This window comes from Pseudomonas sp. Tun-23181 (assembly GCF_057415455.1).
Genome location: NZ_CM171630.1, coordinates 3,482,640 through 3,594,463, shown reverse-complemented (window position 1 = coordinate 3,594,463; position 111,824 = coordinate 3,482,640). Strand labels below are relative to the sequence as shown.

Genomic DNA, 111,824 nt, shown 5'->3' with positions numbered 1-111,824 from the left:
CTGCTGGCAACGCTGGTGTTGTGGCAGTGGCAAGGCGCGGTCAGTGGATATTCCGGCCTCTGTGGAGGTCTGATTGCCTGGCTGCCCAATGTGTATTTCGCCTGGAAGGCTTTTCGCTATAGCGGGGCCCGGGCAGCGCAGGCCATCGTCAAGTCGTTCTACGCAGGCGAGGCAGGCAAATTGATTTTGACGGCAGTGCTGTTCGCACTGACCTTCGCAGGAGTGAAGCCATTGGCGCCGCTAGCAGTATTCGGCGTCTTCCTGCTGACCCTACTGGTCAGCTGGTTCGCGCCCCTGCTGATGAATAAAAGACTTTCGAGACCTTAGGGCGTTTGAGGCAACCATGGCAGCAGAAACCGCTTCGGGCTATATCCAGCACCACTTGCAGAACCTGACCTACGGTCAACTACCAGACGGCAGCTGGGGCTTCGCCCATTCGGCTGCGGAAGCCAAGGCAATGGGCTTCTGGGCGTTCCACCTGGACACCCTGGGTTGGTCCGTCGCGCTGGGTCTGATCTTCCTGTTCATCTTCCGCATGGCGGCCAAGAAGGCCACTTCCGGCCAGCCTGGCGGCCTGCAGAACTTCGTCGAAGTGCTGGTGGACTTCGTCAACGGCAGCGTGAAGGACTCCTTCCACGGCCGTAGCCCGGTGATCGCCCCGCTGGCGCTGACCATCTTCGTCTGGGTGTTCCTGATGAACGCCATCGACCTGGTACCGGTCGACTGGATCCCGCAGCTGGCGATCCTGTTCTCGGGCGATCCGCACATCCCGTTCCGTGCCGTATCGACCACCGACCCGAACGCGACCCTGGCCATGGCCTTCTGCGTGTTCGCCCTGATCATCTTCTACAGCATCAAGGTCAAGGGCCTGGGCGGCTTCATCGGCGAGCTGACCCTGCATCCGTTCGGTAGCAAGAACATCTTCGTCCAGATCCTGCTGATCCCGGTGAACTTCCTGCTGGAATTCGTCACCCTGATCGCCAAGCCGATCTCCCTGGCACTGCGTCTGTTCGGCAACATGTATGCCGGCGAGCTGGTGTTCATCCTGATCGCCGTGATGTTCGGCGCCGGCATCCTCTGGCTCAGCGGCCTGGGTGTGGTGCTGCAGTGGGCGTGGGCCGTGTTCCACATCCTGATCATCACCCTGCAAGCCTTCATCTTCATGATGCTCACCATCGTCTACCTGTCGATGGCTCACGAAGATAACCATTAAGACCGCCTGGCGTGTCTGATAGCCTTCCCTGCCCGTTTGGGGGGAGGGCTGAAAAAGTCCGCAAGGGCAGTTGTACCAAACGATTTGTTTTACCGCTTCAAACTAAAAACCTAACCAATACGACGTAAAAGTCGGGAGGAAAGATGGAAACTGTAGTTGGTCTTACCGCTATCGCTGTTGCTCTGCTGATCGGTCTGGGTGCTCTGGGCACCGCCATTGGTTTCGGCCTGCTGGGCGGCAAGTTCCTGGAAGGTGCTGCTCGTCAGCCTGAGATGGTCCCGATGCTGCAGGTCAAGATGTTCATCGTCGCCGGTCTGCTCGACGCCGTTACCATGATCGGTGTTGGTATCGCTCTGTTCTTCACCTTCGCAAACCCCTTCGTTGGTCAGATCGCCGGCTAATCACTCGTTGCCACGAGTTGATTGGTGTGATGGACAAAGACCGAGCGAGGTGTTGGCGTGAACATTAATGCAACCCTGATTGGCCAATCCGTTGCTTTCTTGATTTTTGTGCTGTTCTGCATGAAGTTCGTATGGCCTCCGGTCATCAACGCCCTGCAGGAACGCCAGAAGAAGATTGCCGACGGCTTGGACGCTGCCAACCGCGCAGCTCGCGACCTGGAGCTGGCCCAAGAAAAAGCGGGTCAGCAACTGCGTGAAGCGAAGGCACAGGCAGCCGAAATCATTGAGCAGGCCAAGAAGCGCGCTGCTCAGCTTGTCGAGGAAGCCCGTGATCAGGCCCGCGTCGAAGCTGACCGTGTGAAGGCTCAGGCTCAAGCCGAGATCGAACAGGAACTCAACAGCGTCAAGGACGCCCTGCGTGCCCAAGTGGGTGCCCTGGCTGTCGGCGGTGCTGAAAAGATCCTTGGCGCCACAATCGATCAAAACGCGCATGCGGAGCTGGTTGACAAACTGGCCGCTGAAATTTAAGCGAGGGCGATCATGGCAGAACTGACCACGTTGGCCCGACCTTACGCTAAGGCTGCCTTTGAGCATGCCCAGGCCCATCAGCAACTGGCCAATTGGTCAGCCATGCTCGGCCTGGCTGCTGCGGTGTCGCAAGACGACACCATGCAGCGCCTGCTCAAGGCCCCGCGACTGACAAGCGCAGAAAAGGCCGCCGCATTCATTGAAGTGTGCGGTGACAAGTTCGACGCTCAGGCACAGAATTTCATTCATGTTGCCGCGGAAAACGAACGTCTCCTGCTGTTGCCGGAGATTTCGGAATTGTTCGAGCTGTACAAGGCCGAGCAAGAGAAATCCGTGGACGTGGAAGTCACCAGTGCTTTTGCGTTGAACCAAGAACAGCAAGACAAACTCGCCAAGGTTCTCAGTGCACGGCTCAGCCGGGAAGTACGCCTGCACGCGTCGGAGGATGCCAGCCTGATCGGCGGCGTCGTCATCCGCGCCGGCGACCTGGTAATCGATGGCTCGGTTCGCGGCAAGATCGCGAAACTGGCCGAAGCATTGAAATCTTGAGTTTGAAGGGGCAGCAGAGCAATGCAGCAACTCAATCCTTCCGAAATTAGTGAAATCATCAAGGGTCGCATCGAGAAGCTCGATGTCGGCTCCCAAGCCCGCAACGAAGGTACCGTTGTCAGCGTTTCCGACGGTATCGTGCGGATCCACGGCCTGGCCGACGCCATGTACGGCGAAATGATCGAGTTCCCGGGCGGCGTCTATGGCATGGCACTGAACCTGGAGCAGGACTCCGTCGGTGCCGTTGTCCTGGGGGCGTACACCACCCTGGCCGAAGGCATGAGCGCCAAGTGCACCGGTCGCATCCTGGAAGTGCCGGTCGGCAAGGAACTGCTGGGTCGCGTCGTCGACGCGCTGGGCAATCCGATCGATGGCAAAGGTCCGCTGAACAACACCGAGACCGATGCGGTCGAGAAGGTCGCACCGGGCGTTATCTGGCGTAAATCGGTAGACCAGCCTGTCCAGACTGGCTACAAATCGGTCGACGCCATGATCCCGGTTGGCCGTGGCCAGCGTGAGCTGATCATCGGTGACCGTCAGATCGGCAAGACCGCCATGGCGGTCGACGCGATCATCAACCAGAAAGACAGCGGCATCTTCTGCGTCTACGTGGCCGTTGGCCAGAAGCAGTCGACCATCGCCAACGTCGTGCGCAAGCTGGAAGAAAACGGCGCCCTGGCCAACACCATCGTGGTTGCCGCCAGTGCTTCGGAATCCGCCGCGCTGCAGTTCCTGGCCCCGTACGCCGGCTGCACCATGGGCGAATACTTCCGTGACCGCGGCGAAGACGCGCTGATCGTATACGATGACCTGTCCAAGCAGGCCGTTGCCTACCGTCAGATCTCCCTGCTGCTGCGCCGTCCGCCAGGACGCGAAGCGTACCCGGGCGACGTGTTCTATCTCCACTCCCGTCTGCTGGAGCGTGCTTCGCGCGTTTCCGAAGAATACGTCGAGAAGTTCACCAACGGCGCAGTCACTGGCAAGACCGGTTCCCTGACCGCCCTGCCGATCATCGAAACCCAGGCTGGCGACGTTTCCGCGTTCGTTCCGACCAACGTGATCTCCATCACCGACGGTCAGATCTTCCTGGAATCGGCCATGTTCAACTCGGGCATCCGTCCTGCAGTGAACGCCGGTGTTTCGGTATCCCGTGTAGGTGGTGCCGCTCAGACCAAGATCATCAAGAAGCTGTCCGGTGGTATCCGTACCGCCCTGGCCCAGTATCGTGAACTGGCTGCATTCGCCCAGTTCGCATCGGACCTGGACGAAGCGACCCGCAAGCAGCTGGAGCATGGTCAGCGCGTTACCGAGCTGATGAAGCAGAAGCAGTACGCTCCGATGTCCATCGCGGACATGGCGCTGTCGCTGTACGCCGCTGAGCGTGGCTTCCTGACCGACGTCGAAATCGCCAAGATCGGCAGCTTCGAGCAAGCGCTGATCGCCTACTTCAACCGTGATCACGCCGACCTGATGGCCAAGATCAACGTGAAGGGTGACTTCAACGACGAAATCGACGCTGGCATCAAGGCTGGTATCGAGAAGTTCAAGGCCACCCAGACCTGGTAAGCCGCAGCGGGGGCTTCTGGCCCCCGCTTGCTAACCTGATAGGTGATACATGGCAGGCGCAAAAGAGATTCGCAGTAAGATTGCGAGCATCAAAAGCACGCAAAAAATTACCAGCGCCATGGAGAAAGTGGCGGTCAGCAAGATGCGCAAGGCACAACTGCGCATGGCTGCTAGCCGTCCCTATGCGGAGCGTATCCGCCAGGTGATCGGTCATCTGGCCAACGCCAACCCGGAATACCGCCACCCGTTCATGGTCGAGCGCGACATCAAGCGCGTCGGCTATATCGTGGTGAGCAGTGACCGTGGTCTGTGCGGTGGCTTGAACACCAACCTGTTCAAGGCCCTGGTCAAGGACATGACCGCCAACCGCGAGCAGGGCGTCGAAATCGACCTGTGCGTGATCGGTAGCAAGGGTGCGGCATTCTTCCGCAACTTCGGCGGCAACGTCGTAGCCGCGATCAGCCACCTGGGCGAAGAGCCATCGATCAACGATCTGATCGGCTCCGTCAAGGTCATGCTGGACGCCTACCTGGACGGCCGCATCGATCGCCTCTCCGTGGTGTCGAACAAGTTCATCAATACCATGACGCAACAACCGACGGTCGAGCAGTTGGTACCGTTGGTGGCAACCCCGGATCAGGAGCTCAAGCACCACTGGGACTACCTCTACGAACCCGACGCCAAGGAGCTGCTGGACGGCCTGATGGTGCGTTACGTGGAGTCGCAGGTCTACCAGGCGGTGGTCGAGAACAACGCAGCCGAGCAGGCTGCCCGGATGATCGCCATGAAGAACGCCACAGACAACGCCGGTAACCTGATCAGCGACCTCCAGCTGATCTACAACAAGGCGCGTCAGGCTGCGATCACCCAGGAGATCTCGGAAATCGTCGGCGGCGCTGCCGCGGTTTAACGGTTCAAATATTCAGAGGATCCAGCTATGAGTAGCGGACGTATCGTTCAAATCATCGGCGCCGTCATCGACGTGGAATTCCCACGCGACGTCGTGCCGAGTGTCTACAACGCGCTGAAAGTACAAGGCGCGGAAACCACCCTGGAAGTCCAGCAGCAGCTGGGCGACGGCGTGGTTCGTACCATTGCGATGGGCTCGACCGAAGGTCTGAAGCGCGGTCTGGATGTCGTCGACACCGGCGCCGCCATCTCCGTACCGGTCGGCAAGGCGACCCTGGGCCGTATCATGGACGTCCTGGGCAACCCGATCGACGAAGCCGGCCCGATCGGCGAAGAAGAGCGCTGGGGTATCCACCGCGCCGCGCCTTCCTTCGCTGACCAGGCAGGCGGCAACGACCTGCTGGAAACCGGCATCAAGGTAATCGACCTGGTCTGCCCGTTCGCCAAGGGCGGTAAGGTTGGCCTGTTCGGTGGTGCCGGCGTCGGCAAGACCGTCAACATGATGGAACTGATCCGTAACATCGCCATCGAGCACAGCGGTTATTCCGTGTTCGCCGGTGTGGGTGAGCGTACTCGTGAGGGTAACGACTTCTACCACGAGATGAAGGACTCCAACGTTCTGGACAAGGTTGCCCTGGTCTACGGCCAGATGAACGAGCCACCAGGAAACCGTCTGCGCGTTGCCCTGACCGGCCTGACCATGGCCGAGAAGTTCCGTGACGAAGGTAACGACGTTCTGCTGTTCGTCGACAACATCTACCGTTACACCCTGGCCGGTACCGAAGTATCCGCACTGCTGGGCCGTATGCCTTCGGCAGTAGGTTACCAGCCGACCCTGGCCGAAGAGATGGGCGTTCTGCAGGAGCGCATCACCTCCACCAAGGAAGGCTCGATCACCTCGATCCAGGCCGTATACGTACCTGCGGACGACCTGACCGACCCGTCGCCGGCGACCACCTTCGCCCACCTTGACGCCACCGTCGTACTGTCCCGTGACATCGCCTCCCTGGGTATCTACCCGGCGGTCGACCCACTGGACTCGACTTCCCGTCAGCTGGACCCGAACGTGATCGGCAACGAGCACTACGAGACCGCTCGTGGCGTTCAGTATGTTCTGCAGCGCTACAAGGAGCTGAAGGACATCATCGCGATCCTGGGTATGGACGAACTGTCCGAGAGCGACAAGCAACTGGTAGCCCGTGCTCGTAAGATCCAGCGCTTCCTGTCGCAGCCGTTCTTCGTGGCCGAGGTCTTCACCGGCTCGCCAGGCAAGTACGTTTCCCTGAAAGACACCATCGCTGGCTTCAGCGGCATCCTCAAAGGTGACTACGACCACCTGCCAGAACAAGCGTTCTACATGGTCGGCAGCATCGACGAAGCGATCGAGAAAGCCAAGAAACTGTAATCCCGGCGCCCCGCAAGGGGCGCTAATCAGGTTGAGGCAAGCAGATGGCTATGACAGTCCATTGCGATATCGTCAGCGCGGAAGGAGAGATCTTCTCCGGTCTGGTCGAGATGGTGGTTGCGCACGGCAACCTGGGCGATCTGGGTATCGCTCCAGGCCACGCGCCGCTGATCACCAATCTGAAGCCAGGTCCGATCACGCTGACCAAGCAGGGTGGCGATCGCGAGGTGTTCTACATCTCCGGTGGTTTCCTCGAAGTGCAGCCGAACATGGTCAAGGTACTCGCCGATACCGTGCAACGTGCCGCCGACCTGGACGAAGCCTCCGCTCAGGAAGCCGTCAAGGCTGCTGAGAAGGCCCTGCATGAAAAAGGCGCGGATTTCGACTACAGTGCCGCCGCCGCACGCCTGGCCGAGGCCGCAGCCCAGCTGCGCACCGTCCAGCAGATCCGCAAGAAGTTCGGCGGCTGATACCGCAGGCTTCAGGCAGATTGAGAAAAAGGGTAGCCATCGGCTACCCTTTTTCTTTTTTCGTCACCCCACAAAGCCGGTCATGTCACTGACCGCCCAGGATTGGTAGCCAGTCAATGTCTCTCGATATCGTTATTCTCGCCGCAGGCCAAGGGACTCGCATGCGTTCGGCGTTGCCCAAGGTACTGCACCCCGTCGCTGGCAATTCCATGCTTGGCCATGTTATCCACAGCGCACGCCAGCTGCAGCCCAAGGGCATCCATGTGGTCATCGGCCACGGTGCCGAGCAGGTGCGAGAGCGCCTGGCCGCCGACGACCTGAACTTCGTCATGCAGGACAAGCAGCTCGGTACTGGCCACGCCGTGGCGCAGGCCCTGCCGGCGCTGAGTGCCGAGACGGTGCTGGTGCTCTACGGCGATGTGCCGCTGATCGAGGTCGATACCCTGCAGCGCCTGCTGGCCAAGGTCAGCGACACGCAACTGGGGTTGCTCACCGTCAACCTCGACGACCCGACCGGCTATGGCCGCATCGTGCGCGACGGCCAGGGCCAGGTGGCAGCGATCGTCGAGCACAAGGATGCCAGCGAAGCGCAGAAGGCGATCAAGGAAGGCAATACCGGCATCCTCGCCGTGCCTGCCGCACGCCTGGCCGACTGGCTGGGGCGGTTGTCCAACGACAACGCCCAGGGTGAGTATTACCTGACCGACGTGATCGCCATGGCCGTAGGCGACGGGCTGGTGGTCGCCACCGAGCAGCCCCATGACCCGATGGAAGTGCAGGGGGCCAACGATCGCCGCCAGCTTTCCGAGCTCGAGCGCCATTACCAGTTGCGCGAAGGCCGACGCCTGATGGCTCAGGGCGTGACCCTGCGCGATCCGGCACGTTTCGATGTACGCGGTGAGGTGACGGTCGGCCGCGACGTGCTGATCGACATCAACGTGATCCTCGAAGGCAAGGTGGTGATCGAGGACGATGTGCAGATCGGCCCTAACTGCGTGATCAAGGACAGCACCCTGCGCAAGGGCGTGGTGGTCAAGGCCAACAGCCACATCGAAGGTGCCGTGCTGGGCGAGGGCAGCGATGCCGGCCCGTTCGCCCGCCTGCGTCCGGGCAGCGTGCTGGAAGCCAAGGCCCACGTGGGTAACTTCGTCGAGCTGAAGAACGCACACCTGGGCGAGGGCGCCAAGGCCGGCCACCTGACCTACCTGGGCGATGCCGAGGTCGGTGCGCGCACCAACATCGGTGCCGGCACCATCACCTGCAACTACGACGGTGCCAACAAGTTCAAGACGGTCATGGGCGAGGATGTGTTCATCGGTTCGAACAACTCGCTGGTGGCACCTGTGGAAATCAAGGATGGCGCCACGACTGCCGCGGGTTCCACCATCACCCAGGCTGTCGAGGCCGGGCAGCTGGCTGTGGCCCGTGCACGACAGCGTAATATCGAAGGCTGGAAGCGGCCGGAGAAGATCAAGAAGAACTGACAGTTATCCACAGGCGCCTCAATGCAAAGCCGACTTATGTGAATAAGTCGGTTTTTTGTTGGCCTTTCGACCGCTTCGCGGGCAAGCCCGCTCCCACACAGGCTCCGAGCCAATCGCAAATGATGCGGTGTGCAGCGTCTTGTGGGAGCGGGCTTGCCCGCGAAGAAGCCGACGCGGTCGAAAAATTATCCACAACCTACATTCTGATGCATTCGCCTTGACGAAACTGCTTTCTTAGGTTTTGATTGCGATCATTATCTTTCGAATCGAAACTTAAATCTGTCATGTCGAAACGAAACACGCCTCAACGCCGTCACAACATCCTGGCCTTGCTCAACGAGCAGGGCGAGGTGAGTGTGGATGCCCTGGCCAAGCGTTTCGAAACCTCGGAAGTGACCATCCGCAAGGACCTCGCCGCCCTCGAAGCCAACGGCCTGTTGCTGCGCCGCTACGGTGGCGCGGTCACCGTTCCGCAGGAAATGCTCGTCGAAACCGTGCAGCCGGTATCGCGCTACAAGCAAGCGATCGCCAAGGCGGCGGTGGGGCGTATCCGCGAGCATGCACGCATCATCATCGACAGCGGCAGCACCACCGCCGCGATGATCCCGGAACTGGGCCGGCAACCTGGCCTGGTGGTGATGACCAACTCCCTGAACGTGGCCCGTGCCATCAGCGAGCTGGAGCACGAGCCGGTGCTGTTGATGACCGGCGGTACCTGGGACCCGCATTCCGAATCCTTCCAAGGCCAGGTCGCCGAGCAGGTACTACGCTCATACGATTTCGACCAGTTGTTCATCGGTGCCGATGGCATCGACCTCAACCGCGGCACCACCACCTTCAACGAATTGCTCGGCCTCAGCCGGGTGATGGCGGAAGTTGCCCGGGAAGTGATCGTCATGGTCGAGTCGGACAAGGTCGGGCGCAAGATCCCCAACCTCGAGCTGCCCTGGAGCAGCGTCAACACCCTGATTACAGACGAACGCCTGCCGATGGAGGCACGCGAACAGATTCAAGCCCGCGGCATCAACCTGATCTGCGCCGCGATCAGCCAGGAGCAATAACCATGTGTGGAATCGTCGGTGCCGTAGCCGAGCGCAATGTCACAGCCATCCTCATCGAGGGCCTCAAGCGTCTGGAATACCGTGGGTACGACAGCGCCGGCCTGGCCGTTCTCACCCCGCAGGGCCAACTGGAGCGGCGTCGCCGCATCGGCAAGGTCAGCGAACTGGAGGCCGCCCTGGCCGCCGAGCCCCTGGCCGGCCAGCTGGGCATCGCCCATACCCGCTGGGCCACCCATGGCGCGCCGAGCGAGAACAATGCCCACCCGCACTTCTCCGGCCACGAGGTGGCGGTGGTGCACAACGGCATCATCGAGAACCACGAGGCCCTGCGCGAGGAGCTCAAGGGCCAGGGCTACGTCTTCGCCTCGGAAACCGATACCGAGGTCATCGTCCACCTGATCCACCACACCCTCAAGAGCGTCGCGGACCTGGCCGATGCACTCAAGGCCGCGGTCAAGCGCCTGCACGGCGCCTATGGCCTGGCGCTGATCAGCACGCAGCAGCCGGACCGCCTGGTCGCCGCGCGCAGTGGCAGCCCGCTGGTGATCGGCCTGGGTCACGGCGAGAACTTCCTCGCGTCCGACCAGTTGGCCCTGCGCCAGGTCACCGACCGTTTCATGTACCTGGAAGAAGGCGACATCGCCGAGATCCGTCGTGACCAGGTGAGCGTCTGGGACCAGGCTGGCCACAAGGTCCAGCGCGAAATCGTGCAGTACCACGAAGGCGCCGAGGCGGCGGACAAGGGCGCCTATCGCCACTTCATGCTCAAGGAGATCCATGAGCAGCCGACCGTGGTCCAGCGCACCCTGGAAGGCCGCCTGGGCAAGGACCATGTCATGGTCCAGGCCTTCGGCCCGCAGGCTGCCGAACTGTTCGCCAAGGTCCGCAATGTACAGATCGTCGCCTGCGGCACCAGCTACCACGCTGGCATGGTCGCCCGTTACTGGCTGGAAGGCTTGGCCGGCATCCCGTGCCAGGTGGAAGTGGCCAGCGAGTTCCGTTACCGCAAGGTGGTGGTGCAACCGGACACCCTGTTCGTCTCCATCTCCCAGTCGGGCGAGACCGCCGACACCCTGGCTGCCCTGCGTAATGCCAAGGAGCTGGGGTTTCTCGGCAGTCTGGCGATCTGCAACGTCGGCATCAGCTCGCTGGTGCGCGAGTCCGACCTGACCCTGCTGACCCTGGCAGGCCCCGAGATCGGCGTGGCCTCGACCAAGGCCTTCACCACCCAGCTGGTGTCGCTGATGCTGCTGACCCTGGCCCTGGGCCAGGTGCGTGGCAGCCTGGCCGCCGGCGTCGAGGCCGAGTTGGTGGAAGAGCTGCGTCGCCTACCGGCACGCCTGGGCGAGGCACTGGCGATGGACGGTATCGTCGAGAAGACCGCCGAGCTGTTCGCCGACAAGCACCACACTCTGTTCCTCGGCCGTGGTGCGCAGTACCCGGTGGCGATGGAGGGCGCGCTCAAGCTCAAGGAGATCTCCTACATCCACGCCGAGGCCTACCCGGCCGGTGAGCTCAAGCATGGCCCGCTGGCGCTGGTGGACAGCGACATGCCGGTGGTCACCGTGGCGCCGAACAACGAACTGCTGGAAAAGCTCAAGTCCAACCTGCAGGAAGTGCGCGCCCGGGGTGGTGAGCTGGTGGTGTTCGCCGACGAGCAGTCGGGCATGAGCAACGGCGAAGGTACCCATGTGATCAAGGTGCCACACATCGTCGATGCCCTGGCACCGATCCTCTATACCATTCCGCTGCAGCTGTTGTCGTACTATGTGGCGGTGCTCAAGGGCACTGACGTTGACCAGCCGCGTAACCTGGCCAAGTCGGTGACGGTGGAGTAACGGGGTAGGGAAGGCGTGGTGGTGGTTTTAGAGAGTTAAAACTGCCGCTGAGCCATAAAAACTGTCGCAGCAGGAGGTGAGCCCACCTGGCCTCCCTCCTGTAGCGCTCGTCTCTTAGTTCCAACGATCTTTCGCCGTCATTCTTGAGCGACCTGTATCGGTACTCAGGCCCTAACCGCTCACGCCAGTCTGCCTGCCAGCGAATCGAACAGTGCCTCGTACAGTCGATCCACCTCCGGTAGATCCCTCGCCCGCAGGCAGCCATGGACCAGCCCTGGGCCTGGGAAATAGTCTACCGCCACGCCATCGCGGCGTAGCCGTTCGGCATAGTGCAAGCCGTCGTCGCGTAGAGGGTCGAACTCGGCGACGCTGATCATGGCTGGCGCCAGCCCGATGAAGTGGCGGGCGCGCAGTGGCAAGGCCAGGTGGCTCTGGATGGGCTCGGGCAGGTAGGCGTCCAGGCAAGCCCGCATATCCTCGATAGACAGCAGCGGGGCATCTGCACACTCGCGACGCGAAGCTGTGTCCTCATCACCCAGGGCCGGGTAGATCAGTGCCTGGATGCGTGGCTGCTCTTCATCGGCATCACGCAGCGCCAGGCACAGGGCGGCGGCAAGGTTGCCGCCGGCGCTGTCGCCGACGACCACCATCCGTGTGCGGTCGATGGGTTCGTCAAGTAGGCCGTCACGCAGGGCGCGCCAGGCCGCGAGGCTGTCGTCCAAGGCGGCGGGGAAGGGATGCTCCGGCGCGAGTCGGTAGTCCACCGCTACTACCAGCAGCCCCAGCCGTACGGCCAGTTCGGCGCAGAAGAACATGTGCGAGTCGAGATCGCCGAGCGTCCAGCCTCCGCCGTGGAGAAACAGCGCCGCAGGCCAGCCGCTGGGCGGTGCCGGGCGTGCCGGGTGAAACAGTCGCAACGGTGCCAGCCCGGCCCGCTTCAGGTCGCGTGTCTGCAAACCTGCCGGGCGAGGCGGGGTGAAGGCTGCAGCCATGCGCGAATAGGCGGCACGTTGTGCGGTGATCGAGGAATCGGCCACACCGAAGGCGAGCGTGCGCTCGACGAAGGCCGCCATACCGGTCGATAGCGGGTAGCAGGCCATTACTGACCGGCGACCAGCGCCGCATCGGCTGGCTTGCCGTCGAAGGTGGTCACCCCAGCGAGCCAGGCCGAAACCTGTTCGGGATGGGCCTTGAGCCAGGCTCGGGCGGCGTCCAGCGGCGCGGTGCGGTCCAGGATGGGCTCCATCACCTGGCTGACGCCCTCGCTGGTGAAGCGCAGGTTGTGCAGCAGTTTGGCAACGTTGCCGCACTGCTGTTGGTAGCCTGCGGCGGTCATGATCGAGACCGTGGCGGAGCCTTCGTTCGGGCCGAATGCATCGTCGCTGCCGGAGAGGTATTTCATGTCGATCTGAAGGTTCATCGGGTGTGGTTTCCAGCCGGCGAACACCACCCACTTCTGTTGATTGACAGCGCGCTTCACCGCCGTGAGCATGCCGGCCTCGCTGGACTCGACGCCCTGGAAGCCTTTCAGGCCGAACTTATCGTCGGCGATCATCTGCGCAGTGATGCGGTTCATGCCGCTGCCCGGCTCGATCAAGTAGATCCGGTTGTTCAGCTTGTCGCGGAATTTGGCGATATCGGCGAAGGTCTTCAGGCCCGCGTCATAGACATAGGCGGGCACGGCATAGGTAGACTGTGCGTCACCCAGGGTGGCGGGGCTGATGACGTCGATCTGCTGCTTGTCCAGATAGGGCTTGGCCACCGACTGCATGGTGGGCTGCCAGTAGCCGAGGAAGAGGTCGAGGCGTTTCTCGGCCATGCCAGCGAGGATGATCTGCTGCGAGGCGCTGGTCTGCTTTACCTTGTAGCCCAGGCTGTCGAGCAGGGCTTCGGCCACTGCGCTGCTGGCCACTACATCGGTCCAGTTCACCGACCCCATGCGCACATTCTGGCAGGCGGCCGGCTCGGCGGCCCAGGCTCCGCTGGCGACGCTCAACAGTGCGGCGCAGGTGGCCGCTGTGATCGATAGCTTCATGACCTCTCCTTATCGTTGTTATGTCATGGGGCCCCGCGCGGCGGTGGCTGCTGCTCACGTTACGGACAGCCTGAAACGAAAAACCGCACAGCGGCGACCAGCAATTGCACGGTGGCGACCTTGGCTGTGCGGTAGTGTGAAGGACGGCGGGTGTGAGCCCGCCTCCCACTCGATTTCAGATCTGCATCGCCATGCCGTCCACATTCATCGCGGCCTGGCGCAGCGCCTCGGAACGGGTCGGGTGCGGGTGGCAGGTGAGGGCGATGTCTTCGGCCGAGGCCGAGAACTCCATGGCCACGCAGAACTCGCCGATCATCTCGCTCACGCTCGGGCCGACCAAGTGTACGCCCAGCACTTCGTCGGTGTTGGCGTCGGCAATGACCTTGGCGAAGCCTTCGGTCTCGTGGTTGATCTTGGCCCGGCTGTTGGCGGTGAAGGGGAACTTGCCGACCTTGTAGGCACGGCCTTCGGCCTTGAGCTGTTCTTCGGTCTTGCCCACGCTGGCCAGCTCCGGGCGGGTATAGATGACGCCGGGAATCAGGTTGTAGTTGACCTCGTGCGCCTTGCCGGCGATGCGCTCGATGCACGACACTGCCTCGTCCTCGGCCTTGTGCGCCAGCATCGGGCCTGAGGTGACGTCGCCGATCACCCAGATGCCGGGCACCGAGGTGCGGTGGTGGTCGTTGGCCAGCATGCCGCGTTTGTCGGTCGCAAGGCCGACGCTTTCCAGGTTCAAGCCCTGGGTATAGGGCCGGCGGCCGATGGCGACCAGCACATAGTCGGCTTGCAGGGTTTCGGCGGTACCGCCGGCGGCCGGCTCCAGGGTCAGGCTGACGCCATCGGCCGAGGCCGTGGCCTGGGTTACCTTGCTGCCGAGCTTGAAGGCCATGCCTTGCTTGGCCAAGGCCTTTTGCAGGGTCTTGGCGGTTTCTTCGTCGGTGCCGGGGCAGATGCGATCGAGGTACTCGATGACCGTCACCTCGCTGCCCAGGCGACGCCACACCGAACCCAGCTCCAGGCCGATCACGCCGGCACCGATGACCACCAAGTGCTTGGGAACCTGCGGCAGGGCCAGGGCACCGGTGGAGTCGATGATGCGCTGGTTGTCGATGGTCACGCCCGGCAGCGGAGTGGGCTCGGAGCCGGTGGCGATGACGATGTCCTTGGCTTGCAGGGTGGTTTCGCTGCCATCCTCGGCCTTGACGATGACCTTGCCGACGCCGTCGAGGCGGCCCCAGCCCTTGACCCAGTCGACCTTGTTCTTGCGGAACAGGTATTCGATACCCTTGGTCAGGCCGCTCACGCTCTCGTCTTTCTGCTTCATCATCTGGACCAGGTTCAGCGTCGGCGTGACCTCGATGCCCAGGTGGGCGAGCTCGCCGCCACTGGCCGCTTCGTAGAGCTCCGAGGCGTGCAGCAGGGCTTTGGAGGGCATGCACCCGACGTTCAGGCAGGTGCCACCGAGGGTCGACCGGCCTTCGACGCATGCAACGCTCAGGCCCAGTTGGCCGGCACGGATGGCGGCGTTGTAGCCGCCCGGGCCGCCGCCGATGATCACCACATCATAGGATTTCATGGGATTACTCCAGGAGTGAGGAAGCGAAGGAGCACAAGATTAGTCCGGGCGCCAAAAATTGTATACAATCCGTGACTTGGTTAGGCCAGATAGTTCTAGACTATGGTCTCGATTAACGGAAACTTCGTATGAATGAACTACCCTGTTCCGGTGGCGTCCCAAAATTGATGGCGACGCTCGGAAAATGAAAGGGAGGGTCATTCATGCTTGCGCAACTTCCACCTGCGTTGCAGAGCCTGCACTTGCCTTTGCGCCTGAAGCTGTGGGACGGCAACCAGTTCGACCTGGGGCCTAGCCCGCAGGTCACCATCCTGGTCAAGGAACCTCAGCTGATCAGCCAGCTGACCCATCCGAGCATGGACGAACTGGGCACCGCCTTCGTCGAAGGCAAGCTGGAGCTGGAAGGCGATATCGGCGAAGCCATCCGGGTCTGCGACGAGCTCAGCGAAGCTTTGCTCAGCGACGAAGACCAGGCTCCACCGGTCCGCACCGCCCACGACAAGGACACGGACGCCGAGGCCATCTCCTATCACTATGACGTGTCCAATGCCTTCTACCAGCTCTGGCTCGACCAGGACATGGCCTATTCCTGTGCCTATTTCCGCGAGCCGGACAATACCCTCGACGAGGCCCAGCAGAACAAGTTCGACCACCTGTGCCGCAAGTTGCGCCTGCAGGCCGGTGATTACCTGCTCGATGTCGGCTGTGGCTGGGGCGGGCTGGCGCGCTTCGCCGCCCGTGAGTACGGTGCCAAGGTGTTCGGCATCACCCTGAGCAAGGAGCAGCTCAAGCTGGGACGCCAGCGGGTCAAGGAGGAGGGGCTGGCCAACCAGGTCGACCTGCAGATCCTCGACTACCGCGACCTGCCCCAGGACGGCCGCTTCGACAAGGTGGTCAGTGTCGGCATGTTCGAACACGTCGGCCACGCCAACCTGGAGCTGTACTGCCAGAAGCTGTTCGGCGCCGTACGCGAAGGTGGCCTGGTGATGAACCATGGCATCACCGCCAAGCATGTGGATGGCCGGCCGGTAGGGCGGGGCGCGGGCGACTTCATCGACCGCTATGTCTTCCCCCATGGCGAGCTGCCGCACCTGTCGATGATCAGCGCGCGGATCTGCGAGGCCGGGCTCGAGGTGGTGGATGTGGAGAGCTTGCGCCTGCACTACGCCAAGACCCTCAACCACTGGAGCGAGAACCTGGAGAACCAGTTGCACAAGGCCGCGGCCCTGGTGCCGGAAAAGACCTTGCGTATCTGGCGCCTGTACCTGGCCGGTTGTGCCTATGCGTTCTCCAAGGGATGGATCAACCTGCACCAGATCCTGGCAGTTAAGCCCTACGCGGATGGGCACCACGACCTGCCCTGGACCCGTGAGGACCTCTACCGCTGATCCGCTTCACAGGATCGGCGAGATCAGCCGCGCGATACGCATCCCGAGCTGTTGCAGGCGATGCGTGCCGCGGCTGTCTTCGCTGCTGATTTCCGTGGCGTCGGCAAAATCCTTGAGCAGCATCGCTTCTACTTGGTCGGCGAAGTCCCGGTCCACCGTCAGCAAGGTAATCTCGAAATTCAACCGGAACGAGCGGTTGTCCAGGTTGGCGCTGCCGATCGCACTGACCTCGTCGTCCACCAGCACTACCTTCTGATGCAGGAATCCGGGTTGGTAGCGGAACATGCGCACCCCGGCACGTACCGCTTCGAAGGCGAACAGGCTCGAGGCGGCATAGACGATGTGATGGTCTGGGCGTGACGGGATGAGGATGCGCACGTCGACGCCGCGTAGCACGGCGAGGCGCAGAGCGGCGAATATCGCTTCGTCGGGAATGAAGTACGGGCTGGTGATCCAGATCCGTCGGGTCGCCGAGTGGATGGCCTCCAGGAAGAACAGCGCACAGGTTTCCTGGGAGTCGGCCGGGCCGCTGGCGAGCACCTGGCAAAGTACGCCGTTGTCGGGGTAGGTGTCTGGCAGGATCAGGGGCGGCAGCTCGCGGGTGGCCCAGTACCAGTCTTCGGCGAACGACTCCTGCAGGCAGGCCAGAACCGGACCGCTGACCTGCACATGGGTATCGCGCCAAGGCGACAGGCGCGGATGGCCGCCCAGGTATTCGTCCCCCACGTTGTGCCCGCCGAGGAACCCCAGCACGCCATCGACCACGACGATCTTGCGGTGATTGCGGAAGTTGACCTGGAAGCGATTGAACCAGCCGCGTCGGGTCGCGAAGGCATGGACCTGCACGCCACCGTCGCGCAGCACCTGGCAGTAGCTGGACGGCAAGGCGTGGCTGCCGACCCGGTCATAGAGCACGAAGACCTGCACCCCTTCGGCAGCTTTGCGCAGCAGTAGCTGCTGCAGTTCCGTGCCGATGGCGTCGTCATGGATGATGAAGAACTGCACCAGCACCGCATGGCGTGCTTCGCCGATGGCGGCGAAGATGGCGTCGAAAGTAGCCTGGCCGTCGATCAGCAGCTTCACTTGGTTGTTCGCCAGGCAGGGCATGCGCCCCAGTTTCGGTAGGGCGCGCAGGGCTGCATAGCTTTCCGACTCGCGAGCCGCCAGCGCTTCCTCTACCCAGGGTCGCCAATTGAGGTTGGCCATGGCCACGTGCATTTCCTGGTTGGCCTGGCGCCTGGCCTGGATATAGGCATAGAAGGAGCGGGCACCGAAAATCAGGTAGGGGATGAGGGTGAAGTAGGGAATGAAGAATAGCGACATCGCCCAGGCGATTGCACCCTGGGCGGTACGCACGGTGAACACCGCATGGAGCGCGGCGATGATACCGAGTAGGTGGATCAGGCCGAGCAAGTAACCGAAGAAGTAGGGGCTGTGATAATCCATACGCATCCTGCTTGCGGAGAGCACTGCAGATAACAGAGCACGTTCCCGGCCTAGCTTGCAACCCGGAAGCGGAAATGACGTCTAAGGCACAATCGGCCAGTTGCCGGTATTTCGAGGAGCATTCATCCATGAAGATTCGTCTGCCATTGTTGGCGCTGGCATTTGGCCTGAGCAGTCCGCTGGTCCATGCGCAGATGCTGCAACCCGGCCTGTGGGAGTTGACCACCAGCAACATGCAGGTCGATGGCAAACCCCTGCCCGACATGGAGTTCATGCTCGGGCAGTTGAAGAACTTGCCGCCGGAGCAGCGAGCGATGATGGAAGGCGTCCTGGCCAAGCAGGGCGTCACCTTGGCGGGGAAAGGTGTACGTTCCTGCCTGACCCCGGAGCAGGTCAAGACCGACGACATCCCGCTGCAGGATCCGCAGTCCGGGTGTACCCAGCGGATTACCGAGCGCACGGGCAATGTCTGGAAATTCGAGTTCAGTTGCCCCAAGGCGCAGGGGAGCGGCCAGGCTACTTTTCTCAGCGACCGTGAGTTCCTTACCCAGGTCAGCGGTACGTTCAATGCCTCGGGTGTTCAGCAGCAGGGCAGCATGAATACCCGGGCCGTTTGGCTGAGCGATGACTGCGGCTCGGTGAAGCCGCGTAGCGACGGGTGATCCACAGCCTTTTGGGAGCCGGCTCAAGCGACATTGGGGGCTGCAAGGCAGCCTCCAATGGCAACTGAGCTCGATCCTCACCACTGCCAGCGGCTAATCGCGACAGCATCATGGGCATGCAAGCTCTCCGCATGTTCCACGCGCAATTCGAACCCGCTGACCCAAGCGAGCTGTCGTAATGCCAAGTGCAGGCGTCTTGCCGCATCCTCGCAAAACATCAGGTTCTGCCCATTGGCCAGGGCAAAGGCCTGCTCATCGGCGCGTTTTACCGCCGTCTGCACGGCGGTGCCCAACGCAGCTTCCGCCCTGTCGATCAGTTGGGTGACCGGAAGCTCCTCCAGATTGCTCTGCAAACGCACCCTGACATATGCCTGGCTGCGCTGACTGTGAGGTGTGGCGACGATTCCCTGGCTGCTGCCCAGCCACTCCAGGATCGCTTGCCGATCCGTTTCGCGGTTGGCGAAATCCGCCACGAACTGCTGCTGTATCAATTGCCTGGCCAGTGCAGCCGAGCAAGGGCATGTGGATGAATAAGGAATCACAACGGATAGTTCCACGTGGAACATCGCATTTTCGATCCTGGCATCCACGGTTACCGGATAGCTTTTCCAACCCGCCAATGGGCTCACCAGGGCAGGTCGTTTCAGCATGTGGTCGAATGCCAGCCGCAGATAGGCGGCAGAGGCAAGCCCTTCATGGCTGGCGAGAAAGCGGGCCAACAACCGCCGCACGGCCAGGGGGTTGAGTTCCGACTGCTCGAGGGATTCCAGGGCCAGATAAAGCCGAGACATGTGTATCCCTCGTGACACGCCGTCATCGAGGTTGACCCCGGCATCGGCCCGGGCGTTCAGGGTTCGTCCTTCGAACTGCAGCGGCAGTGCGATGCCCTGCATGCCTACCCAGTCCAAAGGCGATGTTCGTTGGCTGGTCTGGATGGCGATGTCGGGGAGCGTCAGGCTGGTCATTTGCGGATTCCAAGAAAGGTTGGCATTCAGCGGCAGCCGCCGATCAGGCTGCAGTGCAGGTTGAAGCGCTGCCCGCTGGAACTGGAGACGCGGTTCAGGGTGGTCCAGCCGATACGCCGGCTATAGCCCACCCACGCCTCGCCGTCGCTGGCCAGGCCGGTGAAGAACGTCAGTGAGCCGTAACGGCTGTTGGCTTGTGCCCACAGCCGACGGCTCACACTGTCGTAGCCGCGCAGGTAGAAGGTGCTGCCCTCGGTACGCACGCTGTAATAGCTGCCTTGGCCATCCTGGCAAGCCAGAAGCGTTGCGCTGCGTGTACACAGGGGGAGATCTGTGCGTGGCATGGCAAGTACTGACGAAGGCGCGATGAGCAACAGCAGCACAACGGCACGGGGCAGTTTCATTTTCATCTCCGGGTACCGTTCGACGAGCACGGCTTGGCGAAAGTGTATTGTTATAATATAACAGTAGGCAATGCATCGTTTCGAATGCGCTCGTCTGATGAGGGTTCCGCCAATGACCAAACGTCTCCCTGTTACCGTGCTGTCCGGCTTCCTGGGGGCCGGCAAGAGCACCTTGCTCAACCATGTCCTGCGTAATCGCGAGGACCTGCGTGTTGCCGTGATCGTCAACGACATGAGTGAAATCAACATCGATGCCAGCGAGGTACAGCGCAATGTCAGCCTCAACCGTGCAGAAGAGAAGCTGGTGGAGATGAGCAACGGCTGTATCTGCTGCACCCTGCGCGAGGACCTGCTCGAGGAAGTGGCGCGCTTGGCGCAGGAGGGCCGTTTCGACTACCTGCTGATCGAGTCCACTGGCATCTCCGAGCCGTTGCCGGTGGCCGAGACGTTCACCTTCCGTGACGAACAGGGCCGTAGCCTGTCCGACATGGCACGCCTGGACACCATGGTCACGGTAGTCGATGGCCTGAATTTCCTGCGTGACTACCAGGCGGCGGATAGCCTGGCCAGCCGTGGCGAAACCTTGGGCGAGGGGGATGAGCGATCGATCAGCGACCTGCTGATCGAGCAGGTGGAGTTCGCCGATGTGCTGCTGGTCAGCAAGATCGACCTGATCGGCCAGCATGAGCGCGAAGAGCTCACGGCCATCTTGCGCAGCCTCAATGGCCGGGCGCAGATCGTGCCCATGGTCATGGGCCAGGTGCCGCTTGAGCGCATTCTCGATACCGGCCTGTTCGATTTCGACCAGGCCGCCCAGGCGCCCGGCTGGTTACAGGAATTGCGCGGCGAACACGTCCCGGAAACCGAGGAATACGGGATCGCCGCGAGCACCTGGCAGGCCCGTCGGCCACTGCATCCACAACGCTTCTTCGACTTTATCCACAAGCCCTGGAGCAATGGCAGGCTGTTGCGTTCGAAGGGGTTCTTCTGGTTGGCCAGCAAGTTCCAGGAGGCCGGAAGCTGGTCCCAGGCCGGGGGCATGATGCGCCATGGGTTGGCCGGGCGCTGGTGGCGTTTCGTGCCACGGGAGCATTGGCCGCAGGACGAGGAGAACACCGCGGCAATTCTCAAGCACTGGAGCGTAGAGGTCGGGGATTGCCGCCAGGAACTGGTATTCATCGGGCAGAACATCGATTTCGCCAGGTTATCCACAGAGCTGGATGCCTGTTTGTTGACCGATGAGGAAATGGCGTTGGGGCCGATGGCCTGGTTGCGCCTGCCCGACCCGTTCGGCCCCTGGCATGAGGAGGCTGCCGCGTGATGCTGGCAAGCAGGGCTGTGGATATCCGTCAGGTCTTCGGCGAATCGCCCCAGGTGCTGGCGGAGATTCTCCAGGATGGGGTCAACCTGGCGGTTTGGCAGCGCCGGCTGGCGGCGCAGGTGGAGGACTTCGCTGCACTGTTGCTCAGCCTGGGCCAACCCATGGCGGACGAGCGGGTGATCGATGTGGACGAGCGGGAAATGCCCGTGCTGCCTGGCCTGTTGAGCGGCGCAGCCGACCTGCATGGCTACGAAGGCTTTGTCGCAGACGTGGCGTGGTTGGTATCGGCCTACACCTGCCTGCTTGGCGCCCGGCGCGTCGGCTTGCGCCTGCGGGTGCTGGAAGGGACGATGTGCCCGCGCTTTCATGTGGATCACGTGCCGTTGCGCTTGCTCACCACCTATGCCGGCAAGGGCAGCGAATGGCTGGAGGAAGGCCGCATCGATCGCACCGCATTACCGCACGCCCCACCGCCTGTGGATAACATCCAGTGCCTGCAGGTGGGGGCAGTCGCCTTGCTCAAGGGCGAGAAGTGGCTGGGCAATGAAGGTGCCGGCCTGATACACCGCTCGCCGCTGACCGGAGCGGGGGAGCTGCGCCTGTTGCTCAGCCTTGACTGGTTGGCTTGAGGGCGCATAGTGGGTGGTTTATGGGGCCTGCGGCGGCCCTGGGGACGCCATTGAACCATCACATGTTGCAAAACATCCCTACCCACGTGATCGCTGGCCCATTGGGTGCCGGCAAGACCAGCCTGATCCGTCAGCTGCTGGCCCAGCGCCCCGCGGGAGAACGCTGGGCGGTGCTGGTCAACGAATTCGGCCAGATCGGCCTCGACGCGGCCTTGCTCTGCCGCGATGAGGAGGGCATCGCCATCGGCGAGGTGGCTGGCGGTTGCCTGTGCTGCGTAAACGGCATGCCGTTCCAGGTGGGGCTGGGCCGGCTGCTGCGCAAGGCACGACCCCACCGCCTGTTCATCGAGCCCTCTGGCCTCGGCCATCCACTGCAACTGCTCGAACAGCTTGGCCAAGCGCCATGGACAGGCGTGCTGGCCGTGCAGCCGCTGTTGATGGTCCTGGATGCCCAGGCCCTGGCACGTGGCCAGGCGCTGCCGGACACGCAGCGTGAGGCGCTGGCGGCAGCGGCCTTGCTGGTTTTCAACAAGGCTGGCCTTGTGGATGAACCGTCACGCCTGTTGATAACTGCACAACTGCCGGCCTTATCGGCATTGTGGACAGAGCATGGCGCATTTTCCCTGGCGCAGCTTCCGGTTTTGCCCACAGAAGAGGCTCGATGCTCGCTTGTGGATAAGCTTGCTGTGGACAACGCTTTCGTGTCGTCTGCCGCCTTGTGGACAGATCCGCGCCAACCGATCTGCCAGGCACAACAGGGCGAGGGCGGGTGGAGCATCGGCTGGCGCTGGCACCCCAGCCAGCGCTTCGATGCACTACGCATGCAGGCTTTTCTCGAGGCATGGCCATGGCGCCGGGCCAAGGGTGTTATCCACAGCGGTGAAGGCTGGCGCTCGTTCAATGCCTTGGACGCAGGCCCACAGGCCTGGCAACCGAGCGAGTGGCGCAAGGATTCCCGTATCGAACTGATCTTCGACCAGGCCCAACCGCGGGAAGCCCTGCAGGCGGCGCTGGCCGACTGTCGCCTGGAGGGTTGATCAGTTGCGCCAGCGATTGTGCTCCTGGCGCCATTGCTGCATCTCGATGACGTTGTCGGCCTTTGGCGGGGTCTTGATCTCGAACGGGTAGGGCGCCAGTTCGATCAGCATGGTGTGGGCACCGAACTGGGTCACCGTCCCAGGGTGGCGTTGTTCGCCAGTGACGGTGAATTCGAAACCGTAGATCCGCGCCAGGCGCTTGCGGCCGTTGGCATCACGCACGAAGGCGATGCGCTTGAGCGCGACGTTGTCGTCGAGCAGTTCCAGGTCGAGGTTGGCGCAATGCTGCTTGACCCGCTCCAGCGCCTTTTCGCGTAGCCCATGGTTGTGCCACAGCCAGGCGCCGGCCGTTGCCACCAACATCAGGACGAAAAGGTTCTCCAGGGTCAACATTTGCATAGGCTCCAGACAGGTCAGTCCAGCTTAACCGCGTTCCTGGCCTGTCGTACAGGTGGCAATCGGGTTCATACTGCGCCTCGCATCCCAAGAACTGCTTCGGAAAAATACCCCATGAAACGCACGCCGCATCTACTCGCTATCCAGTCCCATGTGGTCTTCGGCCACGCCGGAAACAGCGCGGCGGTGTTCCCCATGCAGCGGGTCGGGGTCAACGTCTGGCCGCTCAACACCGTACAGTTCTCCAACCATACTCAGTATGGCCAGTGGGCAGGCGAAGTGCTCGCGCCCGCGCAGATTCCGGCATTGGTGGAAGGTATTGCCGGCATTGGCGAGCTAGGGCACTGCGATGCGGTGCTCTCCGGGTACCTGGGCAGCGCCGAACAGGGCCGGGCGATCCTGGCTGGTGTCGAGCGGATCAAGGCGGTGAATCCCAAGGCGCTGTACCTGTGCGATCCGGTCATGGGGCATGCGGAGAAAGGCTGCATCGTGCCGGTGGAGGTGAGCGAGTTCCTGCTCGAGCAGGCCGCTGCGGTAGCCGACATCCTCTGCCCCAATCAGCTGGAGCTGGACAGTTTCTGCGGGCGCCGGGCCGAGTCGCTGGAGGACTGCGTGGCCATGGCGCGCAGCCTGCTCGAGCGCGGGCCGCAGGTGGTGCTGGTCAAGCACCTGGCCTACCCGGGGCGCGCTGCGGACAGTTTCGAGATGTTACTGGTGACCCGGGACGAAAGCTGGCACCTGAGCCGCCCCTTGCTGGCTTTCCCGCGTCAGCCGGTGGGCGTGGGCGACCTGACCTCGGGCCTGTTCCTGGCCCGCGTGCTGCTGGGCGACAGCTGGGTACGCGCCTTCGAGTTCACCGCAGCGGCAGTGCATGAGGTGCTGCTCGAAACCCAGGCCTGCGCCAGCTACGAACTGCAACTGGTGCGGGCCCAGGATCGCATCGTGCATCCGCGGGTGCGCTTCGAGGCCCAGCCGGTCTAGATCGAGTCGGTCTTGAGGTTCTGGTAGCGCTGCTCCAGCTCCTGGCGGATCTGTCGACGCTGCTGGCCCTGCAGGAAGCGGCGTTTCTCTTCCTGGGTCTGGGGCTGGCGCGGCGGTACCGGCACCGGGCGACGGTTGTCATCGACCGCGACCATGGTGAAGAAGCAGCTGTTGGAGTGGCGCACGGAGCGTTCGCGGATGTTTTCGGTCACTACCTTGATGCCCACCTCCATGGAGGTGTTGCCGGTATAGTTGACCGATGCGAGGAAGGTCACCAGCTCGCCGACGTGCACCGGTTCGCGGAAGATCACCTGGTCCACCGAGAGGGTCACCACATAGCTCCCGGCATAACGGCTGGCGCAGGCGTAGGCGACTTCGTCGAGGTACTTGAGCAGGGTGCCGCCATGTACGTTGCCGGAAAAGTTGGCCATGTCCGGGGTCATCAGGACAGTCATCGTCAACTGGGCGTTTCCAGGTTCCATAGTGAGCTCACGGTAAGGTTGCGCTGAAACGGGGCCGTTATCTGCAGACACTTCTGTTCCCCCTTGGTGGTTCCGATCTTTACGGGACGTCGGCCGATGCGACATCGTCACGCGGATAGTGCCATCGACAATGACGCAATGGCCGATCTGTTTCTACATATTGCATCGGCTTTCTGCGGCAGGGCGCGATGTTAACCTGAGCACGCCCATGCAACATGGGCGTTCCTGCGTTAAAAACATTATGTATTTGCTGCTCGCTCAGGTTTGCCTTGGCAGAGGAGCGGTTTGCCCTGGCATCGAGAAAGGAGTACCACGCCATGCATGCCATCAGCTTCATCCAGGATCTGGCAGTGATCATGCTGGTCGCCGGGGTGGTCACCATTTTGTTCCATCGCTTCAAGCAGCCCGTGGTGCTGGGCTACATCGTCGCCGGTTTCATCATTGGCCCGCACACACCGCCCTTCGGCCTGATCCACGATGAAGACACCATCAAGACCCTCGCCGAACTGGGGGTGATCTTCCTGATGTTCTGCCTGGGCCTGGAGTTCAGCCTGCGCAAGCTGTTCAAGGTCGGGGCCACGGCGTTCATCGCGGCGTTCATGGAAATCGTCCTGATGATCTGGATCGGTTTCGAGATCGGCCGCTGGTTCGGCTGGAATACCATGGATTCGCTGTTCCTCGGGGCGATCCTGGCCATTTCCTCGACCACCATCATCGTCAAGGCGCTCAACGACTTGAAGATGAAGAACGAGCGTTTCGCCCAGCTGATCTTCGGCGTACTGATCGTCGAGGACATCCTCGGCATCGGCATCATCGCCCTGTTGTCGGGCATCGCGGTCAGCGGCACGGTAAGCTCGGGCGAAGTGTTCTCCACGGTGGGCAAGCTGTCGTTGTTCATGATCGTCGCGCTGGTGATCGGCATCCTGCTGGTGCCACGGCTGCTGGCGTACGTGGCGAAGTTCGAGAGCAACGAGATGTTGCTGATTACCGTGCTGGGCCTGTGCTTCGGTTTCTGCCTGCTGGTGGTCAAGCTCGAATACAGCATGGTCCTGGGCGCGTTCCTGATCGGCGCGATCATGGCCGAATCCCGCCAGTTGCTGAAGATCGAGCGCCTGATCGAGCCGGTTCGCGACCTGTTCAGCGCCATCTTCTTCGTTGCCATCGGCCTGATGATCGACCTGAGCGTGCTGATCCAGTACGCCTGGCCGATCCTGGTGATTACCCTGGCGGTGGTGCTGGGCAAGATGCTGTCCTGCGGCATGGGGGCCTTCATCGCCGGCAATGACGGCCGCACCTCGCTGCGGGTGGGGATGGGGCTTTCGCAGATCGGCGAGTTTTCCTTCATCATCGCCGCCCTCGGCATGTCGCTGCAGGTCACCAGCGACTTCCTCTACCCCGTCGCCGTCGCGGTGTCGGCCATCACCACTTTGCTCACGCCCTACCTGATCCGCGCCGCCGACCCGCTCTCGCGAAAGCTCGGCAATGTGGTGCCAAGCCGACTGGCGAGGGTGCTGTCGTTGTATGGCGAGTGGCTGCGCAGCATCCAGCCCCAGGGCGAGGGGGCCATGCTCGCGGCGATGATCCGGCGCATCCTGCTGCAGGTGGGCGTGAACCTGGCCCTGGTGATTGCCATCTTCTTCAGTGGTGGCTACTTCGCCGGGCGTATCGGCGAGTGGTTGAGCGAATGGGTCAGCGATGTCAGCCAGCAGAAGGCACTGATCTGGGGCGCCGCGCTGCTGTTGTCGCTGCCGTTCCTGATCGCCGCCTACCGCAAGCTCAAGGCGCTGTCGATGCTGCTGGCGGAGATGGGCGTGAAGCCTGAGATGGCCGGGCGACATACCCAGCGTGTGCGTCGGGTGATCGCCGAGGTGATTCCGCTGCTGTCGTTGCTGGTGATCTTCCTGCTGCTGTCGGCCCTGTCGGCGAGCATCTTGCCCACCAATGAGCTGTTGCTGGTGATCGCAGTCGTGGCGGCGGTGGTGGTGGCACTGTTGTGGCGCTGGTTCATCCGGGTGCATACCCGCATGCAGATCGCCTTGCTGGAAACCCTGGACAACCACCGCGACTCGCACTGAGCGAGCGCATGCCGACTGCCTGCGCCTTCATCGGCGCAGGCAGGTTCGATTGCCGGTCAGCTTTCCAGCCAGACGTCCCGGGCCCAGTGCCAGACCGTCTCCCAGCTGTCTTCGCTGATCGCTTCTTCTTCCGCGTCCCACAGCACCACCGTGCCATCTTCCTCGACGCAGTAGTAGTTGTCGCCATCCTGGCACAGCGGCACCAGGTCGCGGGGGACGCCGGCATCCCAGGCATTGGCGGCCACCTCGGGCAGGTAGGTGTGGGATTGCGGGTCGGTGACGGTCACTGGCTCCAGGCTGCCGTAGACCACGTCGCTGACGGTCAGCAGGAACTCCCGCAGGCCGAACGGCATGTTGATCAGCAGTTCTTCCTCGATCTCGACCAACAGGTCTTCGTCCGGCAGTTCCAGTGGCACCGGTACCGGCTCATTGGCTTCACGGAGCTGATCGATCACTTCTTCCACGGTTCACATCCTCTGACCTTGATGACGACGCTGCGCGTTATACCCTAGTAGCCCACTGGGCCAAAAGCAAAAACCCCGGGACATGCCCGGGGTTCGTTGTGCAATGCCTGGAATCAGCCGTTCTGGCGGATACCGGCGAGCAGCCAAGGCTGGTTCTCGCCCTGGGCGCGCTCCATGTGCCAGCTTTCGCTGAAGGCTTCGCCCTGGTCGAAACGGGAGGTCTTCGACACACCATGGAAGGTCAGGGTGGCGATGGTCCGGTCGGCACGGTCGTCGATGCCTTCCAGCTGCACTTCGAGGTTGTCGATGTAGGTGGACTGGAAGCCATCACCCAGGTCGGCACGCTCGCGCTTGAGGAACTCGAGCATCTGCGGGGTGACGAACTCGGAGATCTTGTCCATCTCGTTGGCGTCCCAGTGCTGCTGCAGCGACATGAAGTGGGTGCGTGCGGCGGCCAGGAAGCTCTGCTCGTTGAACCAGGCTGGCGCGTTGATCACCGGTGCGGCTGCGGCAGCGGGGGCTGCGGCGCCACCGAAGATCGACGGTTGGGCAGGCTGGGCGTGGGTTTCGCGCTGGTACGGTGCGTGGTTGGCACCGGCCATCTGCGGCTGCTGCTGGCGACGCCGCGCGGCGATGAAGCGGAACACCAGGAAGGCGATCAGGCCCATGATCAGGAAGTCGAGGATCTGCATGCCCTGGAAGCCATCGCCCATGAACATGGAGGCCAGCAGGCCACCGGCGGCGAGGCCGGCCAGTGGGCCCAGCCAGCGCGAAGCACCGCTGGCTGCGGCCGGAGCGCGGCCAGGCGCGGTCGGCGCGGCGGCAGGCGTGGTTGGCGTGGCCTGGCGGGTCTGGTGGATAGGCGCGGAGCCCGAGCTCTTGCCACCGCCGAAGCGCTTGGCGTTGGCATCCAGGCTCAGCGTCAGGCCGACGCAGAGCGCCAGAGCGATGCTAAGAAAACGTTGCATAAGTGGGATTTCCCCTGTTGTGGATTGCACGCGCGTCATGGTGCACAGGTTGTAGGACATATGGCCAGTGCCATAATGTTTCCAGCTTTTGCCTGATTGGCCGGAGGCCAAGGCTGATCAGGCTGTAGGACATTTCAACTGTTATCTGGGGCTGCAATGCAGCCCCACAGGTCAGATCGCTTCCAGCTTGGCGTACCCCAGCATCAGCCACTTGCTGCCTTCGGCGAAGTTCACCTGCACCCGCGCCTGGGCACCGGAGCCCTCGAAGTTGAGGATCACGCCCTCGCCAAACACCGCATGCTGCACGCGCTGGCCGAGGGCGAACGCGGTCTGCGGGATGCTGGCATTGGCGAACAGGCTGCTCGAGGTGGCCTGCGCACCGCCGAAGGGGCGGCTGACACTGTTGGACAGGCGCACTTCCTGGACCAACCCGGCCGGAATCTCCCGTACGAAGCGCGACACCTTGTTGTAGGTCTCGCTGCCATACAGCCGACGTGTCTCGGCATAGGTCATGATCAGCTGGCGCATGGCCCGGGTGATGCCCACGTAGGCCAGGCGCCGCTCCTCTTCCAGACGGCCGGGCTCCTCCAGGCTCATCTTGTGGGGGAACAGGCCCTCTTCCATGCCCACCAGGAACACATAGGGAAACTCCAGGCCCTTGGCACTGTGCAGGGTCATCAACTGGATGCTGTCCTCGTGCTCGTCGGCCTGGGCATCGCCGGCTTCCAGCGAGGCGTGGCCAAGGAAAGCCGACAAGGGCGAGAGGTCGGCGTCGTCGTCACTGGTTTCGAAGTTGCGCGCCGCGCTGACAAGTTCCTCGAGGTTCTCTACCCGCGCCTGGCCTTTCTCGCCCTTTTCTTCCTGGTGATAGATGATCAGCCCGGACTGTTCGATGACGGTCTGGGTCATCAGGTGCAGCGGCATGTCCAGGACCTTGGCGGCGAGGTTCTCGATCAGTTCGATGAAGGCGCCCAGAGCACTGGCGGCGCGGCCCTTGAGGGCCTTGGCGGCGAGCAACTGGCACATCGCCTCCCACATCGACAACTGGCTGTGGCGCGCGTGCTCGCGGATGGCCTCGACGGTCTTCTCGCCGATGCCGCGGGGCGGCACGTTGATCACCCGCTCCAGGGCCGCGTCGTTGCCACGGCCTTCGAGCAGGCGCAGGTAGGCCATGGCGTTCTTGATCTCGGCGCGTTCGAAGAAGCGCTGGCCACCATAGATACGGTAGGGGATGCGCTCGCGCAGCAGGGCTTCCTCCAGCACCCGCGACTGGGCATTGGAGCGGTAGAGAATGGCGATCTCGCTGCGTGCGTTGCCCTGCCTGAGGATGCTTTCGATGGTTTCCACCACGTAGCGCGCTTCGTCGTGCTCGTTATAGGCGGCGTACAGGCTCAGCGGCTCGCCTTCGCCCATGTCGGTCCACAGCTCCTTGCCCAGGCGCCCGCTGTTGTTGGCGATCAGCGCGTTGGCAGCCTTGAGGATGCCGCCGGTGGAGCGATAGTTCTGCTCCAGGCGGATCAGTTCGGCGTCGGGGAAGTCGGCGGTGTACTGGTGGATGTTCTCGATCTTGGCGCCGCGCCAGCCATAGATCGACTGGTCGTCGTCACCCACGGCCATCAGGCTGTCGCCACCGGCGGCGAGCAGGCGCAGCCAGGCGTACTGCACTGCGTTGGTGTCCTGGAACTCGTCCACCAGCAGGTGGCGGAAGCGCCGCTGGTAGTGCTCGAGCAAGCCGGGGTGGTCGCGCCACAGGTCCAGGGCGCGCAGCAGCAATTCGGAAAAGTCGATGACCCCGGCACGCTCGCAGGCCTGTTCGTAGGCTTCGTAGATCGAGCGCATGGTGGCCAGGAACAGGTCGCCGCTGGCCTGGATGTGCTGCGGGCGCAGGCCTTCGTCCTTCTGCCCGTTGATGAACCATTGGGCCTGGCGCGCCGGCCAGCGCTGTTCGTCGAGGCCGAGCTCGCGGATCACCCGCTTGATCAGGCGTTGCTGGTCGTCGCTGTCGAGGATCTGGAAGTTCTGCGCCAGCCGCGCTTCCTGCCAGTGGGCCCGCAACAGGCGGTGGGCCAGGCCGTGGAAGGTCCCCACCCACATGCCGGCTGGGTTGATGCCCAGCAGTTGCTCGATCCGCTGGCGCATTTCCGCCGCGGCCTTGTTGGTGAAGGTCACCGACAGGATCGAGTGGGGCGAGGCCTGCTCGACCTGGATCAGCCAGGCGATACGGTGCACCAGCACGCGGGTCTTGCCCGAGCCGGCGCCGGCAAGCACCAATTGACGCCCCACCGGGGCCGCTACGGCCTGGCGTTGGGCGTCGTTGAGGGAGTTCAGCAGGAGGGAGAGGTCATCGTTGCGCATCCGGCCATTCTAGGGCCGCGCAGGGGGCAGGGGCAAACGGCCCTAGGATAAATCTTGCCGTGCCTGGCCGGCCACTCATCGACACGGCTGAGTGAGCCGCGTGCTTGAGCGGTCGCGGGGCGAAGGCCGCGGTATTTTCGCGCATCCTGACGCAGAGCAGTTTGGCCTGGGGCGGGGCTTGTGTATGCTCCCTGCTCGTTTTGCGGCCAAGAACATAACAAGAACACTGCCCTATGACCCAGGATTGCACGGCGAGCGGAGCATCGCCGCAAACCATAAGGAACGTACGCAGGCAATTCGCGACCCAGCTCTCCATCGAGCGAACCCGCCTGCTCTACCAGGGCTCGCTGTTGCCCACCCTGTTCATGTTGCTCAACGGCCTGCTGTGCGCCTGGCTGTTGTGGAGCCCTGCGCGCTACCTGCTGGTCGGCGTGTGGCTGATCTGGTTGCTGGCGCTGGTGGCCCTGCGGGTGATCCAGGTGGCGGCTTTCGATGCGGCGACGCCAGCGCGCCAGGCCAAGCCGACCTGGCATCGCATGTTCCTGCTCGGCTCGGCGTTCAGCGGCCTGACCTTGGCCTGTGCGGCAATCGTCCTGGTGCCTGTGGAGAACTTCGTGCAACAGGCCTGGGTGTTCGGCTTGCTGGGGGCAGCGGTGCTGTCGGCCAGCGTGGCCTATGCGGTGAGCCTGCCGGCCTTTCTCAGTTTCGCCTTGCCCTGCCTGCTGCCACCGATCCTGTTCCTGTTCTACTACCAAGCGGGTCTGCAGCGGGGGTGGGGCTGGCTCGGCCTGATCCTGCTGGCGGCGCTGATGGTGGTGGCCTGGCAGGTCAACCGGCTGATCGAGCGCGGCCTGTTGCGGCGCTTCCAGAACCAGGCGCTGATCGAGCAGTTGCAGGAGGCCCAGCGCCATGGCGAGCACCTGAACCAGGTATTGCTCAGCGAGGTGGAACAGCGCCGGTGCGCCGAAGATCAACTGCGCCAGGCCCAGGCCGGGCTGGAGCAGCAGGTAGCCCAGCGCAGCCATGAACTGGACCTGGCCAACCATGCCCTGGGTACGAGCGAGCAGCGCCTGGCCCTGGCATTGGACGCCAGTGAGCTGGGGCTGTGGGACTGGAACCTGGAGAGCGACGAGGTGCATCACACCCAGCTACATGCCTTGTTCGGCCTGGACCCGCGGCAGGTCCGCTCGGTCCGTGCCGACCTCAAGCCACGCCTGCATCCGGACGACCTGCCGCTGTTGCGCCGGACCCTGGTCGAGCACCTCAAGGGCCGCAGCGAAGACTATTGTGTCGAGTACCGCGTGCGCCACACCCAAGGCCACTGGTGCTGGATCGAGGACCGTGGCCGGGCGGTGGAGCATGGCCCCGACGGCAAGGTGCTGCGCATGCTCGGTACGCGCCGCGACATCACGGCGCGCAAGGAGCAGGAAGAGCAGCAACGCCTGGCCGCCACTGTGTTCGAAGCGGCCAGCGAAGGCATCGCCATTCTCGATGCGGATTTCCAGCTGCTGGCGGTCAATCAGGCTTTTTGCGACATCACCGGCTACTGTCGGGGGGAGCTGATCCAGCGCAACGCCCTGGACCTGCCCTGCAGCCGCGATGCCCGGCGCCACAGCCAGGCGATCGGCCAGGCCCTGGAGCAGCAGGGGCGCTGGCAGGGCGAGTTGGTGGAGGCGCGCAGCAATGGCGAACTCTACCCGCAATGGCTGCAGCTCAATGGCGTGCGTGACGTGCGCGGCAATATCAGCAACATCGTCGGTTTCTATACCGACCTGTCGGCGCGACGCGAATCCGAGGAGCGCTTGCGCTACCTGGCCCATTACGATGACCTGACCGGGCTGGCCAACCGCGCGCTGTTTCGCCTGCGCCTGCACGAGGCGGTGCAGCGGGTGCGCCTCAATGGTCGCAGCCTGGCGCTGCTGCACATCGACCTGGACCGTTTCAAGCTGCTCAACGAGAGCCTCGGCCATGAATGGGCCGACACGTTGCTCAAGCGGATGGCCCAGCGCATCGCCAATGCGGTGCCCGAGGCCGATACTGTCGCGCGTCTTTCCGGTGATGAATTCGTCGTGCTGTTCGACGGCTACAGCAACCTGTCCAGCCTGGTGCGGGTCACTACGCGGTTGCTCGACAAGTTGCGCGTTCCCCAGCGCCTGGGTGGCCATGAAGTGGTGGTCAGCGCCTCGGTGGGGATCAGCCTGTTGCCGGACGCGACCTTCGACGTCAACGCGCTGCTGAGCCAGGCTGACATGGCCAAGCAGCATGCCAAGCACCTGGGCGGCGACAATTTCCAGTTCTACACCGAGAGCCTGCGCGCCAGCACCCTTGAGCGCCTGCAACTGGAAAACCAACTGCGCAAGGCCCTCGACGAGCGGCAGTTGCTGGTCTACTACCAGCCCAAGCTGTGCCTACGCAGCGGCCGCCTGCACGCGGCCGAAGCGCTGGTGCGCTGGCAGCATCCCGAATGGGGCATGGTGCCGCCGGGCGAGTTCATCGGCCTGGCCGAGGAAACCGGGCTGATCGCACCGATGGGTGAGTTCGTCCTGCGCCAGGCCTGCTGGCAGGCGTGCGAGTGGCAGCGCCAGGGGCTGGCGATCCGCGTCTCGGTGAACCTGTCGGTCTACCAACTGCGCCAGGGCAAGATCGTCAGCCTGGTGCGCCAGGTGCTGGACGAGAGCGGGCTGGCGCCGCACCTGCTGGAGCTGGAACTGACCGAAAGCCAGTTGCTCGACAGCGTCGAGCACATCATCGCCACCTTCCGCCAGTTGCATGAGCTGGGGGTCAAGCTGGCTATCGACGACTTCGGCACTGGCTATTCGTCGCTGAGCTACCTCAAGCGCTTCCCGGTCGACTACGTGAAGATCGACCAGGCCTTCATCCGCGGCCTGCATGAAGGCCGGCAGGATGCGGCCATCACCCGGGCGATCATCGCCATGGCCAAGAGCCTTGAGCTGAAGGTGGTGGCGGAGGGGGTGGAAACCCGCGAGCAGCTGGCATTCCTGCGCGAGCATGGGTGTGACGAGGCGCAGGGCTACCTGATCAGCAAGCCGGTCGACGCGCGACGCTTCGAGGCCCTGCTGGCCAATCCCGGCGCCTAGGGGGCAAAGCGCTGCTTCATGCGTGCCAGGCCCGGCCCTGGTGCGCCAGCAGGCTGTTGGCTTGCTCCGGCCCGTTGGTGCCGGCGGGGTAGGGGCGCGGGGCCTGGAAGTGCTCCTCCCAGCCCTTGAGGATCGGGTCGATCCAGGCCCATGCGGCTTCCACTTCGTCGCGGCGCATGAACAGGGTCGAATCGCCCGCCAGCACATCCAGCAGCAGGCGCTCGTAGGCTTCCCAGCGGCGGGTCTGGCCGAACACCTGGGCCAGGTTCAGGTCCAGTTCCACCGGTTCCAGGCGCATGCCCTTGCCCGGGCTCTTGGTCATCATGCGCAGGCTGATGCGTTCCTCCGGTTGCAACTGGATCAGCAACTGGTTGACCTGGCCACCGCTGAACAGCTGATGGGGCACAGGCTTGAACTGGATGACGATCTGCGACGAGCGCCGCGCCATGCGCTTGCCGGTGCGCAGGTAGAACGGCACGCCGGCCCAGCGCCAGTTGTCGATCTGTGCCTGCACGGCGACGAAGGTCTCGGTATCGCTGTCGTTGTCCACGTCCTTCTCGAAGTAGTAGGCCGGCACTTCCTGGCCGCCGATCCTGCCGGCGCCGTACTGGCCGCGCACGGTCTTGTCCTGCACGTCCTGGCCGGTGATCGGCTTGAGGGCACGGAGGATCTTCACCTTCTCGTCGCGCACCGCCTCGGCCTCGAACTGCGCGGGAGGCTCCATGGCCACCAGGCACAGCAACTGCAGCAGGTGGTTCTGCAGCATGTCGCGGGTCGCCCCGGCACGGTCGTAATAGGCACCACGGTTCTCCACGCCGAGGGTCTCGCAGACGCTGATCTGTACATGATCGACCTGGCCATTGCGCCACACCGGCTCGAGCAGGGCATTGGCGAAGCGCAGGGCCATGAGGTTCTGCACCGTCTCCTTGCCCAGGTAGTGGTCGATGCGAAACACCTGGGACTCGTCGAACACCGCGCCTATGGCTTCATTGATGGCGGTGGCCGAACCGAGCGAGTGGCCGATGGGTTTTTCCAGCACGATGCGCGCCTCGCTGTCGGCCAGGCCTGCGATGCGCAGGTGGTTGACGATGGGCACGAACAGGTTGGGGGCGGTGGCCAGGTAGTAGACCCGCGTCAGCCCGCCGGGCTCGCCGAGATAACGGGCCAGGCGGCCGAAGTCGGCGCTTTGCGAGGCGTCCATGGCGAAGTAGTCCAGGCGGGCGCAGAAGCGCCGCCAGACGTCCTCTTCGAAATCATTGCGAGCGATCTGGGCGCGGCAGTGGCGTTCGGCGAGCTTGACGTACTCGTCCCGTGGCAGGTTGCGCCGGGCCAGGGCAATGATGCGCACGGCGTTGTGCAGACGGGCCTCGCGATACAGATGGTAGAGCGCCGGCAGCAATTTGTGCAGGGCCAGGTCGCCCGTGCCGCCGAAGACCAGGATGTCGCAAGGAATAGTCAAAACCACCACTCTCCACATTCGTTTAGCTGGGCGGGTCGCCGGTCATGTAGTATAACTACAAGAAAGCTACATCCCGGCCAGCCGATCATAACCGAGTCCAGCCTGTGAATCTGTTGCAACATATCGCCCAATCGCGCCACTTGCTGCGCAAATCGGAACTGAAAGTGGCCGACCATGTACTGCTCGATCCGGCTGCCGTCATGCACAGTTCCATGGCCGACCTGGCCCACAGCGTAGGGATCAGCGAACCGACCATCGTGCGCTTCTGCCGGGCCATCGGTTGCTCGGGCTTCCAGGACCTGAAGCTCAAGTTGGCCCAGAGCCTGGCCGCTGGCGCCAGTTTCGGGCAGTTCGCGATTCACGAGGACGACTCGGTCGCCGACTACAGCCTGAAGATCTTCGACACCACCTTGCATACCCTGATGGAAGTGCGCGAGCACCTCGACCCGCAGGCACTGCAGCAGGCGGTGACCGCCATGGCCCAGGCCCAGCGCGTGGAGTTCTACGGTTTCGGTGCCTCAGGTGCGGTGGCCGCCGATGCCCAGCACAAGTTCTTCCGTCTGCTGCTCAGCGCCGCGGCCTATTCCGACCCGCACATGCAGGCGATGTCGGCGGTGACCCTGAAGCCGGGCGACGTGGCGGTGTGCATCTCCCAGTCGGGCCGCTCCAAGGACCTGCTGATCACTGCCAACCTGGTGCGCGAGAGCGGTGCCAACCTGATTACCCTGTGCCCGAGCCAGACGCCGCTGGCGGAGTTGTCCACCGTCAACCTGGCCATCGACGTGCACGAGGACACCGAGATCTACACCCCGCTGACCTCACGGATCGCCCACCTGGTGGTGATCGATGTGCTGGCCATGGGCGTGGCCATGGCCCGTGGGCCGAGCCTGGTCAACCACCTCAAGAGCGTCAAGCGCAGCCTGCGCAGCCTGCGGTTGTCGCCGAAGTCGATCAAGGCGACCGACGACTGATCCTGGATGCCCAAGGCAAGCCAAGCGGCCCCAGAGGCTCTTGGCCTGCGAACAAGCCGCCATTGGCGGCAAGAATTCACGATACTGTCACCCGATCTGCACCAAACCGTAAAACCATCACGCCAGTCTGAAACTCCCCGCATCCTCATCTGGGAGACAGGCAATGGCTCGTGACCACGATGGCTCGTACCACCCCAGCGCCAAGGCTCGCAAACAGCACGAGAAGGATCAGCGTCGCATGGAGTTTCGCCGTGCGATCGAAAGCTACTGCGAGCAACGCCAATTACTGCGTGAGATCGCCGACTACCCTGAGTTGAAAGACATCACGGTATGGCAGGTATCGGCGGCAACTTCCCCGAAAATCGCTCCACAAGCCCGCTGATCCTCGCACGTTCATTGCGAATGAACGCCTGGAACGCCAAGGCCACCGGCGACTGCCGCTTGGCCTTGGACTGCACCAGGCACCAGCTGCGGTACAGCGGCAGCTCCTCCACCGGCAGTTCCTTGAGCACGCCCGTGGCCAGTTCCATGTTCAGCGCATGGCGGGTCAGCAGGGCAATGCCCAGGCCGGCGATCACGCATTCGCGCTGGGCGTCGGAGGACGCCACTTCCAGGGTCTGGGTGAAGTGCACGCGCTTGTCCTTGAAGTATTCCTCGCAGGCCTTGCGTGTGCCCGAACCTTGCTCGCGGATGAGCAGGGTATGAGGCTCCAGGTCCTGCAGGCGGAGCTTTTCCAGCTTGCACAGCGGGTGGTCGGGCGGCGCCACGGCGACGATCGGGTTGTTCAGGAACGGCATGAACTCCAGGCCCATGTCCTGGGGGACCATCGACATGATGATCAGGTCGTCGCGGTTGTCCGACAGGCGCCGGATCGCCTGGGCCCGGTTGACCACGGTGAGGGTCAGGTTGACCTCCGGGTGACGTTGCTTGAAGGCGGCGAACAGGTGTGGCACGAAGTACTTGGCGCTGGACTCGATCGCCAGCTTCAACTGCCCCTGCAGTGAACCCTGCATGTCCGACAGCTGCATGTCGAGGTTCTCCAGGCGCCCGAAGATGTCCCGGCTGGCCCGTTGCAGGGCTTCGGCCGCTTCGGTCAGGTAGAGCTTCTTGCCGACGTACTCGAACAGCGGCTGGCCGATCAGCTCTTCGAGCTGACGGATCTGTAGACTAACGGCGGGTTGCGTCAGCGCCATTTCCTCCGCCGCTCGGCTGTACGAGCGCAAATCGCACACTTCGTTGAAGATCTGCAATTGACGCAATGTCATACGCATCAATGACTTACGCATTTCTCTCCAGGCTCCGGCAAAACCTTGTTACTGCACTATAAGCTTTTGCTAATGCTGCCTCTAATAAATATTGATTTTTGTTTATCAACCTACAGCGCTAGGGTGAATACGCGACTGGCCAGTAGCGTCTGGTCACGCGCCGACCGGTAGAACCGGGTCGTCTGTTCCATCGGCTTTGGGAAGACTCCAGTGATAAAAAAAATCCTGATCGCCAACCGGGGTGAAATCGCAGTTCGGATCGTGCGTGCATGCGCCGAGATGGGCATTCGCTCGGTCGCGATCTTTTCCGACGCCGACCGTCATGCCTTGCACGTCAAGCGCGCCGACGAGGCCTACAGTATCGGTGCCGAGCCCCTGTCCGGCTACCTGAACCCGCGCAAGCTGGTCAACCTTGCCGTGGAAACCGGCTGCGATGCCCTGCATCCGGGCTACGGTTTCCTTTCGGAGAACGCCGAACTGGCGGAAATCTGCGCCGAGCGCGGGGTCAAGTTCATCGGTCCTGCCGCCGACGTCATTCGCCGCATGGGCGACAAGACCGAGGCGCGCCGCACCATGATCCAGGCCGGGGTGCCCGTGACCCCTGGCACCGAAGGCAACGTCGCCGACATCCATGAAGCCCTGAGCGAAGGTGACCGCATCGGTTACCCGGTGATGCTCAAGGCCACCTCCGGTGGTGGTGGCCGCGGCATCCGTCGCTGCAACAGCCGCGAGGAGCTGGAGCAGGCCTTCCCGCGGGTGATCTCCGAGGCCACCAAGGCCTTCGGTTCGGCCGAAGTATTCCTGGAAAAGTGCATCGTCAATCCCAAGCACATCGAGGCGCAGATCCTCGGTGACAGTTTCGGCAACGTGGTGCACCTGTTCGAGCGCGATTGCTCGATCCAGCGTCGCAACCAGAAGCTCATCGAGATCGCCCCGAGCCCCCAGCTGACCCCGGAACAGCGCGCCTACATCGGCGACCTGGCGGTGCGCGCGGCCAAGGCGGTCAACTACGAGAACGCCGGCACCGTGGAGTTCCTGCTCGCCGATGGCGAGGTGTACTTCATGGAGATGAACACCCGCGTGCAGGTGGAGCACACCATCACCGAGGAAATCACCGGCATCGATATCGTCCGCGAGCAGATCCGCATCGCCTCGGGCCTGCCCCTGTCGGTCAAGCAGGAAGACATCCAGCACCGCGGCTACGCGCTGCAGTTTCGCATCAATGCGGAGGATCCGAAGAACAACTTCCTGCCCAGCTTCGGCAAGATCACCCGTTACTACGCACCTGGCGGCCCCGGGGTACGCACCGATACCGCGATCTACACCGGCTACACCATTCCGCCGTTCTACGACTCCATGTGCTTGAAACTGGTGGTCTGGGCGCTGACCTGGGAAGAAGCCATGGACCGTGGCCTGCGGGCCCTGGACGACATGCGTGTGCAAGGCGTGAAGACCACTGCCGCGTATTACCAGGAGATCCTGCGCAATCCGGAATTCCGTAGCGGCCAGTTCAACACCAGCTTCGTGGAAAGCCACCCGGAACTGACCAACTACTCGATCAAGCGCAAACCCGAAGAGCTGGCCCTGGCCATCGCCGCCGCCATTGCTGCACACGCAGGCCTGTGAGGAACCGAATAATGTCCAAGAAAATCTTTGTCACCGACACAATCCTGCGCGACGCCCACCAGTCCCTGCTGGCCACCCGCATGCGCACCGAAGACATGCTGCCGATCTGCGACAAGCTCGACAAGGTCGGCTACTGGTCGCTGGAAGTCTGGGGGGGCGCCACCTTCGACGCCTGCGTGCGCTTCCTCAAGGAAGACCCGTGGGAGCGCCTGCGCAAGCTGCGTGCGGCCCTGCCCAACACTCGCCTGCAAATGCTGCTGCGCGGCCAGAACCTGCTGGGCTACCGCCATTACAGCGACGACGTGGTCAAGGCCTTCGTCGCCAAGGCGGCGGTCAACGGCATCGACGTGTTCCGCATCTTCGACGCCATGAACGACGTGCGTAACCTGCGCGTGGCCATCGAGGCGGTCAAGGCTGCCGGCAAGCACGCCCAGGGCACCATCGCTTACACCACCAGCCCGGTGCACACCATCGAAGCCTTCGTGACCCAGGCCAAGCAGATGGAAGCCATGGGTTGCGACTCGGTGGCGATCAAGGACATGGCCGGCCTGCTGACTCCCTATGCCACTGGCGAACTGGTCAAGGCGCTGAAGGCCGAGCAGTCGCTGCCGGTGTTCATCCACTCCCACGACACCGCCGGCCTAGCCGCCATGTGCCAGCTCAAGGCTGTGGAAAACGGCGCCGATCATATCGACACCGCTATCTCCAGCTTCGCCTGGGGTACCAGCCACCCGGGCACCGAGTCGATGGTCGCCGCGCTCAAGGGCAGCGAGTACGACACCGGCCTGGACCTGGAGCTGCTGCAGGAGATCGGCCTGTACTTCTACGCCGTGCGCAAGAAGTACCACCAGTTCGAAAGCGAGTTCACCGCCGTGGATACCCGCGTGCAGGTCAACCAGGTTCCAGGCGGCATGATTTCCAACCTGGCCAACCAGCTCAAGGAGCAGGGCGCGCTCAACCGCATGAACGAAGTGCTGGCGGAGATCCCGCGCGTGCGCGAAGACCTCGGCTTCCCACCGCTGGTCACCCCGACCTCGCAGATCGTCGGCACCCAGGCGTTCTTCAACGTGCTGGCCGGCGAGCGCTACAAGACCATCACCAACGAAGTGAAGCTGTACCTGCAGGGCGGCTACGGCAAGGCCCCGGGTGTAGTCGACGAGAAGCTGCGGCGCCAGGCGATCGGCAGCGAAGAGGTGATCGACGTGCGTCCGGCCGACCTGCTCAAGCCGGAAATGGCCAAGCTGCGCGCCGAGATCGGCAGCCTCGCCAGCTGTGAAGAAGACGTGCTGACCTATGCCATGTTCCCGGACATCGGCCGCAAGTTCCTCGAGGAGCGCGAAGCCGGCACCCTCAAGCCCGAAGTCCTGCTGCCGATCCCGGAAGCCGGTGCCGTGGCCTCGGCCAGCGGCGAAGGTGTGCCGACCGAGTTCGTCATCGACGTGCACGGCGAGACCTACCGCGTCGACATTACCGGTGTCGGTGTCAAGGCCGAAGGCAAGCGTCACTTCTACCTGTCCATCGATGGCATGCCGGAAGAAGTGGTGTTCGAGCCGCTCAACGAATTCGTCGGTGGTGGCGGCAGCAAGCGCAAGCAGGCCAGCGATCCGGGTCATGTGAGCACCACCATGCCGGGCAACATCGTCGACGTGCTGGTCAAGGAAGGCGACATGGTCAAGGCCGGTCAGGCGGTACTGATCACCGAAGCCATGAAGATGGAGACCGAAGTCCAGGCGGCCATCGCCGGCAAGGTCGTCGCTATCCACGTGGCCAAGGGCGACCGGGTGACTCCGGGTGAGATCCTGATCGAGATCGAGGGCTGATAGACGCCTTCGACTGCAAGCGGTTTACCTCGTGGGGAGCGATATGCTCCCCTTTTTTTGGGTTCTTCACGGAATCCTGGGAAAGACAGAAACAAGAACGCCGTATTTCGCCCATTCGGCCTACAGATGGGGGGTGGTCAGGCGACAGCGTCAGGTCATCTGATCCTTACCTGGCCCTGGCGAGCTTGCTCAGGTCCGGTTCCGGCAGGCCTCGAGCGTTTCGAGTTGCCCTTCGGGCCGTTGATTGGCTTCGCTCAACCAACGCTCGAACCCCGCTGCCACCGCTGGCCACTGTTCATCGGTAATCGCATACCAGGCCGTATCGCGGTTGCGGTCCTTGATCACCATGTGGTTGCGGAACACCCCTTCGAAGACGAAGCCCAAGCGCTCTGCCGCGCGCTTCGAGCGGGCATTGGCGTTGTTGCACTTCCATTCCAGGCGGCGGTTGCCCAGCCCGAAGCCGAGCTTGCCCAGCAGGTAGATCGCCTCGGTGCCTTTTGGTGTACGCTGCATGGCGGCGCTGAAGGCGATGTGGCCGATCTCGATGCGGCCGTGCTCGGGGACGATCGACAGCAGGCTCAGGATGCCCTGCACCTGGCCGCTGGCGCGATCGATGACACTGTAGAACAGCGGATCGCGGCTGGCCGCGTTGCCGTCCAGCCAGAGGTCGAAGTCCGGCCGTTCGGAGAATGGGCCGTAGGGCAGGTAGTCCCACAGGGCAGGGTCGGAGCCCGGCCCCTGCAGCACGTCCCACAGGTCGTCGCCGTGGTGCCTTGAGTCGAGCTTTTCCAGGCGAACGAAGCGGCCTTCAAGGGGTTCGGCCTTGGGGAGGGCGGCGGGTTTCCAGTGTAGCGGCTGGTTCATGTTCGGCTCCCGGCTCACAGTGCCTTGCGAAATTGGATGAAGCCTGGCCGCTCGGCGACCTGTTCGTACAGGCCGATGGCGGTCGCGTTGGTCTCGTGGGTCAGCCAGTGCACCTTGGCGCAGCCAGCCGCCTTGGCCGTGGCATAGACGTGCTCGATCAACTGGCGGCCGATACCCTGGCCACGCTGTGTGTTATCGACGTACAGGTCCTGCAGGTAGCAAGCGTTCTCGACGCTCCAGTTGGAGCGATGATAGATCCAGTTGACCATGCCTACCGCCTTGCCGTCGACCCAGGCGAGGGCCGAATGGGTTGGCTCGTTGGGATCGAGGATGCGCTGCCAGGTAACGTTGCTGACCTCGTCGGCCAAGCTGGTCTGGTAGAAACGCAGGTAGGCCTGCCACAGGGGCAGCCAGGCGGCATGGTCGTTAGCGCCGACCGGGCGCAGGGTGATGCGGGTCATGGGGCTTTCTTCCTTCAGGGGAGGCGCATCTGCGCCGCGAGTTGCTTGTCCAGGTAGTCGGGGCTGCGGGCCAGGCCGTCGCGCACGCCCTGGATGTCGGTGGCGCTGCGGTTCTGGCTGAGCTTGCGCGCGCCTTGCAGGCGGGCGATGGGCAGGCGGATGCCGACGATGGCGCGGAGCATGCCGTCGATGTAGTCGGCGGGGGCGTCGGCCACTTTCCACGGCTCGCTGCGGCCCTGCTCGTGGCGGTCGCTCAGGCGGCTGACGATGTCCAGCAGGCGTGGCGCGTCGTGGATGACCTCGACCGGGCCATAGGCATGCACCGCCAGGTAGTTCCAGGTGGGTACCACCTTCGGGTCGCCGGCCTTGCTGGGGTAGTACGACGGGCTGACATAGGCGTCTGCCCCGGGAAACACCAGCAGGGCCTCGCCGCCTTGTGCCAGGTCCTGCCATTGGTGATTGGCCCGCGCCAGGTGGCCATGGACCGTGCCGTACTCGCCCTCGGTCGTATCGACCAGCACTGGCAGGTGGGTGGCCAGCAGGCCTTGCGCGCCATGGCTGACCAGCACCGCGAGGCGGGTTTCCAGCATCTGTGCATGCAAACGCTCGAGGTCGTGTTCCTGGTGGGGTCTGGCGTTGTACATGGCGCAGCTCCTTGTCGAATGGCTCCATCCTAGGCAGGCTATTGGCTCTATGTAAGAGCCAATAAAGGCTGTTTTGAAAGGTCCAATACCATGAATGAGCGCGCCCTTGCGTTGCCTTTTGACCCGGCGGGTATCGTGCTCGACCGCCGTCGCGGGCTTAGCCAGCAGCTCTACCAGGCATTGCGCGCACGGGTGCTGGATGGGCGCCTGGGCAGTGGCACGCGCCTGCCGGCAACGCGGGACCTGGCGGCGATGCTGGCGCTTTCGCGCAACAGCGTGGTGCGTGCCTATGACCAGCTGTATGCCGAGGGCTACATAGAAAGCCGGGTAGGGGATGGCACCTACGTCAGTCGGCTACCTAAATTATCCACACAACTGTCCACAGGGTTATCCCTGGGTTTTTCAACAGACTTATCCACATTTTCGTCAGTTGATACTGAGGATTCATCCAGTTTTCCGGGTGCCAGTGAGCCTCTGCAGCGTCTGAAGAATAACCATCTGCCGCCTCCACAAGCGGGAGCGCCGCGGGCATTTCGCGTTGGCGTGCCGGCTTTCGACCTGTTCCCGTTCGAGGTCTGGGCCAGGCTGCAAGCGGGTTTCTGGCGAAATCCCGACCCTGCATCGCTGGGTTATGGCGATCCGGCGGGCGAGCCTGCGTTGCGCGAGCTCATCGCTGCCTACCTGCGTCGGTCACGTGGGCTCTCCTGCAGTGCTGAACAAATTGTGATCACCAGTGGTGCACAGCAGGCGATCAGCCTTTGTGCACAGTTGCTGCTGCAACCGGGCGACGGCGTGGCTGTGGAAAACCCAGGGTATCGGGCCGCCGGACACACCTTTGCCGTGGCGGGGGCCAATGTCAGGGGTGTGCCGGTGGACGACGAAGGCCTGGATTGCGAGCGGCTCACCCAACTGACCGATTGCCGGCTGGCCTATGTCACACCCGCCCACCAGTACCCGACCGGTGTCACCATGAGCCTGGCCCGGCGCCTGTCGCTGCTGGCCTGGGCCGGGCGCCAGGGGGGTTGGATCATCGAGGACGACTACGACGGCGAGTACCGCTACAGCGGCGCCCCCCTGGCCCCCCTGGCGGCGTTGGACCGGCAGGGCCGGGTGCTGTACGTCGGCACCTTCGGCAAGATCGCCTTCCCCGCCTTGCGCCTGGGCTACCTGGTACTGCCCAGGCAACTGGTGCAGGGGTTCAGCCAGGGGCGGGCGCTGGCGGTACGTCACTCCGAGGTGGGCACCCAGCAGGTGATGGCGCAGTTCATGGCCCAGGGGCACTTCCAGCGGCATATCCGACGCATGCGCAAGGCCGCGTTGGCGCGACGCAACGTGCTGAAGGCCGGCTGGCCCGAGGATATCGCCGGGCTGGGGAGCATGCCGGCGGTGGCGGCGGGGCTGCACGTGAAGGTGGATGTGGATAACTTTGCGCGCGAGCAGGAGCTGGTAGCCAGGGCGCAAGCGGCAGGGGTGGAGATCACGCCGCTGAGCAATTATTGGTTGGAGGACAGCGAGGTACCTGTGGATAAACGGGCAGGGCTGGTGCTGGGGTTTGCTGCGGTGCCGGAAGCTCGGATCGCCGATGCCTTGATGCGTTTGCGCAAGGCTTGGCGGCAGTGACATGAAGGGGGCGCTTGGCGCCCCATTCGCGGGCAAGCCCGCTCCCACAGGGTCCCCGTTGCCCTCGGGGGCTGGTGGAGTACTTGGAAGCCAGCTTGCCGGCGATAGGGCCGGTACAGACAGAACAGACGCCCCTGCAAATCACACCCTCTGTGATCGACTCAGGCCCCGAACCGCAACTCAGGTGCCCGACTTGATCCGTGTCCAGGCCCGCGTGCGCGCCCGTTCGGCGTCCCTTGGCAATGGCTTGAGGGTATACAACGTGGCCATGGCCTGCTCGGTCGGGTACAGGTTGGGGTTGTTGCGGATCTCTGGGCTGACCTTGTCGGTGGCGTCCTTGTTCGGGTTGGGGTAACCGACGAAGTCGCTGATCGGTGCGATCACCTCCGGTTGCAGCAGGTAGTTGATGAACGCATGGGCATCCTCGGGGTTGGCGGCATTCTTGGGGATGGCCAGCATGTCGAACCAGATCGGCGCGCCTTCCTTGGGCAGGCGCATGTCCACCACCACGCCATTCTTCGCATCGCGGGCACGGTTGGCGGCCTGGGAGAAGCTGCCCGAGTAGCCCACGGCCACGCAGATATCGCCATTGGCGATGTCGGCCATGTACTTGGAGGAATGGAAGTAGGTCACGTACGGGCGGATCTTGAGCATCAGTGCCTCGGCCTGCTTGTAGTCGGCCGGCTTTTCACTGTTGGGCGGCAGGCCCAGGTACTGCAGCGCCAAGGGCAGGATCTCCGACGGCGAGTCGAGCAGGGCGACGCCGCATTGCTTGAGCTTGGCGATGTTCTCTTCCTTGAAGATCAGGTCCCAGCTGTCCACCGGGGCGTTGTCGCCCAGCGCCGCCTTGACCTTGTCGGGGTTGAAGCCGATCAGCACGGTGCCGTACATGTAGGGCACGGCGAATTTGTTGCCCGGGTCGTTGGCCTCGATCAGCTTCATCAGCGCCGGGTCCAGGTGTTGCCAGTTCGGCAGCTGGGTGCGGTCCAGGGGCTGGAACACGCCGGCCTCGATCTGCTTGGCGAGGAACACGTTGGACGGTACCACCACGTCATAGCCGGAATTGCCGGTGAGCAGCTTGGCTTCCAGGGCCTCGTTGGTGTCGAAGATGTCGTAGATCAGCTTGACCTGGGTGTCTTTCTGGAAGTCGACCAAGGTCTGCGGGGTGATGTAGTCGAACCAGTTGTACACCCGCAGGGTGCGCTGTTCGGCATGGGCCTGCAGGGCGCCGGCGACCAGGCCGGCGGCGATGAACGGGGCGAGCAGACGCTTGAGTCGGATCATGGCCGGGCTCCTGGCTGGGCGCGCTGGAAGCCTTCCAGCACATTGACGGCATTGATGCCGATTTCTTCCACAGCGTAGCCACCTTCCATCACGAACAGGGTCGGCTTGCCCAGGCGGGCGATGCGCTCGCCCATTTCCAGGTAGTCCGGGCTGTCGAGGCGAAACTGCGAGATGGGGTCGTCCTTGAAGGTATCCACACCCAGGGAGATCACCAGCACGTCCGGGCCGTAGGCCTCGATACGCTGGCAGGCGTCTTCCAGGGCTGCGCTCCATGCCGTCCAGTCGCTGCCGGCGGGGAGGGGATAGTTGACGTTGCAGCCCTCGCCGTCACCTTCGCCGGTTTCGTCGGCATAACCGAGGAAGAATGGGAACTCGGCCTGTGGGTCCCCATGGATCGAGGCGAAGAACACATCGCCCCGGCGGTAGAAGATGTCCTGGGTGCCGTTGCCATGGTGGTAATCGACGTCGAGGATGGCGACCTTGCTCCGGCCCTGGTCGAGGAAGGCCTGGGCCGCGATCGCGGCGTTATTCAGGTAGCAGTAGCCGCCCATGACTTCGGCAGCGGCGTGGTGTCCTGGCGGACGGCACAGGGCGAAGGCCGAATGGGCACCCTGCTGGATCGCCGCCTGGGCGGTGAGGGCGACCTGCGCGGCGCTGTAGGCGGCCTGCCAGGTACCGGCGGTGATCGGCGCGCCGGCGTCGAAGCTGTAGTAGCCCAGCTCGCCATGCAGGCTGGTCGGCTTGACCTGGCGCAGGGTGCGCGCCGGCCAGGTGAAGGGCAGCAGGTCGCCTTCCTGGCCCAGCTTGGCCCAGCGTGCCCAGGCGCCCTCGAAGAAGTCCAGGTAGCTAGCGCCATGCACCCGCAGTAGTGGCGCGCGGCCGAAGTCGGTGGGGCCCTGGACGGGGCCGAGGTTGCGTTTTTTGACTTGCTCCAGGACGTGGTCGGCACGCGAAGGCATCTCGAAGCACGGCATCAGCTTGCCGTCGATCAGCTCGCAGCGGCCGTGGTGCAGGCGGTGATCATCGGAATAGATCGTCAGCATTTGTTGTTCTCCGGGTTTACTGGCGTGGGCCCATTTTCACGGGCGGTCAGGCGGGGGAGAACGACGCAAACGGCCAAAAGGGGATCGATGTGGCCAAAGGGTGATGTCCGGTTGGAGGCCCTGTTCGCGGATGCGCCACTCAGCTAAGGCTTCAAACGCCCATTTGTGGCTGCGAAGCGGCCCCAGTAGGGCTTGTCGGCACTGCTCAGCCGCGGAAATGGCTGGGGGCCACTCCACTCCAGCGTTGGAAGGCATGCCTGAAGCTCGCTGTCTCGCTGAAGCCCAAGGTCTCGGCGATGCGATAGATCGGCATCTGGTCCTCGGCCAGCAGTTGCTTGGCGCGCTCGAAGCGCAGTTCGTCGAGCAGTTGCTGATAGCTGCTACCCAGGGCCTGCAAGTGCCGGCGCAGGGTGCGCGACGAACAGTTCATTTGCCGGGCCAGGCCTTCCAGGCCCGGCGCGGCGTCCAGTTGCCGCATCAGCAACTGGCGGATCCGCTCCAGCCAGGCCTGGCGGCCGGTGAACTCGAGGTTCAGTTGCCGGCAACGTTCGCTCATGGCCTTGTGCGTGATGGGGTCGGCCAGCGGCAAGGGCATCTCCAGCCAGCGGCGCTCGAAGGCGAAGGCATTGTCGCGGGCCTCGAAGCCCAGAGGGCATGGGAATGCCCCGTTGTAGAGCGCATGATAGCCGGGCCGGGGATGCTCGAAGCGCGTGGCCAGCAGCGGTAGCGGACGGCCCAGCAGGTCGTCGCAGATCACCTTCAGCGAAACCAGGCAGAACTCGGCATTGAAGGCAGCCAGCGCCGGGCTGTCGCGATAGTCGCTGGCACTGAGCCAGACTCGTGGGCCATCGTCCACCAGGCGCAGTTGGAAGGCCGTCCCCAACAGGGCCGGGTAGCGCAGCGCCAGGCGCAGGGCGTCACCCAAAGTGGCACTGGAGAGCAGGGCGTAACCGAGCATGCCGTAGCACGACACATGCATGCGCCGACCCAGCTCCAGGCCGATTTCCTCGCGCCGGGCCACGGCGTTGGCACACACCTGGAACTCCTGCTGGGTGGTGATGCGCGCGTCGGGATGACCCAGGTCTGCCGGGCCGATGCCACTGCCGGCCAGCAGTTGCGTGGCGTCGCAGCCCTCCTCCTGGAAGACCTTGAGGATCAGCGAAACGGCATTGAGGGTGGTGAGGTGGCTGTGCAGCATGCGCGATGTCCCGTTGGGCTGGGGGACATTATGGAGCAAGTTGTATGCCGGATGCGGCGCAACGCCTTGCACGCCCTGAAGCCACCGACAGGCGAATAAAAAAAGGGCCCGGAGCGTGCGCTCGGGCCCTTGAAAGGTTGAGAGGTGTCTAGTCCCTCGACCTGGTGAGACGTTACAAGCGGTCGGTTACGCCTTCAGCGGAACCAGACGTGGAGCGATCATGTTTTCCGGACGCAGGATGTCGTTGAGCATCGCTTCGTCCAGCAGGCCTTCCTCGCGCACCAGTTCCAGCACGCCGCGGCCGGATTCCAGGGCGACGCGGGCGATACGGGTGGCGTTCTCGTAGCCGATGTACGGGTTCAGGGCGGTGACCAGGCCGATCGAGTGCTCGACCAGTTCACGGCAACGCTGTTCGTTGGCGGTGATGCCGACGATGCAGTGCTCGCGCAGCATGTCCATGGCGCGCTGGAGCAGGCGGATCGAGTCGAAGATCTTGTAGGCGATCAGCGGCTCCATGACGTTCAGCTGCAGTTGGCCACCTTCGGCGGCGACGGTCAGGGCCAGGTCGTTGCCCATGATGGCGAAGGCCACCTGGTTGACGGCCTCCGGGATCACCGGGTTGACCTTGCCTGGCATGATCGAGCTGCCCGGCTGGCGTGCCGGCAGGTTGATCTCGTTGATGCCGGTACGCGGGCCGCTGGACAGCAGGCGCAGGTCGTTGCAGATCTTCGACAGCTTGACCGCGGTGCGCTTGAGCATGCCGGAGAACAGCACGAAGGCGCCCATGTCGGAGGTGGCTTCGATCAGGTCGGCGGCCGGGACCAGCGGCTGGCCGCTGATGGTCGCCAGGCGCTGCACGGCCAGGGCCTGGTAGCCCGGGTCGGCGTTGATGCCGGTGCCGATCGCGGTGCCGCCGAGGTTGATTTCGGTCAGCAGCTCGGGTGCCAGGGAGCGCAGGCGGTTCAGGTCTTCGGTCATGGTGGTGGCGAAGGCACGGAATTCCTGGCCCAGGGTCATCGGCACGGCGTCCTGCAACTGGGTACGACCCATCTTCAGGACGTGGTCGAACTCCTGGCCCTTGGCGGCGAAGGCCTGGATCAGGCTCTCGAGGCTGGCCAGCAGGGCGTCGTGGCCCAGCAGCAGGCCCAGGCGGATCGCGGTCGGGTAGGCGTCGTTGGTCGACTGCGCCATGTTCACGTCGTTGTTCGGGTGCAGGTACTGGTACTCACCCTTCTGATGGCCCATGGCCTCCAGCGCGACGTTGGCGATGACCTCGTTGGCGTTCATGTTGGTGGAGGTGCCGGCACCGCCCTGGATCATGTCCACCACGAACTGGTCGTGGAAATCACCGCGGATCAGGCGGGCGCAGGCCTCGCTGATGGCGGCATGCTTGGCATCGCTCAGGTGACCCAGCTCACGGTTGGCGTCGGCAGCGGCCTGCTTGACCATGGCCAGGGCCACGACCAGCTTCGGGTAGTGCGACAGCGGAACACCGGAGAGGTGGAAGTTGTTGGCAGCGCGCAGGGTCTGGATGCCGTAGTAGGCATCGGCAGGAACTTCAAGGGTACCAAGCAGATCTTTTTCGACGCGGAACGATGCAGCGGAGGACATGACGGATATCATCTCGATTAAAACCCGGCACCTGCCGGAATGCCGCCAATCCTAGGCTCGCCCGGATTTTGCGGCCAATGCTGTTGCACGCTAACCTATGCACAAACGGCATAGTGTTTGATGTGACGCCAATTGACATTCGAGCGTGTTCCATTTTGGTGCACATCCGGAGATCGCTGCATGAACCTCGAAAGCAAGTGGTTGGAAGATTTCAGCGCCCTGGCTGCGACCCGCAGTTTTTCCCAGGCAGCGGAGCGGCGTTTCGTGACCCAGCCGGCGTTCAGCCGACGCATCCGCAGCCTCGAGGCGGCATTGGGGTTGACCTTGGTGAATCGTTCCCGCACGCCCATCGAGCTGACCGAGGCCGGCCAGCTGTTTCTCGTCACAGCGCGTACGGTTGTCGACCAGTTGAGCGAAGTTCTCCGTCATTTGCATCATCTCGAAGGCGGGCAGGGCGAGGTGATCCAGGTGGCTGCCGCGCACTCCCTGGCCTCCGGTTTTTTCCCGCGCTGGGTGGCGCAGTTGCGCAACGACGGGCTGAACATCGCCACGCGCCTGGTGGCCACCAACGTCGGTGATGCGGTGCACGCATTGCGCGAAGGGGGCTGCGACCTGATGCTGGCCTTCTACGACCCGGACGCCGCCTTGCAGATGGACTCGGAGATCTTCCCGTCGCTGCACATGGGCACCACCGAGATGCTGCCGGTCTGCGCCGTGGGTGCCGACGGCAAGCCATTGTTCGACCTCGAGGGCGAGAGCAGCGTGCCGCTGCTGGCCTATAGCGCCGGGGCCTTCCTCGGCCGCTCCGTGAGCCTGCTGCTGCGCCAGCGCAACCTGCGCTATACCACTGTCTATGAGACCGCCATGGCCGACAGTCTCAAGAGCATGGCCCTCGAGGGCATGGGCATCGCCTGGGTGCCACGGCTGTCGATGCGTGGCGAACTGGAGCGCGGCGAACTGGCGATCTGCGGTGGCAGCCAGTGGCATGTACCGCTGGAAATCCGTCTGTACCGCTGCGCCCTGGTGCGCAAGGCCAACGTGCGGCTGTTGTGGCGCAAGCTCGAAGGCGGCGCGGCGATCGGCGCGGTTGACCCAAAAGTCAGCCAAGGCCCCGAAAAATAAGGCCGACAGTTGGTCGCCGGGGGTGCCTGGATGGCCTCGCGTTACGTTATACTGCGCGGCCCCTGGACCGGATCGACCCGGTCATGACTCAGCAAACAAGCCACGCCGGTCGTCCCGCGTGGCTTGTTGTTTTTTGACGCGCCCAAGGGCGCACAAGCGAAGAGGCTCGACGATGAGTGCACTGGTTGGCGTGATCATGGGCTCCAAGTCCGATTGGTCCACCCTTAGCCACACCGCCGATATGCTGGAGAAACTCGGCATTCCCTACGAGGTGAAGGTGGTTTCCGCCCACCGTACCCCGGATCTGCTGTTCCAGTACGCCGAAGAGGCCGAAGGCCGTGGCATCGAGGTGATCATCGCCGGTGCCGGTGGCGCCGCCCACCTACCGGGCATGTGCGCCGCCAAGACCCACCTGCCGGTACTGGGCGTGCCGGTGCAATCGTCGATGCTGTCGGGTGTCGATTCGCTGCTGTCGATCGTGCAGATGCCTGCGGGCGTGCCGGTCGCCACCCTGGCCATCGGCAAGGCCGGCGCCATCAACGCCGCGCTGCTGTCGGCCAGCATCCTGGGCGCCAAGTACCCCCAGTACCATGCCGCGCTCAAGCAGTTCCGCAAGGAGCAGACCGAAACCGTCCTGGATAACCCGGACCCGCGCCAGGCCTGAGATTGACGAACATGAAAATCGGTGTAATCGGTGGCGGCCAGCTGGGCCGCATGCTGGCCCTGGCGGGGACCCCGCTGGGCATGAACTTCGCTTTCCTCGACCCGGCCCCGGACGCCTGCGCCGCGCCCCTGGGCGAACACCTGCGTGCCGACTACGGCGACCAGGACCACCTGCGCCAACTGGCCGACGAAGTCGACCTGGTGACCTTCGAATTCGAGAGCGTCCCGGCCGAGACCGTGGCCTTCCTGTCGCAGTTCGTCCCGGTCTATCCGAGCGCCGAGGCCCTGCGCATCGCCCGTGACCGCCTGTTCGAGAAGAGCCTGTTCCGCGACCTGGGGATCCCGACCCCAGCCTTCGCCGACATCCAGTCCCAGGCGGACCTGGACGCTGCGGTGGCTACCATCGGCCTGCCGGCGGTGCTCAAGACCCGTACCCTCGGCTACGACGGCAAGGGCCAGAAAGTCCTGCGCAGCGCCGAGGATGTCGTGGGCACTTTCGCCGAGCTGGGCAGCGTGCCGTGCCTGCTGGAAGGCTTCGTGCCCTTCACTGGCGAGGTTTCCCTGGTTGCCGTGCGCGGCCGCGATGGCGAAACCCGTTTCTACCCGCTGGTGCACAACACCCACGAGGGCGGCATCCTGCGCCTGTCGGTGGCGAGCGAGGCCCACCCCCTGCAGGCGCTGGCCGAGGACTACGTTGGCCGCGTGCTGGAGAAGCTGGACTACGTCGGCGTGCTGGCCTTCGAGTTCTTCGAGGTCGACGGTGGCCTTAAGGCCAACGAGATCGCCCCGCGCGTGCACAACTCCGGGCACTGGACCATCGAGGGCGCCGAGTGCAGTCAGTTCGAGAACCACCTGCGCGCCGTGGCCGGCCTGCCGCTGGGCCCGACGGCCAAGGTCGGCGAGAGCGCCATGCTCAACTTCATCGGCCAGGTGCCGGCCGTGGACAAGGTGCTGGCCATCGACGATTGCCACCTGCACCACTACGGCAAGGCCTTCAAGATCGGGCGCAAGGTTGGCCACGCCACCCTGCGTAGCAAGGACATGGCCACCCTGCAGCGCAAGATCGCCGAAGTCGAAGCGCTGATCGCCGGCTGATTGAACCTCTGCGCCCGGCAGGCCCTCTGAAATGGCAACAAGCCAAAGCGCTGTCTAGGCTATGGCTTGTTCCATTTCACTGCAGAGGGATTGCCATGGGTATCATTGGAACCATCTTCATCGGCCTCATCGTCGGCCTGCTGGCCCGGTTCATCAAGCCGGGGGACGACAGCATGGGCTGGATCATGACCATCCTCCTCGGCATCGCCGGCTCCCTGGTCGCCACCTATGGCGGACAAGCCCTGGGTATCTACCAGGCGGGGCAGGCTGCGGGTTTCTTCGGTGCCTTGGTCGGCGCCGTCGTCCTGCTGGTGATCTACGGATTCATCAAGAAGCGCTGATTAACGGCTAGAATGCCCGGCAATTCCATCCGAGTTGCCGAGCATTTCCATGCGTGCGTTTTTCCTCATTCCCTTGTTGCTGGTCAGTGCCCTGGCCCATGCCGAGCTGCCCGAGACCGATTGGCTGGAGCTGATGCCCAAGTCGGACCAAAAGGCGCTGGAGCAGATGCCCGAGATCGACCACGACTCCCCGGAGGCCATGGGTACCTTCACCCAGAAGGGTGGCCTCAAGCAGGGCAAGGGCCTGCCGGCGGTGATGTACTCGACCAAGACCGTGGCGGCCATGAACGGCAGGCAGATCCGCCTGGGCGGGTATCCGGTGCCGCTGGAAAGCGATGCCAAGGGCAACAGCACATTGTTCTTCCTGGTGCCGTATCCGGGCGCCTGCATCCACGTGCCGCCACCACCGCCTAACCAACTGGTGCTGGTGCGCTATCCCAAGGGGCTGAAGATCGATGATATCTACACGCCGCTGTGGGTCAGCGGCACCTTGAAGGTCGAGACGGTCAGCAATGACCTGGCGGATGCAGCCTATGCCCTGGATGCGGGGATGGTGAGGGTCGTGGAGGATGCCGATCTCTGAGGCCGTCAGTTGGGGCACGAAGCGGCCCTGAATGGACCGCTTCAAAAGGGGTTTGCGCAGTTGCCTAGAGCGCTTCGCTGGCGAAGGTGACGCTCAACGCATGGCTCGCCCCTGGCGCCAGCGTCACCACGTCATCCCACACGTTCGCCGTCTCGATGCACAGCATCCGCTGCCAGCCGTCGTCAGCCATGTCCGCCAGCTCGTGGGCGCGGTCGGTCCAGGGGTTCCAGATCACTGCCGAGCGCGACCCGCTGCTGTCGAGCGTGATACGCCGGTTCCAGTGAGGGTCGACGATCGCCAGCCGCTGCGGTGTGCCCAGGTAGATGCGATCGGTCTCGCCGGTAAAGCCCAGTGCCCCCTGCTGCCGGCGCTGTTCCCAGTCGGCCAGGGTCTCGATGTAGTCCAGCCCCGCGACGCCCTCGACCTGCACCTGGTGCACATCGCTCACCGCGAAGTAACTGTGCAGGGCCTGGCTGAGGGTCACGTCATCGTTGCCCAGGTTGTAGCTGGTCAGCGTCAGCTTCAGTTGCCCGCCCAATTCGACCAGCAGCTTGAGTTCGACTTCGTGCGGCCAGCCGGGCAGGTCACCCTGGGCCTCGGGCAGGCCGAACTCGATGCGCAGGTCGCTGCCCGCGTCCTCGATGCCCAGCAACTGCCAGTCGCGCGTACGGGCCAGGCCGTGGGCCGGGGCCTGCTCGCCGTGGTACATGGCCTGGACGGCCTGGGGATTGCGCTGCAGGTTGCCGAACCATGGCCAGCACACCGGCGCGCCGGCGCGTACCGACTTGCCCCGGCGGAAGATGGCCTGGTCGCTCAGCCACAGCAGGGGCGGTTCGCCCAGCCGCTGGTAGCTCAGGACCTGGGCGCCCTGCTGGGCGATCAGCAGTTCGGCGTGGTCACTGGTGATCCGCCAGCAATTGAGTTCGCCGTGTTGTTCCGTTTCGACCTGGAAGGTAGCCATGCGCTTGTCTCGTCGTGATGCACGTAAGCCCCTTGGACCTTGTGCCCTGCACCGAGTTTACCGCGCTCCCGGCTCAGCGACGAGGGACGGAACGGGTACGGCCGCTGCCGTCGATGGCGACGAACACGAACACCGCCTCGGTGACCTTGCGCCATTCGCTGGACAGCGGATCGTCGCTCCACACTTCGACCATCATCTGGATCGAGCTGCGGCCGATCTCCAGGGTCTGGGTATAGAAGGAAAGCTGCGCGCCCACGGCCACCGGGACCAGGAAGGCCATGCGGTCGATCGCCACCGTGGCGACGCGGCCGCCGGCGACGCGGCTGGCCATGGCGGTGCCGGCCAGGTCCATCTGGGCGACCAGCCAGCCGCCGAAGATGTCACCGAAACCGTTGGTTTCACGGGGCAAAGCAGTGATCTGGAGGGCCAGGTCGCCCTGCGGGATAGGATCTTCTTGTTCGAGCTCAATCATGCGGTGGGGGCCTCTGACCCGTGACGCTTCGTTGGTTGGCGCAATGACGGACGCCGGGAAAACGATTCAGCTGGAAATATCCTACGCTGATTTCGTTTCACTGGGCGGCCAAGGGAGACTCTGCGAAACCGCCTGAGCATACCGACCGGCGTTTTCGCACAACATCCCATACGGGGCGCAACCTTTTCCTACGAGAGGCCAGTATATAGACCTGAACAGCCAGCGACGACTGCACATTGATGAATATCTGTATGGATTTTGTACCGCTATGAGCCTGGCCCGGCAATTTGTTATCTTCGCTGGCCACCCTACTCAGAAGCCGCGAGCCAAGCGGCCTGCACGACCTACAAGAGAAAACCCATGACCTCCGTGCCGAGCAGTATCGATCAGCCTACCCGGCCACTGACCCGCAGTGACTACAAGACCCTCTCGCTGTCCGCCCTCGGCGGGGCTCTGGAGTTCTACGATTTCATCATCTTCGTGTTCTTCGCCACGGTGGTGGGCAAGTTGTTCTTCCCGGCCGAGATGCCCGAATGGCTGCGCCTGATGCAGACCTTCGGTATCTTCGCCGCGGGCTACCTGGCGCGGCCGCTGGGCGGGATCATCATGGCCCACTTCGGCGACCTGCTCGGGCGCAAGAAGATGTTCACCCTGAGCATCTTCATGATGGCCGTGCCGACCCTGGTCATGGGCCTGCTGCCGACCTATGCGCAAATCGGCCTGTGGGCGCCGATCCTGCTGCTGATGATGCGCGTCGTCCAGGGTGCGGCCATCGGTGGCGAGGTGCCGGGGGCCTGGGTGTTCGTCTCCGAGCACGTGCCGGCGCGTAACACCGGTTACGCCTGCGGTACCCTCACCGCCGGCCTGACCGCGGGCATCCTGCTCGGCTCGCTGGTGGCGACCCTGATCAACACCGTCTACACCCCTGAGGAAGTCGCGGACTACGCCTGGCGCATCCCCTTCCTGCTCGGTGGCGTGTTCGGCCTGTTCGCGGTGTACCTGCGCCGCTGGCTGCACGAGACCCCGGTGTTCGCCGAGATGCAGCAGCGCAAGGCCCTGGCCGAGGAGCTGCCGCTGCGTGCGGTGCTGCGCGACCACCGCGGGGCGATCATCCTGTCGATGCTGCTGACCTGGCTGCTGTCGGCCGGCATCGTGGTGGTGATCCTGATGACCCCGGCGCTGCTGCAGAGCCTCTACCACGTCAGCCCCACCGATTCGCTCAAGGCCAACAGCCTGGCCATCGTCCTGCTCAGCCTCGGTTGCATCGGCGCTGGCAGCCTGGCCGACCGCTTTGGCGCCGGGCGCGTCTTCGTGGTGGGCAGCCTGCTGCTGCTGGCCTCGTCCTGGGCCTTCTACCACAGCCTGCCGAGCCGCCCGGACCTGCTGTTCCCCCTGTATGCCGTGACCGGCCTGTGCGTCGGCATCGTCGGCGCCGTGCCCTACGTGATGGTCAAGGCGTTTCCGGCGGTGGTGCGCTTCAGTGGCCTGTCGTTCTCCTACAACCTGGCCTACGCCATCTTCGGCGGCCTGACGCCCATGGTGGTCACCGCGCTGCTCAAGCTCAGCCCCATGGCACCGGCCTACTATGTGGCCGGGCTGTGCGCCGTCGGTCTGTTGGTGGGGCTGTACCTGCTGGCCAAGAAGCGCTGACTGCCGCTCTATCTCCGCCCTTGCAACATCCTGTAAAGGCCATCCTGCGTGAGCAGTGATGGCCTTTCATCCAATTGTCATATTCGAGTCATAGAGTGTTCATGCGGCCTGCAGATACTTGGGCCCGATCCATCTCACACCCCAAATATTCCTGCTAGGAGCAAGGCATGAAACTGAAGCGTTTGATGGCGGCCCTGACATTCGCCGCCGCTGGCGTAGCCACCGCCAATGCGGTTGCCGCTGTCGACCCTGCAATCCCGACCTACACCAAGACCACGGGTGTATCGGGCAACCTCTCCAGCGTCGGTTCCGATACCCTGGCGAACCTGATGACCCTGTGGGCCGAGGCCTACAAGAAGGAATATCCGAACGTAAACATCCAGATCCAGGCCGCCGGCTCCTCCACTGCGCCGCCCGCCCTGACCGAAGGTACCGCCAACCTCGGCCCGATGAGCCGCAAGATGAAGGACGTCGAGCTGCAGGCCTTCGAGCAGAAGTACGGCTACAAGCCGACCGCCATCCCGGTCGCCGTGGATGCCCTGGCTGTGTTCGTGCACAAGGACAACCCGATCAAGGGCCTGACCATGGCCCAGGTCGATGCGATCTTCTCCACGACCCGCCTGTGCGGCGGCAAGAGCGACGTCAAGACCTGGGGCGACCTGGGCGTGACCGGCGACCTGGCCAACAAGCCGGTCCAGCTGTTCGGCCGTAACTCGGTTTCCGGCACCTATGGCTACTTCAAGGAAGAAGCCCTGTGCAAAGGTGACTTCAAGCCCAACGTCAACGAACAACCTGGCTCGGCTTCGGTCGTGCAGTCGATCAGCAGCTCGTTGAACGGCATCGGCTACTCGGGCATCGGCTACAAGACCGCCAGTGTCAAGACCGTGCCCCTGGCCAAGAAGGAAGGTGGCGCGTTCATCGAGGACAACGAAGCCAACGCCCTGAACGGTACCTACCCGCTGTCGCGTTTCCTGTACGTCTACGTCAACAAGGCCCCGAACAAGCCTCTGGCCCCGCTGGAAGCCGAATTCGTCAAGTTGGTCCTGTCCCAGGCTGGCCAACAGGTGGTGGTGAAGGATGGCTACATCCCGCTGCCGGCCAAGGTGGTCGACAAGACCCTGGCTGACCTGGGCCTGTCGCACAACGCCAACGTCGCGGCCAAGCAGTAAGCGGTGAAGCGGAAGGAGTGGGTGCTTTGCGCCGGCTCCTTCCACGATTTCTCGGTCCGCAGCCAGGGCTCCTGAGCGGCGGGCTTTTTTGCGTCACTGCATTGTCATGTTTTTGTCATACGGGACCGCTAGGGTGTGCGCATGAATGATCTGGCCAACTCCACAATGACCCAAAATTCTCCCCCCGTGCGGATTGACTTCAATACGCCCGAGTTGCAACGCAAGCGCCGCCTGCGCGCGCTGAAAGACCGCCTGACCCGCTGGTACGTACTGGTGGGCGGGCTTGCCGTATTGGCAGCCATCACCCTGATCTTCTTCTACCTGGCCTACGTGGTGCTGCCGCTGTTCCAGGGCGCCGAGCTTTCCAGCAAGAAGGCCCTGGAGCCGACCTGGCTGCAGCAGGATGCCGGCAAGCCGCTGATGATCGCACTCGAGGAGCAGAACCTCGTGGGCATGCGTGTTTCCGACAAGGGCCAGGCGTTGTTCTTCGACACCAAGACCGGTGCCGAGGTCAAGCGCGTCGACCTGGCGCTGCCGGCCGGCACCGAGGTCTCCTCGATCAGCACCGACCAGCCGGGCAGCCCGCTGGTGGTGCTGGGCCTGTCCAACGGCCAGGCGCTGGTGTTCAGCCACAGCTACAAGATCACCTACCCGGACAACAAGAAGACCATCGAGGCAGCCATCGACTACCCCTACGGCCAGGAGCCGTATGTCCTGGATGACCAGGGCCGCGCGCTGGAGCACGTGAGCGTCAACGTCAATGGCGACACCCTGCTGCTGGCCGGCTCCACCGGCTCGCACCTGCAGGTGGTCGAGCTGACCCGCGAAGAGAACATGATGACCGGCGAGGTCACCAGCGAGCAGAACCGCATCGCGCTGCCGCAGATGTCCGAGCCGGTCAAGGCGATCTTCATCGACCCGCGCCAGCAGTGGCTGTACGTGGTCAATGGCCGCGCCCAGGCCGATGTCTTCAGCCTGCGTGAAAAGACCCTCAATGGCCGCTACAAGCTGCTCGAGGACGGCAAGGCGGAAATCACCGCCAGCACCCAGCTGGTCGGCGGCATCTCGCTGATCTTCGGCGACTCCAAGGGCGGCCTGAGCCAGTGGTTCATGGCCCGTGACCCGGATGGCGAGTCGCGCTTCAAGCTGATCCGCAGCTTCCAGATGGGCAAGGCGCCGATCGCCCAGATCGATGCCGAGGAACGCCGCAAGGGCTTCATCGCCCTGGATACCGACGGCAAGCTCGGCGTGTTCCACAGCACCGCGCACCGTACCCTGCTGGTCGAGCCAGCCGCCGAAGGCGCCGGTGTGATGGCCCTGTCGCCACGGGCCAACCGCATTTTCATCGAGCAAGGCGGCAAGTTGCTGCCCCTGAACCTGGACAACCCGCACCCGGAAGTTTCCTTCAGCGCACTGTGGGGCAAGGTCTGGTACGAGAACTATGACGAGCCGAAGTACGTCTGGCAGTCCACGGCCTCCAACACCGACTTCGAGCCCAAGCTGAGCCTGTCGCCGCTGACCTTCGGTACCCTCAAGGCGGCGTTCTACGCGATGATCCTCGCCGCGCCCCTGGCCATCGCCGCTGCCATCTACACCGCCTACTTCATGGCCCCGGGCATGCGCCGCAAGGTCAAGCCGGTGATCGAGCTGATGGAAGCGATGCCGACGGTGATCCTCGGCTTCTTCGCCGGCCTGTTCCTGGCGCCCTACCTGGAAGGCCACCTGCCAGGCGTGTTCAGCCTGCTGCTGATCATGCCGGTGGGCATCCTGGTGGCGGGCTTCGCCTGGAGCCGCCTGCCCGAGTCGATCCGCCTGCGTATCCCGGACGGCTGGGAAGCGGCGATCCTGATCCCGGTGATCCTGGTGATCGGCTGGTTCGCCCTGTTCATGAGCCCGTTCCTCGAGACCTGGTTCTTCGGCGGCGACATGCGCCTGTGGATCACCCACGACCTGGGCATCACCTACGACCAGCGCAACGCCCTGGTGGTCGGTATCGCCATGGGCTTCGCGGTCATCCCGAACATCTACTCGATCGCCGAGGATGCCGTGTTCAGCGTGCCGCGCAGCTTGACCCTGGGCTCCCTGGCCCTGGGCGCGACGCCGTGGCAGACCCTGACCCGCGTGGTCATCCTCACCGCCAGCCCGGGCATCTTCTCGGCGCTGATGATCGGCATGGGCCGTGCGGTGGGCGAGACCATGATCGTGCTCATGGCCACCGGCAACACCCCGGTCATGGAGCTGAACCTGTTCGAAGGCATGCGTACCCTGGCCGCCAACGTGGCGGTGGAAATGCCCGAATCGGAAGTCGGCGGCAGCCACTATCGTGTGCTGTTCCTCGCCGCCCTCGTGCTGCTGCTGTTCACGTTCATCATGAACACCTTGGCCGAGCTGATTCGCCAGCGCCTGCGCAAGAAATACTCGTCGCTTTGATAGAAAGGTAGAGATCCGTGAAAAAGGATTCCCTCAAGGGCTGGTTCAAGAGCGGCGCCCCCGGCGTCTGGATCAGCGGTGGCGCGGTCGCCATCGCGGTGATCATGACCGTGGGTCTGCTGGCAGTGATCGCCGTGCGCGGCCTGGGCCACTTCTGGCCGGCCGACCTGATCCAGGCCACCTACAAGGTGCCGGGGCAGGCCGACCATGTGATCATCGGTGAGGTCGTGCAGAAGGAAGAGGTGCCGCGTGCCCGCCTCAAGGGCGCCGGCCTGCCGGTGCCGGACGAAGGCCCGGAGTTCATGACCCGCGAACTGGTCAAGGTGGGCAACCGCGACCTCAACGGCAGCGACTTCACCTGGCTGGTCGGCGAGTGGCTGGTCGACCAGCAGAAGCCGGCCGAGCTGATCGCCCTGGAGCGCCGCGAATGGGGCAACTTCTATGGCTACCTGGTCAGCGTCAAGGAAGAAGGCCGTGTGGTCGCCGAAGGCCCGGCCGCCTGGCCCGAACTGCAGGCTCGCCTCAAGCGCGCCAACCAGTTGGCCGGTGAGCTGCAGACCCTCGAGAAGAAGGACATCGGTGCCATCAACCATGGCCTGGAGCGCCTGCGCCTGAAGACCCGCCAGCTGGAGCTGCAGGGCAAGCTGGACGCCGCTGCCCAGGCTGATATCGAGGCCGATCGCGCCGAGCTGAACAACCGCTACAAGGCCATCGAGGAGCGCCTGGGTGGCCTGCACCAGGCCTTCGCCCGCGACAGCCTGGTGGCCCGCGATGGCAATGGCCGTGAGGTGGAGATCAACCTGAGCAAGGTGGTCCACGCCTACCAGCCGAACGCCATGTCCGGCCTGACCAAGATGGGCACCTACTTCGCCAAGGTCTGGGAGTTCCTCAGCGACGACCCGCGTGAGGCCAACACCGAGGGCGGTATCTTCCCGGCCATCTTCGGTACCGTGATGATGACCCTGATCATGGCCGTGATCGTCACCCCGTTCGGTGTGCTGGCCGCGGTCTACCTGCGTGAGTATGCCAAGCAGGGGCCGGTCACCCGCCTGATCCGCATCGCGGTGAACAACCTCGCGGGCGTTCCGGCGATCGTCTACGGCGTGTTCGGCCTGGGCTTCTTCGTCTATGTGCTGGGCGGCTCGATCGACCGCCTGTTCTTCCCCGAGGCGCTGCCGGCGCCGACCCTGGGTACCCCAGGCCTGCTCTGGGCCTCGCTGACCCTGGCGCTGCTGGCCGTACCGGTGGTGATCGTGGCGACCGAAGAAGGCCTGGCGCGTATCCCGCGTACCGTGCGCGAAGGTTCCTTGGCCCTCGGCGCGACCAAGGCCGAGACCCTGTGGAAGATCGTCCTGCCCATGGCAAGCCCGGCCATGATGACCGGCATGATCCTCGCCGTGGCCCGTGCCGCGGGCGAAGTGGCGCCGTTGATGCTGGTGGGCGTGGTGAAGCTGGCGCCGTCGTTGCCGCTGGATGGCAACTACCCCTACCTGCACCTGGACCAGAAGATCATGCACCTGGGCTTCCACATCTACGACGTCGGCTTCCAGAGCCCCAACGTCGAGGCCGCGCGACCGCTGGTGTACGCCACCGCGCTGTTGCTGGTGCTGGTGATCGCCACCCTCAACCTCTCCGCCGTGTGGATCCGTAACCACCTGCGCGAGAAGTACAAGGCCCTCGACAGCTGACTTCAGCTTTAAGCCACAGCGGCAAGCCCCTAGCAGATTGCCGCTTTGCCCTAACTTGCAGCTTGCAGCTCGAAGCTGGCAGCTACGAACGGAGTGAGAACATGCAGCAAGAATCCCACGCCCACGGCATCGATATGTCGGCCTTGGGCCGCGACAAGCAGAGCCTGCGCCTGGCCGAGGAAACCGTGGCCATCGAGGTGCCTGGCCTGTCCCTGTTCTATGGCGACAAGCAGGCGCTGTTCGACGTGCAGATGAACATCCCCAAGCAGCGCGTGACTGCCTTCATCGGCCCGTCCGGCTGCGGCAAGTCGACCCTGCTGCGGACCTTCAACCGCATGAACGACCTGGTCGATGGCTGCCGCGTGGAAGGCGCGATCAACCTGTACGGCAACAACATCTACCGCAAGGGCGAGGACGTGGCCGAGCTGCGCCGCCGGGTCGGCATGGTGTTCCAGAAGCCCAACCCGTTTCCCAAGACCATCTATGAAAACGTGGTCTACGGCCTGCGCATCCAGGGCATCAACAAAAAGCGCACCCTCGACGAAGCCGTCGAGTGGGCCCTGAAGGGCGCGGCCCTGTGGGACGAGGTCAAGGACCGCCTGCACGACTCGGCCCTGGGCCTGTCCGGTGGTCAGCAGCAGCGTCTGGTGATCGCCCGCACCATCGCCGTGGAGCCGGAAGTCCTGCTGCTCGACGAGCCCTGCTCGGCCCTGGACCCGATCTCGACCCTGAAGGTCGAAGAGCTGATCTACGAACTGAAATCCAAGTACACCATCGTCATCGTGACCCACAACATGCAGCAGGCGGCGCGTGTCTCGGACTACACCGCGTTCATGTACATGGGCAAACTGGTCGAATTCGGCGATACCGACACCCTGTTCACCAACCCGGCGAAGAAGCAGACCGAAGACTACATCACCGGCCGCTACGGTTAACGGCGCCTGCGGCGCAGCTGCAAGAAAAAGCGGTTGGCACAGGGCCAGGGAACGACACGAACCACTTGAAGCTTGCAGCTTGAGGCTTGCAGCTTACGTGCGGAGCGAAAGCATGATTAACAAAGAAAGTCTGACGCATCACATCTCCCAGCAGTTCAACGCCGAGCTCGAGGAGGTTCGCAGCCACCTCCTGGCGATGGGCGGCCTGGTCGAGAAACAGGTCAACGACGCGGTCACCGCGCTGATCGAGGCCGACTCGGGCCTGGCCCAGCAGGTGCGAGAGGTCGACGAGCAGATCAACCAGATGGAGCGCAACATCGATGAGGAGTGCGTACGCATCCTCGCCCGCCGCCAGCCGGCGGCCTCCGACCTGCGCCTGATCATCAGCATTTCCAAATCGGTGATCGACCTGGAGCGCATCGGCGACGAGTCGACCAAGATCGCCCGCCGTGCCATCCAGCTGTGCGAGGAAGGCGAGTCGCCACGGGGCTACGTCGAGGTGCGCCACATCGGCGACCAGGTGCGCAACATGGTACGTGACGCACTGGACGCCTTCGCCCGCTTCGATGCCGACCTGGCCCTGTCGGTGGCCCAGTACGACAAGAACATCGACCGCGAGTACAAGACCGCCCTGCGTGAACTGGTCACCTACATGATGGAAGACCCCCGCTCGATCTCGCGGGTCCTCAGCGTCATCTGGGCGCTGCGTTCGCTGGAGCGCATCGGCGACCATGCGCGCAACATCTCGGAGCTGGTGATCTACCTCGTGCGGGGTACCGACGTGCGTCACCTGGGCCTCAAGCGTATGAAGGCGGAAGTCGAGGGCGCGGCCGAAAACGCTAATGTTCCGGCCGAGCCTGACGATAAGTAGTAGTGCTCCTGAGTATCGACGCCCGGCTCTGGCCGGGCGTTTTCGTTTGTGCTCGAGCATCCAGCAGGCACCCGCGAGCGATGTGCGCAGTCCCGGCGTGACTCAGGTTTTGGCAAATGGCCATCAGTCGGCGGTATGCTAGTCGGGACTCAAGAGGAGTAGGGATGAGTAAAGTCAATGTGCTGGTCGTGGACGATGCGCCGTTCATTCGCGACCTGGTGAGGAAGTGCCTGCGCAATGCCTTCCCCGGCGTAGTCGTCGAGGATGCGGTCAACGGCCGCAAGGCCATGGCCCTGCTGGGCAAGGAGCGTTTCGACCTGGTCCTGTGCGACTGGGAGATGCCGGAGATGTCCGGCATCGAACTGCTGACCTGGTGCCGTCAGCAACCAGAGTTGAAAACCCTGCCGTTCATCATGGTGACCAGCCGTGGCGACAAGGAAAACGTGATCCAGGCCATCCAGGCCGGTGTTTCCGATTTCGTCGGCAAGCCATTCACCAACGAGCAGCTGCTGACCAAAGTGAAGAAGGCCCTGAGCAAGATCGGCAAGCTCGAAGGCTTGGTGGCCAGCGCGCCTGCACGGGCCAATGCGGCATTCGCCAACGACTCGCTCAATGCCTTGACCAGCGGCCGTCCGGAAACGGTCAAGGCGGCCCCGGCCAAGCCCTTGATCAGTGCGCCGGCGCCCAAGAGTGCGGCGGCGGCCCAGGCCGGCCGTGGGCAGGGCCAGCTGCGCCTGTCCAGTGGCATCCAGCCTTGCGTGATCAAGGCCCTGAGCCTCAAGGAGGCACTGCTGGTGGTGCGCCGCAGTGCAGCCCTGCCACAAGTGCTCGAAGGTGCGGTGCTGGACCTGGAGCAGGGCGAGAATGCCGAAGTCGCTCGCCTCAATGGCTACCTGCATGCCATTGCCGCCCTGGAGCCGAAGCCTGAGAGCGACTGGCTGCAACTGACGTTCAAGTTCGTCGACCAGGATGCGCAGAAGCTCGACTACCTGTCGCGCCTGATCGCCCGTGGGACTGCACAGAAGCATTTCACCCCAGGGGCGTGATTGAAACAGTCACGACTTTCCGCTGCCATTTTGGGGCTGCTTCGCGCCCCATCGCTGGCAAGCCAGCTCCCACAACCCCGTCGGGCTTGAGGGCAGCGGTGAACCTTGTGGGGCTGCCGGCGAGCAGCCCCGTCCCGCTTGACCGACTGGCACCTTCTCCGACCAACTGCCATACCTCCCTGCAAACCGGCTGCTAGGCTTCGACACAACAATAAATGTCAAAAAGCCACCATCATGCCCATTCGCCCGCTGCTGTTCTGTGCCTTGCTCACGGCCTCGGCGCCGAGCCTGGGCATGACCCTCTACACGACCACCGACACCTTCGGCGTGGTGTCCTATTCCTACCAGCCCAGCCCTGGCGCCAGGGCCTTCGTGTTCCGTGAGCCGATGGCCGAGCGCCTCGACAGCCAGGTGCGCTTGCGCGCCGAGCCATTCGCCGCAGGCGTGCGCTTCGTTGCGCACAATGCCTTGTTCGCCCCGGTGGAGGTCGAGCTGCGCCTGGAGCGCCTGGCCAATGCCCAGGGCGGCAATGCACCGAGAATCGTGCGGCGGGTGCTGCAGGCGCGTTCGACCCAGGTGCTCTGCGTGCTGATGACGAGGCAGGGGGTGCGCCTGAAGTATGCGTCGAAGTTTCGCCATGCCCTGGGCGACCCGGCCCAGCGGCCCCAGGCCTATCGTTATCCCTTTCCCTGGCGCGGCGGCCCGTTCCGTCTGACCCAGGGGCCCAATGGCCGCTTCAGCCACTTCGGCCCCAAGGGCCGCCATGCCATGGATATCGCCATGCCCGAAGGCACGCCCATCGTCGCCGCGCGGGGCGGGGTGGTGGTGAAGGTCGAGAACGACCAGAGCGGGCGCGGCAGCCATCCCTCCGGCAACTTCGTCAGGATCCTCCACCCCGACGGCACCATGGGCGTCTACCTGCACCTGATGCGCGGTTCGGTGGTGGTGGGCGAGGGGCAGCGGGTGGCCGTGGGCGAGCTGCTGGCCAAGTCGGGCAACACCGGCAACAGCACCGGGCCGCACCTGCATTTCGTGGTGCAACGCAATGTGGGGCTGGCGCTGGAGTCGATTCCCTACCAGTTCGACCGGCCGATCGGCGGATTGCCGGACTTCACGGCCGGCAATCCTTGAGCGGGCTGGGCCGCCGTGCGGTCAATCGAGCTTGAGCACCTTGGCCAGTACGATCTTCGGCCCTTTCATCTTCTTGATGATGATGCGCAGGCCCTCGACCTCCAGCACTTCCTCTTCCTCGGGCACGCGCTTGAGGGTCTCGTAGACCAGCCCGGCGAGGGTTTCCGCCTCGATGTGATCAAGGTCCACGCCCAGCAGGCGCTCGACCTTGAACAGCGGCGTATCGCCTCGTACCAGCAGCTTGCCGGGCTGGTAGGCGAGGATGCCGCGTTCGGTCTTGCGGTGTTCGTCCTGGATGTCGCCGACCAGCACCTCCAGCACGTCTTCCATGGTCAGGTAGCCGATCACCTTGCCGTCGGCTTCCTCGACCAGCACGAAGTGCGCACCGCCCTTGCGGAACTGCTCCAGCAACTGGGCCAGCGGCATGTGGCGGGACACGCGCTCCAGCGGGCGGCACAGGTCATCCAGGTCGAGGGTCTCGGGAATGTGGTCCAGGTCGGCCAGCTCCAGCAGCAGGTCCTTGATGTGCAGCAGGCCGATGAACTCCTCGCGCTCGGCATCGTAGACCGGGTAGCGGCTGAACTTGTGGCGCCGGAACATCGCCAGGATTTCCTTGAGCGGCGCACGGGCGTCGAGGCTGATCATGTCCTCGCGGGAGTTGGCCCAGTCGACCACTTCCAGCTCGCCCATCTCCACGGCCGAGGCCAGCACGCGCATGCCCTGGTCGCTCGGGTCGTGCCCGCGGCTGGAGTGCAGGATCAGCTTGAGCTCCTCGCGGCTGTAGTGATGCTCATGGTGGGGCCCTGGCTCGCCTTGCCCGGCGATGCGCAGGATGGTGTTGGCGCTGGCGTTGAGCAGGTAGATGGCCGGGTACATCAGCCAGTAGAACAGGTACAGCGGCACGGCGGTCCACAGCGACAGCAGCTCGGGCTTGCGGATCGCCCAGGACTTGGGCGCCAGCTCGCCGACCACGATGTGCAGGTAAGAGATCACGAAGAAGGCGATGAAGAACGAGATCGCCTTGACCAGCTCCGGCGTGTCGACGCCCACGGCGGCCAGCACCGGCTCGAGCAGGTGGGCGAAGGCCGGTTCGCCGACCCAGCCCAGGCCCAGGGAGGCCAGGGTGATGCCCAGCTGGCAGGCCGACAGGTAGGCATCCAGTTGGTTGTGGACCTTGCGCAGGATGCTGCCGCGCCAGCCGTGCAGGTCGGCGATGGATTCGACGCGGGTGGAGCGCAGCTTGACCATGGAGAACTCGGCGGCAACGAAGAAGCCGTTGAGCAGCACCAGGAACAAGGCAAAGATGATCATGCCGAAGTCGGCGAACAGGGTGGTGAGGCTGATACCAGGGGAAGGGTCCATGATGGAGTTTTTACGGGGTCCGTCTTCAGAAAAGGGAGAAAAAAAGTGCCAGCTCCGGCTGGCACAGGGGATTCAATGTAGCGGCTGGGGCTGCAAAAGCAAAGGGGACAGGCTTTGGGAGAGGCTGCGCAGCCCCGGCTCAGCCCCTGGCGTTGGCCAATTGTGCAGGCGCGAAGTGACAGGTGAAGGTACTGCCATGCCCCGGTACGCTGCTGATCTCCAGGCGGCCACGATGGCGCAGCAGCACGTGCTTGACGATGGCCAGGCCCAGCCCCGTGCCGCCGGTGTTGGAGGCGCGGCTGGAGTCGACCCGGTAGAAGCGCTCGGTCAGCCGTGGCAGGTGCTTGGCATCGATGCCGATCCCCGAGTCCTGCACGGACAGGTGCGCGCCCTGGTCATCGGCCCACCAGCGGATGCGGATGTTGCCTTCGTCGGGGGTGTACTTGACCGCGTTGAACACCAGGTTGGAAAAGGCGCTGCGCAGTTCCGACTCGCTGCCCTTGAGGCGCACGCCGGGCGTGGCATCCAGGCTGATGCGTTGGTTGCGCGGGCCGGACAGGGCCTGGGCGTCGGCCTTGATCGACTGCAGCAGGGCGTCGACCGCCACCGGCTGGTTGTCCGACGGGTAGTCGGTGGCCTCCAGCTTGGCCAGTAGCAGCAGGTCGTTGAGCAGGGTCTGCATGCGCGAGCCTTGCTGGCTCATCTGCTGCAACGCACGGTTCCAGCGCGGGTTGACCTCCTCGACGTTGTCCAGCAGGGTTTCCAGGTAGCCGGTGATCACCGTCAGCGGGGTGCGCAGCTCGTGGGAGACGTTGGCGACGAAGTCCTTGCGCATCTGCTCGAGCTGGTGGATGCGGGTGACGTCGCGCACCAGCATCAGGTGCTCGTTGTTGCCATAGCGGGTGATGTGCAACTGGACGCGCAGGCGATCGTTGATCGGCGAGGGGATCTCCAGCGGTTCGACGTAGTTCTGCGACTCGAAGTATTCCTTGAAGCGCGGGTGGCGGACCAGGTTGGTCACCGGCTGGCCACCGTCCTGTGGGGTCTTGAAGCCCAGCAGGGTTTCGGCGGCGCGGTTCCACCACTCCAGGTTGCCTTCGCTGTCGAGCATGATCACCGCGTCGCGCAGGGCGGCGGTGGACTCCTGTACCCGGTCGATCACCGCCTGCAGGCGGCCGCGTACGCGCTGGTCGCGCCGTTGCAGGTGGTAGATGCTGTCGAACACCTCGCCCCACAGACCGTAGCCGTCGGGCGGTGCTTCGTCGGGCTGGTGGTTGCGCAGCCAGTCATGCAGGCGCAGCAGCTGCTTGAGGGTCCAGCCCAGGTAGAGGGCAAGGCCGATGGCCAGGCTCCAGCCGTAGTAGCCACTGACCAGCCCGCCAACCAGGCAGACGGTGATCAACAGCAGCATGTGGCGAATCAGGGTCGCGTGCCAGTTCTGGTTCAATTGACGAATCCTTCGGATCCAGCTTTGAGCTTCAAGCTGCAAGAAGAAGCGGATCGGTGGTGCTGTTCAGTCCTTTATTTCAAGCCTGAAGCGGCGAGCAGGCTTGACGCTGGCTGCTCTTTCTTGCCGCTTGAGGCTTGGAGCTTGCGGCTAGCTCTTGGTGGAAAAGCGATAGCCGGTGCCCCGGACGGTTTGTACCAGATTCTCGTAGGCTTCACCCAACGCCTTGCGCAGGCGGCGGATGTGTACGTCGACGGTGCGCTCCTCGACGTAGACGTTGCCGCCCCAGACCTGGTCGAGCAACTGGCCACGGGTGTAGGCGCGTTCCTGGTGGGTCATGAAGAACTGCAGCAGGCGGTATTCGGTCGGGCCCATCTCGGCCGGCTTGCCATCGATGGTCACGCGGTGGCTGATCGGGTCGAGCAGCAGGCCACCGACCTCGATCGGCGCCTCGCTGTCGCTCGGACCGGTACGGCGCAGCACGGCCTTCAGGCGCGCCACCAGCTCGCGGGGCGAGAACGGCTTGGTGATGTAGTCATCGGCGCCGACTTCCAGGCCCTGGATCTTGTTGTCCTCTTCGCCCTTGGCAGTGAGCATGATGATCGGGATGTCGCCGGTCAGTTCGTCGCGCTTGAGGCGGCGCGCCAGCTCGATGCCCGAGGTGCCCGGCAGCATCCAGTCGAGCAGGATCAGATCCGGTTTGCGATCGACGATGATGGCATGGGCCTGCTGCGAGTTCTCCGCTTCCAGGCAGTCATAGCCGGCCATTTCCAATGCAACGGCGATCATCTCGCGAATGGGCGCCTCGTCGTCGACGATCAGAATGTTTCTGCCAACCATGCTCAATACCTCTCCCGGGAACGATGTCTTGGCCCGCATTAGATAACGGAATTATTGCAGCTGTGTGACAGGACATTGGCGGTTCTGGCGACATTCCGTGACTGGGCTAGGCTTCAAAGGGCCGTCGAAACGGCACTCGGACCTCCCTCCACCCCCGAAACAATGGTGATTCCAATGACACGACATACGCTGAGCTGGATGGCCCTTTTCGCTGCACTGGCGCTACCGGGGGTGGCGTCGGCGCACCATGCGATGGAAAAGGATGGCATGTGGGTCGACCACGCGGGCATGACGCTCTACACCTTCGACAAGGACGAAGGCGGCAAGTCGGCGTGCAACGGCGAATGCGCCAAGAACTGGCCGCCGCTGCTGGTCAAGGCGGATGATGAAGCGGCCACCGACAAGTGGACCCAGATCACCCGCGACGACGGGAGCAAGCAGTGGGCCTATGATGGCAAGCCGCTGTACACCTTCATCAAGGACAAGAAAGCCGGGGACAAGACCGGTGATGGCGTGAAGGACGTCTGGCATATCGCCAAGCCTTGAGGGCGAAGGGGCTGCAAGGCAGCCCCAGCCAACTCAGCGCAACGCGTAGTCCAGCACCACGCCAACGAAGACCAACAACCCCGCCCAATGGTTGTGCAGGAATGCCTTGAAGCACGATTCGCGATCCAGCCCGCGGGTCGACCAGAACTCCCAGGCAAAGCACAGCGCCGCGCCCAGCAGCCCCAGGTGGAACCAACCCCCCAGCTCGAAGCGGCTGCCAGCCAGCAGCAGGCAACCCAGCGACAGCATCTGCAAGGTCAGGATGATCACCCGGTCGGCTTCACCGAACAGGATGGCAGTGGATTTCACGCCGATCTTCAGGTCGTCGTCGCGGTCCACCATCGCGTAGTAGGTGTCATAGCCCACGGTCCACAGCAGGTTGGCGATGTACAGCAGCCAGGCGCTGGCCGGCAGGTCGCCGCCTGCCGCGGTGAAGGCCATGGGAATGCCCCAGGAGTAGGCGGCGCCCAGCACCACCTGGGGGTAGTAGGTGTAGCGCTTCATGAACGGGTAGCAGAACGCCAGGGCCACGGCGCCGAACGACAGCCACACCGTCCGGGCGTTGGTGCACAGCACCAGCAGGAAGCTCACCCCGACCAGCAGCGCGAACAGCATCACCGCCTCGCGCGGCTTGACCCGGCCGCTGGCCAGCGGCCGGTCGGCGGTGCGCTTGACGTGGCCGTCGACCTTGCGGTCGGCGAAGTCGTTGATGCAGCAACCCGCGGCACGCATCAGCACCACGCCCAGGCCGAAGATCAACACGTTGGCCAGGGTCGGCGAGCCTTGCCCGGCGATCCACACCGCCGACAGGGTCGGCCACAGCAGTAGGTAGATGCCGATGGGACGATCCATGCGGCTGAGCTGGACGAAGTCCCAGGCGCGCGGGTGCAGGCGGTTGAGCGACTTGAGCAGTTGCAGGTACATCAGCGGATCTCCTCCTTGGCCGCTTGCCACAGCGTGGGCAGGAACACCTCGGCCACCAGCAGGTCCAGGCCGCCGCGGGCGAAGCGCGAGCGCCGTGCCCACAGGTCGCCGTGGCGCACCTCGGGCGGCAACCAGGCCTGTGGATAACGGCACACCTCGATGGGATGGCGGACGAAGGCCTGGTCGCAGAACAGCAGTTCGCCCAGCGAGCGACTGCCCAGCGTCTCCAGGTCGAGGCCGCCACGCTCCAGGGCACTGCGCCCGGCCACGCTGCGGGCGAACACCCAGGGTTGGCCATGGCCACGCAGGTAGACCTCGCGCACCCAGCCTTCCTCGCCGGGCGCCAGGCCCAGGGCCTGGCACTCGTCGTCGCGCAGGGCCTGCCAGCCCTCGAACAACGGGGTGACCGAGAAATGATCGTTGGACAGGCGGGTCAGGCGGCGGGTCAGGGAGCCCTGGTCGAAGAGCCAGTCGAGGGTCGGCTGGGCGACGTCGGCCGCCAGCTGTGAAGACGGCAGCCACGCGACAGCGGCTGCTTGCGGGGTTTCGTACGGCACGTCGGTATGCTTGATACAGGCCAGAGAGGTGGCGAGCTTAGCATGTTTGCCCGGATTGCTTGCATACTGCTGGCAGGGCCAGTACAAAGCCCGAGGCTGAGGCCCCCTTCGAGGGCCGGGCGGTCGCGCCAAGCCTGAGTCAGTTCGAGGAAAACCGTGATGAAAAAATGGCAATGCATTGTCTGTGGCCTGATCTACGACGAAGCCGAGGGCTGGCCGGACGACGGCATCGCCCCGGGCACCCGCTGGGAAGACGTGCCGGAAGACTGGCTGTGCCCGGATTGTGGTGTCGGCAAGAGTGATTTCGAAATGATCGCCATCGGCTGATCGCAACCCCCTGTTCGAGAGAGGAAGCACGGCATGACGTCCCCTGTGGTAATCATCGGTACCGGCCTTGCGGGCTACAACCTGGCCCGTGAATTTCGCAAGCTTGATGGCGAAACGCCGCTGTTGTTGATCACCGCCGACGACGGCCGTTCCTACTCCAAGCCCATGCTCTCCACCGGCTTTGCCAAGCACAAGGACGCCGATGGCCTGTGCATGGCCGAACCCGGGACCATGGCCGAGCAACTCAAGGCCGAGATCCGCACCCATACCCGCATCAGTGGCATCGACCCGGGCCACAAACGCCTGTGGATTGGCGAGGAAGCGGTGCAGTACCGCGACCTCGTCTTTGCCTGGGGTGCGCAGACCGTGCAGGTGCCCATCGAGGGCGACGCCGGCGATTTGGTCTTCCCGATCAATGACCTGGAAGACTACGACCGTTTCCGCCGCGCCGCGCAGGGCAAGCAGCGGGTGTTGATCCTCGGCGCCGGCCTGATCGGCTGTGAATTCGCCAACGACCTGACCCTGGGCGGCTACGCCGTCGAGGTGGTCGCGCCCTGCGAGCAGGTGATGCCGACCCTGTTGCACCCGGCCGCCGCCGGTGCCGTGCAGGCGGGCCTGGAGGGCCTTGGCGTGCGCTTTCACCTGGGGCCGGTGCTGACCCGCCTGCAGCGGGTGGGCGAAGGCCTGGAGGCGCATCTGTCCGATGGCCGGGTGATCCCCTGCGACCTGGTGGTCTCGGCCATCGGCCTGCGCCCGCGCACCGACCTGGCCGCTGCCGCCGGCTTGGAAGTCAACCGTGGCGTGGTGGTCGATCGCCAGTTGCGTACCTCCCATGCCAACATCTTCGCCCTGGGAGACTGTGCCGAGGTCAACGGCATCAACCTGTTGTACGTCATGCCGCTGATGACCTGCGCCCGTGCCCTGGCCCAGACCTTGGCCGGCAACCCGACCACGGTCGCCTATGGGCCGATGCCGGTCACCGTGAAGACGCCCGCCTGCCCCCTGGTGGTGTCACCGCCCCCACCCGGCCACGACGGTACCTGGCAGGTGCAAGGGCAGGGCGCCGACCTCAAGGTGCTCTGCCATGACCGCGAAGGCCGGTTGCTGGGTTACGCGCTGACGGGCACGGCGGTCATGGAAAAGCTGGCGCTGAATCGGCAGTTGCCACCCTTGATGGCGTGAATGGCTGGCGTTCTGTCGGATATATCCTGTTCTTGACGCGACAATGGCCGCCCAGGTACTGGCGCGGCTCCGGTGAGCGTGCCATCCTCATTCCCGTCTGCCGCAGTTTAGAGCCTGCGGTGCCTTGAACGCTGCCTATCGGGCAGCACGGCATAACAACAAGAAATCCCGTCCAAGAGGCTTCACTATGCGTAAACCAGAACTCGCCGCCGTTATCGCCGAAAAGGCCGATCTGACCAAGGAAAAGGCCAACCAGGTCCTTAACGCGATTCTCGACAGCATCACCGGTGCGCTCGACAAGGACACCGTCACCCTGGTCGGTTTCGGCACCTTCGAAAAACGCCATCGCGGTGCCCGCACCGGCAAGAACCCGCAAACCGGTCAACCGGTGAAGATCAAGGCCAGCAATACCGTCGCCTTCAAGCCTGGCAAGAACCTGCGCGACAGCGTCAACCAACCCGTCAAGGCTGCCAAGAAGGGCAAGTGATCCACGCCCTACCAGCCAGCGTTATTCGAACGGGCGCCCTTGGGCGCCCGTTGTGCGTGTTGGCATGGCAAAAGCTGGTAAAACAGATTTGCATCGCAGGTTCAATAAAGGGATAAACTGCGCGGCTCAGTCACATTCAAGTCGAGGCGCGTTGATGAAGTTCCGCTTTCTTCTCTGGGCCATGGGTCTGCTGATGGCCAGGGCCAGCCGCAACAATCCGGCCTTCCAGCAGCAATTGCGCGACAAGGACCTGGTATTCCAGATGCAGACCCTGGACGGCAAGGTCGCCCGGCATTTCATCGTCAGCGGCGAGCGCGTCAGCAGCAAGGGCGGCCAGCACCCACAACCTGCCTTTGCCATTGCCTTCAAGGATGCCGCCTATGGCTTCGCCACATTGCAGGCCGCCAACAAGCAACTGGCCTTCATGCAGGGCATCCAGGACAAGAGCATCCAGATCAAGGGCAACCCGGCCCTGGTCATCTGGTTCCAGGGGCTGATGAAGTACCTCAAGCCGAAGAAGAAAAGCTGACGCCGAGGCTTGCTTCTACAGGGACATCCCCACTGGGCATCAATGCGGCGCATTGAACTGCGAAGCCAGCTCCCGCAGCAGGGTCTCGGCCGCCAGCACCTTGTCGACCGATTCCTCGGCCTTCTCCCGGCTCAACCCCAGGCGTTCCAGCAAGGCATCCGGGATCGGCGCCTCGGGCCCCGAGCCGATGCCGCGCGTGCGCAACAGGCGTGTCGCCAGGCAGACCAGGTTAGGGAAGGCCGCATATTCGCCGTCATAGGACGGATCGTGCTGGAAGCGCAACGCGGTCGACAGCTCCTCCGGCATGTCCCACAGCTTCATCAGCCAGGCGCCGATCTGTTCGCGGCTGATGCCCAGCAGGTGCTGCTCCACGAAGGTGTGGTTCAGGTGCGGATTGACCTCCAGGTGCCGGCAGATCAGCGAGAAGTGCGGCGGGAAGACATGGGCCAGGAGCAGGTAGCCAAAATTGTGCAGCAGGCCGGCCAGGTAGGTCAGGCCGGCTTCCGGACGCTCCGCCCGGGGCATGGCCCGGGTCAGCCCTTCGATCACCGCGGCGGTGTAGATCGATTGCTGCCAGTACGGCGTGGCCTGCTGCGGATGATCCTTGGGCAGGCTCATGGCCTTGCCCAGGGCCAGGCCCAGGGCGAGGTTGATCACCAGGTCGAAGCCCAGCACGCGCACGATGGCATCCTCCACCGAGCGGATCTTGCCGGGTGAGGCGTAGTAGGGCGACGCTGCCCAGCTGACCACCTGGGCGGCCAGGGCCGGATCGGTCTCCACCACGCCGGTGATGTCATCGATGCTGGCATTGGGGTCGACACGCAGCTTGATGATCTTCTGCGCGGTGTCCGCCAGTGGTGGAATCTCGATCGTCTGCTCCAGGCGTTGCTGGATACGCCGGGCGGTGAAGGCCTGGACGGCCTGGGTGATTTCCTTGGGGTCGTCGGCTGGGCGATCGAGGTTGGGGCGGATGTCCTTGACCGCTTCGCCGAAGCTGCCCACGCTGGCCTTGTTCAGCATCCGCTTGAACGCGTCGCGTTCGATCTCCAGCAACAAGCCGCTCTCGCCCGACTGGATCAGCAGTTTGTCGGCGTGCAGCAGGCTTTCTTCATAGAGGCAGGGGGAGCTGGTCAGCGCCGGAATGCCGGGCAAGGTCTTGAGGCCATGCTTGTCGAGCATGTGCTTGAGGCGCGCCATGGGCACGGCCACCAGTTTACGGCCGGTCAGCTCGGTCAGGCGATTGAGGTCCAGCAGCTGGCTCTGTGGGAACAACGCCATCAAGGCGCCGACTTCGTCCTCGAGGAGGATCGCCTGAACCCGCGAGGTGGCCGGCAGCGATAGGTGCTCGGGCACTTCGTGGTAGGCCACGCCAAGCTTTTCGAGCAATAGCCGGATGACAGACGGTACGTGTGGGGTTGCGGTGTCCAGAGCAACTTCAGTCATGGTCTGTATCCAAGTTTTTCTTTAAACGCGAAGTATAACCAGCCTATGTAGGAAGCTGGATCCATTCGCAGACGGACGTCACACCTGGCCATACTGCTGGCCGTGCCGCAGCCAGCGTTCGAGCAGCGGGCTGACGTGGTCCGGCCAGCGCGCCAGCAGGGCCTGGGCGGCATCGCGCACTGCCGGCAGCAGGTCGGCGTCGCGCATCAGGTCGGCGACCTTGAACTGCAGCAGGCCGGTCTGCCGGGTCCCGAGCATCTCGCCCGGGCCGCGCAGCTCGAGGTCCTTCTCGGCAATGACGAAACCGTCGTTGGTTTCCCGCATGATGCCCAGCCGTTCGCGGCCGATCTGCGACAACGGCGGATGATAGAGCAGCACGCAATGGCTGACCGCGCTGCCCCGGCCGACCCGGCCGCGCAATTGGTGCAACTGGGCCAGGCCCAGGCGCTCGGGGTTCTCGATGATCATCAGGCTGGCATTGGGCACATCCACGCCGACCTCGATCACCGTGGTGGCCACCAGCAGCTGCAGGTTGCCCTCTTTGAACTCGGCCATGACCGCAGCCTTCTGCGCCGGCTTCATGCGCCCGTGGATCAGGCCCACGCGCAGTTCGCCCAAGGCGCTGCCCAGCTCCTCGAAGGTGCTTTCGGCCGCCTGGCAGGTCAGCTCCTCGGACTCCTCGATCAGGGTGCATACCCAGTAGGCCTGGCGGCCTTCGGCGCAGGCGGCGCGGACCCGCTCGACCACCTCGAAGCGTCGGCTGTCGGCCACCAGGACGGTGTTCACCGGTGTACGGCCCGGTGGCAGCTCGTCGAGGATCGAGGTATCCAGGTCGGCATAGGCGCTCATGGCCAGCGTGCGCGGAATGGGCGTGGCGGTCATGATCAACTGGTGCGGACACAGCTCGCCGGCCACGCCTTTCTGGCGCAGGGCCAGGCGCTGCTGGACACCGAAGCGGTGCTGTTCGTCGATGATCGCCAGGGCCAGGTGGCGGAACTTCACTTCTTCCTGGAACAGCGCATGGGTGCCGACGACCATGGGCACGCCACTGGCGATTTGTTCCAGGGCGCTGGCGCGGGCCTTGCCCTTGAGCTTGCCGGCGAGCCAGGCGACCTCGATACCCAGCGGCTCCAGCCAGCGCTTGAAGGTGATGTAGTGCTGTTCGGCGAGGATCTCGGTCGGCGCCATCAGTGCCACCTGGTAGCCGGCTTCCAGGGCCTGCAGGGCGGCCAGGGCGGCGACCACGGTCTTGCCGGCGCCAACGTCGCCCTGAACCAGGCGCATCATGGGTTCGGGCTGGCTCAGGTCGTAGGCGATCTCGTTGCCGACCCGCTGCTGGGCACCGGTTGGGGTGAAGCCGAGGTTGGCCAGGTACTGCGCCGGCAGCCGGCTGGCCTTCGGCAATACCGGCGCGCGCAGGGTGCGCAGGCTCTCGCGCAGGCGCTGCTGGGAAAGCTGGTGGGTCAGCAGCTCCTCGAAGGCCAGGCGATGCTGGGCCCAGTGATGGCCTTCGGCGAGTTCTTCCAGGTCGGCATCCGCAGGCGGGTTGTGCAGATAGCGGATGGCGTCGTCCAGCGGGGCCAGCCTGTAGTCCCGCGCCAGCTCCTCCGGCAGCCAGTCGGGCAGGCTGCGCGGCCCGAGCATGGCCAGGCTCTGTTGGCAGAGCAGGCGCAGGCGTTGCTGGGTCAGCCCTTCGGTGGTCGGGTAGATGGGCGTCAGGGTCTGCTCCACCGGCGGTGGCGGCTCGCTGCCATTGAGCGCGCGATATTCCGGATGGTAGATCTCCAGGCCCGAGGCGCCGGGGCGTGCCTCGCCGTAGCAGCGCAGGTGGGTGCCGCGCTTGAGGCCCTCTTTCTGCGCATTGCTGAAATGGTAGAAGCGCAGGCTCAGCACGCCGCTGCCGTCCCCGAGGCGCACCACCAGGCTGCGGCGCTTGCCCATGACCACGTCGGCGCCGCTGACCACGCCTTCGATGACGGCATCCTGGCCCGGGCGCAGGGCGCCGATCGGCACCACGCGGGTGCGATCCTGGTAGCGCAGGGGCAGGTGGAACAGCAGATCTTGCAGGTTCTCCAGGCCAACCTTGGCGAGTTTCTCGGCCATGGCCTCGCCGACCCCCTTCAGCACCGTGACCGGGACCTTCGACAACTCCGTCATGGGATCAGGCCGGCTGTTCCACGGGCGGCTTGGCCACCGAGCACAGGCGGATCGAGTCGGCAAGCAGCTCGATGGCCTTCGGCCGCGGGAAGCTGGCGCGCCAGGCGATGGCCACGGTGCGGAACGGCGAAGGCGCGGTCAGCGGACGCACTTCGATCACGCCCGGGGCGTAGTGATGGCTGTGTACCGCCGACAGCGGCAGGATCGACACGCCAAGGCCGGAGGCGACCATGTGGCGGATGGTTTCCAGCGAGCTGGACTCCACGGTGGTGTGCTTGGACCCTTCGCCGCCCTTGTTGATCGTCGGGCAGGCTTCCAGCACCTGGTCGCGGAAGCAGTGGCCCTCGCCGAGCAGCAGCAGGCTCTTGTCGTTGAGCATGGCCGTGTCGATGGTGTCCTTGGCGGTCCACGGGTGGTCGGCAGGCATCAGGGCGTAGAACGGCTCGTCGTACAGCGGCAGGGTGAGCACGTCGGCCTCGTTGAACGGCAGGGCGATGATCACCGCATCCAGTTCGCCGTTGCGCAGCTTCTCGCGCAGCACGTGGGTGAAGTTCTCTTCGATGTACAGCGGCATCTGCGGTGCCACCCGGTGCAACTGGGGGATCAGGTGTGGGAAGAGGTAGGGGCCGACGGTATAGATGGCGCCGACCTTGAGTGGCGCGGTCAGTTGGTTCTTGCCGGCCTGGGCCAGTTCGCGGATCCCCTGGGCCTGCTCCAGGACCTTCTGCGCCTGGGCGACGATGCTCTCGCCGACCGGGGTCAGGCGCACCGCGCTCTTGCTGCGCTCGAAGATCAGCACGCCAAGCTCGTCCTCGAGCTTCTTCACACCGACCGACAGGGTCGGCTGGCTGACGTGGCAACGCTCGGCGGCATGGCCGAAATGCTGCTCCTGGGCAAGTGTGACGATGTAGCGTAATTCTGTGAGGGTCATAACGTGCGTCCATGAAGTTGCGGCCCCAGCATAGCGGCTGCAATCGATAGACGCACGTTATCAGACTTGCCGTTTTGTGACAGAAACAAAAGTGTCAGCGTCGGTCCAGCGAGTAGACGAACGGCGCTACCACCTCGATCGTGCCATTGTTCAGCAACTCCTGCGGCGGCTTGGGCACAGGCTGCGCCCGACGGATCATCTCCAGGGTCGCCCGGTCCAGCGACGCACTGCCGGAACCTCCGGCCAGGGCGTAGGACAGCACCTTGCCCTCGGCGTCGACCACGAAGCGCAGCCGGTTGATGCCTTGCAGGCCGCGACGGCGAGCGTCTTCCGGATAGCGCTTGTACTTCGCCAGGTGACGCAGCAGGTCGCTCTGCCAGGTCGGCAGGGCATTGCTGTTGGAGGCGATGCTCGGCGCGGGTGCCGCGGACTTCTGCGGTGGCGTGTTGCTCGGCGGCGTATCCGCTACCTCCTCCTTGGCCGGTGGCAGTTCCTTTGGCGGCTCAGGCTTCTTCTCGGGCTTGGGCGGCTGTGGCTTGGCCTTCGGCTTGGGCGGCTTGGGGATGGCGATCTTGGGCTTGGGCGCCTCCACCAGCTTTGGCAGCGGCGGCTCTTCGACCGGCGCCGGTGGCTTGGGGGCGGCTTTCGGTGGTGGCGGCGGCGCAGGTTCGGGGAGCGGTGCCAGCTCGACCATCATGGCGGCCGGCGGCAGCTCGATGGCTTGGGGCACCGACCAGTTCAGCGTCAGCAACACGGCCAGGGCATGCACGCCGAGCACGATCGCCAGGCTGGTACCGTAGCGCGCCAGCAGGTTGGACCGCTTCTTCGTCATTGCTTGGCTGCCGTTTCGAGACCGACCAGACCGACCTTGAGGTAGCCGGCCGCGCGCATGGTGTTCATCACTTCCATCAGGTCGCCGTAGTCGACCCCCTTGTCGGCCTGGAAGAAGATGGTGGTTTCCTTGTCGCCTTTGGTCTTGGCATCGAGTACCGCGCCAAGCTGGTCGTGCTGGGCCACCTCATCGTCGCCGACGTACAGCTTCTTGTCGGTCTTGACGCTGACGAACACCGGTTTCTCCGGCCTAGGGGCCGGCTTGGCGGTCGAGGCCGGCAGGTCGACCTTGATATCGACCGTGGCCAGGGGGGCTGCGACCATGAAGATGATCAGCAGCACCAGCATCACGTCGATGAAGGGCGTGACGTTGATTTCGTGGTTTTCGGCGAGGTCGTCGCCACCTTCGTTGAGATGCAGGCCCATGGCTTACCCCACTTTCACCATGTGCGGGGCGGCGCGCTCGCTGCCCTGATGGTCCAGGTCACGGCTGACCAGCAGCAGGACCTGCGCCGAGGCGTCGGAGACCTGGGCCTTGTAGCCGGTGATGGAGCGGGCGAAGACGTTGTAGATGACCACGGCCGGGATCGCCGCGACCAGGCCCAGCGCGGTGGCCAGCAGGGCCTCGGCGATACCCGGGGCGACGACCGCCAGGTTGGTGGTCTGGGTCTTGGCGATGCCGATGAAGCTGTTCATGATGCCCCACACGGTGCCGAACAGGCCGACGAACGGTGCGGTCGAGCCGATGGTGGCGAGCACGCCGGTGCCGCTGCTCATGTTGCGACCGCTGGCGGCGACCAGGCGCTCCAGGCGGAAGCTGACGCGCTCCTTGATGCCTTCCTTCTCGCGGGTGTTGGCCGACAGGCGCATTTCCTCGAGGGCTTCGTGGACCAGGGTGTGGGCCAGGGTGCCCTCCTTGGTCGAGGCTTCACTGGCTTCCTTGAGGCTGGCGACCTTCTTCAGGACCTCGACCTCGCCACGCAGGCGACGCTTGGCGCCCATCAGCTCGAAGCCTTTGGCGATCCAGATGGTCCAGGTGATGATCGAGGCGATGGCCAGGCCGATCATCACGGCTTTGACGACCACGTCGGCGTTCTTGTACATGCCCCAGGGCGACAGGTCATGGGCCATGCCCAGGGTGGTGTCCTCGACCAGTGCCTCGACGTTCTCGCCGGCTGGCGCCTGGGCGTCCGCAGGGGCCGGGGCAGCGGTGTCAGCGTTGGCGGCAGGCGCAACAGGTGCCTGCGCCTCGCCTGCCGGTGCGACCGAGTCAGCCGGGGCGGTGGCGGCCGGTACATTGGCAGCCGGTGCGACAGGCTCTTCGGCCATGGCGACCGGGGCCAGCACCAGGCTGAACATCAGCGCGGCGATGGCGCGCCATGCACGCGGCGTGGTTGGCGAAGCGGAAGGTTGAGTACGAGTCATGCTGGCCGGACCTGATGAAGAAAAAAGAGTGACGTTCTCCACAGCCTCGAGGTGGGCCGAGAACAGATAGGGGCGCCATTATTGCAAGTAATTCTTGTTAGCAGAAGTAATGCCGTTGCTTTTTTTCACCTTTGTATAACCGTTGATCGTGTAATCCCGTTAGCCTGAGCCTTTGGAAGGAGGAGTCTAGCAATGTCAGGTCGTTCTGCATTGATCGTAGGTTGCGGGGATGTGGGCGGGCGCCTGGCGCGCCGGTTGCTCGCTCGTGGCTGGCATGTCGAGGGCCTGAGGCGCTCGGTGGGCGAGTTGCCGCAAGGCGTTCACCCGGTTCCCGCCGACCTGGCCGATGGCCGTATTCCCGATGCCTGGCCGCAGCGCACGCCGGATTACTTGGTGTATTGCGTGGCGGCCAGCCAGCATGACGAGGCGGGGTACCAGGCTGCCTATGTCGAGGGTTTGCGCCATGTGCTCGGGTGGTTGGTGCAGAAGGGGCAGCGGCCGCGCCGGCTGCTGTTCGTCTCCAGCAGCAGCGTCTATGCGCAGAAGGATGGCGAATGGATCGACGAAACCGCCGCCACCGCGCCCGAGGGGTATTCGGGGCGTGTCATGCTCGAGGCGGAGCGGCTGGCGCTGGAAAGTGGCATCCCTGCCAGTGTGGTGCGCTTGACCGGTATCTACGGGCCGGGGCGTGAATGGTTGCTCAGCCAGGTGCGCCAGGGTTATCGCGTGGCCGAGGAGCCGCCGCTGTACGGCAATCGCATTCATGCCGAGGATGCGGCGAGCTTGCTGGATTTCCTGCTGCAGGCCGACGCCGATGGGGTCGCGCTGGAGGATTGCTACATCGGTGTCGATGACGATCCGGCGCCGCTGGCCGAGGTGGTCGCCTGGTTGCGCCAGCACATGGGCGTCACCGAATGGTCCGAGGAGCAGCGGGTACGGCGCACGGGCAGCAAGCGTTGCCGCAATGCCAGGGCCCGGGCGCTGGGGTGGGCGCCGCAGTATCCGAGCTACAGGGAAGGGTATGCGGCGATCCTCGAAGGGCGGGGGTGAGCCAGATGCTGGGGCCGCTTCGGACCCTGTATTGGCTTGCCCACGAATGCGGCGGTACGACCGCCGCAATCCCGGGCCGGGTCAGTCGCGCTCCAGCACCCACTGGCGGGCGCCGGGTACCAGTTGCGGCATTTCGTTCGGCTGGGCGCGGTTGAGCGCCTGGAAGATCTCCAGGGTGTCGTCGTCGCGCTTGAAGATCCACGGCGCACCACGCTGGTTACGCTCCAGCCACAGGCTGTCGTTGTCGCCGCCCATGGCCGCGCAGGCGCCAGCCAGGCACAGCGCATAGCGGTCCGGGCCGGGCAGGCCGGTGACGTTGCCGTTGTCGGTGAAGCGTACCAAGGCGCCTTTGCCCGGGCCTTCGACGATCTTCCAGTCGCCGCCCAGGTACGCCTTGTACAGTGCCTTCTCGAAGCTGCTGCCCAGCGGGGCATTGGCGGGCGCGGCAGGCTTGGCGCGCACGAACGTCTGCCGCTTGCCGGCCTGGTCGGTGGCCTGCAGCTTGCTGCCGTCGAGCTTGAGCTGTCCGTTCTCGTCACCGTTGAAGGTGACCAGCCAGTCCTTGTCGCTGGCGCTCAGGCGCCCGTCGGCCGCCTCGAAGCCGTTGCTGAAGCTGGCCTGCTGGTTGGCGACGTCGATCTTCCATTCGAATACCGGGCCTTGTTCGGACAGGGCCTGGCGCAAACTGCCGCCTTCGGCGGCGGCATCGATGGCCGCCTGGTTGATCCAGGTGCCGTTGTAGTCTTCGGGCTTGTGACTGGCACAGCCGCCCAAGAGCAGGGCTGCCAGTGCAAGGGGCAGGGCATGGCGCATGATGGGAAACCTTGGGGCAGAGGTGACGGGCTGGACGCCCGTCACCAGGGGCGTCACTCGATGACCAGGATGGCGTCCATCTCGACCTGGGAGCCTTTCGGCAGCGCGGCGACGCCGATGGCGGCGCGGGCCGGGTAGGGCTGCTCGAAGTAGCGGCCCATGATCTCGTTGACCTTGGCGAAGTGGCTCAGGTCGGTGAGGAAGATGTTCAGCTTGACGATGTCCTTGAACGAACCGCCAGCGGCCTCGGCCACGGCCTTGAGGTTCTCGAAGACCTGGACGGTCTGGGCTTCGAAGCCTTCGACCAGTTCCATGGTCTTCGGGTCCAGCGGGATCTGGCCGGACATGTACACGGTGTTGCCGGCCTTGATCGCCTGGGAGTAGGTGCCGATGGCGGCGGGGGCCTTGTCGCTGTTGATGACGGTCTTGGTCATGTTGACTCCTTGCTGTTGACGGACTACGTACGCATGCGGGTGATGCGGACCACGCCGGTCAGGGTACGCAGTTTCTTGATCACGCGGGCCAGGTGCACGCGGTCGCGCACGCTGACCACCAACTGGACCACGCTGATACGGCCGTCGCGTTCGTCCATGCTGATTTTCTCGATGTTGCCGTCGGCGGCATTGACGCTGCTGGCCAGCAGGGCGATCAGGCCACGCTGGTGTTCCAGTTCGACGCGCAGCTCGACATTGAACTCGCCGGTGACGTCCTTGGCCCAGGAGAGTTGCAGGCATTTCTCCGGATTGTGGCGGATTTCACTGATGTTGCGGCAGTTCTCCAGGTGCACGACCATGCCCTTGCCCGCCGACAGGTGGCCGACGATCGGGTCGCCGGGGATCGGCGTGCAGCACTTGGCGTAGCTGAGCACCAGGCCCTCGGTGCCACGGATGGCCAGCGGGCCCTCCGGTGCCGGCAGCTGCTCGCCCTCGGCGGACAGCAGGCGACGGGCGACCACGTAGGCCATGCGGTTGCCCAGGCCGATGTCTTCCAGCAGGTCTTCGACCAGCTCCAGGCGGTACTCGGTGAGGATCGCCTGGATACGTTCCTGCGGGATCTTGTCGAGGCTGCTGTCGAAACCGGTCAGGACCTTGTTCAGCAGGCGCTCGCCCAGGCTGATGGACTCGGAGCGGCGTTGCTGCTTGAGCGCATGGCGGATGTGCGTGCGCGCCTTGCCGGTCACCACGAAGTTGAGCCAGGCCGGGTTTGGCCGGGCCCCCGGGGCGCTGACGATCTCCACGGTCGAACCGCTTTGCAGCGGCTCCGACAGCGGCGCCAGGCGGCGGTTGATGCGGCAGGCGATACAGCTGTTGCCGACGTCGGTGTGGACCGCGTAGGCGAAGTCGACGGCGGTGGAGCCCTTGGGCAGCTCCATGATCCGTCCCTTGGGCGTGAAGACGTAGACCTCGTCGGGGAACAGGTCGATCTTCACGCTCTCGATGAATTCCAGGGAGTTGCCGGCGCGTTGCTGCAGCTCCAGGATGCCCTTGACCCACTGGCGGGCGCGGGCATGGTTGCCCTTGGGCTGTTCGTCCTCGTTGGACTTGTACAGCCAGTGCGCGGCGATGCCGTTGTTGGCCATCTCTTCCATCTCGCGGGTGCGGATCTGGATCTCGATGGGCACGCCGTGCATGCCGAACAGCGTGGTGTGCAGCGACTGGTAGCCGTTGGCCTTGGGGATCGCGATGTAGTCCTTGAAGCGCCCGGGCAGCGGCTTGTACAGGTTGTGCACGGCGCCGAGCACGCGGTAGCAGGTATCGACCTTGTCGACGATGATGCGGAAGGCGTACACGTCCATGATCTCGTTGAAGGCGCGGCGTTTGCCACGCATCTTCTTGTAGATGCCATAGAGGTGCTTCTGCCGGCCGCTGACCTCGCCCTCGATACCGTCCGCGGCCAGGCAGTTGGCCAGGGAGTGCTCGATCTTGGCGACGATCTCCTTGCGGTTGCCACGGGCGCTCTTGACCGCCCGGTGGATCAGCGACGAGCGCATCGGGTGCATGGCCTTAAAGCCCAGGTCCTCGAACTCCACGCGCACGTTGTGCATCCCCAGGCGGTTGGCGATGGGGGCGTAGATCTCCAGGGTTTCCTTGGCGATGCGCCGGCGTTTCTCGCCGGACAGTACTTCCAGGGTGCGCATGTTGTGCAGGCGGTCGGCCAGCTTGACCAGGATCACGCGGATGTCGCGGGCCATGGCCATGGCCATCTTCTGGAAGTTCTCCGCCTGGGCCTCGGCCTTGGTCTCGAAGTTCATCTGGGTCAGCTTGCTGACCCCATCGACCAGCTCGGCGACGGTTTCGCCGAACTGCTGGCTGAGGGCTTCCTTGGCGATGCCGGTGTCTTCGATCACGTCGTGCAGCATGGCGGCCATCAGGCTCTGATGGTCCATGTGCATGTCGGCGAGAATGCTGGCTACCGCCAGCGGGTGGGTCACGTAGGGCTCGCCGCTGCGGCGGCGCTGGCCATCGTGTGCCTGCTCGGCATAGAAATAGGCCCGGCGGACCAGGTTGACCTGGTCATGGCCGAGGTAGGTCGACAGCCGTTCGGCGAGGGCTTCTATACCCGGCATGGGTTCACCTCCTGCCGAGGAAGAGGGCCTGGTGCCGCGCGACGTCGACCGGGCATGGATCAGACAGCCTCGTTGTTCTCGTCCTCGAACGCGGCGAAGACCGGATCCTCGGTGACGATCTCTTCGGCGGCGATGAACTCAGGGGTGACGATGCCTTCGGCGATCTCGCGCAGGGCGACTACGGTCGGCTTGTCGTTTTCCCAGGCGACCTTCGGCTCCTTGCCGCCGGTGGCCAGCTGACGGGCGCGCTTGGTCGAGAGCATGACCAGCTCAAAGCGGTTATCCACGTGTTCTAGACAATCTTCAACGGTTACGCGGGCCATGGTCTTCCTCGTAGCGAATGCGGTAAGCGTGCAGCCCAGAATGGGCGGGCGGACTCGATAGTTTAAAAAATCACCAGCCAATAGGGAAGCGCTGTTTTGTCGGGTGCGGGGCCGGCGGCCTTGTGTCCGGCTCTTCGCGGGCACGCCCGGGAGGGGCTGCAAGGTAAAACCTGGACCGATGCCTGACGATAACGGTTCCCTGCGGCCTGTTACAACCGTCCTTGACGCATCAGCGCAGCATGGCGTCGCGCAGGCGTGGGGTGAGTTCTTCGAACAGGGTCTGCACCGAGCGCAGGGCACGGCAGTCGGGACGGGTCAGCAGCCACAGTTGGGTGTCGCAGCCGGGCAGGGGGCCGCTCAGCGCCTCGACGCCGGGCATGGCATGCACCATGTAATCGGCCAGGGCGGCCACGCCCATGCCGGTACTGACCAGTTGGGCGATGGTCGACATGCCGCTGCACTGGTAGCGCGGGATCAACCCCGGGTACTGCTGGTTGCGCCAGACCACCGTGGGGTGGTCCTGCATGGCGTCGTCCGGGCCGATCCACGGCACGCTGGCCGGCGATTCGGCCAGGCGTTCGCGAAAGTGCGGGTGGCCGCACAGCACATAGGAGGTCGAGCCCAGGCAACGCCCCACCAGGTGCTCCGGCGGCGTATTGGTCAGGCGCAGGGCGATGTCCGCATCGCGCCGGCTGAGGTTGGCGAAGGTGTTCGAGGTACCCAGCTCCAGGGACAGCGCCGGGTAGTTCGGCATGAAGGTCGCCAGCGCCGGTAGCAACAGGCTGTGCAGCACGGCCTCGGTGCAGGTCAGGCGTACCGTGCCGCTGACCACCTGCTCGCCGCTGGTCAGGGCGATGCGTGCGGCGTCCAGCGCCTGCTCGGCGCGCTCGGCCTGTTCGGCCAGGGCCTGGGCGGTGTCGGTCGGCAGGTAGCCCTTGCGGCTCTTGACGAACAGGGCGGTGCCCAGCGCCGACTCCAGGCGACGGATCGAGCGGAACACGGTCGAGACGTCGACCTTGAGCAGTTCGGCGGCCTTGGCCAGCGACCGACCGCGCTCCAGGGCCAGGACCAGGGAGAGGTCGGCATGGGTGATCTGATATTGCATTGGTGCACGCTCTGCTTGCCGAAATGCCAATGTCTGTTGCGTTGAGGCCATTTTATAGTGGAACGGCCCCCGGGAATCAATGCACCCGGTCGGCACCCGATCCCCACGATGGGAAAGTGAAAAGAACAACAGCAGCAACCATCGCCGCCCGCGAGGCGCCAGCCGTATCCCTCCACATCGCCGCCCCGAACCAAAGGATGTACAGCCATGACGTCGGTCACCCCGTGCGCCAGTTCTTCCAGCGAGATGAATGAATTCCTAGAGGCTCACCCGGATACGCAGTTCGTCGACCTGCTGATCTCCGACATGAACGGCGTGGTACGTGGCAAGCGCATCGAGCGGGCCAGCCTGCACAAGGTGTACGAGAAAGGCATCAACCTGCCGGCCTCCCTCTTCGCCCTGGACATCAACGGTTCCACTGTCGAGAGCACAGGCCTCGGCCTGGACATCGGCGATGCCGACCGCATCTGCTACCCGATCCCCGGCACCCTGGCCGACGAGCCCTGGCAGAAGCGCCCCACCGCCCAGTTGCTGATGACCATGCACGAACTGGACGGCGCACCGTTCTTCGCCGACCCGCGCGAGGTGCTGCGCCAGGTGGTGAGCCGGTTCGATGACCTGGGCCTGGACATCTGCGCGGCGTTCGAGCTGGAGTTCTACCTGATCGACCAGGACAACCTCAACGGCCGTCCGCAGCCGCCGCGCTCGCCGATCTCCGGCAAGCGCCCGCAGTCGACCCAGGTCTACCTGATCGACGACCTCGACGAATACGCCGACTGCCTCCAGGACATGCTCGAAGCCGCCAAGGAGCAGGGCATCCCGGCCGACGCCATCGTCAAGGAAAGCGCCCCGGCGCAGTTCGAGGTCAACCTGCACCACGTCGCCGACCCACTCAAGGCGTGCGACTACGCGATCCTGCTCAAGCGCCTGATCAAGAACATCGCCTACGACCATGAGATGGATACCACCTTCATGGCCAAGCCCTACCCGGGCCAGGCAGGCAACGGCTTGCACGTGCACATCTCGCTGCTCGACAAGAAGACCGGCAAGAACCTCTTCGCCAGCGATGATCCGCTCGAGAGCGCACCGCTGCGCCATGCCGTCGCCGGCGTGCTGGAGACCATGCCGGCCTCGATGGCCTTCCTCTGCCCGAACGTCAACTCCTACCGCCGCTTCGGTGCGCAGTTCTATGTGCCGAATGCGCCGAGCTGGGGCTTGGACAACCGTACCGTGGCCGTTCGTGTACCGACCGACAGCAGCGAGAACGTGCGCATCGAGCACCGCGTGGCCGGCGCCGACGCCAACCCGTACCTGATGCTGGCGGCGATCCTGGCTGGCATCCACCACGGCCTGACCCACACGCTCGAACCGGGCGCGCCGATCGAAGGCAACTCGTACGAGCAACTGGAGCAGAGCCTGCCGAACAACCTGCGCGACGCCCTGCGCGCGCTGGACGACAGCGAGATCCTCAACCAATACATCAGCCCGGACTACATCGATATCTTCGTCGCCTGCAAGGAAAGCGAGCTGGCCGAGTTCGAAGTGTCGATCTCCGACCTCGAGTACAACTGGTACCTGCACACGGTGTAAGCCCATGAGCGCAAATGCGGTTCCTCTGATCGGTGTCAGCGCCTGCCGCCAGCAGGTGGGGAAGAACTCGTCGCACACGGTGGGCGACAAGTATGTCGAGGCGGCCGGTTTAGCCGGGATCCCGCTGATCCTTCCGGCCCGTGACGTGGCCAGCGACCCCGGTGCACTGCTGGCCCACCTCGATGGCATTCTTTTTACCGGTTCGCCTTCTAATGTCGAGCCGCATCATTACAATGGCGCGCCCAGCGTGGAAGGGACCCGCCACGACCCCGCGCGTGACCGCCTGACCCTGCCGTTGCTGCAGGCGGCGATCGCTGCCGGCGTGCCGGTGTTCTGCATCTGCCGTGGTTTCCAGGAACTGAACGTGGCCCTCGGTGGCACCTTGTACCAACGGGTGCATGAGCTGCCCGGCTACCTGGACCACCGCGAACCTGTGGACGCCCCCTTGGAGGTGCAATACAGCCCTCGTCACCCCGTCGGCATCGAGCCGGGTGGGGTGTTCGAGCGCTTGGGCCTGGCGGCGCAGTTCGAGGTCAACTCGCTGCACAGCCAGGGCATCGACCGTCTGGCCCCTGGGCTGCGTGTCGAGGCACGGGCCCCGGATGGCCTGATCGAAGCGGTGTCCATGAGCGACGCGCCGGGCTTCGTGCTCGGCGTGCAATGGCACCCGGAATGGCGTTTCGCCGAAAACCCGGTCTCCCTGCGCCTGTTCCAGGCGTTTCGCGAGGCCTGCATTGCCCATGCTGCACGGGAGGTTTCGCGCCAGAACGCATTCTGACGTTAACCGAAGGTCTTGGATGACCCGCTTCCTGCTGCAGCTTTCAATGAGTGAAAGCGGGCCTTGTTCGCAAGGCCTGTGAAAACAATACCAAGAGCAACGGCACATACTCATGAGCGAATACACAGAAGCCGGCCGCCCACCCGATGGGGCGACCGACGCGGGCAACACTCAGCGCGCCAGCAAAGGCCTGGCCAAGGGCCGCCTGGGCCTGCTGGCCAGCGTAGTGCTGGGCATTTCCACCATCGCCCCGGTCTATACCCTGACCGGTGCGCTCGGCCCGACCGTGCGCGAAGTCGGCGCCCACCTTCCGGCGGTGTTCATCGTCGGCTTCCTGCCCATGCTGCTGGTCGCCCTCGGCTATCGCGAGCTGAATGCGGCCGAGCCGGACAGCGGCACGTCCTTCACCTGGTCGGCCCGCGCCTTCGGCCCGATGATCGGCTGGATCGGCGGCTGGGGACTGGTGGTCGCCACCACCATCGTGCTGTCCAACCTGGCGGGTGTCGCCGTCGACTTCTTCTACCTGTTCCTCGGACAGATCACTGGCAACTCTGCACTGGCCGCGCTGGCCGACAACCTATTGGTCAACATCACCACCTGTTGCGTGTTCATCGGCCTGGCGGTGTGGATCTGTTGTCGCGGCATGGGCACCACCATGACCGTGCAGTACGGGTTGGTCGCCCTGCAGTTGCTGGTGCTGATCGGTTTTGCCTTCGCCGCTTTCGGCGAGACCACCGCGCCGCCACCGTTGGCGTTCGATTTCGCCTGGTTCAACCCGTTCGGCGTCGAGTCGTTCTCCGCCTTTGCCGCGGGCCTGTCCCTGTCGATCTTCATCTTCTGGGGTTGGGACGTGTGCCTGACGGTCAGCGAGGAGTCGGTGGGCAGCGATGAGGTACCGGGCAAGGCCGCTACCTGGACCGTGCTGCTGATCCTCGGCCTGTACCTGCTGACTTCCATCGCTACCCTGCAATTCGCCGGGATCAGCGACGTCGGCCTGGGCCTTGGCAACCCGCGTATCCAGGAGAACGTCTTCGCCCACCTGGCCGGCCCGGTCATGGGGCCGCTGGCGATCCTGATGTCCATCGCCGTGTTGGCGAGCACCGCGGCTTCGCTGCAATCGACCTTCGTATCGCCGGCGCGCACCCTGCTCGCCATGGGTTACTACGGCGCCGTGCCGCAGCGCTTCGCCAGCGTCTGCCCACGCTCGCAAACGCCACGCTACGCCACCATCTGCGCCGGCGTCGCGGCAGGCCTGTTCTACGTGACCATGCGCACCCTCAGCGAGAACGTGCTGGCCGATACCATCACCGCCCTGGGCATGATGATCTGCTTCTACTATTCGCTGACGGCGTTCGCCTGCGTCTGGTACTTCCGCCACAGCCTGTTCGACAGCCTGCGCCACTTCTTCATGCGTGGCCTGTGCCCGCTGCTCGGGGGTGTCATTCTCTCGGTGATCTTCGTGCGCACCGCGATCGACAGTGCCTCGCCGGACTTCGGCAGTGGCTCGCACGTGGGCGGCCTGGGGCTGGTATTTGTGATCGCCGCGATCATTTCGGCGCTGGGTATCGTCCTGATGGTGCTGTCACGCTGGCGTGCACCGGCGTACTTCCTCGGCGCGACCTTGCGCCAGCAGGCCACCTTGCAACTGCAGGAATAACGTTTGGGGGCGCTTTGCGCCCCTTTTCGCGACACAAGGGCCTCGCAGAGGCCCCGATCAGAAGGTCAACCGATCAGTTGCTTGAGCAGCGCCCCGTGGCGCTGTTGCTGCTTCTGAAGCTGCAGGCGGTTCGCGCGGAACACCGCCTTCAGGTCCTCCAGCGCAACGTCGAAGTCATCGTTGATGATGACGTAGTCGTACTCGTCGTAGTGCACCATCTCGCTGACCGCTTCCTTCATGCGCCCGGCGATGATCGCCTCGCTGTCCTGGCCACGGTTGTCCAGGCGATGGCGCAGCGCCTCCTGGCTGGGCGGCAGGATGAACACCGACAAGGCCTCCGGCATCAGCTCGCGCACTTGCTGGGCGCCCTGCCAGTCGATCTCGAGGATCAGGTCGAAACCCTGGTCCAGGGTCTGCTGCAACGCGCTGCGCGAGGTGCCGTAGAAGTTGCCGAAGACCTCGGCGTGCTCGAGGAAGTCACCCTTGTCGATCAGTACCTTGAACTCCTCGTGGGCGACGAAGTGGTAGTTCACCCCGTGCTGCTCGCCCGGGCGCATGGCGCGGGTGGTGTGGGAGACCGAGACGCGGATCTGTGGGTCGGCCTGGGTCAGCGCCGTGACCAGGCTGGTCTTGCCGGCGCCGGACGGCGCCGAGACGATGTAGAGGGTACCGCTGCTGTGATTCATGGTGGGGTGGCCTTACTCGATGTTCTGTACTTGTTCACGCATCTGTTCGATCAGCACCTTGAGGTTGACCGCCGCTTGGGTGCTGCGTGGGTCGAAGGCCTTGGAGCCCAGGGTGTTGGCCTCGCGGTTGAGTTCCTGCATCAGGAAGTCCAGGCGCCGGCCGGCGGCGCCGCCGGACTTGAGCACCCGTCGCACTTCGGTGATATGGGTGTTCAGGCGATCCAGTTCCTCGGCGACATCGCTTTTCTGCGCCAGCAGGACCATCTCCTGCTCCAGGCGCTGCGGCTCGAGCTCGGCCTGCAGGTCGCTGAAGCGGTCGAGGATCTTCTGCCGCTGGGCGGCCAGCATTTGCGGCACCAGGGCGCGCAGGGTGGTGACCTCGCTGGCCATGCCGTCCAGGCGCTCGTTGATCAGCCGGGCCAGTTCCTGGCCTTCGCGCTGGCGGCCGGCCTTGAGCTGCTCGAGGGCTTCGTCGAACAGCGCCATGGCCTCGGCATTGAGGGCCTGGGGATCGCTGGCGTCGGCGACCAGCACGCCCGGCCAGGCCAGGACCTCCAGCGGATTGAGCGGCGCCGGCTGCTTGATCAGCGCGGCGACGCTCTCGGCGGCGGCGACCAGTTGCGCGGCGCGCTCGCGATCGACCTGCAACGGCTTGCCGGTGCTGTCTTCGTTCAAGCGCAGGGTGCATTCCACCTTGCCGCGTGACAGACCCTGGCGCAGGCCTTCGCGCACGGCGCCTTCCAGGTCACGCAGGGCCTCGGGCAGGCGCAGGTGGGGTTCCAGGTAGCGGTGGTTGATCGAGCGCAGCTCCCAGACCAGGGTGCCTTGGCTGCCGGCGCGCTCGACACGAGCAAAAGCGGTCATGCTATGCACCATGGGGAGTACCTCGCAAAGATGGGGAACGGGGAAGCCTTTCGGCTGCAAGGCGCAGGATTGTAGCGCAGTGCGGCGCGGCCGCCCAATCCGCCCATGCTACAGAAGGGCTTGCCGGTCACCAGGAAAAGTCGACAGGCTGCCAGGGGCGCGACAATAGGCATGTCTTCCCGGGGCGGCGGGCTCTATAATGCTCGGCAGATTCAAATGTCCCGGTACAGGTATCCCAGATGAAACGTCCAAGTGGTCGCGCCGCCGATCAGCTCCGCTCGATCCGCATCACCCGCAACTACACCAAGCACGCCGAGGGATCGGTACTGGTCGAGTTCGGCGACACCAAGGTCGTCTGCACGGTCAGCGTCGAGAATGGTGTGCCCCGCTTCCTCAAAGGCCAGGGCCAGGGTTGGCTGACCGCCGAGTACGGCATGCTGCCGCGCTCCACGGGCGAGCGTAACCAGCGCGAGGCCAGCCGCGGCAAGCAGGGTGGCCGCACCCTGGAGATCCAGCGCCTGATCGGCCGCTCCCTGCGCGCCGCGCTGGACATGAGCAAGCTTGGCGACGTCACCCTGTACGTCGACTGCGACGTGATCCAGGCCGACGGTGGCACCCGTACCGCCTCGATCACTGGCGCCATGGTCGCCCTGGTCGATGCCCTGCGCGTGATCAAGAAGCGCGGTGGCCTGAAGGGCGGCGACCCGCTCAAACACATGATCGCCGCCGTGTCGGTGGGCATGTACCAGGGCGAGGCGGTGCTCGACCTGGACTACCTGGAAGATTCCGCCGCCGAGACCGACCTGAACGTGGTCATGACCAGCGCGGGCGGCTTCATCGAGGTGCAGGGCACCGCTGAAGGCGCGCCCTTCCAGCCTGAAGACTTCAACGCCATGCTGGCCCTGGCGCAAAAGGGCATGAACGAGATCTTCGAACTGCAGCAGGCCTCGCTGGCCGACTGACCGCCACGCCAAGGAGGGGAGGCACATGAGCGATCCGAACCTGCCGATCACCCCGCCCAATGCCGAGATCCGGCAATGGGCGATGTTCTGTCACCTTGCGGCGCTGCTCGGCCTGGTGGTGCCCCTCGGGCACCTGCTGGGCCCGCTGGTGCTGTGGATCTGGAAGCGTGAGCTGGACCCGTTCATCGATGCCCAGGGCAAGGAGGCGCTGAACTTCCAGATCAGCGTGACCATCGCCGGGGTCATCTGCTTCCTGCTGATGTTCGTTCTGGTGGGGATCGTGCTGTTCGCCATCCTCGTGGTGGCGGTGCTGATCCTGATCATTCTTGCCGGGGTCAAGGCCAACGAGGGGCAGCCGTATCGTTATCCGCTGATCTGGCGGCCGCTGAAATAGAAATGAAAAAGCCGACCTAGAGGTCAATGCCGGTCAGTTAAGACTTTCAGTTGTCATTTGGGGCCGCTTCGCGCCCCATCGCCGGCAAGCCGGCTCCCACATTGTCCGTGCAAACCGCATCATATGTGGTCGCCGCGGTCTCTGTGGGAGCCGGCTTGCCGGCGATGGGCTGCAAGGTAGCCCCAAAAATGACAAAGCGCTGCTTAACTGACTGACATTAACCTCGAGGTCGGCTTTTTCATTTGTGCTGTCCTCTTCGCGGGCAAGCCCGCGAAGGACCAGGCCACACTTTAGATGGTCAGTGTCCAGTCATAGTCCACGATCAGCGGCGCATGCTGGGAGAAGCGTGGCTGACGCGGCAGGCGCGCATTGCGCACGAAGCGGCGCAGGCCCGAGGTCAGGATCTGGTAGTCGAACCGGTAGCCCAGGTTGAGCATCTCGGCCTGCTCGTTGTCGGGCCACCAGCTGTACTGGTCGCCTTCGCGACTGACTTCGCGCAGGGCATCGACATAGCCCATGTCGCCGATGATCGCATCCATCCACGCGCGCTCCGGTGGCAGGAAGCCCGGCGACTGCTGGCTGTCGCGCCAGTTCTTGATGTCGAGCTTCTGCTGCGCCACGTAGAGCGAGCCGCAATAGATGTATTCGCGACGCTTGCGTCGCTGCTTGTCCAGGTACTTGGCGAAATCGTCCATCAACTTGAACTTCTGGTTCAAGTCTTCGTCGCCGTTCATTCCCGAAGGTAGCAGCAGGCTGGCGATGCTTACCTTGTCGAAATCGGCCTGCAGGTAACGCCCGTAGCGGTCGGCTGTCTCGAAGCCCAGGCCGGTGATGACTGCCTTGGGCTGCATCCGCGAATACAGTGCCACGCCACCCTGGGCAGGCACTTCCGCGTCGCAGGCGTAAAGGAAATAGCCATCGAGCTGGAAAGCTGGGTCGTCGAGTTCAAAGGCCGAGGCGCGGGTATCCTGAAGGCAGATGACGTCGGCATTCTGGGCTTGCAGCCAGCTGAGCAATCCACGCTCGGCCGCAGCCTGAATGCCATTCACGTTCACACTGATGATCCGCATAAATGGCCCCAAAAATCTCGTGCGTGTATGATACCCGAGCTCAACCCATTTAGCTAAATCCGTGGTGTCCGGGACTCTTCATGCAGCCGTATCAGCGCGACTTCATTCGTTTTGCCATCGATCGCGGGGTTCTGCGCTTCGGTGAGTTCACCCTGAAATCGGGGCGTACCAGCCCGTACTTCTTCAATGCCGGCCTGTTCAACAGCGGTTCGGCCCTGGCCCAGCTGGGGCGTTGCTACGCGGCGGCCATCGTCGACAGCAAGATCCCCTTCGACGTGCTGTTCGGCCCGGCCTACAAGGGCATTCCTCTGGCGGCGGCCACCGCGGTGGCCCTGGCCGAGCAACACCAGCTCGACGTGCCCTGGTGCTTCAACCGCAAGGAAGCCAAGGACCACGGCGAAGGCGGCAGCCTGGTCGGCGCGCCGCTGGCCGGTGAGGTGCTGATCATCGACGACGTGATCACTGCCGGTACCGCCATCCGCGAGGTCATGCAGATCATCAATGCCCAGCAGGCCAAGGCCGCGGGCGTGCTGATCGCGCTGAACCGCGAGGAGCGTGGCAACGGCGAGCTGTCGGCTATCCAGGAAGTAGAGCGCGATTTCGGCATCCCGGTGGTGAGCATCGTCTCGCTGACCCAGGTGCTGGAATTCCTGGCGGACGATCCGCAGCTCAAGCAGCATCTGCCGGCTGTGGAGGCCTATCGGGCGCAGTACGGGATCTGATCCTGACACAGGTAATGAAAAAGGCGACCTCCGAGGTCGCCTTTTTGTGCTGTTGTCTGCAGCGGCCTATCGCCGGTGCAGGCGATCAATGCCGCTTGCGGTTGGTGATCAGGGTACCCACGCCGCTGTCGGTGAAGATCTCCAGCAGCACCGCGTTCGGCACGCGGCCATCGATGATGTGCGAGCTGTTCACGCCACCTTGCACCGCTTCCAGCGCGCACTTGATCTTCGGCAGCATGCCGCCGTAGATGGTGCCGTCGGCGATCAGCTCGTTGACCTGCTCGGTGGTCAGGCCCGTGAGGACCTGGCCCTGCTTGTCCATCAGGCCGGCGATGTTGGTCAGCAGCATCAGCTTCTCGGCCTTCAGCGCCTCGGCCACCTTGCCGGCGACCAGGTCGGCGTTGATGTTGTACGACTCACCGTTGGCGCCCACGCCGATCGGCGCGATCACCGGGATGAAATCGCCCTTGACCAGCATGTTCAGCAACTCGGTGTTGACGCTGACCACCTCGCCCACATGGCCGATGTCGATGATCTCCGGCTGGGTCATGTCCGGTGTCTGACGGGTGACGGTGAGCTTGCGTGCACGGATCAGCTCGGCGTCCTTGCCGGTCAGGCCGATGGCGCTGCCGCCATGACGGTTGATCAGGTTGACGATGTCCTTGTTGACCTGGCCGCCCAGGACCATCTCCACCACGTCCATGGTCGCCGAGTCGGTGACGCGCATGCCATCGATGAAGTGGCTCTCGATCGACAGGCGCTTGAGCAGGTCGCCGATCTGCGGGCCGCCGCCGTGCACCACCACCGGGTTGATGCCGACGGCCTTCATCAGCACGATGTCGCGGGCGAAGCCGGTCTTGAGCTCCTCGCTCTCCATCGCGTTGCCGCCGTACTTGATCACCAGGGTCTTGCCGACAAAGCGGCGGATGTAGGGCAGCGCTTCGGACAGTACCTTGGCGACTTGGGAAGCGGCATCGCGATCGAGGGTCATGCAGGGCTCCAGTAAGGAACAGATAGTCGGTCAGAACGGCAGTTGCAGGGCTGGATCGACCCGCAGCAACTGCGAGCGGAAAACAGCCTGGATACGTTGCAGCTCGGCGTCGCTGTCGGCCTCGAAGCGCAGCACCAGCACCGGTGTGGTATTGGAGGCGCGGACCAGGCCCCAGCCGTGGGCGTAGTCGACCCGCACACCGTCGATGGTGGTCAGGTTGGCTTCGCCCCAGTCGGCGTCGCGTTGCAGCGCATCAATGATGCTGAATTTACTCTCGTCGGTCACATCAATGTTGATTTCCGGCGTGGAAATATCGTTCGGGAACGCGGCGAACAGGGTTTCGGCATCCTGGTCGGCCTTGCTGAGGATCTCCAGCAGACGCGCGGCGCTGTAGATACCGTCGTCGAAGCCGTACCAGCGCTCCTTGATGAAGATGTGCCCGCTCATCTCGCCGGCCAACAAGGAGCCGGTCTGCTTCATCTTCTTCTTGATCAACGAATGGCCGGTCTTCCACATTAGCGCGCGGCCGCCGTGCTGCTCGATCAGCGGGGTCAGGCGGCGGGTGCACTTGACGTCGAAAATGATCTCGGCGCCCGGATTGCGCGACAGCACGTCCTGGGCGAAGAGCATCAGCAGGCGGTCCGGGTAGACGATGCTGCCGGTATTGGTCACCACGCCGACGCGGTCGCCGTCACCGTCGAAGGCCAGGCCGATGTCGGCACCGGTTTCCTTGACCTTGGCGATCAGGTCTTCGAGGTTCTCGGGCTTGCCCGGGTCCGGATGGTGGTTGGGGAAGTTGCCGTCGACCTCGCAGAACAGCGGGATCACATCGCAGCCCAGGGCTTCGATCAACTGCGGGGCGATGACGCCGGCGGCGCCGTTGCCGCAGTCCACCACCACTTTCAGCTTCCTGGCCAGCTTCACGTCGCGGGTGATCTGCTGGAAGTAGCGCTCGAGGATCTCGACCTTTTCCACGCGGCCTTCGCCACGGCTGAGGTCGTTGGTCTTCAGGCGGGTCAGCAGGGCCTGGATCTGCTCGTTGGCCAGGGTGTCGCCGGCGATGACGATCTTGAAACCGTTGTAGTCGGGCGGGTTGTGGCTGCCGGTGAGCATCACGCCGGACTTGCCGGCCAGCACGTTGGCGGCATAGTACAGCGCCGGGGTCGGTACCAGGCCGACATTGCTGACCTGGCAGCCGGCATCGGCCAGCCCCTTGATCAGCTGTTCCACCAGCATCGGGCCGGACAGGCGGCCGTCACGGCCGACCGAAACCTGGGGCTCGCCCTGGGCCAGGCTCTGTGCGCCGATGGCGCGGCCGATCCAATAGGCGGTCTCGCCGGTCAGGGTCTTGCCGACCACGCCGCGGATGTCGTAAGCGCGGAAGATGCTGTCGGGCAGTGCGGGTACCAGCTGGGCCATGTCATTCATCTCTGGAACTCCAATAATCAAAGGCTTTTGGGCAGGCGCGAATTGAACGCTTGGACGATGCTTTCGCCAGAGAGTTCGCCATCCATGGCCTGAACGGTCGTCGAGCCGGCTCAGTGGCTGCCGGAATGGCCGAAGCCGCCGGCACCGCGCTGGCTCTCGTCGAAGGATTCGACGATATCGAAATGTGCTTGCACCACGGGCACCAGCACCAGCTGTGCGATGCGCTCGCCGACGGCGATGGTGAACGGGGTGTTGCCACGGTTCCAGCACGACACCATCAGCTCGCCCTGGTAGTCCGAGTCGATCAGGCCGACCAGGTTGCCCAGCACGATGCCGTGCTTGTGGCCCAGTCCCGAGCGGGGCAGGATCATGGCGGCCAGGCCCGGGTCGCCGATGTACACCGACAGGCCGGTGGGGATCAGCAGGGTCTGGCCCGGCTCGAGGACGGTGTCTTCCTTGAGCAGGGCGCGCAGGTCAAGGCCGGCGGAGCCAGGGGTGGCGTATTGCGGCAGGGGGAATTCGTTGCCCAGGCGAGGGTCGAGGATCTTGGCTTGGAGAGCGTGCATGTAGCTTATTGGACCTGGTTGAGCCGTTCGGCGATGAAGGCGACCAACTGGCGGGCGATCTTGCCCTTGCTGGTCTGCGCGAAGAGGGTCTGGTGTTGCTGGCGGTCGATCACGGTCAGGGCGTTTTCCTCGCTGTTGAAGCCGATGCTGGGGTTGGCCACATCATTGGCGACGATCAGGTCGAGGTTCTTGTCCTTGAGCTTGCGCGTGGCGTAGTCGAGCAGGTGCTCGGTCTCGGCGGCGAAGCCGACGCTGAACGGGCGATCGGGGCGGCCAGCGATGGTCGCAAGGATATCTGGATTGCGCACCATCTGCAGCAGCATGCCGTCGCCGGTCGTGGGATCTTTCTTGAGTTTTTGCGGGGCGACGACCTCGGGGCGGTAGTCTGCGACCGCAGCCGAGGCGATGAACAGGTCGCAGGGCATGGCGGCCTCGCACGCGGCGAGCATGTCCCGCGCGCTCACCACGTCGATGCGGTTGACACGATCGGGCGTCGGCAGGTGCACCGGACCGGTGACGAGGGTCACCCGAGCCCCGGCTTCGGCGGCCGCCTCGGCCAGGGCGAAGCCCATCTTGCCGGAGCTATGATTGGTGATGTAGCGCACCGGGTCGATGTTTTCCTGGGTCGGCCCGGCGGTGATCAGCACGTGCTTGCCGGTCAGTGCCTGGCGCTTGAAGCTTTCGGCGGCGCACCAGGCGAGGTCCGTGGCTTCGAGCATGCGGCCAAGGCCCACGTCGCCGCAGGCCTGGCTGCCGGAGGCCGGGCCGAACACCTGGATGCCGCGGCTCTTGAGCAGGTCGAGGTTGGCTTGGGTGGCTGGGTCGCGCCACATGGCCTGGTTCATGGCCGGCGCCACGGCGACGGTGGCGTCGGTGGCCAGCACCAGGGTGGTCAGCAGGTCGTCGGCCATGCCTTGGGCCAGGCGCGCCATGAGGTCGGCGGTGGCCGGGGCGATCAGCACCAGGTCGGCCCACTTGGCCAGTTCGATGTGCCCCATGGCCGCTTCGGCGGCGGGATCGAGCAGATCCATGTGCACCGGGTGGCCGGACAGCGCCTGCAGGGTCAGCGGCGTGATGAACTCGGCGCCGCCGCGGGTCATGACGACGCGCACTTGCGCGCCGTGTTCCAGGAGTCGGCGAATCAGCTCGGCGCTCTTGTAGGCGGCGATGCCGCCACCCACGCCGAGAACGATGCGCTTGCGATACAGCCGCTGCATAGGCTTGCCTTTTTCCAGTGAAAGCGGGCGGCGACGACAACTGCCTGCGGCAGAACGTCGCATCTACGGAGCGGGATAGATTAACACAGGGCTCAAATGTGCCGCAGTACGACGCAAGGAGAGGGGATGAGCATCAGGGAGTGGCCGGCGCAGGAGCGGCCGAGGGAGAAGTTGCTGCAGCGCGGGGCTGCGGTGTTGTCGGATGCCGAACTGATGGCCGTGCTGCTGGGGTCGGGGGTTGCCGGGCGTAATGTGCTGGACCTCGCCCGAGGGTTGCTGGTGCGTTTTGGTGGTTTGCGGCAGTTCCTGGAGGCCGATCGTGGGGCGATCCTCAGCGAGCCTGGCTTGGGGCCGGTGAAGTACGCCCAGTTGCAGGCATTGCTCGAGATTGGCCGGCGCTACCTGGACGAGAGCATCGAGCGTGCTCCGGCCCTGGAGAGCCCGTCGGCGGTGCGGCGTTATCTCAAGTCAATGTTGCGTCATGAGGCCAGCGAAGTGTTTGGCTGCCTGTTTCTTGATACCAAACACAGGCCACTGGCTTTCGAGATCCTGTTCAGAGGCACGATCGACCGGGCAAGCATCTACCCGCGCGAAGTCGTGCGCCGGGCGTTGTTGCATAACGCGGCGGCGCTGATCCTCTGTCACAACCATCCTTCCGGCCACTGTGAGCCCAGCCAGAACGACGTGCACATGACGCTTTCGCTGAAGCGGGCGCTGGCCTTGATCGATGTGCGGGTGCTCGACCACATCATCGTTGGCGATGGTGAGCCACTGTCCATGGTCGAGCATGGGTGGATCGCGACCTGATGGTCCAGGGGGCCAGTACCGGCCTATTCGCGGGCAAGCCCGCTCCCACAGGGCCTGAGTCGAGCACACATGATGTGGCTTGCAGGGCCATGTGGGGGCGGGCTTGCCCGCGAATAGGCCGGTACAGCCTGCATCATCTTCAGCGGCTTACCGAGACCTTGCTGAAATCCAAGCGCCCGAACGGGCTCACCTGGTACCCCTCGACCCCCTGGCGCAGCAAGGTCGCCGCCGTCGGATGCGCCAGCGGTACCCACAGGGCCTGCTGCTGGATCAGCGTTTGCGCCTGCTGGTACAGCCGGCTGCGCACGCTCTGGTCATTGGTGGTGCGACCGGCGCTGATCAACTGGTCCAGGCGGCTGTCGCAAAAGCGCGCGAAGTTGGTTCCCGACTGTACCGCCGCGCAGGAAAACTGCGGGCTGAGGAAGTTGTCCGGGTCGCCGTTGTCGCCAGCCCAGCCCATGAACAGCAGGTCATGCTCGCCAGCCTTGGCGCGGCGGATCAGTTCGCCCCACTCGATCACGCGGATCTCGGCCTTGATCCCGATTTTCGCCAGGTCGGCCTGGAGCATCTGTGCGCCCAGGTTGGGGTTGGGGTTGAGCAGGCTGCCGGAGGGGCGGGTCCAGATCGTGGTGGCGAAGCCGTCCGCAAGGCCGGCCTTGGCCAGCAATGCCTTGGCCTTCTTCAGGTCCTGTGGATAGCCGGGCAGGTCCTTGGCATAGCTCCAGGTATTGGGCGGATAGGGGCCGTTGGCGGCGGTGGCGGTGTCCTCGAACACGGCCTTGAGGTAGGCCGGCTTGTCGAAGGCAAGGTTGATCGCCTGGCGCACTTCAGGTTTGTTCAGCGGCGGATGCTGGCTGTTGATGGCGACGAAGGCGGTCATGAACGCCGGGGTGGTCGCGACCTCGAGGTTGCCATCCTTGCCGGCTTCGGCGACATCCAGTGGCTTGGGCGAGAGCGCCACCTGGCATTCGCCGCGCTTGAGCTTCTGCAGGCGCACGTTGGCGTCTGGGGTGATGGCGTAGATCAGCGGGTCGACCGTGGGCTTGCCGGCGAAGTAGTCGGGGTTGGCGCGGTAGCGCACCACGGCGTCCTTCTGGAAGCGCTGGAACATGAACGGCCCGGTACCCACCGGCTGGCTGTTGAGCTTTTCCGGGGTGCCGGCCTTGAGCAGCTTGTCGGCGTACTCGGCGGAATAGATCGAGGCGAAGCCCATGCTCAGGGTCGCCAGGAAGGTCGCGTCCGGGTGGGTGAGGGTGAAGCGCACGGTGTGCGGCTCCGGCGCCTCGATCAGCTTGATCAGGCTGCCCAGTTGCAGCGACTGGGCATGCGGGTAGCCGCCCGGGGCTGTCTTGTGCCAGGCGTGGGCGGGGTAGAGCATGCGCTGGAAGCTGAACAGCACGTCGTCGGCGTCCAGTTCGCGGCTTGGCTTGAACCAGGGCGTGGCATGGAATTTCACGCCGTTGCGCAGCTTGAAGTCATAGACCAGGCCGTCATCGGACACCGTCCAGCTTTGCGCAAGGCTAGGCACGACCTTGCCCTGGTTCGCATCGAACTCCACCAGGCGGTTCATCAGCACGTCGGCCGAGGCATTGGTGGTGGTCAACGAGTTGTATTGGACGACGTCGAAACCTTCGGGGCTGGCCTCGGTGCAGACGGAGAGGGGCGCCGCCTGGGCGAGGCCTGCGGCGAACAGGGAGGTGAACAACAGTGAAAGGGCGGCGACACGCATGCTGGACTCCTTGTGGCCCATCTGACTGTGCAGTGAGGAAACGTCCTACCCTAGTGTGCGCGTCGATAAATGACCACCTTCTTTTTCGTCTTCTCTGCGACGAGCGGTCGACAGTGCGCGAGGCTTGTCGCTATGCTGGCCAGGCGCGCTCGGCCCAGCCAGGATACGTATCATCTATTGTTGTGGCCGAGTCTTTCTGGTATAAAGCAGCGCTCTTTTCTAGGGGCTCGGCCTGTCGCACCTGCGGATCCGGTCGATAAGACCCCCGGAATCACGGCGCCTGGCGCCAAAGACTGAGAGATTAAGCGGCCAACCCATGCCGGGTTGGGCATGTGGTTTTAGAGGGCTGAGGCATGTCGAGAGTCTGTCAAGTTACCGGTAAGGGTCCGGTAACCGGGAACAACATTTCCCACGCAAACAACAAAACCCGTCGTCGTTTCCTGCCGAACCTGCAGCACCACCGTTTCTGGGTTGAGTCCGAGAAGCGCTTCGTGCGTCTGCGCGTTTCCGCCAAGGGCATGCGTATCATCGACAAGCGCGGTATCGATGCCGTTCTGGCCGACATCCGCCGCAGCGGCGCCAAGGTTTAAGGGAGAACATCATGCGTGAACTGATCCGTCTGGTATCGAGTGCTGGCACTGGCCACTTCTACACCACCGACAAGAACAAGCGCACCACTCCGGACAAGATCGAGATCAAGAAATACGATCCGGTCGTCCGTAAGCACGTGATCTACAAGGAAGCCAAGATCAAGTAATTGATCGGCGACCTGAAAAAACCCGCATCCACAAGGAGGCGGGTTTTTTTATGCCTGGCGGTCAGCCATTGGCTGCCACTCAGGGCCGCTTTGCAGCCCCATGGCCCCAAGTGGCAAAGGCGGGCTTACTTCTGTTCGAACATCACATAGATCTTGCGGCACGGCTCCAGCACTTCCCAGGTGCCCTTGAAGCCCGCCGGGATGACGAACCGATCACCGGTACGCAGGGTCTTGGCATTGCCTGCCTCGTCACGCAGCACCGAGACGCCCTGGACGATCTCGCAGTATTCGTGCTCGGTGTAGTTCACCGTCCATTGGCCCACCTCACCCTCCCAGACGCCCGCGGCGAATTGCCCGCATGGGCTGGAATAGTGGTTGTAGACGGCCTGGTCGGGTTCGCCCTTGAGGATTTTCTCCGCTGCCGGGCGGTAGCGTTCGGCCTCGGTAATGGTCTGGGCGAAGTCGATGATGCTGTCGATGCTCATGGTGAACCCCTCTTGTTGTTTAATAAAATGCACATCAGTAGGCTTTTAGCCCGGATTTCTCATGACCGCATAAACAAAAACGGCTGAAAGCCTTATGATTCTTGTCGCCAAACAAAGCCCCATAAGTCTTCAGCCGCGCACAAAATGCTACCAGAAAAACTCCACTTTTCACCCCTCTCTCGCCGCCTCGTCGAGGCCTCTTTCACCGGTGGTCACATCACCTCGGATGCGGGCTTGTTGCTGCTGCGCGAGGTCGACCGGCAACATGGCTTGACCCGCCGCCTGGCCAAAATCGTTCCCGATCGGCGTGATCCTGGGCGTGTCCAGCATGGACTGCAGACACTGCTCGCCCAGCGTATCTATGCACTGGCCGCCGGCTACGAGGATCTCAACGATCATGACGGCCTGCGCCATGACTACGCGCTGCAGACTGCGGTCAACCGCCTGCAACCGCTGGCCGGCAAATCCACTCTGGGGCGCCTGGAACAGCAAGCCGATCGCGAAACGGTGGTGCAAGCCCATCGCCTGCTGTGGGAGCACTTCATCGCCCAGCATGACCAGGCGCCGGCTGAGATCGTGCTCGACTTCGATGCGACCGATGTGCCGGTGCATGGAGATCAGGAAGGGCGCTTCTTCCATGGCTATTACGACCATTACTGCTTCCTGCCGCTCTATGTGTTCTGTGGTCGCCATCTGCTGGTGAGCTATTTGCGCCCGAGCAACATCGATGGCGCCCGACACAGTTGGGCCATCCTGGCACTGCTGGTCAAGTTCATTCGCCGCTTCTGGCCAGAGACCCGCATCGTGTTCCGCGGTGACGGCGGTTTTTGCCGACATCGCATGCTCGACTGGTGTGACCGCAAGCAGGTGGATTATGTGGTGGGTCTGGCCCGCAACACCCGCCTGCAGCGGATGGCGGCGCCGGCCATGCAAGCGGTCGCCGAGGCCTACCAAGAAACCGGGCAGAAGATGTCCGGCGTGTATCGCTTCCTCTATCAGGCCGGTAGTTGGCGTAGGCGCCGCCTGGTCGTGTCGCGCCTGGAACATGGCGAGCAGGGTGCCAATCCACGCTTCATCGTCGTGTCCCGCTTTGCCGAGGATGCTGCCCAGCAGTACTACGAAGACTACTGCGGCCGTGGCGACATGGAGAATCGGATCAAGGACCAACAGTTGGATCTGTTCGCCGACCGCACCTCCAGCCCACGCTGGTGGACCAACCAGTGGCGGCTGATGCTGTCGGCCTTTGCCTATGTGCTGTTCGAACGGCTACGCGATCATCTCCAGGGCACCGCATTGGCGCGCATGAGCATCCATAACCTGCGCTTGAAACTGCTCAAGATCGGTGCGGTGATCATTCGCAACAGCCGGCGCATCCGCGTGCTGATCAGCGAGGCCTATCCGCATCAGGAACTCTTTGCGGGGCTGGTTGCCCGCCTCAAGCCGACCTGAACAGGCGGGCGCCCCCGGCCCGGCTCAATGGGGGAAAGGGGGCAGTGCGCCCCATACGCGGGAATTGAATAAAAAACGATCAATTTTTAGCGGTGGAAGGCAGGTTGTTGATACGCCGAGGCTTCACCGGCCACGCCTGCCGGCCTCATGAGAAATCCGGGTTAGGCCTTTCGTGTCAAATATATTGATAGTTTGCACGGGCTGGTTTAGGGTATCGGTTGCCAGTGTGCGTTTGTCGCCCGGCCAGAATTTCTGACAGCGCCCGTGAGTCCTCAGTGCGGCGTTGCACCTTAACAAGAGGAGGAGTTTCGTATGACCACCCTGACTCGTGCGGACTGGGAACAGCGTGCCCAACAATTGAAGATCGAAGGTCGCGCTTTCATCAACGGCGAATACACCGATGCCGCATCCGGTGAAACCTTCGACTGCCTGAGCCCGGTGGACGGACGCTTCCTGGCCAAGGTCGCCAGCTGCGACCTGGCCGACGCCAACCGCGCCGTGGCAAACGCCCGCGCCACCTTCGAGTCCGGCGCCTGGTCGCGCCTGGCCCCGGCCAAGCGCAAATCGGTGCTGATCCGCTTCGCCGGCCTGCTGCGCCAGCACGTCGAGGAACTGGCCCTGCTGGAAACCCTGGACATGGGCAAGCCGATCGGTGACTCCTCGACCATCGACATCCCCGGTGCAGCCAACGCCATCCACTGGACCGCCGAAGCCATCGACAAGGTCTACGACGAAGTCGCCCCGACCCCGCACGACCAGCTCGGCCTGGTGACCCGCGAGCCGGTGGGCGTGGTCGGCGCCATCGTGCCGTGGAACTTCCCGCTGCTGATGGCCTGCTGGAAACTCGGCCCGGCCCTGGCCACCGGTAACTCGGTGGTGCTCAAGCCGTCGGAGAAGTCGCCGCTGACCGCCATCCGCATCGCCCAGCTGGCCATCGAGGCCGGCATCCCGGCCGGCGTGCTGAACGTGCTGCCAGGCTATGGTCACACCGTGGGCAAGGCCCTGGCCCTGCACATGGACGTCGACACCCTGGTGTTCACCGGCTCCACCAAGATCGCCAAGCAACTGATGGTGTATGCCGGCGAATCGAACATGAAACGCGTCTGGCTGGAAGCCGGCGGCAAGAGCCCGAACATCGTCTTCGCCGACGCGCCGGACCTCAAGGCCGCCGCCGAAGCCGCCGCCAGCGCCATCGCCTTCAACCAGGGCGAGGTCTGCACCGCCGGCTCGCGCCTGCTGGTCGAGCGTTCGATCAAGGACCAGTTCCTGCCCATGGTGGTCGAGGCCCTCAAGGCCTGGAAACCGGGCAACCCACTGGACCCGGCGACCACCGTCGGCGCGCTGGTCGACACCCAGCAGATGAACACCGTGCTGTCGTACATCGAGGCTGGCCACCAGGACGGCGCCAAGCTGCTGGCCGGCGGCAAGCGCATCCTGGAGGAAACCGGCGGCACCTATGTCGAGCCGACCATCTTCGACGGCGTGACCAACGCCATGAAGATCGCCAAGGAAGAGATCTTCGGCCCTGTGCTGTCGGTGATCACCTTCGACAGCGCCGAGGAAGCCGTGGCCATCGCCAACGACACCCCGTACGGCCTGGCTGCCGGCATCTGGACCGCCGACATCTCCAAGGCTCACCGCACTGCCCGCGCCGTGCGTGCCGGCAGCGTGTGGGTCAACCAGTACGACGGCGGCGACATGACCGCGCCGTTCGGTGGCTTCAAGCAGTCGGGCAACGGCCGTGACAAGTCGCTGCATGCACTGGAGAAATACACCGAGCTGAAGGCGACCTGGATCAAGCTGTAAGCCAGAGGGGCCGCCTTGCGGCCCAATCGCCGGCAAGCCGGCTCCCCACAAGGATCGCCTCGAACCCTGTGGGACGCTTGCGGTGATTGAGCTGCACAGCAGCCCCAATGACAGCCGGGCCGGTTCACACCGTCCCGGCTGTGTCGTTTCTGCTCTTCAAGAATGCTGCCTGGGAGGCTGTGATGCGTTGGGGAACCTACTTTGCCGTGCTGGCGTCGGTGCTCAGTGTCGGGCTGGCGCTCGGCGTGAGCATGCCGCTGGTGTCCTTGCGCCTGGAGGGCTGGGGCTACGGCGGGTTCGCCATCGGTGTCATGGCGGCGATGCCGGCGCTCGGTGTGCTGCTCGGCGCCAGCCTGGCCAGCCGCCTGGCCGGCTGGGTCGGCGTGCCATCGGCCATGCGCCTGTGCCTGTGGGGCGGTGCGCTGTCCATCGGCCTGGTGGCGCTGCTGCCGAGCTACTCGCTGTGGCTGGCGCTGCGCCTGCTGATCGGCATGTCCTTGACGGTGGTGTTCATCCTCGGCGAAAGCTGGATCAACCAATTGGTGGTCGAGCAATGGCGTGGCCGGTTGGTGGCCTTGTATGGCAGCAGCTATGCCCTGAGCCAGCTGGCCGGGCCGCTGGTGCTGGGGTTTCTCGGCTCGGACGACGACTTCGGTTTCTGGGCCGCCACCGGCCTGCTGCTGTTGGCGCCGCTGGTGCTGCTGGGCCGTGGTGGGGCACCGACCACCGAGGCTTGCAGCGTCACCTTCAGCGACCTGTTCGCTTTCTGCCGGCGCCTGCCGGTGATCGCCTGGGCCATTGCCCTGTTCGCGGCGTTCGAGGCGATGATCCTGACCTTGCTGCCGGTGTACTGCCTGCAGCAGGGGTTCACCGCCGAGCTGGCGCTGTTCATGGTCAGTACCGTGGTGGTGGGGGACGCCGTGCTGCAATTGCCGATCGGTGCCCTGGCCGACCGCATGTCGCGACGCACCCTGTTCAGCGGTTGCGCCCTGACGCTGCTGGTGTCCAGCCTGGCCATTCCGTTGTTGCTGCATACGCCGGCGATCTGGCCGCTGTGGGTGCTGTTCGGGGCCAGTGCCGGGGGGTTGTTCACCCTGTCGCTGGTGTTGATCGGCGAGCGTTATCGGGATGATGCGCTGGTGCGGGCCAATGCCCACGTGGCGCAGTTGTGGGGGATTGGCTGCCTGGTCGGGCCATTGCTGGCCGGTGCCGGCAGCCAGTGGATCAGCGGGCATGCGCTGCCGTTGTTGATGGCGGCAGGGGCGGCGGGGCTGGTATTGCTGACCCGGCGGCGGGATGCCTTCGAGCCGGCTTCGGTCTGATCGCGCCAGGGGAGGCTACACACGTCACGCTTGGGCTAGAGCATCTTCTCCAGCCCCACTGCCTTGCTGATCCAGGCATTGAAGCGCCGCCACATCCCACCCGGTTCGGAGGTCAGCATACGGCGCTGGCCATCGTCCTCGGTCACCCACACGATCTTTCCGCCTACCAGCCTGGGTTGGTAGCTCAGCGCCGGTGCCATCCCCTGCACCGCCAGTTCCCGCGTGTACTCGGCCAGTTCCGGGCTGTCTACCAGCACGCCGACCTCGGTGTTCCACAGCACCGAACGTGGATCGAAGTTGAACGAGCCGATGAAGGTCTTGCGTCGGTCGAAGACGATCGCCTTGCTGTGCAGGCTGGAGTCGGAGCTACCGTGGAAGCTCAGGCCGCGGTTGGCGCTGGGGTCGCCAGGCTGGCGGCGCAGTTCGTAAAGCTGTACGCCATGTTCGAGCAAGGCGCGGCGGTAGGGCGCGTAGCCACCGTGCACCGCCGGCACGTCGGTGGCCTCCAGCGAGTTGGTCAGCAACTTCACCGAGATGCCGGCATCGGCCTGGTTGGTCAGGTACAGCAGGCCTGACTCGCCTGGTACGAAGTAGGCCGACACCAGGATCAGCTCGTGACGGACGTTTTTCAGATCCGGCGCCAGTTGCTGGGTCATCAGCAACTGCGGGTCCGGCTCGTCCTGGGCCAGTACCTTGCTCGGCGCGTCCCACAGGGCCTGGCTGTGGGCCCAGATCAGCTCGTTGCGCCAGACGTCCAGGCGTGGCCGGGCCTGGTAGGCCATCAGCCGGTCATACAGCGCCTTGTGCTGGATCCGCGCCTCGGCCAGGGAAATCTCCAGGCGCTGGCGGCTGGTGCGCAGGTCGCTGGCGTCTGGCTGGCGCCAGAGAAAGTCGCCGATCGGGCGGCTCAGGGCACTGTTCCAGTACTGGTCGAAGCTGTGCCCGAGCTGTTCGGCCACAGGCCCGACGCCGAGCAGGTCGATGTCGGTGAAGTTCAGGTTGGGTTCGGCGTCGAAGTACTCGTCGCCCAGGTTGCGACCGCCGACGATGGCCATGCTGTTGTCCACCAGGAACAGCTTGTTGTGCATGCGCCGGTGCTGGCGCGACAGGTTGAACAGCCGGCCCACCGCGCGGGTGACGCCGGTACTGCGCCCCAGGTGCAGTGGGTTGAACACGCGGATATGGATGTTCGGGTGGGCGGCGAGGGTGCCCATCAGGCTGTCGAGACCGTCGCTGGTGGTGTCGTCGAGCAGGATGCGCACGCGCACGCCACGGTCTGCGGCGCGCAGCAACTCGTGAACCAGGGCGCGGGTGCTCAGGCCGTCATGGACGATGTAGTACTGCAGGTCGATGCTGGCCTGGGCGTTGCGGATCAGTTCGGCACGGGCGCGGAAGGCTTCGTTGCTGTTGGGCAGCAGGCGAAAGCCCGAGCGCCCTTCGTAGGGGGCCGCTTGGCGCAGCACCGAGCGACCGAAGGCGGACTCGCTGGCCGGCAGGGCGTGGCTGACGTCGTGGGACGTGCCGACACTGGCACAGCCCGCAAGGCCGAGCAGCAGCGCCAGCAAGAGAGGCAGAGCTCGCTGGAGTCTCAAGGGAGGATCGTCCTGTACAGCAAAGGCCTATCGATATGGACCGTGGAGGGCGGCGCAAAGTTACCCTGCGTGCGCATCCGCATCCAGTAGACGAAGGGCGGTTTCGCCCACCTTGCGCACGGCCGCCTCGATCTGTGGCGTCGGCCGGGCGGCGAAGTTCATGCGCAGGCAATGGCGGAACTTGCCCGACGCCGAGAAGATGCTGCCGACGGCGACCTGCACGCCTTGCTCCAGTAAAGCGCGATTCAGGCGCAGCGTATCGAAACTTTCCGGCAATTCCACCCACAGCATGAAGCCGCCCTGGGGCCGGCTGGCACGGGTGCCGGGCGGGAAGTAGCGGGTCACCCAGTCGCTCATCAGGTCGCGACCACGCTGGTACTGGCTGCGCATGCGGCGCACGTGCGGGTGGTAGTGGCCGGCGGCGATGAAGTCGGCGATGGCCAACTGTGGCTGGCTGGCGGTGCTGCCGGTGCTGATGTACTTCATGTGCAGCACCCGCTCCAGGTAGCGCCCAGGGGCGACCCAGCCGACCCGCAGGCCTGGGGCCAGGGTCTTGGAGAACGAACTGCACAGCAGCACGCGGCCGTCTTCGTCGAACGACTTGATGGTCCGTGGGCGCGGATAGGTGTAGGCCAGGTCGCCGTAGACATCGTCCTCGAGGATCGCCACGTCGTAGCGCTGGGCCAGCGTCAACAGGGCCTTCTTGCGTGCCTCGGGCATGATGTAGCCGAGCGGGTTGTTGCAGCTGGGCGTGATCTGGATGAGCTTGATCGGCCACTGCTCCAGGGCCAGTTCGAGGGCTTCGAGGCTGATGCCGGTGAGCGGGTCGGTGGGGATCTCCAGGGCCTTCATGCCCAGGCCCTTGAGGGTCTGCATGGCGCCATGGAAGCTCGGCGAGTCGACCGCGACGATGTCGCCGGGCTGGCACACCGCGCGGATGCTGGTGGACAGCGCCTCGTGGCAGCCGGTGGTCACCACCAGGTCGGCCGGGCCCAGGCGGCAGCCGGAGTCGAGCATCAAGCGGGCGATCTGTTCGCGCAGGGCCAGGTTGCCGTGGATGTTGTCGTAGTACAGGCCGGGCATGTCCTGGCGTCGGCTGAGCTGGGCGAGGCTGCGCAACAGAGGCTTGAGGCTCGGGCTGTCGATGTCGGGCATGCCGCGGCCGAGCTGGACCACGTCGGCGCGTGGGGTGCTGCGCACCAGTTCCAGCACCTGCTCCCACTGGGAGATGTCCACGGGCCGCTGGGCTGGCCGGCTGACGGCGGGCAGGGCAGGGAGGCTGCGGTCTTCGGCGACGAAATAGCCTGACTTGGGGCGCGGCGAGACCAGGCCGTTGTCCTCCAGCAGGCGATAGGCCTGCTGCACGGTGCTCAGGCTGACACCGTGCTCGAGGCTCAGGGCACGGACCGAGGGCAGGCGCTGGCCGGGGCGGTACAGGCCTTGTTCGATACGGGCGCCGAGCAGCTCGGCCAGGTTGACGTAGAGAGTCACGGCATACTCCTGCCCGTGGTGCGAGCTAATACCAGTACAGATTTGGTGAAAATACAGCATTCAGCAGGCCTTCTGCCAATTCTGTATGGAAATAATAAAGCTGTATTGAATCTGTATTGCCGGGGGTACAAACCCGCATGCTTTCTCCATGGCTCGATCAGATCAGGAGAACGCAGTGATGGGCGGTTTGAGCGACGTACGTTTGCAACTGTTGGCCAAGGAGTTGGCGGACGGCCAACGCCCCAAGGTCCACGCGGCCCCGGCCGGCCTGGGCCGCTGGGGGTTGATGATGCACCGCTGGCGCACCCGCAGGGCCCTGCTGCAGCTGGATGATGGCCAGTTGCGGGATATCGGCTTGAGCTGGCAGCAGGCCCGGGAGGAAGGGCGCAAACCCTTCTGGCGGGATTAGACCAGCTCCTTGAGGCGATGCCACAGCATGCCCAAAGCCAGCAGTGGCGAGCGCAGCAACCTGCCGCCGGGGAAGGTGATATGCGGGACCTGGGCGAACAGGTCGAAGCGCCCGCTCTGCTGGCCGCTGATGGCTTCGCCGAGCAAGCGCCCGGCCAGGTGGGTGGCGTTCACGCCATGGCCGGAATAGGCCTGGGCATAGTAGACATTGGGCTGGCTGGCCAGGCGGCCGATCTGCGGCAGGCGGTTGGCGCCGATGCCGATCATGCCGCCCCACTGGTAGTCGATGCGCACATCGGCCAGGTGCGGGAACACCTTGAGCATCTTCGGACGCATGTAGGCGGCGATGTCCTGCGGGTCGCGCCCGGAGTAGTGGCAGGCGCCGCCGAACAGCAGGCGATGGTCGGCGGACAGGCGGTAGTAGTCCAGGGCCACGCGTTGGTCGCACACCGCCATGTTCTGTGGCAACAGTTGGCGCG

At 64.2% G+C, this 111,824-nt stretch carries 106 protein-coding genes and 1 pseudogene (2 of these 107 cut by a window edge); 57 read left to right on the top strand and 50 right to left on the bottom strand.

All coding sequences use genetic code 11. The annotated features are described in order from the left end of the window. From ACDI39_RS17070 to glmS, 12 genes are all read left to right on the top strand, one after another. Positions 1–327: the 3' portion of a F0F1 ATP synthase subunit I gene (locus ACDI39_RS17070; protein WP_084855261.1), read on the top strand. Its footprint begins 81 nt before the window's first position; the window shows 327 of its 408 coding nt (coding positions 82–408); its start codon lies beyond the left edge, outside the window; it ends in the stop codon at positions 325–327. A 16-nt stretch (positions 328–343) separates the two neighbouring features. Continuing rightward, a complete protein-coding gene (gene atpB, locus ACDI39_RS17065) occupies positions 344–1,213 on the top strand; it encodes a F0F1 ATP synthase subunit A (RefSeq protein ID WP_225786839.1) in 870 nt (289 codons plus the stop codon). Between the two features lie 143 nt (positions 1,214–1,356). After that, positions 1,357–1,614 carry a F0F1 ATP synthase subunit C gene (gene atpE / locus ACDI39_RS17060; RefSeq protein WP_003097235.1) on the top strand — a complete coding sequence of 86 codons (258 nt, stop codon included), beginning with the start codon at positions 1,357–1,359 and terminating at the stop codon, positions 1,612–1,614. A gap of 57 nt (positions 1,615–1,671) precedes the next feature. Further along, complete coding sequence (locus tag ACDI39_RS17055) at positions 1,672–2,142, top strand: F0F1 ATP synthase subunit B (protein ID WP_225786838.1); 471 nt, start codon at positions 1,672–1,674, stop codon at positions 2,140–2,142. A gap of 12 nt (positions 2,143–2,154) precedes the next feature. Next, positions 2,155–2,691 carry a F0F1 ATP synthase subunit delta gene (locus tag ACDI39_RS17050; RefSeq protein ID WP_225786837.1) on the top strand — a complete coding sequence of 179 codons (537 nt, stop codon included), beginning with the start codon at positions 2,155–2,157 and terminating at the stop codon, positions 2,689–2,691. 21 nt (positions 2,692–2,712) lie between these two features. Beyond that, positions 2,713–4,257, top strand: a complete 1,545-nt coding sequence (gene atpA, locus ACDI39_RS17045; protein ID WP_253080400.1) for a F0F1 ATP synthase subunit alpha — start codon at positions 2,713–2,715, stop codon at positions 4,255–4,257. 49 nt (positions 4,258–4,306) lie between these two features. Beyond that, positions 4,307–5,167 (top strand): F0F1 ATP synthase subunit gamma, encoded by an 861-nt coding sequence (atpG, locus tag ACDI39_RS17040; protein WP_225786835.1) that lies wholly within the window; start codon positions 4,307–4,309, stop codon positions 5,165–5,167. Between the two features lie 27 nt (positions 5,168–5,194). Further along, the gene (gene atpD, locus ACDI39_RS17035; protein ID WP_225786834.1) at positions 5,195–6,571 is read left to right on the top strand and encodes a F0F1 ATP synthase subunit beta; all 1,377 of its coding nucleotides are present in this window, start codon (positions 5,195–5,197) and stop codon (positions 6,569–6,571) included. Between the two features lie 44 nt (positions 6,572–6,615). Then, positions 6,616–7,041, top strand: a complete 426-nt coding sequence (locus ACDI39_RS17030) for a F0F1 ATP synthase subunit epsilon (protein WP_225786833.1) — start codon at positions 6,616–6,618, stop codon at positions 7,039–7,041. 116 nt (positions 7,042–7,157) lie between these two features. After that, the gene (gene glmU, locus ACDI39_RS17025) at positions 7,158–8,525 is read left to right on the top strand and encodes a bifunctional UDP-N-acetylglucosamine diphosphorylase/glucosamine-1-phosphate N-acetyltransferase GlmU (protein WP_225786832.1); all 1,368 of its coding nucleotides are present in this window, start codon (positions 7,158–7,160) and stop codon (positions 8,523–8,525) included. Positions 8,526–8,809: 284 nt separating this feature from the next. Next, on the top strand, positions 8,810–9,586 hold the full coding sequence (locus tag ACDI39_RS17020) for a DeoR/GlpR family DNA-binding transcription regulator (RefSeq protein WP_225786831.1): 777 nt from the start codon (positions 8,810–8,812) through the stop codon (positions 9,584–9,586). 2 nt (positions 9,587–9,588) lie between these two features. Continuing rightward, the gene (gene glmS / locus ACDI39_RS17015; protein ID WP_225786830.1) at positions 9,589–11,424 is read left to right on the top strand and encodes a glutamine--fructose-6-phosphate transaminase (isomerizing); all 1,836 of its coding nucleotides are present in this window, start codon (positions 9,589–9,591) and stop codon (positions 11,422–11,424) included. Positions 11,425–11,603: 179 nt separating this feature from the next. On the opposite strand, the gene ACDI39_RS17010 is transcribed toward glmS, so the two are convergent. The 3 genes from ACDI39_RS17010 to lpdA form a co-directional block, all read right to left on the bottom strand. Beyond that, positions 11,604–12,524 (bottom strand): alpha/beta hydrolase, encoded by a 921-nt coding sequence (locus ACDI39_RS17010; protein ID WP_253102653.1) that lies wholly within the window; start codon positions 12,522–12,524, stop codon positions 11,604–11,606. After that, a complete protein-coding gene (gene choX, locus ACDI39_RS17005; RefSeq protein WP_253102651.1) occupies positions 12,524–13,459 on the bottom strand; it encodes a choline ABC transporter substrate-binding protein in 936 nt (311 codons plus the stop codon). Before choX ends, ACDI39_RS17010 begins: the two co-directional genes overlap by 1 nt. A 175-nt stretch (positions 13,460–13,634) precedes the next feature. Continuing rightward, a complete protein-coding gene (gene lpdA / locus ACDI39_RS17000) occupies positions 13,635–15,035 on the bottom strand; it encodes a dihydrolipoyl dehydrogenase (protein WP_225786827.1) in 1,401 nt (466 codons plus the stop codon). A 203-nt stretch (positions 15,036–15,238) separates the two neighbouring features. Between lpdA and cfaB the strand changes: the two genes are divergently transcribed. Next, positions 15,239–16,423: a C17 cyclopropane fatty acid synthase CfaB gene (gene cfaB / locus ACDI39_RS16995; RefSeq protein ID WP_225786826.1), complete on the top strand. Its 1,185-nt coding sequence runs from the start codon at positions 15,239–15,241 to the stop codon at positions 16,421–16,423. A 6-nt stretch (positions 16,424–16,429) separates the two neighbouring features. On the opposite strand, the gene cls is transcribed toward cfaB, so the two are convergent. Further along, positions 16,430–17,869 (bottom strand): cardiolipin synthase, encoded by a 1,440-nt coding sequence (gene cls / locus ACDI39_RS16990; protein ID WP_225786825.1) that lies wholly within the window; start codon positions 17,867–17,869, stop codon positions 16,430–16,432. Positions 17,870–17,997: 128 nt separating this feature from the next. On the opposite strand from cls, the gene ACDI39_RS16985 reads away from it, so the two are divergent. Beyond that, positions 17,998–18,531, top strand: coding sequence for a DUF3617 domain-containing protein (locus ACDI39_RS16985; RefSeq protein ID WP_225786824.1), 534 nt, complete (start codon positions 17,998–18,000; stop codon positions 18,529–18,531). Between the two features lie 77 nt (positions 18,532–18,608). Here ACDI39_RS16985 and folE2 read toward each other — a convergent pair whose 3' ends face one another. Continuing rightward, positions 18,609–19,496, bottom strand: coding sequence for a GTP cyclohydrolase FolE2 (gene folE2 / locus ACDI39_RS16980; protein WP_225786823.1), 888 nt, complete (start codon positions 19,494–19,496; stop codon positions 18,609–18,611). 26 nt (positions 19,497–19,522) lie between these two features. Continuing rightward, positions 19,523–19,900 (bottom strand): glutamine synthetase, encoded by a 378-nt coding sequence (locus ACDI39_RS16975; protein ID WP_253080396.1) that lies wholly within the window; start codon positions 19,898–19,900, stop codon positions 19,523–19,525. 112 nt (positions 19,901–20,012) lie between these two features. Here ACDI39_RS16975 and zigA point away from each other — a divergent pair, with 112 nt between their 5' ends. The 3 genes from zigA to ACDI39_RS16960 all read left to right on the top strand — a co-directional run bounded on the left by zigA (position 20,013) and on the right by ACDI39_RS16960 (position 22,887). Next, positions 20,013–21,221: a zinc metallochaperone GTPase ZigA gene (gene zigA / locus ACDI39_RS16970; RefSeq protein WP_225786821.1), complete on the top strand. Its 1,209-nt coding sequence runs from the start codon at positions 20,013–20,015 to the stop codon at positions 21,219–21,221. Continuing rightward, positions 21,218–21,850 carry a DUF1826 domain-containing protein gene (locus ACDI39_RS16965; RefSeq protein ID WP_225786820.1) on the top strand — a complete coding sequence of 211 codons (633 nt, stop codon included), beginning with the start codon at positions 21,218–21,220 and terminating at the stop codon, positions 21,848–21,850. Before zigA ends, ACDI39_RS16965 begins: the two co-directional genes overlap by 4 nt. 62 nt (positions 21,851–21,912) lie before the next feature. After that, entirely contained in the window at positions 21,913–22,887 is a 975-nt protein-coding gene (locus ACDI39_RS16960) for a CobW family GTP-binding protein (RefSeq protein ID WP_225786819.1), read from the top strand. On the opposite strand, the gene ACDI39_RS16955 is transcribed toward ACDI39_RS16960, so the two are convergent. Next, the gene (locus ACDI39_RS16955; RefSeq protein ID WP_225786868.1) at positions 22,888–23,280 is read right to left on the bottom strand and encodes a DUF3301 domain-containing protein; all 393 of its coding nucleotides are present in this window, start codon (positions 23,278–23,280) and stop codon (positions 22,888–22,890) included. 117 nt (positions 23,281–23,397) lie between these two features. Between ACDI39_RS16955 and pdxY the strand changes: the two genes are divergently transcribed. Beyond that, on the top strand, positions 23,398–24,264 hold the full coding sequence (gene pdxY / locus ACDI39_RS16950; protein WP_253080395.1) for a pyridoxal kinase PdxY: 867 nt from the start codon (positions 23,398–23,400) through the stop codon (positions 24,262–24,264). On the opposite strand, the gene ACDI39_RS16945 is transcribed toward pdxY, so the two are convergent. Then, positions 24,261–24,746 (bottom strand): acyl-CoA thioesterase, encoded by a 486-nt coding sequence (locus tag ACDI39_RS16945; RefSeq protein WP_253080394.1) that lies wholly within the window; start codon positions 24,744–24,746, stop codon positions 24,261–24,263. The genes pdxY and ACDI39_RS16945 overlap by 4 nt on opposite strands. A 317-nt stretch (positions 24,747–25,063) precedes the next feature. On the opposite strand from ACDI39_RS16945, the gene ACDI39_RS16940 reads away from it, so the two are divergent. After that, the gene (locus tag ACDI39_RS16940; protein WP_225786816.1) at positions 25,064–26,821 is read left to right on the top strand and encodes a cation:proton antiporter; all 1,758 of its coding nucleotides are present in this window, start codon (positions 25,064–25,066) and stop codon (positions 26,819–26,821) included. A 56-nt stretch (positions 26,822–26,877) separates the two neighbouring features. Here the strand turns inward: ACDI39_RS16940 and ACDI39_RS16935 are convergent, their stop codons facing one another. The 3 genes from ACDI39_RS16935 to uvrD all read right to left on the bottom strand — a co-directional run bounded on the left by ACDI39_RS16935 (position 26,878) and on the right by uvrD (position 30,608). Continuing rightward, the gene (locus ACDI39_RS16935) at positions 26,878–27,285 is read right to left on the bottom strand and encodes an SMI1/KNR4 family protein (protein WP_225786815.1); all 408 of its coding nucleotides are present in this window, start codon (positions 27,283–27,285) and stop codon (positions 26,878–26,880) included. Positions 27,286–27,398: 113 nt separating this feature from the next. Then, positions 27,399–28,253 (bottom strand): Tim44 domain-containing protein, encoded by an 855-nt coding sequence (locus ACDI39_RS16930; RefSeq protein ID WP_225786814.1) that lies wholly within the window; start codon positions 28,251–28,253, stop codon positions 27,399–27,401. A gap of 171 nt (positions 28,254–28,424) precedes the next feature. Further along, a complete protein-coding gene (gene uvrD / locus ACDI39_RS16925) occupies positions 28,425–30,608 on the bottom strand; it encodes a DNA helicase II (protein ID WP_225786813.1) in 2,184 nt (727 codons plus the stop codon). Positions 30,609–30,841: 233 nt separating this feature from the next. Here uvrD and ACDI39_RS16920 point away from each other — a divergent pair, with 233 nt between their 5' ends. Further along, complete coding sequence (locus ACDI39_RS16920) at positions 30,842–33,706, top strand: EAL domain-containing protein (RefSeq protein ID WP_225786812.1); 2,865 nt, start codon at positions 30,842–30,844, stop codon at positions 33,704–33,706. Positions 33,707–33,722: 16 nt separating this feature from the next. Here the strand turns inward: ACDI39_RS16920 and zwf are convergent, their stop codons facing one another. Then, positions 33,723–35,165 carry a glucose-6-phosphate dehydrogenase gene (gene zwf, locus ACDI39_RS16915; protein WP_225786811.1) on the bottom strand — a complete coding sequence of 481 codons (1,443 nt, stop codon included), beginning with the start codon at positions 35,163–35,165 and terminating at the stop codon, positions 33,723–33,725. 104 nt (positions 35,166–35,269) lie between these two features. Between zwf and hexR the strand changes: the two genes are divergently transcribed. Together hexR and ACDI39_RS16905 are read left to right on the top strand one after the other, a co-directional pair. Next, positions 35,270–36,136, top strand: a complete 867-nt coding sequence (gene hexR, locus ACDI39_RS16910; RefSeq protein ID WP_011536461.1) for a transcriptional regulator HexR — start codon at positions 35,270–35,272, stop codon at positions 36,134–36,136. Between the two features lie 163 nt (positions 36,137–36,299). Beyond that, a complete protein-coding gene (locus ACDI39_RS16905; RefSeq protein WP_225786810.1) occupies positions 36,300–36,518 on the top strand; it encodes a PA3496 family putative envelope integrity protein in 219 nt (72 codons plus the stop codon). Here the strand turns inward: ACDI39_RS16905 and ACDI39_RS16900 are convergent. Beyond that, positions 36,460–37,422 (bottom strand): LysR family transcriptional regulator, encoded by a 963-nt coding sequence (locus ACDI39_RS16900; protein ID WP_317235042.1) that lies wholly within the window; start codon positions 37,420–37,422, stop codon positions 36,460–36,462. The genes ACDI39_RS16905 and ACDI39_RS16900 overlap by 59 nt on opposite strands. 189 nt (positions 37,423–37,611) lie before the next feature. Here ACDI39_RS16900 and ACDI39_RS16895 point away from each other — a divergent pair, with 189 nt between their 5' ends. Continuing rightward, positions 37,612–39,027 (top strand): acetyl-CoA carboxylase biotin carboxylase subunit, encoded by a 1,416-nt coding sequence (locus ACDI39_RS16895; protein WP_225786809.1) that lies wholly within the window; start codon positions 37,612–37,614, stop codon positions 39,025–39,027. 11 nt (positions 39,028–39,038) lie between these two features. Continuing rightward, positions 39,039–40,847: a sodium-extruding oxaloacetate decarboxylase subunit alpha gene (gene oadA / locus ACDI39_RS16890; protein ID WP_225786808.1), complete on the top strand. Its 1,809-nt coding sequence runs from the start codon at positions 39,039–39,041 to the stop codon at positions 40,845–40,847. Between the two features lie 189 nt (positions 40,848–41,036). On the opposite strand, the gene ACDI39_RS16885 is transcribed toward oadA, so the two are convergent. Genes ACDI39_RS16885 through ACDI39_RS16875 form a run of 3 tightly spaced genes read right to left on the bottom strand, consistent with a single transcriptional unit; the run spans position 41,037 to position 42,816 of the window. Continuing rightward, positions 41,037–41,711 (bottom strand): GNAT family N-acetyltransferase, encoded by a 675-nt coding sequence (locus ACDI39_RS16885; protein ID WP_225786807.1) that lies wholly within the window; start codon positions 41,709–41,711, stop codon positions 41,037–41,039. Between the two features lie 14 nt (positions 41,712–41,725). Further along, the gene (locus ACDI39_RS16880; RefSeq protein WP_225786806.1) at positions 41,726–42,172 is read right to left on the bottom strand and encodes a GNAT family N-acetyltransferase; all 447 of its coding nucleotides are present in this window, start codon (positions 42,170–42,172) and stop codon (positions 41,726–41,728) included. Positions 42,173–42,186: 14 nt separating this feature from the next. Beyond that, positions 42,187–42,816 (bottom strand): FMN-binding negative transcriptional regulator, encoded by a 630-nt coding sequence (locus tag ACDI39_RS16875; protein WP_225786805.1) that lies wholly within the window; start codon positions 42,814–42,816, stop codon positions 42,187–42,189. Positions 42,817–42,906: 90 nt separating this feature from the next. On the opposite strand from ACDI39_RS16875, the gene pdxR reads away from it, so the two are divergent. Then, positions 42,907–44,436 (top strand): MocR-like pyridoxine biosynthesis transcription factor PdxR, encoded by a 1,530-nt coding sequence (pdxR, locus tag ACDI39_RS16870; RefSeq protein ID WP_225786804.1) that lies wholly within the window; start codon positions 42,907–42,909, stop codon positions 44,434–44,436. A 180-nt stretch (positions 44,437–44,616) separates the two neighbouring features. Here pdxR and ACDI39_RS16865 read toward each other — a convergent pair whose 3' ends face one another. The 4 genes from ACDI39_RS16865 to aspA form a co-directional block, all read right to left on the bottom strand. After that, positions 44,617–45,720, bottom strand: a complete 1,104-nt coding sequence (locus ACDI39_RS16865; protein WP_225786803.1) for a polyamine ABC transporter substrate-binding protein — start codon at positions 45,718–45,720, stop codon at positions 44,617–44,619. Continuing rightward, positions 45,717–46,763 (bottom strand): histone deacetylase family protein, encoded by a 1,047-nt coding sequence (locus ACDI39_RS16860; RefSeq protein WP_225786802.1) that lies wholly within the window; start codon positions 46,761–46,763, stop codon positions 45,717–45,719. Before ACDI39_RS16860 ends, ACDI39_RS16865 begins: the two co-directional genes overlap by 4 nt. Positions 46,764–46,968: 205 nt before the next feature. Beyond that, on the bottom strand, positions 46,969–47,961 hold the full coding sequence (locus ACDI39_RS16855; RefSeq protein WP_225786801.1) for an AraC family transcriptional regulator: 993 nt from the start codon (positions 47,959–47,961) through the stop codon (positions 46,969–46,971). Positions 47,962–48,147: 186 nt separating this feature from the next. After that, on the bottom strand, positions 48,148–49,572 hold the full coding sequence (gene aspA / locus ACDI39_RS16850) for an aspartate ammonia-lyase (protein ID WP_225786800.1): 1,425 nt from the start codon (positions 49,570–49,572) through the stop codon (positions 48,148–48,150). A gap of 180 nt (positions 49,573–49,752) precedes the next feature. On the opposite strand from aspA, the gene ACDI39_RS16845 reads away from it, so the two are divergent. The 5 genes from ACDI39_RS16845 to ACDI39_RS16825 all read left to right on the top strand — a co-directional run bounded on the left by ACDI39_RS16845 (position 49,753) and on the right by ACDI39_RS16825 (position 53,376). Further along, the gene (locus tag ACDI39_RS16845) at positions 49,753–50,694 is read left to right on the top strand and encodes a LysR substrate-binding domain-containing protein (protein ID WP_225786799.1); all 942 of its coding nucleotides are present in this window, start codon (positions 49,753–49,755) and stop codon (positions 50,692–50,694) included. A gap of 172 nt (positions 50,695–50,866) precedes the next feature. Continuing rightward, a complete protein-coding gene (gene purE, locus ACDI39_RS16840) occupies positions 50,867–51,358 on the top strand; it encodes a 5-(carboxyamino)imidazole ribonucleotide mutase (protein WP_225786798.1) in 492 nt (163 codons plus the stop codon). A gap of 11 nt (positions 51,359–51,369) precedes the next feature. Beyond that, positions 51,370–52,452 carry a 5-(carboxyamino)imidazole ribonucleotide synthase gene (locus ACDI39_RS16835; protein WP_225786797.1) on the top strand — a complete coding sequence of 361 codons (1,083 nt, stop codon included), beginning with the start codon at positions 51,370–51,372 and terminating at the stop codon, positions 52,450–52,452. A gap of 95 nt (positions 52,453–52,547) precedes the next feature. Next, entirely contained in the window at positions 52,548–52,793 is a 246-nt protein-coding gene (locus ACDI39_RS16830; protein WP_225786796.1) for a GlsB/YeaQ/YmgE family stress response membrane protein, read from the top strand. A 49-nt stretch (positions 52,794–52,842) separates the two neighbouring features. Then, a complete protein-coding gene (locus ACDI39_RS16825) occupies positions 52,843–53,376 on the top strand; it encodes a DUF3299 domain-containing protein (protein WP_225786795.1) in 534 nt (177 codons plus the stop codon). A 64-nt stretch (positions 53,377–53,440) separates the two neighbouring features. Here the strand turns inward: ACDI39_RS16825 and ACDI39_RS16820 are convergent, their stop codons facing one another. Both ACDI39_RS16820 and ACDI39_RS16815 read right to left on the bottom strand, forming a co-directional pair. Continuing rightward, complete coding sequence (locus ACDI39_RS16820) at positions 53,441–54,337, bottom strand: D-hexose-6-phosphate mutarotase (protein WP_225786794.1); 897 nt, start codon at positions 54,335–54,337, stop codon at positions 53,441–53,443. Between the two features lie 73 nt (positions 54,338–54,410). Beyond that, positions 54,411–54,809: an acyl-CoA thioesterase gene (locus ACDI39_RS16815; RefSeq protein WP_003253317.1), complete on the bottom strand. Its 399-nt coding sequence runs from the start codon at positions 54,807–54,809 to the stop codon at positions 54,411–54,413. Positions 54,810–55,169: 360 nt separating this feature from the next. On the opposite strand from ACDI39_RS16815, the gene ACDI39_RS16810 reads away from it, so the two are divergent. From ACDI39_RS16810 to ACDI39_RS16775, 8 genes are all read left to right on the top strand, one after another. Continuing rightward, positions 55,170–56,459 carry an MFS transporter gene (locus tag ACDI39_RS16810; RefSeq protein ID WP_225786793.1) on the top strand — a complete coding sequence of 430 codons (1,290 nt, stop codon included), beginning with the start codon at positions 55,170–55,172 and terminating at the stop codon, positions 56,457–56,459. A gap of 167 nt (positions 56,460–56,626) precedes the next feature. Then, positions 56,627–57,628, top strand: coding sequence for a phosphate ABC transporter substrate-binding protein PstS (locus ACDI39_RS16805; protein WP_225786792.1), 1,002 nt, complete (start codon positions 56,627–56,629; stop codon positions 57,626–57,628). Between the two features lie 141 nt (positions 57,629–57,769). Next, positions 57,770–60,058 carry an ABC transporter permease subunit gene (locus ACDI39_RS16800; protein WP_225786791.1) on the top strand — a complete coding sequence of 763 codons (2,289 nt, stop codon included), beginning with the start codon at positions 57,770–57,772 and terminating at the stop codon, positions 60,056–60,058. Positions 60,059–60,075: 17 nt separating this feature from the next. After that, entirely contained in the window at positions 60,076–61,746 is a 1,671-nt protein-coding gene (pstA, locus tag ACDI39_RS16795; protein WP_225786790.1) for a phosphate ABC transporter permease PstA, read from the top strand. Positions 61,747–61,847: 101 nt separating this feature from the next. Then, positions 61,848–62,681, top strand: a complete 834-nt coding sequence (pstB, locus tag ACDI39_RS16790) for a phosphate ABC transporter ATP-binding protein PstB (RefSeq protein ID WP_225786789.1) — start codon at positions 61,848–61,850, stop codon at positions 62,679–62,681. A 112-nt stretch (positions 62,682–62,793) separates the two neighbouring features. Continuing rightward, entirely contained in the window at positions 62,794–63,552 is a 759-nt protein-coding gene (gene phoU / locus ACDI39_RS16785; protein WP_253167631.1) for a phosphate signaling complex protein PhoU, read from the top strand. A gap of 164 nt (positions 63,553–63,716) precedes the next feature. After that, complete coding sequence (locus ACDI39_RS16780; protein ID WP_486536953.1) at positions 63,717–64,598, top strand: response regulator; 882 nt, start codon at positions 63,717–63,719, stop codon at positions 64,596–64,598. A gap of 234 nt (positions 64,599–64,832) precedes the next feature. Continuing rightward, complete coding sequence (locus ACDI39_RS16775) at positions 64,833–65,729, top strand: M23 family metallopeptidase (protein WP_486536952.1); 897 nt, start codon at positions 64,833–64,835, stop codon at positions 65,727–65,729. Between the two features lie 21 nt (positions 65,730–65,750). Here ACDI39_RS16775 and ACDI39_RS16770 read toward each other — a convergent pair whose 3' ends face one another. The 3 genes from ACDI39_RS16770 to phoB form a co-directional block, all read right to left on the bottom strand. After that, the gene (locus ACDI39_RS16770) at positions 65,751–67,091 is read right to left on the bottom strand and encodes a hemolysin family protein (RefSeq protein WP_225786785.1); all 1,341 of its coding nucleotides are present in this window, start codon (positions 67,089–67,091) and stop codon (positions 65,751–65,753) included. Between the two features lie 139 nt (positions 67,092–67,230). Continuing rightward, the gene (gene phoR / locus ACDI39_RS16765) at positions 67,231–68,502 is read right to left on the bottom strand and encodes a phosphate regulon sensor histidine kinase PhoR (protein ID WP_253080406.1); all 1,272 of its coding nucleotides are present in this window, start codon (positions 68,500–68,502) and stop codon (positions 67,231–67,233) included. Between the two features lie 186 nt (positions 68,503–68,688). Next, positions 68,689–69,378 (bottom strand): phosphate regulon transcriptional regulator PhoB, encoded by a 690-nt coding sequence (gene phoB / locus ACDI39_RS16760; protein ID WP_003253341.1) that lies wholly within the window; start codon positions 69,376–69,378, stop codon positions 68,689–68,691. 174 nt (positions 69,379–69,552) lie between these two features. Here phoB and ACDI39_RS16755 point away from each other — a divergent pair, with 174 nt between their 5' ends. Beyond that, positions 69,553–69,924: a COG4315 family predicted lipoprotein gene (locus tag ACDI39_RS16755; RefSeq protein WP_225786783.1), complete on the top strand. Its 372-nt coding sequence runs from the start codon at positions 69,553–69,555 to the stop codon at positions 69,922–69,924. Positions 69,925–69,957: 33 nt separating this feature from the next. Here ACDI39_RS16755 and ubiA read toward each other — a convergent pair whose 3' ends face one another. Continuing rightward, positions 69,958–70,848 (bottom strand): 4-hydroxybenzoate octaprenyltransferase, encoded by an 891-nt coding sequence (gene ubiA, locus ACDI39_RS16750; protein ID WP_225786782.1) that lies wholly within the window; start codon positions 70,846–70,848, stop codon positions 69,958–69,960. After that, on the bottom strand, positions 70,848–71,405 hold the full coding sequence (locus ACDI39_RS16745; RefSeq protein WP_486536951.1) for a chorismate--pyruvate lyase family protein: 558 nt from the start codon (positions 71,403–71,405) through the stop codon (positions 70,848–70,850). The genes ubiA and ACDI39_RS16745 overlap by 1 nt, the downstream gene beginning before the upstream one ends. Positions 71,406–71,564: 159 nt before the next feature. Here ACDI39_RS16745 and ACDI39_RS16740 point away from each other — a divergent pair, with 159 nt between their 5' ends. The 4 genes from ACDI39_RS16740 to ACDI39_RS16725 all read left to right on the top strand — a co-directional run bounded on the left by ACDI39_RS16740 (position 71,565) and on the right by ACDI39_RS16725 (position 73,930). Then, a complete protein-coding gene (locus ACDI39_RS16740; protein WP_011536423.1) occupies positions 71,565–71,732 on the top strand; it encodes a rubredoxin in 168 nt (55 codons plus the stop codon). 33 nt (positions 71,733–71,765) lie between these two features. Continuing rightward, the gene (locus ACDI39_RS16735) at positions 71,766–72,914 is read left to right on the top strand and encodes an NAD(P)/FAD-dependent oxidoreductase (protein WP_486536950.1); all 1,149 of its coding nucleotides are present in this window, start codon (positions 71,766–71,768) and stop codon (positions 72,912–72,914) included. Between the two features lie 187 nt (positions 72,915–73,101). Then, positions 73,102–73,401: an HU family DNA-binding protein gene (locus tag ACDI39_RS16730; RefSeq protein ID WP_225786779.1), complete on the top strand. Its 300-nt coding sequence runs from the start codon at positions 73,102–73,104 to the stop codon at positions 73,399–73,401. A gap of 154 nt (positions 73,402–73,555) precedes the next feature. Then, complete coding sequence (locus ACDI39_RS16725) at positions 73,556–73,930, top strand: helicase (RefSeq protein WP_225786778.1); 375 nt, start codon at positions 73,556–73,558, stop codon at positions 73,928–73,930. Between the two features lie 39 nt (positions 73,931–73,969). Here ACDI39_RS16725 and ACDI39_RS16720 read toward each other — a convergent pair whose 3' ends face one another. The 6 genes from ACDI39_RS16720 to exbB all read right to left on the bottom strand — a co-directional run bounded on the left by ACDI39_RS16720 (position 73,970) and on the right by exbB (position 80,717). After that, entirely contained in the window at positions 73,970–75,373 is a 1,404-nt protein-coding gene (locus tag ACDI39_RS16720) for an aminoacyl-tRNA deacylase and HDOD domain-containing protein (protein ID WP_368816524.1), read from the bottom strand. Positions 75,374–75,451: 78 nt separating this feature from the next. After that, complete coding sequence (recG, locus tag ACDI39_RS16715; protein WP_368816525.1) at positions 75,452–77,530, bottom strand: ATP-dependent DNA helicase RecG; 2,079 nt, start codon at positions 77,528–77,530, stop codon at positions 75,452–75,454. A 4-nt stretch (positions 77,531–77,534) separates the two neighbouring features. Continuing rightward, positions 77,535–78,461, bottom strand: a complete 927-nt coding sequence (locus ACDI39_RS16710) for a hydrogen peroxide-inducible genes activator (RefSeq protein WP_225786775.1) — start codon at positions 78,459–78,461, stop codon at positions 77,535–77,537. A gap of 94 nt (positions 78,462–78,555) precedes the next feature. Then, positions 78,556–79,293, bottom strand: a complete 738-nt coding sequence (locus ACDI39_RS16705) for an energy transducer TonB (protein ID WP_225786774.1) — start codon at positions 79,291–79,293, stop codon at positions 78,556–78,558. Next, positions 79,290–79,718, bottom strand: a complete 429-nt coding sequence (gene exbD, locus ACDI39_RS16700; RefSeq protein ID WP_225786773.1) for a TonB system transport protein ExbD — start codon at positions 79,716–79,718, stop codon at positions 79,290–79,292. Before exbD ends, ACDI39_RS16705 begins: the two co-directional genes overlap by 4 nt. 3 nt (positions 79,719–79,721) lie before the next feature. Further along, positions 79,722–80,717 (bottom strand): tonB-system energizer ExbB, encoded by a 996-nt coding sequence (gene exbB / locus ACDI39_RS16695; protein WP_225786772.1) that lies wholly within the window; start codon positions 80,715–80,717, stop codon positions 79,722–79,724. A 192-nt stretch (positions 80,718–80,909) separates the two neighbouring features. Here exbB and ACDI39_RS16690 point away from each other — a divergent pair, with 192 nt between their 5' ends. Then, complete coding sequence (locus tag ACDI39_RS16690) at positions 80,910–81,767, top strand: NAD-dependent epimerase/dehydratase family protein (RefSeq protein ID WP_225786771.1); 858 nt, start codon at positions 80,910–80,912, stop codon at positions 81,765–81,767. An 81-nt stretch (positions 81,768–81,848) separates the two neighbouring features. Here ACDI39_RS16690 and ACDI39_RS16685 read toward each other — a convergent pair whose 3' ends face one another. The 5 genes from ACDI39_RS16685 to ACDI39_RS16665 all read right to left on the bottom strand — a co-directional run bounded on the left by ACDI39_RS16685 (position 81,849) and on the right by ACDI39_RS16665 (position 86,574). After that, positions 81,849–82,580: a hypothetical protein gene (locus tag ACDI39_RS16685; RefSeq protein ID WP_253090660.1), complete on the bottom strand. Its 732-nt coding sequence runs from the start codon at positions 82,578–82,580 to the stop codon at positions 81,849–81,851. Between the two features lie 53 nt (positions 82,581–82,633). Next, complete coding sequence (locus tag ACDI39_RS16680; protein ID WP_043209898.1) at positions 82,634–83,014, bottom strand: RidA family protein; 381 nt, start codon at positions 83,012–83,014, stop codon at positions 82,634–82,636. A 23-nt stretch (positions 83,015–83,037) separates the two neighbouring features. After that, positions 83,038–85,146, bottom strand: a complete 2,109-nt coding sequence (gene spoT / locus ACDI39_RS16675) for a bifunctional GTP diphosphokinase/guanosine-3',5'-bis pyrophosphate 3'-pyrophosphohydrolase (RefSeq protein WP_225786769.1) — start codon at positions 85,144–85,146, stop codon at positions 83,038–83,040. Between the two features lie 59 nt (positions 85,147–85,205). Continuing rightward, complete coding sequence (rpoZ, locus tag ACDI39_RS16670) at positions 85,206–85,469, bottom strand: DNA-directed RNA polymerase subunit omega (RefSeq protein ID WP_225786768.1); 264 nt, start codon at positions 85,467–85,469, stop codon at positions 85,206–85,208. 229 nt (positions 85,470–85,698) lie between these two features. Beyond that, positions 85,699–86,574, bottom strand: coding sequence for a LysR family transcriptional regulator (locus tag ACDI39_RS16665; RefSeq protein WP_225786767.1), 876 nt, complete (start codon positions 86,572–86,574; stop codon positions 85,699–85,701). A gap of 207 nt (positions 86,575–86,781) precedes the next feature. Between ACDI39_RS16665 and ACDI39_RS16660 the strand changes: the two genes are divergently transcribed. From ACDI39_RS16660 to ACDI39_RS16650, 3 genes are all read left to right on the top strand, one after another. Then, complete coding sequence (locus tag ACDI39_RS16660) at positions 86,782–88,164, top strand: glutamine synthetase family protein (protein WP_225786766.1); 1,383 nt, start codon at positions 86,782–86,784, stop codon at positions 88,162–88,164. 4 nt (positions 88,165–88,168) lie between these two features. Next, positions 88,169–88,942, top strand: coding sequence for a gamma-glutamyl-gamma-aminobutyrate hydrolase family protein (locus ACDI39_RS16655; protein ID WP_486536949.1), 774 nt, complete (start codon positions 88,169–88,171; stop codon positions 88,940–88,942). A gap of 112 nt (positions 88,943–89,054) precedes the next feature. Further along, on the top strand, positions 89,055–90,599 hold the full coding sequence (locus tag ACDI39_RS16650) for an APC family permease (RefSeq protein WP_225786764.1): 1,545 nt from the start codon (positions 89,055–89,057) through the stop codon (positions 90,597–90,599). Positions 90,600–90,664: 65 nt separating this feature from the next. On the opposite strand, the gene gmk is transcribed toward ACDI39_RS16650, so the two are convergent. Both gmk and ACDI39_RS16640 read right to left on the bottom strand, forming a co-directional pair. Beyond that, on the bottom strand, positions 90,665–91,285 hold the full coding sequence (gene gmk / locus ACDI39_RS16645) for a guanylate kinase (RefSeq protein WP_225786763.1): 621 nt from the start codon (positions 91,283–91,285) through the stop codon (positions 90,665–90,667). A 12-nt stretch (positions 91,286–91,297) separates the two neighbouring features. After that, complete coding sequence (locus ACDI39_RS16640) at positions 91,298–92,161, bottom strand: YicC/YloC family endoribonuclease (protein ID WP_225786762.1); 864 nt, start codon at positions 92,159–92,161, stop codon at positions 91,298–91,300. A 227-nt stretch (positions 92,162–92,388) separates the two neighbouring features. On the opposite strand from ACDI39_RS16640, the gene rph reads away from it, so the two are divergent. Further along, positions 92,389–93,111, top strand: coding sequence for a ribonuclease PH (gene rph, locus ACDI39_RS16635; protein ID WP_225786761.1), 723 nt, complete (start codon positions 92,389–92,391; stop codon positions 93,109–93,111). A gap of 25 nt (positions 93,112–93,136) precedes the next feature. After that, positions 93,137–93,505, top strand: a complete 369-nt coding sequence (locus ACDI39_RS16630; protein WP_253080391.1) for a DUF4870 domain-containing protein — start codon at positions 93,137–93,139, stop codon at positions 93,503–93,505. A 290-nt stretch (positions 93,506–93,795) separates the two neighbouring features. Here ACDI39_RS16630 and ACDI39_RS16625 read toward each other — a convergent pair whose 3' ends face one another. After that, positions 93,796–94,575, bottom strand: a complete 780-nt coding sequence (locus ACDI39_RS16625; protein WP_225786759.1) for an exodeoxyribonuclease III — start codon at positions 94,573–94,575, stop codon at positions 93,796–93,798. 80 nt (positions 94,576–94,655) lie between these two features. On the opposite strand from ACDI39_RS16625, the gene pyrE reads away from it, so the two are divergent. Beyond that, positions 94,656–95,297: an orotate phosphoribosyltransferase gene (gene pyrE / locus ACDI39_RS16620; RefSeq protein WP_170033799.1), complete on the top strand. Its 642-nt coding sequence runs from the start codon at positions 94,656–94,658 to the stop codon at positions 95,295–95,297. An 85-nt stretch (positions 95,298–95,382) separates the two neighbouring features. Here pyrE and argB read toward each other — a convergent pair whose 3' ends face one another. The 4 genes and pseudogenes from argB to coaBC all read right to left on the bottom strand — a co-directional run bounded on the left by argB (position 95,383) and on the right by coaBC (position 99,499). Continuing rightward, complete coding sequence (gene argB, locus ACDI39_RS16615) at positions 95,383–96,288, bottom strand: acetylglutamate kinase (protein ID WP_225786758.1); 906 nt, start codon at positions 96,286–96,288, stop codon at positions 95,383–95,385. A gap of 30 nt (positions 96,289–96,318) precedes the next feature. Then, positions 96,319–97,692 (bottom strand): annotated as a pseudogene (locus ACDI39_RS16610) (phosphomannomutase/phosphoglucomutase); the annotation flags it as partial. A gap of 134 nt (positions 97,693–97,826) precedes the next feature. Continuing rightward, the gene (gene dut / locus ACDI39_RS16605; protein ID WP_225786757.1) at positions 97,827–98,282 is read right to left on the bottom strand and encodes a dUTP diphosphatase; all 456 of its coding nucleotides are present in this window, start codon (positions 98,280–98,282) and stop codon (positions 97,827–97,829) included. 5 nt (positions 98,283–98,287) lie between these two features. Further along, the gene (gene coaBC, locus ACDI39_RS16600) at positions 98,288–99,499 is read right to left on the bottom strand and encodes a bifunctional phosphopantothenoylcysteine decarboxylase/phosphopantothenate--cysteine ligase CoaBC (RefSeq protein WP_225786756.1); all 1,212 of its coding nucleotides are present in this window, start codon (positions 99,497–99,499) and stop codon (positions 98,288–98,290) included. Positions 99,500–99,625: 126 nt separating this feature from the next. Here coaBC and radC point away from each other — a divergent pair, with 126 nt between their 5' ends. After that, positions 99,626–100,306: a RadC family protein gene (gene radC, locus ACDI39_RS16595; protein WP_225786755.1), complete on the top strand. Its 681-nt coding sequence runs from the start codon at positions 99,626–99,628 to the stop codon at positions 100,304–100,306. Between the two features lie 139 nt (positions 100,307–100,445). Here the strand turns inward: radC and ACDI39_RS16590 are convergent, their stop codons facing one another. Continuing rightward, the gene (locus ACDI39_RS16590; protein WP_253080649.1) at positions 100,446–102,035 is read right to left on the bottom strand and encodes an ABC transporter substrate-binding protein; all 1,590 of its coding nucleotides are present in this window, start codon (positions 102,033–102,035) and stop codon (positions 100,446–100,448) included. Between the two features lie 353 nt (positions 102,036–102,388). Between ACDI39_RS16590 and rpmB the strand changes: the two genes are divergently transcribed. Further along, positions 102,389–102,625 carry a 50S ribosomal protein L28 gene (gene rpmB / locus ACDI39_RS16585; protein WP_225786753.1) on the top strand — a complete coding sequence of 79 codons (237 nt, stop codon included), beginning with the start codon at positions 102,389–102,391 and terminating at the stop codon, positions 102,623–102,625. 11 nt (positions 102,626–102,636) lie between these two features. After that, positions 102,637–102,792 (top strand): 50S ribosomal protein L33, encoded by a 156-nt coding sequence (gene rpmG / locus ACDI39_RS16580; protein WP_012703270.1) that lies wholly within the window; start codon positions 102,637–102,639, stop codon positions 102,790–102,792. Between the two features lie 125 nt (positions 102,793–102,917). Here the strand turns inward: rpmG and ACDI39_RS16575 are convergent, their stop codons facing one another. Further along, positions 102,918–103,277 (bottom strand): cupin domain-containing protein, encoded by a 360-nt coding sequence (locus ACDI39_RS16575; protein ID WP_253080648.1) that lies wholly within the window; start codon positions 103,275–103,277, stop codon positions 102,918–102,920. A gap of 144 nt (positions 103,278–103,421) precedes the next feature. On the opposite strand from ACDI39_RS16575, the gene ACDI39_RS16570 reads away from it, so the two are divergent. The 3 genes from ACDI39_RS16570 to ACDI39_RS16560 all read left to right on the top strand — a co-directional run bounded on the left by ACDI39_RS16570 (position 103,422) and on the right by ACDI39_RS16560 (position 107,854). Beyond that, positions 103,422–104,726: an IS1380-like element ISPa33 family transposase gene (locus ACDI39_RS16570; protein WP_010793081.1), complete on the top strand. Its 1,305-nt coding sequence runs from the start codon at positions 103,422–103,424 to the stop codon at positions 104,724–104,726. Between the two features lie 312 nt (positions 104,727–105,038). After that, positions 105,039–106,532, top strand: coding sequence for an aldehyde dehydrogenase (locus ACDI39_RS16565; protein WP_253080647.1), 1,494 nt, complete (start codon positions 105,039–105,041; stop codon positions 106,530–106,532). 182 nt (positions 106,533–106,714) lie between these two features. Continuing rightward, on the top strand, positions 106,715–107,854 hold the full coding sequence (locus tag ACDI39_RS16560) for an MFS transporter (protein ID WP_225786750.1): 1,140 nt from the start codon (positions 106,715–106,717) through the stop codon (positions 107,852–107,854). Positions 107,855–107,889: 35 nt separating this feature from the next. Here ACDI39_RS16560 and ACDI39_RS16555 read toward each other — a convergent pair whose 3' ends face one another. Continuing rightward, positions 107,890–109,446 (bottom strand): phospholipase D family protein, encoded by a 1,557-nt coding sequence (locus ACDI39_RS16555; RefSeq protein ID WP_225786749.1) that lies wholly within the window; start codon positions 109,444–109,446, stop codon positions 107,890–107,892. 60 nt (positions 109,447–109,506) lie between these two features. Beyond that, on the bottom strand, positions 109,507–110,937 hold the full coding sequence (locus ACDI39_RS16550; protein WP_253080645.1) for an aminotransferase-like domain-containing protein: 1,431 nt from the start codon (positions 110,935–110,937) through the stop codon (positions 109,507–109,509). Positions 110,938–111,115: 178 nt separating this feature from the next. On the opposite strand from ACDI39_RS16550, the gene ACDI39_RS16545 reads away from it, so the two are divergent. Beyond that, on the top strand, positions 111,116–111,346 hold the full coding sequence (locus tag ACDI39_RS16545; RefSeq protein ID WP_253080650.1) for a DUF1127 domain-containing protein: 231 nt from the start codon (positions 111,116–111,118) through the stop codon (positions 111,344–111,346). Here the strand turns inward: ACDI39_RS16545 and ACDI39_RS16540 are convergent. Next, positions 111,343–111,824 carry the end of an NAD(P)/FAD-dependent oxidoreductase gene (locus ACDI39_RS16540; RefSeq protein ID WP_225786746.1) on the bottom strand. Its footprint extends 811 nt past the window's final position, so only the last 482 of its 1,293 coding nucleotides appear in the window; its start codon lies off the right edge, out of view; it ends in the stop codon at positions 111,343–111,345. The two genes, ACDI39_RS16545 and ACDI39_RS16540, sit on opposite strands and share 4 nt — an antisense overlap.

Bases quoted from the DNA above. Each gene is read 5' to 3' on its own strand.
- atpB (WP_225786839.1), top strand. From the start codon at position 344: ATGGCAGCAGAAACCGCTTCGGGCTATATCCAGCACCACTTGCAGAAC.
- atpE (WP_003097235.1), top strand. From the start codon at position 1,357: ATGGAAACTGTAGTTGGTCTTACCGCTATCGCTGTTGCTCTGCTGATC.
- ACDI39_RS17050 (WP_225786837.1), top strand. From the start codon at position 2,155: ATGGCAGAACTGACCACGTTGGCCCGACCTTACGCTAAGGCTGCCTTT.
- atpA (WP_253080400.1), top strand. From the start codon at position 2,713: ATGCAGCAACTCAATCCTTCCGAAATTAGTGAAATCATCAAGGGTCGC.
- atpG (WP_225786835.1), top strand. From the start codon at position 4,307: ATGGCAGGCGCAAAAGAGATTCGCAGTAAGATTGCGAGCATCAAAAGC.
- atpD (WP_225786834.1), top strand. From the start codon at position 5,195: ATGAGTAGCGGACGTATCGTTCAAATCATCGGCGCCGTCATCGACGTG.
- ACDI39_RS17030 (WP_225786833.1), top strand. From the start codon at position 6,616: ATGGCTATGACAGTCCATTGCGATATCGTCAGCGCGGAAGGAGAGATC.
- glmU (WP_225786832.1), top strand. From the start codon at position 7,158: ATGTCTCTCGATATCGTTATTCTCGCCGCAGGCCAAGGGACTCGCATG.
- ACDI39_RS17020 (WP_225786831.1), top strand. From the start codon at position 8,810: ATGTCGAAACGAAACACGCCTCAACGCCGTCACAACATCCTGGCCTTG.
- glmS (WP_225786830.1), top strand. From the start codon at position 9,589: ATGTGTGGAATCGTCGGTGCCGTAGCCGAGCGCAATGTCACAGCCATC.
- ACDI39_RS17010 (WP_253102653.1), bottom strand. From the start codon at position 12,524: ATGGCCTGCTACCCGCTATCGACCGGTATGGCGGCCTTCGTCGAGCGC.
- choX (WP_253102651.1), bottom strand. From the start codon at position 13,459: ATGAAGCTATCGATCACAGCGGCCACCTGCGCCGCACTGTTGAGCGTC.
- lpdA (WP_225786827.1), bottom strand. From the start codon at position 15,035: ATGAAATCCTATGATGTGGTGATCATCGGCGGCGGCCCGGGCGGCTAC.
- cfaB (WP_225786826.1), top strand. From the start codon at position 15,239: ATGCTTGCGCAACTTCCACCTGCGTTGCAGAGCCTGCACTTGCCTTTG.
- cls (WP_225786825.1), bottom strand. From the start codon at position 17,869: ATGGATTATCACAGCCCCTACTTCTTCGGTTACTTGCTCGGCCTGATC.
- ACDI39_RS16985 (WP_225786824.1), top strand. From the start codon at position 17,998: ATGAAGATTCGTCTGCCATTGTTGGCGCTGGCATTTGGCCTGAGCAGT.
- folE2 (WP_225786823.1), bottom strand. From the start codon at position 19,496: ATGACCAGCCTGACGCTCCCCGACATCGCCATCCAGACCAGCCAACGA.
- ACDI39_RS16975 (WP_253080396.1), bottom strand. From the start codon at position 19,900: ATGAAACTGCCCCGTGCCGTTGTGCTGCTGTTGCTCATCGCGCCTTCG.
- zigA (WP_225786821.1), top strand. From the start codon at position 20,013: ATGACCAAACGTCTCCCTGTTACCGTGCTGTCCGGCTTCCTGGGGGCC.
- ACDI39_RS16960 (WP_225786819.1), top strand. From the start codon at position 21,913: ATGTTGCAAAACATCCCTACCCACGTGATCGCTGGCCCATTGGGTGCC.
- ACDI39_RS16955 (WP_225786868.1), bottom strand. From the start codon at position 23,280: ATGTTGACCCTGGAGAACCTTTTCGTCCTGATGTTGGTGGCAACGGCC.
- pdxY (WP_253080395.1), top strand. From the start codon at position 23,398: ATGAAACGCACGCCGCATCTACTCGCTATCCAGTCCCATGTGGTCTTC.
- ACDI39_RS16945 (WP_253080394.1), bottom strand. From the start codon at position 24,746: ATGGAACCTGGAAACGCCCAGTTGACGATGACTGTCCTGATGACCCCG.
- ACDI39_RS16940 (WP_225786816.1), top strand. From the start codon at position 25,064: ATGCATGCCATCAGCTTCATCCAGGATCTGGCAGTGATCATGCTGGTC.
- ACDI39_RS16930 (WP_225786814.1), bottom strand. From the start codon at position 28,253: ATGCAACGTTTTCTTAGCATCGCTCTGGCGCTCTGCGTCGGCCTGACG.
- uvrD (WP_225786813.1), bottom strand. From the start codon at position 30,608: ATGCGCAACGATGACCTCTCCCTCCTGCTGAACTCCCTCAACGACGCC.
- ACDI39_RS16920 (WP_225786812.1), top strand. From the start codon at position 30,842: ATGACCCAGGATTGCACGGCGAGCGGAGCATCGCCGCAAACCATAAGG.
- ACDI39_RS16905 (WP_225786810.1), top strand. From the start codon at position 36,300: ATGGCTCGTGACCACGATGGCTCGTACCACCCCAGCGCCAAGGCTCGC.
- ACDI39_RS16900 (WP_317235042.1), bottom strand. From the start codon at position 37,422: ATGCGTAAGTCATTGATGCGTATGACATTGCGTCAATTGCAGATCTTC.
- oadA (WP_225786808.1), top strand. From the start codon at position 39,039: ATGTCCAAGAAAATCTTTGTCACCGACACAATCCTGCGCGACGCCCAC.
- ACDI39_RS16885 (WP_225786807.1), bottom strand. From the start codon at position 41,711: ATGAACCAGCCGCTACACTGGAAACCCGCCGCCCTCCCCAAGGCCGAA.
- ACDI39_RS16880 (WP_225786806.1), bottom strand. From the start codon at position 42,172: ATGACCCGCATCACCCTGCGCCCGGTCGGCGCTAACGACCATGCCGCC.
- ACDI39_RS16875 (WP_225786805.1), bottom strand. From the start codon at position 42,816: ATGTACAACGCCAGACCCCACCAGGAACACGACCTCGAGCGTTTGCAT.
- pdxR (WP_225786804.1), top strand. From the start codon at position 42,907: ATGAATGAGCGCGCCCTTGCGTTGCCTTTTGACCCGGCGGGTATCGTG.
- ACDI39_RS16865 (WP_225786803.1), bottom strand. From the start codon at position 45,720: ATGATCCGACTCAAGCGTCTGCTCGCCCCGTTCATCGCCGCCGGCCTG.
- ACDI39_RS16860 (WP_225786802.1), bottom strand. From the start codon at position 46,763: ATGCTGACGATCTATTCCGATGATCACCGCCTGCACCACGGCCGCTGC.
- ACDI39_RS16855 (WP_225786801.1), bottom strand. From the start codon at position 47,961: ATGCTGCACAGCCACCTCACCACCCTCAATGCCGTTTCGCTGATCCTC.
- aspA (WP_225786800.1), bottom strand. From the start codon at position 49,572: ATGTCCTCCGCTGCATCGTTCCGCGTCGAAAAAGATCTGCTTGGTACC.
- ACDI39_RS16845 (WP_225786799.1), top strand. From the start codon at position 49,753: ATGAACCTCGAAAGCAAGTGGTTGGAAGATTTCAGCGCCCTGGCTGCG.
- purE (WP_225786798.1), top strand. From the start codon at position 50,867: ATGAGTGCACTGGTTGGCGTGATCATGGGCTCCAAGTCCGATTGGTCC.
- ACDI39_RS16835 (WP_225786797.1), top strand. From the start codon at position 51,370: ATGAAAATCGGTGTAATCGGTGGCGGCCAGCTGGGCCGCATGCTGGCC.
- ACDI39_RS16830 (WP_225786796.1), top strand. From the start codon at position 52,548: ATGGGTATCATTGGAACCATCTTCATCGGCCTCATCGTCGGCCTGCTG.
- ACDI39_RS16825 (WP_225786795.1), top strand. From the start codon at position 52,843: ATGCGTGCGTTTTTCCTCATTCCCTTGTTGCTGGTCAGTGCCCTGGCC.
- ACDI39_RS16820 (WP_225786794.1), bottom strand. From the start codon at position 54,337: ATGGCTACCTTCCAGGTCGAAACGGAACAACACGGCGAACTCAATTGC.
- ACDI39_RS16815 (WP_003253317.1), bottom strand. From the start codon at position 54,809: ATGATTGAGCTCGAACAAGAAGATCCTATCCCGCAGGGCGACCTGGCC.
- ACDI39_RS16810 (WP_225786793.1), top strand. From the start codon at position 55,170: ATGACCTCCGTGCCGAGCAGTATCGATCAGCCTACCCGGCCACTGACC.
- ACDI39_RS16805 (WP_225786792.1), top strand. From the start codon at position 56,627: ATGAAACTGAAGCGTTTGATGGCGGCCCTGACATTCGCCGCCGCTGGC.
- ACDI39_RS16800 (WP_225786791.1), top strand. From the start codon at position 57,770: ATGAATGATCTGGCCAACTCCACAATGACCCAAAATTCTCCCCCCGTG.
- pstB (WP_225786789.1), top strand. From the start codon at position 61,848: ATGCAGCAAGAATCCCACGCCCACGGCATCGATATGTCGGCCTTGGGC.
- phoU (WP_253167631.1), top strand. From the start codon at position 62,794: ATGATTAACAAAGAAAGTCTGACGCATCACATCTCCCAGCAGTTCAAC.
- ACDI39_RS16780 (WP_486536953.1), top strand. From the start codon at position 63,717: ATGAGTAAAGTCAATGTGCTGGTCGTGGACGATGCGCCGTTCATTCGC.
- ACDI39_RS16775 (WP_486536952.1), top strand. From the start codon at position 64,833: ATGCCCATTCGCCCGCTGCTGTTCTGTGCCTTGCTCACGGCCTCGGCG.
- ACDI39_RS16770 (WP_225786785.1), bottom strand. From the start codon at position 67,091: ATGGACCCTTCCCCTGGTATCAGCCTCACCACCCTGTTCGCCGACTTC.
- phoR (WP_253080406.1), bottom strand. From the start codon at position 68,502: ATGCTGCTGTTGATCACCGTCTGCCTGGTTGGCGGGCTGGTCAGTGGC.
- phoB (WP_003253341.1), bottom strand. From the start codon at position 69,378: ATGGTTGGCAGAAACATTCTGATCGTCGACGACGAGGCGCCCATTCGC.
- ACDI39_RS16755 (WP_225786783.1), top strand. From the start codon at position 69,553: ATGACACGACATACGCTGAGCTGGATGGCCCTTTTCGCTGCACTGGCG.
- ubiA (WP_225786782.1), bottom strand. From the start codon at position 70,848: ATGTACCTGCAACTGCTCAAGTCGCTCAACCGCCTGCACCCGCGCGCC.
- ACDI39_RS16740 (WP_011536423.1), top strand. From the start codon at position 71,565: ATGAAAAAATGGCAATGCATTGTCTGTGGCCTGATCTACGACGAAGCC.
- ACDI39_RS16735 (WP_486536950.1), top strand. From the start codon at position 71,766: ATGACGTCCCCTGTGGTAATCATCGGTACCGGCCTTGCGGGCTACAAC.
- ACDI39_RS16730 (WP_225786779.1), top strand. From the start codon at position 73,102: ATGCGTAAACCAGAACTCGCCGCCGTTATCGCCGAAAAGGCCGATCTG.
- ACDI39_RS16725 (WP_225786778.1), top strand. From the start codon at position 73,556: ATGAAGTTCCGCTTTCTTCTCTGGGCCATGGGTCTGCTGATGGCCAGG.
- ACDI39_RS16720 (WP_368816524.1), bottom strand. From the start codon at position 75,373: ATGACTGAAGTTGCTCTGGACACCGCAACCCCACACGTACCGTCTGTC.
- recG (WP_368816525.1), bottom strand. From the start codon at position 77,530: ATGACGGAGTTGTCGAAGGTCCCGGTCACGGTGCTGAAGGGGGTCGGC.
- ACDI39_RS16710 (WP_225786775.1), bottom strand. From the start codon at position 78,461: ATGACCCTCACAGAATTACGCTACATCGTCACACTTGCCCAGGAGCAG.
- ACDI39_RS16705 (WP_225786774.1), bottom strand. From the start codon at position 79,293: ATGACGAAGAAGCGGTCCAACCTGCTGGCGCGCTACGGTACCAGCCTG.
- exbD (WP_225786773.1), bottom strand. From the start codon at position 79,718: ATGGGCCTGCATCTCAACGAAGGTGGCGACGACCTCGCCGAAAACCAC.
- exbB (WP_225786772.1), bottom strand. From the start codon at position 80,717: ATGACTCGTACTCAACCTTCCGCTTCGCCAACCACGCCGCGTGCATGG.
- ACDI39_RS16690 (WP_225786771.1), top strand. From the start codon at position 80,910: ATGTCAGGTCGTTCTGCATTGATCGTAGGTTGCGGGGATGTGGGCGGG.
- ACDI39_RS16685 (WP_253090660.1), bottom strand. From the start codon at position 82,580: ATGCGCCATGCCCTGCCCCTTGCACTGGCAGCCCTGCTCTTGGGCGGC.
- ACDI39_RS16680 (WP_043209898.1), bottom strand. From the start codon at position 83,014: ATGACCAAGACCGTCATCAACAGCGACAAGGCCCCCGCCGCCATCGGC.
- spoT (WP_225786769.1), bottom strand. From the start codon at position 85,146: ATGCCGGGTATAGAAGCCCTCGCCGAACGGCTGTCGACCTACCTCGGC.
- rpoZ (WP_225786768.1), bottom strand. From the start codon at position 85,469: ATGGCCCGCGTAACCGTTGAAGATTGTCTAGAACACGTGGATAACCGC.
- ACDI39_RS16665 (WP_225786767.1), bottom strand. From the start codon at position 86,574: ATGCAATATCAGATCACCCATGCCGACCTCTCCCTGGTCCTGGCCCTG.
- ACDI39_RS16660 (WP_225786766.1), top strand. From the start codon at position 86,782: ATGACGTCGGTCACCCCGTGCGCCAGTTCTTCCAGCGAGATGAATGAA.
- ACDI39_RS16655 (WP_486536949.1), top strand. From the start codon at position 88,169: ATGAGCGCAAATGCGGTTCCTCTGATCGGTGTCAGCGCCTGCCGCCAG.
- ACDI39_RS16650 (WP_225786764.1), top strand. From the start codon at position 89,055: ATGAGCGAATACACAGAAGCCGGCCGCCCACCCGATGGGGCGACCGAC.
- gmk (WP_225786763.1), bottom strand. From the start codon at position 91,285: ATGAATCACAGCAGCGGTACCCTCTACATCGTCTCGGCGCCGTCCGGC.
- ACDI39_RS16640 (WP_225786762.1), bottom strand. From the start codon at position 92,161: ATGGTGCATAGCATGACCGCTTTTGCTCGTGTCGAGCGCGCCGGCAGC.
- rph (WP_225786761.1), top strand. From the start codon at position 92,389: ATGAAACGTCCAAGTGGTCGCGCCGCCGATCAGCTCCGCTCGATCCGC.
- ACDI39_RS16630 (WP_253080391.1), top strand. From the start codon at position 93,137: ATGAGCGATCCGAACCTGCCGATCACCCCGCCCAATGCCGAGATCCGG.
- ACDI39_RS16625 (WP_225786759.1), bottom strand. From the start codon at position 94,575: ATGCGGATCATCAGTGTGAACGTGAATGGCATTCAGGCTGCGGCCGAG.
- pyrE (WP_170033799.1), top strand. From the start codon at position 94,656: ATGCAGCCGTATCAGCGCGACTTCATTCGTTTTGCCATCGATCGCGGG.
- argB (WP_225786758.1), bottom strand. From the start codon at position 96,288: ATGACCCTCGATCGCGATGCCGCTTCCCAAGTCGCCAAGGTACTGTCC.
- dut (WP_225786757.1), bottom strand. From the start codon at position 98,282: ATGCACGCTCTCCAAGCCAAGATCCTCGACCCTCGCCTGGGCAACGAA.
- coaBC (WP_225786756.1), bottom strand. From the start codon at position 99,499: ATGCAGCGGCTGTATCGCAAGCGCATCGTTCTCGGCGTGGGTGGCGGC.
- radC (WP_225786755.1), top strand. From the start codon at position 99,626: ATGAGCATCAGGGAGTGGCCGGCGCAGGAGCGGCCGAGGGAGAAGTTG.
- ACDI39_RS16590 (WP_253080649.1), bottom strand. From the start codon at position 102,035: ATGCGTGTCGCCGCCCTTTCACTGTTGTTCACCTCCCTGTTCGCCGCA.
- rpmB (WP_225786753.1), top strand. From the start codon at position 102,389: ATGTCGAGAGTCTGTCAAGTTACCGGTAAGGGTCCGGTAACCGGGAAC.
- rpmG (WP_012703270.1), top strand. From the start codon at position 102,637: ATGCGTGAACTGATCCGTCTGGTATCGAGTGCTGGCACTGGCCACTTC.
- ACDI39_RS16575 (WP_253080648.1), bottom strand. From the start codon at position 103,277: ATGAGCATCGACAGCATCATCGACTTCGCCCAGACCATTACCGAGGCC.
- ACDI39_RS16570 (WP_010793081.1), top strand. From the start codon at position 103,422: ATGCTACCAGAAAAACTCCACTTTTCACCCCTCTCTCGCCGCCTCGTC.
- ACDI39_RS16565 (WP_253080647.1), top strand. From the start codon at position 105,039: ATGACCACCCTGACTCGTGCGGACTGGGAACAGCGTGCCCAACAATTG.
- ACDI39_RS16560 (WP_225786750.1), top strand. From the start codon at position 106,715: ATGCGTTGGGGAACCTACTTTGCCGTGCTGGCGTCGGTGCTCAGTGTC.
- ACDI39_RS16545 (WP_253080650.1), top strand. From the start codon at position 111,116: ATGGGCGGTTTGAGCGACGTACGTTTGCAACTGTTGGCCAAGGAGTTG.